This window comes from Novosphingobium sp. PASSN1, assembly GCF_002278815.1.
Genome location: NZ_NKIS01000009.1, coordinates 1 through 115,343, shown reverse-complemented (window position 1 = coordinate 115,343; position 115,343 = coordinate 1). Strand labels below are relative to the sequence as shown.

The window sequence follows — 115,343 nt, the reverse complement described above, 5'->3', positions numbered from 1 at the left end:
GCACCGGCCCGGCGCCATCCACCGCACAAGCCCCCGCGCAAAAAGTCTCGCTTGCGGGGCTGCCAGCTTCGGGGGCCATCGAATGGGGCGGAACCGGGCCGCATGTCACTGTCTTCAGCGATTTCCATTGCGGCTATTGCCGCATGCTTCACCAGACTTTGAAGGCCATGGGCGTTCGCGTCAGCGAGCGGCCGATCTCGGTTCTTGGCACCCGTGCGATTTCCGATGCGGTGATCTGCGCCGAGGACCGGGTAAGCGCCGTCGACAAGGCCTACAGCGATCAGGATGTGCCCAAGCGGGCCTGCGATACCAGCGGGCTCGATGCCAACGAGCGCTTCGCCGGAGTGCATGGGTTTAGCGGTACGCCCGTGATCGTTCGCGAAGACGGAGCCATTCTCCTTGGCTTTCGCCCACGCGAGTTTCTGGAAGCCTGGCTGAAGGGAGGCGCATGACACCCATGCGTGGCAGGCTCGCTCTCATATTGATCGGCGCGAGCGCCCTTTCGGGCTGCTCGCTCCTGCACTCCAACATCAAGGGCGGCTTTGTTTGCGCCGCTCCGCACGGGACCTGCGCGCCCTCGACGACGATCGACGACGACGCAATCCGTGCGATCGGCGGGCCTGATGTCCAGACCGGGGATGGTGGAGAAGAGTCTGCCGCGACAAATTCGGAACTGACGAAACCGGTGAAGTCCGTCTCCACGAAGTTTGGAACCGGCAAAGGGGCTATCTTCGTTCCGGGCGGCCGCCCCACAATCAAGGTCGTATTTCCAGCCTGGCGCGACAATTCTGGACAGGTCCATCCCCGCACTGCGGCCTACACGGCCGTCGATCTTCCGCCGGTGCCGGTGGCCATGGCGATACCGCTTAACGCAGACCAATTGGGCGCTAGTGAAAGCACGAGCTTGCTCGGTGTTGCCGAGATGGCGCCAGATTTCGGACTGCTTGGGTCGGCCCCACCTGCGGTGGCACCTGCAATCGACCGCACACCAGAGATTGGCACCAAAGAGGCTGCGCTCGTTGGTGGAGGATCCCAGGCCGCTGGCGCCGGTTCGACAGATCCGCTCGGTGCGATCAAGGATCAGGTCAAACATATCCTTTCGGCCACGAAGAAAGCACCGGCGCAGACTGACGCACCGAAGGCTGGTTCTACGCCAGATCAGACCAGTGCCAGCTTCCCGCCGAAGGGAAGCTGATTGCCATGCTTTCGCGGTTTGTCGAATTGGTAACGGGTGACGACCAGACGCCCGAGCGCACGCCTGGCGCCCGCGAGGTGCCGATGCTCGCCAATTTTCTGGGGTATCGTGCTTACAATCCGACCGAACAACTCTTCCATCTGACCCGCTCCAAGGGCTTCATTCTTGAGCTGGCCCCGCTTATCGGCGCCGACGAACGTATCTCCGACATTCTGAATTCGATCTTTTCGGACGTGCTGCTGCCCGGCTGCGAATTCCAGATCATCAATTATGCGTCGCCCAGGATTGCCGAGAAGCTGCAAGAATGGGCGCTGCCGCGGGTGCGGGCAGGACAGGTATTCGACAAGCTCGCGCGATACCGGCTCGAACTTCTCCGCAAGGGAGCGTGGTCCACGCTTGCCGGCGACGGCCCATTTCACCTGCGCCACTTCCGAGTGCTCTTTGCGGTTGGCGTTGGGCAAGGCGTAAGCATCAGTTCTGAGCAATTGGGCGCGGTGCGCGAAGGGATCAGCTCCGCTTTCGATTCGATCAATGTTGCAAGCCGGGTGGTTGGACCAACGGAACTCATCCGATTCATCGACGATGTGGTATGCCCCTCGACGGGCGCCGGCGATGATGCCCCTGACTACAGCCCTTTCGATCCAATCAACGAGCAATGCGTGCGGCGCGATCTCGTAACCCGCGTCGAGCGGGATCGGCTGATCCTCCAAGCCCCGTCGTTGCGCCCTTCCGGCGTGGTTGTGGATGGCGCACCGGAACTGGCCGACTATTCGCCGCACGAGTTCGACGTCCGCACCATGTCGGTGCGCTATTTCCCTGAGCGCTGGGCACCCTGGGATACCCAGAAGGTCATCGGCGACGTGTTCAACCCGAAGCTATGCCTGCCTTGCCCCGTCCTCCAGTCGATCTCCGGTAAAATTCCCGCCGCCGACGTTTCGGAAGCCAAAGCCGGGTGGAAGTTCACCCGCACCACCTCGCTCGCCGATGGCAAAGCCGCCAAGCTTGTGCCGGCGCTCAAGACCCAGTCGGCCGAATGGCAGCATGTCCAGCAGCAGGTCCGGCTCGGCCAAAAGCTGGTGCAGATCTACTACAGCGTGACCATGGTCTCCCCTGCGGGGCGCGGGGACGTCAATGAGCGAACGCTGAAGGCGATCTACAAGGCCGCCGGATGGGATCTGATCGACGAGACTTACCTGCAACTGGGCGGTCTCATGGCTTCGTTTCCGCTGATGCTGGCCGACGGGCTCTCGACCGACCTCGTGCGAATGCGCCGGTTCCGCACGGTGCTTTCCGCCAATGTTGCCTCGCTCGCCCCGGTGCAGGGAGAATATAACGGGGGTCACATCCCGCACCTGCTCTTCATCGGAAGGCGCGGACAGCCGCAGTTCTGGTCGCCGTTCCAGAATGGCGCTGGAAACCACAATGTCGCGATCGCCGGGAAGTCGGGCTCGGGTAAATCGGTACTGCTGCAAGACCTGACCGCAAGTCTGGCCGGCGTGCGCGCCAAGACCATCGTCATCGACGATGGCCGCTCGTTCGAGCACATGGCCAAGGCGCTCGGCGGGACTTTCACCGAATTCAAGCTGTCGTCGGGCATCTCGATCAACCCCTTTCGGATGATCGATCTAAGCCTTGCAGACGAAGACGAGGATTACCTGGTCGACTGCATGGCGATGCTCAAGGCCATCGTGTCGCAGATGGCCCGGTACGAAAACCGCCTTAACGACACGGAGCGGGGCCTGATCGATGCTGCTGTAAATGCAGTGTGGGAGCGCGACGGCCGGGACGGCACTGTCGATGGTGTCATGGCGGCACTGCACGAGGCGGGGCATCCGCAGGCCGACGATCTCGCCACCGCTCTGCTGCCGTTTTCGGCGAAGGGAACATACGGTCCCTTCTTCCTTGGCGACACCAATCTCGACATGTCGGCCGACCTCACGGTCTTTGAACTTTCGGATCTCTCGTCGCGTGAGGAACTGCGCAGCGTCGTCCTGACGGCCATCATGTTCGTCGCCTCGCAGACGATGCGCAAACTCGACCGCCAGATCCCCAAGGCGCTCATCATCGATGAGGCCTGGCAGATGCTGAAGGGCGGCGCGATGGCCGATTTCGTCGAGACCTATTCGCGGACCTGCCGCAAATATGGTTCCTCGCTCATCACCGCCACGCAATCGATCAACGACTTTTACAAGTCGGGTGGTTCGAAGGCGGCGCTCGAGAACTCCGACTGGATGGTGGTGCTCCAGCAAAAGCCCGAGACCATCGCCGATTTCCGCAAGTCTGACCGGTTCGAGATGGACAATTTCACCGACGCACTTTTGCGCTCGCTGAAGCGCAACGGCACGGATTACTCGGACCTCCTGATCCGCGGGCCGGACACGCAGACCGTGTGCCGGCGTGTGCTCGATCCTTTCTCGGCGACGCTCTATTCTTCGAGTCCGCAGACCTATGCCCGCATTGAGGCCGAGGTTGAGCGGGGCCTTTCGATGGCCGAAGCAATCGAGGCGGTCGCCTATCCGGCAAGCGCCCCGCCGCTGAAGGCGGCTGCACAATGACGGCGCGTCGAAACTCCCTTGATTGGGGCGCGGTAGCCGCCAGCTCCTTGCGTCTGCTTGGCTGGCTTGCCGTCAATGCGCTCGCCGCCGCCGGAATTATCGCGCTTGCTGCTTTCGCGCTGGGGAGCTTTTCGCTGCCGCTGACTATGGCGCAGCTTGCCAACCTGACGGATCGCTACGTGGTCGCCAGCGGCGCTCGGCAGGACCAGTTCAACCACATCGTCACGCTTGGGTTCGCGGCGGCCTTCGTCGCAGTCTCCTTTTTCCGGCGCGCCGGAATGGTGCGTGCTCTCACCTCGCCCGAGAACGATCATGGACAATGATATTGACGCAGGCACACGCCCGGACGCGGTGCCCCTTTTTGACCGAGCCGCAACGCCAGCAGCGCGCGGTTTCCGGGAGCTCGGGATCTTTGTTGTCGCAAGCTTGGCATTGCTTTGGGCGGCTTGGACGACACATGCCATCTGCGAGATCAAGCGAGCCTCGCCCCATATCGTCAAAGTGCAATTGGCGGGCCTCGTGCAGGAATATGTGCAGGCTGAGGCCCGTTCGGGCGCGCCTGCCGACCAGGTTACTGCGCGGACGACCGCTTATCTAAAGGCGCTCAATGAGACGGTCAGCGCCCAAGCCCATGGCGGCACCGTGGTGCTGCTCGCCAACGCCGTCGTTGATGGTGCAGTCCCCGATATTACCATGACCGTCCGGAAGGAGGTCTATGCCCGTGTTCCCCACCCGCAGCCGGGTCAGGCGCAGGGCATGACACCCCAGATGCAGCGGTTTTTCGACGCAAATGGAGCGGCGGATGGCAACGGCAAGTGACGCCAGCCCCACAGGGCGGAGCCGTGCAATGCCACCCTGGGCAAGGGGGTTCGTCGGCGCGGCCGTCTTTGTCTTTGGGTATTTTGGTCTGCAATCACTGGCAGCCTGGCACGACAGCCACGCGATCTTCATCAATGCGAGTGAGTCGCTGCCCAACTGGGCGCTGCTCGTCGAAGCCGGGCGTTTCCCAAAGCGCGGCGAGTATGTCGTCTTCGATCCCGGCCGCGATCCGCTGGTGGTCAAGCACTTTGGGGGCAAACCAAAGCCCTTCGCGAAGATCGCCTACGGCGTGCCTGGCGACGTGGTTTCGCGCGTCGCCGAGCGAGTGCTGGTCAACGGCCACGAGGTGGCGCGGCTAAAGCCGCTGACACGGCAGGGCGAGAAGCTTGTGCCCGGGCCGACTGGGATTGTGCCGACTGGCTGCATCTTCGCAGCGACCCCGCACAAGGATGGGTTCGACAGTCGCTATGCCGCGATCGGCTTCGTTTGCGGGCATCATCTGATCGGGGTCGGGGAGCCGATCCTTTGAATTGGGTAGGCATCCGGCTCGAAGCGCTGCTTGTCCTGGCTGTTGGCAGCCTCAGCCCGATTCCAGTGGCGAGCGCAAAGGATTACGGCACGCTCGGATCGACCTGGGCGATCGCGGAACCAGATCTGCTCGCGGTGATCCGGGCGCGTTTGCAATCGGCGCAGCAGAGCGGGGCGCTCACCGCAATGAACCAGAAATTCGTCGAGGCGGCCCAAGCCAGCGTTCACCGGCCCCACCCCGTCGCCGGCATTGGCCCGGCGATCGTGGATCGACACTGGAGCGTCGATCCGACCGTCACGATCGCGGACGATATTCGCGACGCGCGCGGCAATCTGCTCGCCGCGAAGGGGCAAAAGTTCAATCCGCTTCGCGTGGTGGGCATGGCCCATGCCTTTGCCTTCATCGATGGCGACAACGCAGCGGAACTGTCCTGGGCATTGAAACAGGGCGAGCCTGAGAAGCTGTGGATCGTGCTGGTGAATGGCTCGCCCACGGCCCGCATGAAAGAGATGAAGCGGCGCTTCTATTTCGACCAGCAAGGCGTGCTGACCTCACGATTCGGGATCGAGCACACGCCAGCATTGCTCAGCCAGGAGGGCGAAGCACTCGACATCCGCGAAGTCGCGCTCCCACATACTGCGGCAACGCCATGATGGGTTGGCGGATCATCGCGGCATTGCGCCGATGGAAGAGCGCGCTCGTCGAGCGGCTACCGGTGCCGATGGCTGCTCCCGAGACGCCGCATCTGCGCAGTTTGCGGATGGTGCTGGTCGTCGAGCTTATGCTCCTTGGCCTCCTTACCGCGGCGTGGGAGCCGATCGCTTCCACCAGCCTGGGCAGGATCGCACCATTTGCCTGGTTGGTGCTGGCACTGAACGCGCTCATCGTCGGCACCCGCTGGCTCGTCGTCAAAATCCGCGCGGATAATGCCTGGGCGGTACGGGTTCCCGGCGAATGATTCGGCGCCGCCTCCTCGCCGCACTGTTGGCCATCGTCGGGCTGGGAACGGCTGAAACCGCCGGCGCCCAAGGTTCGGCGACTTGCCATGGCCATTTCCCGAACCCGATCACCGACATTTGCTGGGACTGCTTCTTCCCGCTGTCGATCGGCGGCTTCGACTTGTGGCCGAGCGACAAGCCCGATCCGCCTAATCCAGCGTTGCCGGTGTGTCTCTGCGGCCTGAGGCCTGGCCTGTCGTTCGGCTTCTGGGAGCCGGTTCGGCTCGTCGATGTGACGACCAAGCCCTTCTGCTTCCCGAACCTTGGCGGACTCACAATCAACCCCGGAATGTATGTTGGCAACGGCCATGTGTCGTCTGCCTCGCAAAAGGGTGGAAACACCGAGATGACCGCCCAGTATCAGGCGCACTATTACGTCTACCCGCTGTTTTACCTCCTCGAGTTGCTGGCGGATTTCATCTGCTTCGAACAGGCCTCGTTCGACCTCGCCTACATGACCGAACTCGACCCGACCTGGCAGGACGATACGCTGGCCGCGCTGGTCTATCCCGAAACGGTCGTGTTCGACTTTCCGCTGGCCCAAGTGGCCTGCGCAGCGGACTGCGTGGCCGCGACTGCCGCTTTGCCGCTCAACTCGCTGTTCTGGTGCGCTGGCTGCAACGGCTCAATGTATCCGATGACCGGGAACATCGGGAACAATTCGACCATGGACCAGTCGATGCGGCTCGCGGCCGAGCGCATGGTCTACAAGATGCACCGTACAGCGCTCGCTTGGGGGACCATGGGAAGCCAGGGCCTCTGCGGCAAATATCTCATGCCGATCATGCAGAAACAGCAATACCGCCTGCAGATGGTGAACCCGGTGGCCGCGACATCCGGGCGCTACGCCTGTCAGCCGCCGGGCGGCTCGACCGTTTTGCAACTGAAATCCCATACTTACCCGGTCGTCGGCGAGGACGTCGGCTACCTTGTGTGGCGCAAGCGTAATTGCTGCGCGTTCTGATGGGGGAGCCATGACCAAGCGCTTTCTCCTCAGCAGCATCGGCATCGCCGCGATCAGTGTTGGTGCCGCGATCGCGCAAACGAGTGTTGACGGGCTCGACCTCGAGGCGATTGACAAGCGCGCGCATGCGGGGGCTGCCGATCTGTCGCAGTTCGTGGCGCAAGTGCTCCACGCCCAAGTGAAGGCGAACGCCGAGCAGCGCACAACGGTCGAAGGCATGGTCGAAGCGGCTTCCAGCAATCTCGCAGCGCTCAACCCGTCACCCTCCAACCCCAAAGCTGGCGGCGTCGATCTCGACTCGCTGGTGAGCCAGGCCGGGCAAACGATGAAGCCTGAAGACCGCTCTGCGCCGATGTTCATCGCGTTCGCCAGCCTCTCGATGCCTGAGGGTTCGCTGCATCACCTGATCATCGATGTCACCAAGGCTGGCGGCATGGTCGTGTTTCGCGGGTTCTCCAGCGGAGGTGGCCGCGCCTTTATGGACCAGCTTCGCAAGGTCGTCCCTCCAGGCGGACCTGCTCATCTCAGCATCGATCCGCGCCTGTTTCGCGCCTATCGCGTCGAGGCGGTGCCGACCTATGTCGCCGCCTCGTCGAGCTTTGCGCTGTGCTCGGGCACAGACTGCACAAACGAGCCACCGGCCTATGACCGGCTCGCAGGGAACGTCACCACCGGCTTCGCACTCGAAACCTTCGCAGAGGGTAACGGTCCAGGCTCGCCGGTGGCACGTCTGGCGCTCAAGAATTTGAGAAACGGCGATTGAGCCGGTTTCCCGCCCTTGCATGCCTCGCTGGCGCTCTCGCGACGCTCGTGACCTCCACGGTAGACGCCCAAAGCGTCGATCCAAAAGCGGCGGCAGCGGCCGTCGCTGGGCAATTGCAGGGCCAACTCAATGGTGTGGTGACCAATCAGAGCGCCCCCAATGCCGTGCCTGGCTATAGCAGCGCGGATCTTCCCCAAGGCAACTACATGGCCCGCCCGGATAGCCTGGCAAATGACGGGGCGATCCAGGCGACGACCAGCGAGCCCTATGCGATCGTCACCAATTCCAATCGGCCTGCGGTCGACACTTCGACGCTTGGCCTCGCCAATGCCAAGACGGTCGAGGCCAACCCGAACAATTTCTCTGGTGGGACGGGAGCCGGTGGAAGCCAGGGCAATTGCCAGCAGTTGCCGCCGAGTTCGGGTGCACCCAGCACATATTACGATTCCTGCCAGATTGGGCAGGCCGAAGCGGACAGCAGCTTCACTTGCACCATAGGTTGGAACAACCAGCTGGCCAGCGCCCACCAGTTTACTTGCCACACCTCCGAATGGGACATCTACAATCCCAGCGTCAATCAGACCTTCTATTTGGCACAAGTATCGGATTGCGGTTCTTTCGCCGCGCAGACTTCCTGTGCCCAAGTCGCACAAACCACCAAGGCCCCGCAAACGACATGGCCTCCGGGTGCCGGGATCGGGCTCACGTTCACCGAAACCGACACGACCTACAATTGCACCGGCCAGACAAACTACGGCACGCCGGCCTCGAGCAACTACTGCATCAGTCACACTTCATGGTGCTTCGTGCCGCCGCCGCTGGATCAGGCGCCCGGCGTCCCGGGTGCGACCGACAACGGCCCGGTTCAGACTTATCGGGGATCGGTGACCGACAGCTCTGATTGTCAGGCAAAGCTCGGGGCGGCGGCCGCATGTCCGCGCGGCTACGTCCAGCAGGGGAACGAATGCGTCCAGACCACAGCGGCCATCGTCACCTATTCCTGTCCACCGGGTTGGAACCTTGCCGGAAACCAGTGCAGTCTCGTCACCGTGGAGGCGGCAAGCCTCACCGGCTACACCTGCCCGTCGGGCTTCAGCCTGTCGGGAACCACTTGCACACAGACTGAGGCAGCTACCGCGTCGGGCTATTCCTGTCCCGCGGGCTACGTGCTGTCCGGCACCAACTGCACCAGCAGCCAGAGCCAAGCTGCGACGTCGTCTTACACGTGCCCGAAAGGCTGGACCCTCTCAGGGACCAGTTGCAGTGGACCCGTCACACAGGTGGCGGGTGTCCAATATTCGTGCCCTGCCGGATGGACGCTTGCCGGTACCACTTGCAGCCAGACGACGAGCCAGGCCGCAAGCGCGACCTATTCGTGCCCAACAGGTTTTACGCTGAACGGTTCGGTCTGCCAGGAGGTGCTGACCCAGGCGGCGAGCCCGACATACAGCTGCCCCGCAGGTGGCAGCCTCTCGGGATCGAATTGCATCCAGACATCGTCCTACGCCGCGACGCCTTCCTATTCTTGTCCACCTGGGATGACGCTGTCGGGCAAGACCTGCACCCAGGGATCGAGCTATGCTGCCAACGCAAGTTGGTCCTGCCCCGCGGGTTGGACGCTTTCTGGCACGACGTGTTCGAAACCCGTCAACTATGCGACATCGACCTATTCCTGCCCATCCGGCGGCACGGCGAGCCAGTTTCGCTACGCCTGCCATTCTTCGGAATGGGATCTCGTCTTCGATTACAGCAGCCAGACCACGCTGCTCTCGACCCTATCGGACTGCGGTTCTTTTGCCAGCGAGCCCACTTGCAGCCAGGTCTCACAAAGCCAGCAACCCCCGCAGGTCACTTGGGGATCATCTTACGGCATCGGCACTTCGTTCACGGAGACTGATTTCGTCTATTCCTGCTCGGGTTCGACAAATTTCGGGACTGGGGCGTCGAACACTTATTGCCTTGGCGCCAGCTATTGCTTCGATGAAACCGGTGTGGCTGGCATCCCTGGGGTGCCTGGTTCGAGCTACCTCGGCGCCATCTGCACGGGATCGGCAACGCAGGCCGCAAACCCGACCTATAGCTGCCCATCAGGCGGCACGCTCTCAGGCTCGACTTGCATCACCAGCAGCACTCAACCAGCCGATGTCAGCTATTCTTGCCCCTCAGGAGGTACCGTATCGGGGCAGAATTGCACAACCAGCACCTCGCAAGCGGCCAGTGTGCTTTATACCTGCCCGATCGGATTCGCGCTCAGTGGGACGACCTGCTCCGAGACTTTGAGCCAAGGCGCGACGGCCTCTTACAGTTGCCCGGCCGGATCCACGCTGTCGGGAAACCTGTGCATTGGCACCAGCAGTCAGCCTGCAAGTGCCAGCTATGGCTGCCCAATCGGCTACAGCCTGTCCGGAACGACCTGCACCGGGACGGGCACTCAAGCAGCGAGCGTCACTTATGCTTGCCCCACTGGCTGGACCCTGACGGGCACGACTTGCAGCCTCAACACGACGATCGCCGCTACGCCGGCTTACGCTTGCCCCTCCGGAATGACATTGTCAGGCACGCAATGCATCACGAGCCAGGCAGCCGCACCCGCGTACTCGTGCCCGGTGGGGTTTATCGTCGATGGCTCGACCTGCACCAAAAACCAGACCCAGGGTGCGACCGCGTCCTATTCCTGCCCATCGGGGACCAAAGTCTCGGGCACCAATTGCGTTGCATCGGTTGCGGCGTCGAGTTCCGGCGGCGCGGGCGGGATGACGTGCATGCCACCGACCGAGGTCTGCGTTGATTCATCGCCCGCTACCCGGACCGTCGCCGGTGTCCAGGTCACCCATGATTGCTGGCAATGGCAGGCGACCTACCAGTGCGGCACACTGACCAGCGCCAACGACTGCTCTACGCTTGCAGCCAAGAGCAATTGCAGCTTCGACCACGAAGTTTGCCTAGATGATCCCCAGAATGGGGCATGCCAGGTCAAGAGCGAGGTCTACAAATGCACGACGCCATCAGCCGCCACTGGTAGCCCCGCGTATTCGTGCAGCGGCGATGTCTACTGCCTCGACGGAAACTGCACCCAGTTACCGCGCGACCCGTCGCCAGATCTGGCCAAAACGCTCGTCGCGATGAATGCTATGAACGATGCCAAGGGCCAATTCGACCCAAAAGCACTGACCATCTTCGCTGGCAATGCTACTGGCTGCCACAAGCCGCTGTTCGGCCTCGTCAACTGTTGCGCCGGCAAAGTTTCCGGGCTGCTGACGGGAGCCTCGGCCGGGTTGGCCCTCGCTGGCCTGCTTTCCGGAAGCTACGCCTTCCTGCTCGGCATGGTGACCCAGTTCCTCGTTCTTTTCTTATGTTCGAGGGAGGAGATGCTCCTCGACGTCAAGGACCGCCTCGGCCTGTGCCACTACGTTGGTGAATACTGCTCGTCACATTTCCTCTTCGTCTGCGCCACCGAACGCAAAAACTACTGCTGTTACCAATCCAAGTTGGCCCGCGTGATCCAGGAACAAGGTCGGGCGCAATTGGGGCTGGGTTTCGGTACCGCCAAGAGCCCGAACTGCGCAGGCTTCACGGTCAACCAGTTCTCGCACCTCGACCTTTCCAAAATGGATTTCTCGGAGGTCTTTGCCGATTTCACCAGCGCGGTGTCGCTGCCGAACTCGCTCCAGACCTCGGCCGAGATCCAGCAGAAGGTCCAATCCTACTATCAAACGCATGGCCCGGGGACAGGACAATGACCCGGCCGCCATCCCATACGACAAGGAGCCCGGCGATGATCGGACGTTTGACAAGCGGCCGCGCCGCATTTCGGATGGGCGGCTTGGCAGCGCTTGCGCTGTTCGGCGCGCCCCTTTGGGCGGCACCGACACCTCCAACGCCGGACAGCAGCCCGTCGATTGAGGAGGCAGTTTCCGCCGGCGGCGCTGCCGATGACAATTCCGCTCCGCCTGTGGTGTCCGATCCGAACGAAGCAGTTGCCATGCGCGGGCAGGACCCATTCTATTGCGGCCAACGCAAGCTCGGAACCTGGTTCTACTGTGAGCGCCCTAGACCCGTTGATCGCGGACGGGCTGCACCGACAGCGCCAGCGGACTCCTATCGCCAGCGCCTCGACCGCATCGGAGCACGCCTTGAAGAACTGAAGGCAAAGGCTGTGCTCGAGCCGTCGCCTGAAAACATCATCGCCTATGTCCGCTATCAGCGCGAGCAACTCGATCGGGCATCGATGTTTGCCGATGTCTGGGAGCGGGCGATCTGGCAGCACCCGGACCTCGACTACACCTTGCAGCGGCCTGTCAACACGCTCGGCAAAAGTGCCTGGCTCGAGCAGCGCAAAACCGACCGTGAGGCAACGATTGCTACGCTGTCGGAGCGGTACGGACTGTTCTTCTTCTACTCAGGCTCCTGCGGTGCCTGCGAAGTGTTTTCACCAGTCGTGCGCTCGCTCGCCGACAAGTACCACCTCTCGGTGCTCCCGGTCTCGATGGACGGGGGCGCAAATCCCGCCTTTCCGCGCTTTGTCGTCAATCACGGCCAGTACGAGAAGATGGGGCTTGAGGGCGGACAGGTGCCGGCCCTCGTGCTCTTCGACACCTACCTCAAGAAGCCGATCCCCGTCGGTTACGGCGTCATGGCCGAGGACGAGGTGCTGCAACGCATTTTCTATCTGACCAGTGTCAAGCCGGGGAGCGACTTCTGATGCGTGAGCAACCTGGATCCATCCGCCGGCTCCTGCGGGCCGTCGGCCTTTGGCTGACCCTGCTCGCAGCAACAAACCTTCTCGTCGTCGAAACGGCTCAGGCGGACGTGAACAGCCAGTTGGGCTCGTTCTTTTCCAGCCTTGGCGGCTCGGCCAATGTCACTGGCCCGGTGGCCTATAGTGGGCAGCAGGGCGGATATTACAGCGGTGGCAATCTCTGGGTGCGTTTCCCTGCCCAGCAGACCTACTCGTTGGGATCGCTGCAAATGCCGAGCGTCAAGTCTGGCTGCGGCGGCATCGACATCTTCACTGGCAGCTTCTCGTTCATCAACACCGACCAGATCGTCGCTGCCATGAAAGCTGCGGCCAATGGCGCGCTCGCCTTCGTGTTCGATCTGGCGATCAACGCCATCTCCTCGCAGATCGGCTCGTCGATCGAGAAGGTCATGCAGAAACTGCAGCAGTTCACCCAGCACAGCCTCAATGCCTGTCAGGCTGGTGAGCAAGCGGCGGCAGGACTTGCGGGCATGGTCGGTGCTCGCGACTCCCACTTTTGTGCGACGATCGGCAACAGCCAAGGCATTTTCTCGGACTGGGCAGCCTCCGCGCAGGGTTGCGGGACCGGAGGGAGCCAGACGTCGACGCTTTCGTCGAACACCGACAAGACGATTCCGTCTGGCCCCTACAATTACACCTGGTCGATGTTGACCCAGAAATACCCGAGTTTCGACACAGCTTTCAAACAGTACCTGATGAGCCTCGTTGGTACGGTGATCTATCAGCCCGGCACCAGTGACAGCCAAGGCCCTACGTACAAATTTCTTGGCCAAGGTGATCCCGCGCTCATCACTGCACTCCTCGATGGCGGTAGCACCGCGCAGGTTTTCACCTGCGACACTGCCGATCAGTGCCTCAACCCGAGGCAGTCGACGCTGACGGTGGCGAGCGCGAGCGCTCTGAAAACCCGGGTCTACAATCTTCTCATCGATATTGCCGGGCGCATCCAGGGCAACCAGCAACTGACGAGCGAAGAGATTGGGCTGCTCGGCGCCACCACCATCCCGCTCTACAAGATCATGGTGGTCAACGCGGCCGCAAGCTTCGGCGGGATGAACACCGCGGACCTCTCCGGACTCGCCGAAATCACCTCGGTCGATCTCCTCGAGACGGTTGTGCAGCAGTTCTACAAAATGGTCACCGACGGGCAGAGCTCGTTCCAGAACGCCGATCCGATGACTCTGAAGCAGTGGCAGGACCAGCTGCGCGAGGTGACGCACACGCTCGATGCGCAAGTGATCCACAATTCGGAGCGGCTGACACGCACAGAGCAGATCCTCGATCGGACCATCCGCATCGAGGGCACCCTGCGCAATGCCATGTCGCCGCAAATGTCGGCGGCACTCCAGTTCGAGAAGGTGCTGGGCCAGCACCCATTGCAGTGAGGTCGCAGCCATGACCGTCAATGTGATCACAAGTGGCGGTGGCCAGTACATCGTCAACGTGCTGAATGCAGTTGCGGCCTGGGCCGGCGGCGGCGGCTTTCGTTCGATGCTCCAGGTCGTGATGGTGATGGGGCTCGGCTATTGCCTCCTCATCATGGCCTTCTCGCTGAACTGGCGGGTGCTGTTCAACTGGTTCCTATCCGCAACCGCCATGTACATGTGCATGATCGTGCCGACGGCGACGGTGGTGGTGTCCGACACGATCAATCCCACAATCGGCAATGGCGCAGTCGCCAATGTGCCCTTGGGACTTGCGGTGGTCGCGTCGTTTTCCAGCCAAGTGAACGACTGGCTGACGAAGACCGCCGAGAGCGTGTTCACAATGCCGGCGGCCCTCGAATACACTTCGGGCGGGATGATCTATCCGACTCGGCTCAACGATTTGACTCAGCAGTTCACGATTGCCGATCCGGTGATGAAGGCCAACGTCGAGAGCTTCCTCGGGCAATGCACCTTCTACGACATCCTGCTCGGCCAAGGTAACGGATGGGCGACGCTGGCAAGCTCACCCGACCTGTTGAGCGCGCTTGGGCCGGGGTCGGCGGCGCGATCGACGACCTGGATTCCTGCCGGCGGCGGCACAGCATCGATCATCGGCTGTCAAACCGCCTATCGGAACATTGCCAACGCCTATCCGGCGCTGGGCACTGCCGGGATCAAGGCAACCGCGCCGGCATTTTACCCAAACCTGCCATCGGCGAGCGCGGTTACGCAGCTCAAGAACGACCTGCCCACCATGGCCCAGACCTTCTATGGCGGGGCGGGCATAAGCGCGCAGCAGATCTTTCAGCAGCGATCCTTGGTGAACGCCTTCATGGAAGCGCGGGCGAATTTCGGTGCTGGCGGCGGAGATACATTCGCGGCGCTCCATGCCGATGTTCAGGCCCAGAACTCCTATATCTCGGCCGCGCGCCAGGCGATGACGTGGGTGCCTGTGTTGAACCTGGTCCTCACCATCGTCTTCTACGCAATGTTCCCCGTCGTCTTCCCGCTGTTCCTGTTCCCCCAGACGGGGCCGGCCCTCTTGAAGGGCTATCTCACAGGCTTCTTCTACCTCGCCTCGTGGGGGCCGATCTACGCGGTCCTCCACATGTTCATCACCCAATATTCAGCCTCGCAGCTTGCAGCCTTGGCACCGGGCGGCATGACTATGGCGACAATGGCGGGGATCGACACCATCGACCAGAATATGGAGACGCTCGCAGGTTACCTTCTGCTGTTTGTGCCCGTGCTCGCCGCTGGCATGGCGAAAGGCGCAATGTCGATCGCCTCCAACACCGGTGCGATGCTGGCACCTGCCATGCAGGCCGCCGAAGCGGCTGCGGTCGAGCGCACAACCGGGAACTATTCCTACGGGAATGAGCACTTCCAGAATGTGACCGGGCAGCAGGTCAACACCGCGCCGACCTGGACCTTCGCCGCCAGCGATGTCCCGCAGGTCAATATGCGCGGGGCCAACGGCACGATCACGAGTTCCATGCCGGACGGGTCCACGGTCTACAACACCACGCCAGGCATCAGCCATTTCGGTTTCAGCCCAAGCGAGATGCAGAGCGTGACCGCCAATCTCCAGCAGAGCAGCGCGCAGTACCATTCCCGCGCGAATCAACTGCGGAGCACATCGAGCGAACGCTGGTCCGAAGGCATGCGCACGCTCGACTCGTTATCGTCGGGCTCGCGCCATGCATCGGGTAGCGAGGGATCGACCGGAGCGCAGGGCGGCAACACCTCAAGCCAGTTTGACAGGCAAGGTACAGACGCCAAGAGCCAGACCGGCTCGAGCCGGACGATCGGCGACACGCTGTCGTCGGGGCGATCGCTTGGTCATTCCGAGACCAACACCTTTGGTGTCAACGCAGGCGGAAAGGCAGGCATCGGCGGCAAGGTATTGGGTGCGGAGCTTGGCGGATCAGCTGGAGCAAGCTGGGACCACAAGTGGACCAAGAACACTTCCGACCAGGAAGGGCGCACTGCCAGCGATGCGCAGAACGAAAGCCAGAGTGCCAATGTCGCCAAATATCACGCGAACGGTGCCGATATCACTCTGACGGATGGCGGCTACTGGCGGGATGGCACATTCCATCGGGTTGAGAATTTTCGCGAGAAGCGCCACGCCGTCGAACGCGATTTCTCCGAGGCCCAATCGCTTGAACGGCAGGCCTCACAATCGGACGAGGTTGGTGCACGGCTTGAACGCATCGCGTCGTACTCTCAAGCCCACGGCTACCAGATCTCGGACGATATGAGCCAGGTCGTGGCATCGCGGTATGCGCAGATGGCATCCTCTCCCGAATTTCGGGACCTCGGCGCACCATCGCTGACCAACACCACACCCACCCCCCATCAGCGCGATGTCCGCAACATGATCGTGGCGAAAATCCTTGAGGATTATGCAGCGAGCGGCATTGGGCCGGTCGAGGCTATGTTACAGGATCCAAGCGCAACGATGGGGACCGTTCAGGGGCCGGGAGCCGGCCCAATGGCTCTTGGTCCAACATCTACACCAAATGGCGGAAGCAAGAGGCATGGGCGCAACAGTGCGGGTCACGTCGAAGGTGGCCCAAGGGGCGAGCCTCGCGCACCTGGGGAGGACGTGGCAAAGGCCGCTATTGCACGGGGTGCTGCCGTGGTTGCGAACGAGGATGCAACCGCAAAGGCTGGCTTCAACAATGCTGCAGGAGGAACGTCCGCTTGGGGGCCGCAAACACGGAAGGACACCGAGAGGCCCTAGTGGACGCGCTTCAGACTTTGCTCAACGGTATTGCGAAGGTTATCGCCCCACTTGGCGGATGCACGTTGAGCTTGCTCACTCCGCTGACGGTCCAGATAAGCGTCCAATCCACCAATGACCGCAATGGCCAACAACAAGAGCGGCACCATAATCATCACTGCAGTCGCGAGCTTGCGTTGAATGTTGATGGCGCGGGCGGTCTTGAGGACATTAGGGATGCGGTCATATTCCAGCGCCATCAACGCTTCGGTCTTCGATCCGCGGAAGCCTCCTTCAAGGGAGGAGGCGTTTTCCGCGCTCAAGTCCTCAACATGCTCGCCAAGGTGGAGAGTTTTGTGGGTTTTATTCATACTTTCATTTTTAAGACTTGATGGAACGAAACGCAAACGAATACAGCGTCGTTCAATTGTTCATGCGAAGCGCGGGTCATACTCTTACTCGGCTACCGGGCTGCCTTTGATCTGCAGCTCGACCGCCCCACTGGCCTGAACAAGAGCGCCGCAGCACGTCGCCAGAAAAGCGCACAAATGTGCAAAACCTAAGCGTTTTGCTTGTGCATCCGCGCGACAATGGACAAGCGTCACTTGACGTCCGCTGGCAATAGTGGTCTATTTTTGTTCCATGCCTAAAATTGATCCTCGACACCCCGGCAAAGCCGTCCGAGCCGACTGCCTCAGTCGACATTGCCTTACTGTGTTCCAAGCAGCCAAGATGCTTGGAGTGACGCGCCAAGCCCTAAACAATCTCGTAAACGGTCATTGTGGCATATCGCCTGAAATGGCCATCCGACTTGCGACCGTGTTCGGCGGCAAACCGGAAACCTGGTTGCATCTGCAAATGGAATACGACCTCGCTCACGCAATGGAACGGCTAGGGCATCGCGGCATTGCGGCGCTCGCCCGACAACCAATCATCGAACACCAAGTGAGGCTTTCCTAATGGCAACCCGCGCCGCCGCCGTGACCGTCTTACATCCTTCGCTGCCCGGTTTCTGTCCGATCACCGATGCTGTCGCTGGCATGGCCGGCGCAGGGGTTGATGAGCGCGGCGCGATTTTCACGCGCCGGGAAGTGGTCGATTTCATCCTTGATCTTGTCGGCTACACCGCCGACCAACCCTTGCTTCAGCGCCGTTTGCTAGAACCATCGTTCGGGCACGGTGACTTTCTGCTGCCCGTCCTGGAGCGCCTGCTGGAAGCTTGGCGCCGGGCCGGATCGCCAAACGCTGTTGCGGCGCTGTGCGACGCCATCAGCGCCGTGGAGCTGCACCATGCATCGGCAGGACATACCCGCCAGCACGTCATCGAACTTTTGCGCGCGGCGCGCATCAGTGCGCGTGACGCGGGCACGATCGCCGATCACTGGCTCACGTGCGGTGACTTCCTGCTGACCCCGCTGGAAGGGGAGTTCGATTACGTCGTCGGCAATCCGCCCTACATTCGCCAAGAGCTGATCCCCGATGTGCTCATGGCCGAATATCGCGCGCGTTACAGCACGATCTACGACCGAGCCGACATCTACGTCCCATTCATTGAGCGCTCCGCGCACATGCTCGCCCCTGGCGGGCATATGGGTTTTATCTGTTCCGATCGGTGGATGAAGAACCGCTATGGCGGACCGCTTCGCCAACTGATCGCTGAGCAATTTCACCTCAAAACTTACGTGGATATGGTCGATACACCAGCGTTCCACGTCGAGGTGGTCGCCTATCCGGCCATCACGGTTATCTCGCGTGAGAAGCCAGGCCCGACGCGCATTGCCCGTCGGCCAGCGATCACGGGCCATGCACTGGCCAAACTGTCGCACGCGCTTACCGCTGTGCGCGCACCCGAGATTGAAAGCGGCGCGCGCGAGATCCACCGCGTCACCAACGGGGCGAACCCATGGATTCTGGAATCGACAGACCAGCTCACCTTGGTGCGCCGCCTCGAGGCGAGCTTTCCAACGATCGAAGAGGCCGGGTGCAAAGTTGGCATTGGTGTCGCCACCGGTGCCGATAAGGCATTCACGGGCGACTTCGCTGAGCTGGACGTGGAGCCCAGTAGGAAGCTCGCCATGGCGACCACACGCGACATCGACACAGGCATTGTCCTGTGGCGCGGCAAGGGCGTCATCAACCCGTTTGGTGATGACGGGCGCTTGGTGAAGCTGCGCGATTACCCGCGCCTGAAACGCTACCTGGAGGACCGCAAAGAGCTGATCGCCAATCGGCACGTGGCGCAAAAAGCCCCGGCAAATTGGTATCGCACCATCGACCGTATCTATCCCGAAGTTGCAAAAAAGCCGAAGCTGTTGATCCCCGACATCAAGGGCGAGGCCAACATCGTTTACGAGGAAGGGCGGCTCTACCCGCACCATAATCTCTACTACATCACGTCCGACAGTTGGGACATGCGCGCGCTCCAGGCCGTGCTGTTGTCCGGCATCGCCCGGTTGTTTGTGGCAACCTACTCTACGAAAATGCGCGGCGGCTATCTGCGCTTCCAGGCGCAATATTTGCGCCGCATCCGCCTGCCCAGGTGGCAGGACGTGCCCGCGCCGTTGAAACGCCGATTGAATGCCGCGGCCATCGCGAAGGACATTGAGGCCTGCAATCAGGCCGTGTTTGAATTGTATCAGCTGTCTCCCCAGGAGCGGGCTGCGCTTGGGGGGAACTGAGAATGGCGCTTGATCTAGCCGACTACGAAACCAAAGCCCGGGAGGCCGCAATGGCGTTCTGGGGCAATCGCGAACGGGCGCGGCAGGCCCAGATCGAGGCGGGCAAGGCCGACCAGGGCGAACGCGCGGGCGTCACGGCCGGCAAGAACATGGACGGGTTTCTCGCCATGCTGATCGACATCGTTCAAGCCAATGGCCCTGCCGGCGCCGTCATCCACCAGCAGCGCTCGGTCCTCACCTTGCCCGGCTATTACCGCCCAACCAAACTTTGGGACGTGCTGGTCATGCATGACGGGCAGTTGATCGCCGCCGTTGAGCTGAAAAGCCAGGTTGGCCCGTCCTTCGGCAACAACTTTAACAATCGGTCGGAGGAGGCCATCGGCACGGCGCACGACCTTTGGACGGCATACCGCGAAGGTGCCTTCGGCGATCAGCCCAGGCCCTTCGTGGGCTGGTTGATGATGGTGGAGGATGCACCGGAATCGCGGCGCCCCGTCACCGACCGATCGCCACATTTCCCGGTGTTCCCCGAATTCCAGGGCGCGTCCTATCTGAAGCGCTATGACATCCTTTGCCAGCGGTTGGCCAAGGAACAGTTGTATAGCGCGGCAGCCCTTTTGGCCTCGCCGCGCACGGCTTCGGCGACGGGCGAGTTTTGCGAATTGTCCGAACTCACCAGCCTCAAAACCTTCGTCACGTCGCTCGCAGGCCACATGGCGGCCGAAGCAGCACGGGCATAGCGGGGCGGGGCATGGAATTGCTCGATCTTGAGAAGCTGCGCGTCTTCCTCGTGTTCGCGGTTCCTGGGATCGTTATCCTCTACATGCGCGCCCAATTTCTCACCGGCCGCATTCCCGCTCTTGCGGAAGGGATTGTCGCCTACATCACGGTTTCGCTGGTTTATTACGCCCTGGCCCTGCCCTTGATGAGCCACGTGCAAGCGGCAAGTGGCTTCGCACAGTCGCTGCTTTGGATCTTCGTCGTAATCGTCGGCCCCGCGCTTGTTGGCGCTGCGCTCGGGCTCAACGTGCGCAAGGGTTGGCTGCAATGGCTGCTTGCGAAGTTCGGCATTAGTACCGTGCATCCGGTCAACAGCGCTTGGGATTGGCGCTTTGCTGGAACGAAAAGCTCTTGGGTGCTGGCCATATTGAAGGATGGCTCAAGGTGGGCAGGCTATCTCGGCGGTGGATCGTTTCTCTCGTCGGACCCCGCAGAGCGCGACCTGTTCATTCAACGAGTCTATGAGCTAGACGAAAGCAATAACTGGCTGGCCCGCGAAAGCGGCGTCTGGATTGCCCATGGCGAAATCCAGTCATTGGAATTGTGGCCTGACAAACCCAACATCGAGGAACCATCATGACAAAGAAAGCCGGACCCAGCGCACCGTTCCGTGGAATTGCCCAAGACGGTTATCGACCCACGGAGACACACGGCCATCAACCCATCGCCGTGCGGCCGACTGGCACGGTCAGCAACGGGCACCAACCGACCACCAGCCAAGGCCCGGCCGGTAGCCCGCCCAACCAGGGCAGCGGCGGCCAGGGTGGCGGCAAGAAGTAGGTAGCGATGGCAAGCGAGATCGTCAGCCGCCGCCTGCGCTCGCTGTTGATGGACCATCTTGCCGGCGCGTCCGTCCTGCGCGAGATCGGCAACGAGTTCGAGGCGGCCGACGTGCCGTTTCGGCCGATCGAGGGCGAAGACCTTGGCGGCCAACGGCGCAACCTCGCCCAAGGCTACTATAATGGGCTGGATTTCGCCGACGCGGCCGACGCCCGCAAATTCCACCAGGTGCTCTCCGTGTTCATGGAACAGCTGGAGCAATTGATCGGCACGCCGGGCGCGATCCCTTACAATGAAACCACCTTCAAGCGGCTTCAACAGCAGCTGGCGCGTGATGGCTTTGCCTACCAGGGCGGCACCATCCTGCCCGTCACCGCCGCCGCGCGGCTCGCTGACGCCAAAGCCATCGCGGAAAAATTCGACGCCAACCATATTGGCGATCAGATCCGGCGTATCGAGGCATCGATCGACGCCGACCCCGCCCTCGCCATCGGCCAGGCGAAGGAGCTAACTGAAAGCTGTTTCAAAACCATCCTTGGCGAACGCGGGATCGAATACGGGAAGGAGGACTTGCCGCAGCTGGGCAAGAAAGCCTTCAAGGCCTTGAAGCTCGTGCCCGATGATATTCCCGATGCTGCGAAGGGCGCGCAAACCATCCGCGTCATGTTGAGCAACCTCGCCACCGTCGTGCAGGGCATTGCTGAAATCCGCAGCCTTTATGGCACCGGCCACGGCAAAGACGGCAAGACCAAGGGTGTTTCGTCCCGCCACGCGCGACTTGCCGTTGGTGCCGCAAGCACGCTCGTGACCTTCGCGTTCCAGACGCATCTGGAGCAGCCCCCGACAACGTAGCACCGCAAATTTCAAAACCGACCGGTCATCGGCGTCCGGTCCGCCTAGAGTGCTATGTTCGTATACCCTTCCACCGATGTGCAGGTTATCCGGCTGTCCTTATTCACCGGACATGGGCGTCTGGTCACGACAAGTCACCCGTGACCAGACGCGATCGGACATGGAAGTCCAGTCGGCTGCTATTGAAAGTGCCAGAATTACGGCACATATAGCGTGGCACGAGGTAACGCAACATGACCAACACGATCAAGATCACGCCCATCACGCCTGCCACGGTTGTGGCCATCAAGCCCAAGGCGGACACCCGCAAGGCGTCGGAGAAGAAGTACGGCAAGCCGGTCATGGACTTGGGCTTTTGTATCGTACCTTCCCTTCTGATGCAGGCGCAGGCGCGCCTTGGCATCAACCCGGTGCAGTTCAACATCATTATGCACCTGGCCGACATCTGGTGGGACGCGGCCCACCGGCCGTGGCCGAAGAAGCAGCTGCTCGCCGAACGCATGGGCATGAGCGAGCGGCAGGTACAGCGTCAGATCGCCGAATTGGAGGCCGCTAGCCTGGTGCAGCGGGTCGAACGCACCCGCCCCGGACGCGGCAAGACCAGCAACGAATATGACCTCTCCGGCCTGGTGAAGAAATTGCAGGCGCTGGAACCCGAGTTTGCCGAGGTGAAGCAGGAAAACCAGAAGCGCCGCAAAGCGGTCAGCCTGCCCAAGCATCGCCGGGCTTCGGCCTGATAATTTCGACCGGCTTGCCAACGCCGGCGCGATCGAACGTAGGAAGCGGCGTTTCCGCCAGAAACATCGGCCCCTTCCACAAGGGCGTGATGACACCGCCGCTTCCTACGTTCCAATCCATAGATCGGATCACTCACGATTGCCACGATCGACAAAAAAGACAAGCGCTCGGTGGTCGAGCAGATAGGTCTTGAGGAAGCGCGAGACCGCTGCCGGCGTAATTGAGGTGACGTCGCTTTCCAGAGGGATGGCCTGGGCCATTCTGGGAGCACGCAGGACCAAGGTGAGCTGGCGCGCCCACCAGGCATTGGAGCTTTGGTTGGCGGTCCTGCTGGCGGTCACGGCGAGGCGTGCGCGTTTGAACGGTTCGGATGCGATCGGGCCACGCGCAAGCTCTCCGACGATGTGGGCAATGCGATTTCGGGTCGTGGTCACGGACGACGGTGGTATCCTGATGGCAATGCCAAACGCAGCGCCCCCCGCGAGTTCAAGCGGTTTCGATGCACTGACAACCGGTGGCGCTTCAGGCGATGTCGTAAATGTGGCCTCGCTTCGCAGGCGATCCTCGACTAGCGCTGCGGCAACCGCGGCCACAAGGCTAAGGCGCGGCTTGCCGCCTTCGTCCGGCAAACGCCAATATTCTCCGAACCAAGCATACCCTTCCGCGCCCCGCTGCTCCAAAATGATCGGTTCACGCCATGGCGTCGGGGGCGTCACCAAGGCTCGTACCCGTTGCGCAGTCGGCCGATGTTCGCCGGCAGCCAAGGTCTGGGACATCGCCCGTATGGCGTCTTCGACCGAAATGTCCCCCACCACCGCGACATCAGCGGCCATTGCCAGCGATGCCTTGAGCAGATCAGGCAATTCCTTCCCTGTCGTCGCTGCGATGTCCGCGCGCTCGGGCAGTTCCTGGTAGCGCGGGCCAACTATGACGTGCTGCGCCGCACGAGCAAACTCCGCGGCCGGATCGCCCTCGATCTGCGTGGCAATCATCGGCCCCACCATCGCGATCTTCTCGCTCATTTCCGGCCCGAACCCGGGATCGCGGGCATAGGCGGTCAGCAGAGCGAGTTCGGTCCGCAATTCACTGGACGGCGCATCACCCTGTAGTTGGAAAGCGGAGACCCCAGCGACGAACGTCACGTTGACGGGGTGCCCCGAGATCTTCTGCCATTGATCAAGGTCAGCGTAGGAGAGCTTCGTAGTTCCGCCGAGTGGCATGAGCGTCGTCGCCCAAAGCGCGTGGACCAAGTGATCGGGCACACCCGACCGCCCTGCGCCGAACGAGGCGATCACAGCGACCTGGCCCGGTGTCGATCGCGTGGATTTGACAATCAGGCGCGCGCCGGTGGTGAAGGTCACGATCGTCGCGCCATGCGCTGCATCCACGGTTGTCGTCGCAACACGCGCTGGGTCGCCGAAGTTCACATGCGGAAATTCATCGGGCACTGAGGCGCTCGCCGGTGTCTGTGCCACAGAGGGCGCTGCAGCGAGAGCCAGGGCGAATAACCCAAGCCCAACGACCAACAGCCTCGCCTGACCGCGGTGTCCAACCGTTCGCGCGACGGCGACTGTTCCTGGAGGGCCATTCGTCAGCAGACTGCCGGGACTGCGCACACTTGCATTCATCGTTCACCTCACAATCCGAGTTCGATGGTTTTTTCGGGGACATGGGTGAGTTGTGGCTTGGGCGCTGATCCATGCTTTTCAGGCTCGACCCGCAGCGAAGCGGGATCGATTGCGAAGGGATCAGCGCGGTCAGTCGATTGCGTTGACGCGGCCTCGCCTGCGCCTTTCGCGGCCCGGTTGGCTTGCCCGGGCAAATCAACCGCCTTTTCGCCGATGTGTTCAAGTGCGCTGGCTTTGTCGCCGGGATTGGCCTCGATCGAGCGCAGCAACTGGTCGCGATCGTTGGTGAAGATCGTGATGTCGTCGCGGACGCGGGTGGCCATCACATGGGTCAGGCGCTGGCTGGACAACTGCCGTTCTGCAGAATGCATGACCCCGATGCCCTGATCGGTGGTCATGCCTTGGGCCTGGTGCATGTTGATCGCGTAGGCGAGCCCCATTCGTGAGAGCATCCTGTCGCCGTGCGCGAGCAACATGTTCACACCTTCACTTGTCTGCACCTCCACACCCTCACGTGTGATGCCGATGATCTCGGCCCCGGCTGAATTGAACATCCCGCGTGCCTTGTCGTTGGCGGTCCAGCGGACGCGCTCGCCTTCGTGGATGCGGATCGTCTCGCGTTCTGACAGAGTGAGCGACTCCCGCTTGTCGCCCGGATCGAGCCGGTCGGGGCGGAAGCTGTGTCGCCGTCCGTCTTCATCGCGCAGGACGACACGCCCCGTCTTGGTGATTTCAACAACCCGGTATTGACCGCGCTCGAGGCCACCAGGCCGCGCGTTGCCGCTGACATCAAGAAGCTGCCCGGCCCGATAGGTCCGGGCGTACCGCAGTTCCTCGCGGGTGACATTGACGCTCTCAACGCGCGCAAGTTCAAGCCCCTCGCCACGGAGCGTCCCCTCTGCCTTCAGGCCACCCTGCACGAAATCGTTGAGGAAGGCCCGGGTTTCGCGGCCCGATGCGTAAAGCGCGGTGCGGGAGCGGTCTTCGGCGGACAGTTCGAGCCATTTGCGCGCCGCCGCCTCTCGGAAGTCCACCCCTGTGCTCAGCACCCGATCGCCCAGCACGCGAAAGGCACCGCCAAAATGCCCTGTGCGTGTGAGCGCCGCGACGGACTTCATATGCTCGGTACGTTGGCGCAGGCTGACATCCATCCGGGCCATGGCTGGACGATGGGCTTGGACCAGGCTGAAGGCCTTGCCCGCATCGATCGGCTGCAACTGCGCGCGATCACCGATCAACACCAGACGGCTCACGCCCAACGTGTTGGCTATGGTCACAAGGTCATTCATCTGCTTGTTGGCGACGAGCGAGGCTTCGTCGAGGACGAGAACCGTGTCCTGCAGCAAAGCTTTCGAGGTCTCGAAGGCCTCGCCCTTGCTGGCCATCGCCCCGCGCAGATGATCGTTGACGAACGATGACAGCGTCTGGGCCGGGATCCTCGCCTCATCTTTCAGCATGGAGACCATCTTGTTGGCCTGCGCGAGACCAAGCACCTGCTTGCCGTCTTCGCCCAAGGCCGAGGCCATGGCCGAAATCAGGGTTGTCTTGCCGGCACCGGCAACGCCCTGGATCACGACCACCCGGTCGCGACTCGACAGGGCAAGGATACCGGCGTCCAACTGTTCCTGGCCCAGCAGACGCTCACCCGCCTTGTCCTGCAAGCGGGTCGCGGCGACATCCGCAGCCATGATCGGCTGACCGATGTCCCGCCCTGCATCGATCCCCGCAAGCAAGCGCCGCTCTTCCGCGATGTGCTCGGGCGTGGTCACATGCGTGATGGCGCCATCGCTGCGGACGGACTTGCCGAAGACAAGCTGGCCCTTGTCCGCCAACTGCCGGACGCGTGCCTCAACCGCCTCGATGGTGACGCCCTTGATGCCGAGGTCGAGCGCGGTTCGCGACACCTCATGGATCGGAAAGGCAGCCTCGCGCTGACCAAGGATTCTGATGGCTGATGCCACAGCCATTTCCGCTCCAAGCTGCGAAGCGGACATGCCGAGGCGAGCGATACCACTGGTGACCAGCGGATCGCCCGGACCCAACCACTCGGACAGCCGCTCGGCCCATTGTGCGACCACGGCCCCGATTTGCCGCATGGCATTGAGCCCACCAGCCCCTCGGCTCGAATCCGCAGCCTGCGCCTGCGCCTCGGCCACTTGCGCCTGCCCATCAAAACGCAGCCCGGCCGCACGCTCCCCCCACTCTGCGCGAAGGGCTCCCCGGTCTTCGAGATTGACCTTGGCGTCGCGTGTCCTGACGACAACCGCATCGCGTCCTCGGGGTGTGGCGATGCCGATCTCGGCTGCCTTGGCGAGCACCTCTACGCGCCGCTGGCTGAACTCACGGATGACCGCTGCTGGAACGCCCTGGACTTCGAACTGGCCGTGCTTGCCGGTCAGTTCGGTGCGGTAGCCGAGCTCTTCGACCAGTGTGCGAAGCGCCGCATGATAGACGCTGCCGATGATCGAATTGTTCTTCCAAAGTTGATCGTTGTGGAGCGCCTGCCAACGCTCGCCCACTTTGCTCAGGTTGGCGATGACGACATGGAGGTGCGCCTGCGGGTCGAGCTTCCGGCTCGTGTCGTGCTGGAAGATGGCATAGGCAAGATTGCCGGTCTGGACCGGATCACCCTTTGGGTTCTCGGTATAGACCCGCCCTTCGGCAAAGTTCTTCTCGACCCAGCCCATAGTCTGGCGCACCGCCTGCATGTGGGCGGCGAGCAGACGCTGGTCGCCACCCACATAGGCGAGCACGCTGGCGGATTTGGGCATCGAGAAGGTGAGATCCATGCCGGCGCGTCGGCGCTCGGGATCACCGACCTGCTCGCCGTCGGGCAGCCTGCCGTTGAGCAGGTTCTCGAACGCCAGCTTGTCCACTTCGCCAACCAGGCCGAGTTCCGCCGCTGCCAGTCCGCCCCAGGCGCTGACCTCGCTGGAATGTTCGCCGACGTAATAGTCGTCCTTGGCGAAGTAGGAGGCGGCACCGCCAGCAGAGCGGACAGGAGCGACCGACAACACCGTCTACATTCCCATATCCATGTCGTCATCGAGACCGGGAGGCGCCTGCGGATCCTCGTGGCCCACCGACTGGCGGTGATGGGAAGCACGCTCAGCGGGGTCGACGTAGGCCTGCCCGGTCCGTTCCTCGATCGTGATCTGTTGCTCGCGCCGACCCGAACCCTGCGACGCATTTTTCGATGCCGGGCCGGTTTGCCGGTCGTCCTGGCTTTTGGTGCTATCGCGACCGTCTCGCGCGCCACCTCCGCGGCTTTGACGCAGGCTGTTTTTCCATGCGCTGTCTGCGGGCTTGGCGTTAGGTGCCTCATCGTCGTTTCGTAGGGATGCCGTTCCCTCGGCGCGTGAATCAATTTGCTGCGCGGCGGCGCTGATCGCTTGCGTGTCTATGGATGCGGCGGCGCTAAACTCGAAAGCGCGTTGCGCGGCGGCTTGCCCATCGACTGGGGCTACGTGCGCTTCGTCAAGGGACGTGGTGACAGGAGCCGGTCCGCCATCGCCGCCATCTTCATCCAGATCGTCTTGCCGAGCGACATAGGCCGCGATCTGCATTTCGGACTTGCGCTGGAAGGGCTCGGCGATGGCGGGATAGTCGGTCCATTCGAGCTTGATCCGCGCGGCCGGGAACCCTTCGGGGAACTTCACGAAACCGTGGAGCGAGGGCAGATCCATGATGTCGTTGGCGATCACGAGCGGTTTGATGTCGGTTCGCGGGGTGATGGTGGCTGCATCACGCGACCGGCTCGCTCCGATCGAATAGGCCTCGTCGGTCTCGCGCAGCTCGTGAGAGCCGATGACATCCGAACAGAATTCGGCGGTGGTCTTGTCCGCAGTAGCCAGCATCAGCTTGGTGCGGGCCAGCGAGGCAAGGTTGACTGCCCCTTCCTTGCCATAGGTTTCCGAGAGTTTGTCGAAGCTGTGCATGCCAAGGACGAAGGCACCGCCAAAGCCGCGCGCGGTTTGAAGGCCATGCTCAATTGCCGGCAAACGGTGCAACGCATGGACTTCGTCGAAGAGAAACCACATGCGCAAGTTCCGGGTACGCGGCATTCCCATCAGCGAATTGACCGCAAGGTCCATCCATAAGGTCAGCAGTGCCCGGTTGAGGGTGAGGTCGCCGTGGGTCGAAGTGATGAAAAGGATCGAGCCTGGCGGAGTATCGCCTTGCACCCAGCGTCGGATCGAGAAGGATGGCGGGCCGCCCGGCACCGGATCGGGCAGGAAACGGATCGCCTGTGCATTGGTGTTGAACACCGCGCGGATCGATTCTGCCATGCGCGCCGCCTCCACGGCCGTTAGCGGACTGGCGATGGTATTGGCGAGCCGGCGATGCACTTCCTTGAGATCGGCTTCCATCAGGTGGTGGGCGATCGCGCCATTCGAGGTCTCGCCGCTCGCCGCCAGCTTGATGCACATTTCGACAAACAGCGTGCGCGCCGCCATCGCCCAGAAGGGTTCGGCGTTGGCCCCATCGCTTGGGACGAGCGCGGTGGCGGCTGAGATATAGTCGGCGTAGTTCTGGCAATCGTTGAAGATGGTCCAAGGCGGGCAGCGCTTGTCCATCGGGTTGAGGATATGATCGGTCTCCGGGCGATAGAAGGCCTCGACGAAGGCGCCGGTAAGATCGAAAATGACGCAGCGCTGGCCCCGCTCCCGTGCCTCGACAACGATGTTGCGCAGCTGCGTGGTCTTGCCCGAGCCGGTGGTGCCGATCAGCATCGCGTGGGTTTGTTCAAGTCGCCAGGGATAGGGGACGCCGGCGATCGTGTAGGGGACATGGATGCCCAGAGCCGTCCGTGCCGGTATGGGCAATGCCGCTACCGAGGCTGGATCCAGATCGGGATGCGACGCTGCAAGTTCTGTCCTGAATTCAGCGTCATTATGCGCGGAGATTTCTTCGGTCAGAACGTCGCTCGGCACCATCATGGCCCCGCGCTCATGGCGCTCCTTGAGAATGTCGGTGCCGATCTGCTGGGACAGCTTGACGAACCAGGTCGCAAGCGGGCTCGTGAGGACGCCGGCGGCACCCAGCGCGACGACAATGCATCGCAGGAACTTGGTCCAGGCCCAGGCGACATCGGGGTAGTCCGGCACATCGCCGATCGCCATGGGGACCAGAGTATTGTCGGTCAGAGTGAGGTTGACCATGTGGCTTGGGTCGAGATCGACAAGGCTCCAGAAGCCCGCGAAGACCCGCATCTCGACCAGTTGCACTTCGTGCTCGCGCATCAGGAACGCGAGGAGGAGAATGAGGAACAGGGTGAAGCTCGCAAGCGCGGCGATGATCGGCCATCGCAGGCCCTCCATCATCATCATGTAGCGCAAGCGAATGAGCTGCGAGCCTCGGGTGAATGCCCCAACGTTGCGCACGACCTCGCCGCGCGCGGACTGGTGCACGACCGCGACCGGCCGGCGGTCGAAGCGGATATCATCCTTACGCGGCATGGTAGGTCTTCGCGTGTTCTACGGCGAGGTCTAGCAGCCGATCTGAATCGTCGGGAGCGAGCTTGGTGACCAAGGTGTCGAGCGCGAGGCTGGTGAACTCAAGGATCGTCAGCAGCCGGCCGAAGTCGATACCGTGGCCGTGCTCGGCGAACGGCAATGCGACGTCGATGAGCTGGCGCACGACGTCCGTCGGCGGGAGGCCGCGCCGCTCGGCCAAGGCCTTGATCCGGTCGAACTGGATAGGGGTTACGCTGAGACCGGTTTGTATGAAACGCGCCATGCTGCTTCCTTGCGGCAGGCAGCTTGGTCCGGTTATCGCGAGTTCAATTTAGCCGATCAGTTCAGCAAGGACAAGTCTCCGGGACACTCCAATCTACATGGCGATTTGCGAAATCTCGGCGCCAAAACTGCGAGATTTCGGGCTTTTTCCGACGCCATACAGTTCCATGTATGACCCCGGCCATCGCAGCACGATCGATACATGACGCTGTATTCGGAAATTTGGCGATACATAGGGATGTATTTTGCACTAACCGGCTGAAACAGCTAAATAATATTGGGATAGAATCCATCTACACTTTTCGGCCCTCCCGCGTAGGGTGTGCTGCGTCAATAGGAACTCAGGTCGGTCTCGATTGATGCCGGGGGCTCAGCGCCCGCATGTTGGAAACGGGGTGACGCGAGTGCCCAGGCCCGCCGTGAGGCGGTGCCCACGGGTGCGATTCCGCCCGCCGATTTGCCACGATCGCGAGGGGCCATTTATGCGCCTTTGGGCGTGACCCAGATCTCGACCGGCGCGATGAACTTGCCAGGCGCGGGCTTGCCGACGTAGACCCGGTCGGCGGTGACCATCTCGCCGGTGGCCAGATGAAACGTCACCCAAGGCTTGGGCATGCGCTGGAAGGTCATCTTCTGGATAGGCTGGCCGGTGGCTGAATTCATAATCGTTGCGATGATGCTCATCGGCCGCCCATAGGCACCGGCGACGATGCCATTCAACACCGCTGGGTTGGCTCTCCACGGAAACGGACGGATGGAGCGGTGCCCCCGTAACGTGGAATCGACGACTCCCAAGTGATCCGGTAATATCCTCGTCGGCCGATACATCGGAGGTCGAACGGTGTCGGCGGAACCATTGTTTCCGGGAGACACACGGTGCGGGAAAAGACATCCATGCCAAGCCCGCTGGAGATTGCGCGGGCGCTGGCGAGCGTGCTCGAGGCCAAGCTCGCCGATCCTTCGGCAGAGCGGATCGAGCTCTCACGCGAGGAGGCGGCTTTGTGCCTGGGCGTGATCAACGGCGTTGCTGAAAACCTGACTGCCGGGACGGGAAACGGCTCCTGATACAAGCCGCATCGCGGCAGGTGCGCGGCATGGGGTGGGCTTGCCCCGCCTCTACGCCGCGTACCTCCTGCCATCGGAAAAAGAGATGGAGGACGCCGCCGAAGCGGCGCCCTCCATCTAGGGTCAGGCAGCGACGCGCTGGTGGCGCAGGCCAAAGGCGTGGTGGGGCACGTTGGCTTCACGCACGCGAGTGAGCAGGTTCGCCTGGATGCCGGAGCCTTCGCAGACCATGGCGTGCACAGGCTTCAGGTTCATCAATTGCTCGTTGCGCAGAAAGCCCGCGCGCTTGCCCAGCGCCCGGTTGAGGGTGAAGCGGACAGTCTTGACACCGCGTGCCGCTGCCCAGGCGTGAGCGATCTGGTCGCAGCCCTTGTGTTGGGCGGTAGTCGCCAGGATCATATTGGGAATGCGGGCATGAGTTTCGTCGAGCGCATCCCAGAGCAGTTCGTGGTCGTGCCAGTCGGTGCCACCGGAGAAGATCACCACCGGCCCGGTCGGCGCGTGATCCTCGCGGCGCTTGGCAGAGCGGGCGGCGAGGAAGTCGCGGGCATCAATCTGGCTGGCGGTCAGGCCCGATGAGACCCGGCTGCCCCTGACGGTCGAGAACGGGCGTCCGGTTTCAACGCGGTAGATCTCGCCAGCGTAGTCACGCATGGCTTCCATCGCCTCGCGGCAGTCCATCAGGGTCTGGCAGATGCGCTGGGTCTCTTCGAGTTCGACGGCGTAGATTTCCGAAGGGTCGAAGGCGCGGGCCATGTCGCCAAGCTTCTTGCTGGCTTCATCCTCGCGCTTCTCAATGCGCTGCGCGGTGACGTGAAAGCTGTTGACGAAGCCCCAGACGATGTCCTGGGCGAATTCCTCCATGCGGGTGCTGCGCAAGAGATCGAAGATGGTGCCGATCGCCATCTCCATCGCCCCGCGCGCGGCCTGCGCATCGGGCATGTCGGTAGCCATGGGTTCTTCGTGGACCGAGAGTTGAGCCATCGAGCCCTGCTCGGCGAATGCTGTGTCAAAGCCAGGGGTTTCGATCTGCTCGCGGTAGAAAGCGGAGAGAGCTTCAAAGCTGGCGAATGCTTGCGTCATGGTGGCCTCCAGAAGGTTCTTGTTCGTCATCTTCGTGATGACGGGAGGTCGGGGGGCGAACCGGACCAGCTTGTCAGGGACGTTGCCCGGGAAGCTGGCTGCGGCGGAGCATCGCGCCAAAAAGTGGGAACCGGTTTTTGGCATCAGCGATGCGACCACAAAGCGCAGCCAGACCCCGGTTGACGCCGCGAAGCGGGGCGTGGGGGAGCCGATTTTGTGGTGGGCTGGCCCGCCGCAAAATTGGGGGAACCGCGCATCCTTGATCAAGCGCCAGGCCGGTTTGCCAAACTTGGACTACGAGAGAGTGTGTTGTTGGTTATGAGGAAAATGCTACGGTGCCCCCGGGCACCCCGCGCCAGTCGATCGTGACCCGATAGGGCCGAGACCCGACAAGGGGCTCGGTGGAGCCCGCTCGCGGGCGGAATAGAGCGCGGTGACCGCCTCGGCGGGCAGGTGCCTCGGCCCGATAGTGTTGGTCCAAATGGAGGCCTCCTACGCTCCAGTATGCGATCAAAAAAATCACATCATTCCGTAAGAAGTAGTTGGCTGGTGAATTGTCAGGGATGCAGTCATCCGTACATTTGGGCCCAGATCCTCAGCCATCACCCGGGTCAAATCGATCTCGTTCTCACGGAATGACAAACCATCATGCTTGCTGCATTCATCAGAATGCCGAGTAGCGGTGAGTTGACTGAGGCGACGCAGCGCCGGGCCAATTGGAATTTCGGCCGAAACCGAAGGCATAAGTTCAACGGGTTGATTGCCTAGTGCGTTAATCAGCTTGGCGGCCGCATGATCGATACGGAGGAGATTGTGCGCAAGTTCATGTCCGATGCGGACTAAACCCAGACCGGCCAATTGCCCCTTATGAACTTTGTCGTCGCGGACCAATGCATCGCCGCCTGCGAACACCTGAACAAGAACCCTTGCCCCGCGACGTTCACTGGTGGTTGAGACGGCCCAAAGAAATTGCAATTGGGCACCTGCATGCTTGCAGCGATTGCACAGGTTTGCGGTGAAATCCCGCATCCGCTTTGCTGACGTGCGAAATTCACTGAGAGATTGACGTTCCTCTTTCGACGCCGCCCTCACGCGGTTTGGCAACAGGTTCGCATAGCAGTCAAAAATCTCTGTGGCATCGTAAACAACGCGCCGGAAAGCTTCGATTAGAGCAATACCATCAGGCTGAGCGTTCGCTTCCACTGCCGCCAACTCATCGACAAATTCGGTGAGCAATATATTGAACGCGCGCCAACGTGCTGGAATGATTTGAAGCAGATGGGCGCCTTGCTCATCGGAAAGATCAACAGCACGCCCAGAGCAAGCAGTGATAAAAGGCAGCTCAGGATTGCCCGATGGCGATAGCGGAATCAGCATCAACAGGATTTAGCACGGCGCCCCCCTATCCGGGAGTATAAGTCTTGCTCGCAAGGCTTTGAAAGGGTGGGCTCCTTCAGGCGCCCACCCAAACTGGCGTTCAATGCACCGCCACCACGTCGATGAGCAGGCCATCCAGGCTGTCGATCCCGCGCTCGCTGGCAATCAGGCTCCAGGCGGCGACCAGGTCGTCGAAATATTCCGCATCGACGAGGGTTTCGGCGCGGGCTTCGCCGAACTGGCTTTCTTCCCAGGCGAGGCTGTGCGCGGCGTCGGTGGAAGAGGCGATGGCATTGCCGAGATGCGCGGCGATATCGTAATCGGTGAGATGAGCCGATTGCGCCCGGATGCGGGCGACCATGGCGGGGTTGGTGACGGTGATGCCGTTGGTGATGCAGGCGACGTCATCGAAGTTCGAAAAGTGCAACATGGGCCGTGCTCCTGAAGGGTGCTTGACAACCTTGGGGGGCGGCCCATCCGGGCCGCCCGTCAGGGGTCAGAGGAACTCGATCTCGTCGGCGACGATGTCGGTGTTGTAGAAGGTGCGGCCATCCTTCTCGTTCTTGGTGTAGCGGATCTCCCCGGTGACCAGCAGCTTGTCGCCCTTCTTCTTGTGGTTGGCGATCGACTTGGCCAAACCGTTGAAGGCCTTGATGGTGTGGAACTGGTCGTAGGTTTCGGGATAGCCATCCTCACCCTTGACCACCTGGCCGTCCTTGATGACCGGGCGCGAGGTGACGAGAGAGAAGCTGACCCCGCCCTTGGCATCGGTGCCGAAGCGGGCGATGTCGGAGGTGATGCGGCCCGAGAGGAAAACCTTGTTCATGGGAAGTCTCCAGATCTTACCGGCGAGCCTTTCCCGCCGGGATGAACTGAAGCGCAGCCCGTGATTGAGGGGGCGCGGCACCGGAGCGAAGCGGAGGGGAACCTCCATTTTTCGAGTGGTGCGGGCGCCGGCCTGAAAGGTCGGTAACTCGGTCGACAAATGGGGGTTGCCGCGCCCCCGCGCGGGCGTAGTGTTCATCCCTTCTCTGGCGGGATGGATTGCCGGTCGGGTCGCCCGGAGATGCCAACAAGGGTCAGGCCCCCTCGGGTCGCCCACGCGCTCACTGCGTCACCTGTTCCGATACCAAGGGTTTGTTGTTCGGGGTTCTCGGACCCGGGGCGGGTCAGACGGCGCCAGACCGGGGTCCGGAGCATGGCTCTGCACCCGAGATCTGCGACCAACTCATGAACAAGGGCCGCCTGCGGCCAAGCTGATCGCCGACCAGAGTGGCAAGGTGAATTGGTCGCCGGATCGGTCCGGCCACTGGACGACGGTTTGGCCGAACCATGCTGCCACAATCAGCGTGCCGGCTATCGCAGTTCAGCCCCTGACGGCGGTCTGATTGTTAATCGGATCGTCGGGGTCGAGGCATTGCAACGCATGCTCGATGTGTACGGCGGCCAGGAGTTCCCCGGCTTCCTTAAGCCGCGCGTTCAGCACGGCAAGCGACTGGGTAGCGGCCAGTCTTTCCGATGGTGTGAGCGGTCTTTGAGGCTCAGACATAGGAGGCAACCTTTGGCGGATTCGGTGAGAATATACGGCATATTGCACTAACATTACGAAGGTTCATTAAATGCCCCTTGGTGGGTTAACGCACTGTAGCCTGTAATCGTTCGTCGATCCGACAACCGGCACCACGGCACAGTGGTGCCCAAGTCGTTGGATGGAATGTTGCTTACATATTATAGTTGATAAACTCAAAGTATGTAACGGTCGATCGTCCCGCGCATGGACATGCGTAAACTGGTTGGCCGGAATTTCGCGCGCCTGCGTCGAGACCAAGGTCTGACTCAGGAGCAGGTCGAGGAGCGTTCGGGCTTCAGTCAGCAATATCTGAGCGGCCTCGAACGTGGCCGACGGAACCCGACGATCATCACGCTCTATGAACTGGCGCGCGCCCTTGGCGTAAGCCATGTCGAACTGGTGCGGCCAGATACCGACGCCTGACGGCGCCCTGCTCCCCGAGCGCATCGAGCAAAATGAAAAAAGGCGACCCGTCGCAAGACGGGCCGCCCAGGCATCAAGCATTCGAAATTCGCGGCGATCAGGCCGCTTTGGCAAAGCCGGGTTCGACAGACGCGAACGGGGAAGCATCCTCGCCAAAGCCGGCATCGTGGCCCGCGTAGCCGTCGTTGGCCGCACCTGCGGTCACGCCATCGCCAAACATGCTGGCGACGCGGCGACGCGGCCGCGACCAGGCGACGTTGAGCGAACCGTCGTCCTGCGCGAACAGCGCGATCGAAAGCGGCGCCTCAAAGCTCGGATCGTCGATCTGGCCCTGGAGGAAGGTGCTGCCACCGTTGGTCGCGGTTTTCTCCCACAGGCCGCCGACGGCCAGGAACTGGCCACTCTGGCCCCGCACCATGACGTCGAACTTGGGGGCGGCGGGATTGCTGGACTGGACGGGACGCAGGCCCACGGTGAGATCGAGCGTGGCAGTCTGGATCTTGCCCAGATAGGCACCGGCGGCATTCTGCTTCAACTGACCGATATTCATGTCCTTAGTCTCCTCGGATGACGGCACCCTCTTGCTGCTCGGGCGCCGATGGGGTTCACACTGCTGTCTTCGGCGACTTCGCCTTCGACACTCATCCCCTTCCACCTCACGCTCCCCCGCCGCGGCAGGCCTGCCGCGAGACTGTCCTCGAAACCGTGTCGCCGAGGAACGTGCGAAAGGAAGGGCAAGCGTCAGGCCGCGCGTGGGAAATCCCGGTTATCGTTGGCGTGATCCGGGAAGGCCCCGCTCCGGCGGCGGCCCGGACGCGCCCAGGCAACGTTGTAGCTGCCATCATTCTGGCGGAAGGCGCTGATCGCCAGGGGATGCTTCATGGATGGATCGTCGATCCGTCCTTGCAGGAAGCATTTACCGGTAGCCTTCGAGGTTTGCTCCCACAGCGCGCCGATCTGGACAGTCGCACCAGCGGGATTGCGGGCGCAAAGCTCGAAGGCGGGTGCCTTGGGGCTCAGCGACGAAACCGGGCGCAGCGCGAAGCGCATGGCGACCGAAAGCGTAGCGATATTGCCGGTGAGGACGCCGTTGTCGGTGGCGCGAATAGTGCCGATATTCATGTGACGGAACTCCTTGATGGTGTGCACTGGCTCCGCAAATGCGGTTGCCGGGAGTGCGAAAGTGCAAGCTTTGGCCCACGCCCTCGCCACCACATCAGCTCCCCCTCTTCGCCCTTCCCGCATCAGCGGGATTGCAGCTGGGATCGCTCAATTGTGCACGCGCGCATGGTAATGGGGCGTGTGGAGGCAGCAGATGTTTTCGGGCGACCAGCGCAGGTGGCCGCCCGACAGGAATCGGCCCTCGCTTGGCACGACGGTGACAGCGCCCACCGCGGCAACGTCATGAAAGGTGCCGTTGATCGGATCGAGGGTGGCGACCCAGCAGGTCTCGCAAGTCACCGGCCGGTTCAGGTCGAGCCCGACAAGATCGGGGATCGGCACAACCGCGTAGAGACAGAAGAGGAACGAGGTTGAACAGGCGTTGTCGATCAGCTCGACCAGCTGTTCGGGCGCGACAATCGGCGCACGCCGGCGCCGTAGCCCCGGTGCCAGGCGCCTCCACGCCGCATGCCGGTTGCGCGCCAGTTGGCGAAATTGGGTCATCGTGTAGCCGAGACTGGCGAGCGCGAATTGCAGGTTGCGATCGATGACCAGTTCGCCGGCATCGGGCCACGGTCGGTGGGAGGTGATCAGGCTGTCATCGAGCCAGCGCTCGCAGGTGAAGCGAAATAGCAGTTCGCAGCGATCATGGCTGGCGAAGAGATCGGCGACGGAGCTGTCGTCGCGCGTGGATGCCGCCTCTTCCCAGCCTTCCCGGATCAGATCGAGGGCATCGTCGAGATCACTGCACTGCTGCGCTTCGGCCAGACCCTCGCGCAGCGGCCCGGAGACCTCGTGATACCAAGTGGTCCAGAATTCGGCCGGCGGGAACTCCGCCTCCATGGCATCCTCGATGGCGTCCCCGTCGTAATGGGCATCGATGATGCGCGCGGCGAGCGCGTTCAGGGACTTGAGCGACCAGCAATCGGACCGGTCGCGCCAGTAGCGCGTGTGCGGAAAGGCCTCCGCAAGATCGCCGAGCCAGCGTGAGCCGGCCTCGGTTGCAAGGAATTGCACGGCCGTAACGCCGTGAGCGGCGGCGGGAAGTGCGGGAACGTTGTACATGGGCCTTGGACCTCCAGAGTGAATGCGCCCCGCGCCTCCCCTCTCTCCTTTGGCCCGCTCGGTCAGCCGCGCGCGCTCGACATGGGCTTGGGCCGTACGATCTCGCCCCAGTCCGCATAGGGCAGCGGACAGGGATAGAGCGACGCAGAATCGCCCGCCGTGCGACGCCGCGCCACGGCGGTGCGCGCGGCCATGCGTCCCTCGATGTCGTTGTCGGGCAGCAGTACGAGTGCATCAGTGCCCGAGCCGAGGTCGAAGCCGGTAAAATTGCGCAGGCCAAAACAGGTACCCGCACCGCGACCGGTGATTTGCCAGAAGGCGCAGGCGGTTTCGAAGCCTTCGGCAATGAACAGGGTGGGTCCGGTCTGCCGAGATGGCCACGTCCCGCCTCGTGATGCACCGAGCATCATCCGTCCGGTCCGCTCGGCGGTATCAGGATCAAGGAGGAGCCGCTGGATCGCGATCAACGTATCGCCGCGAAACACCCCCACCAGCAATGCCGGATGAAAGCGGACCGCACGCCCTTTGCCCACGGGGCATTGATCCAGGAAGCGGACATCGGGCGGCAGAAAATCAATCCCGCGCTGATCGCGCAGGTAGCGCTCGGCAAGTGTGCCGGCGATGGGCCCGGACCGGTTCCAAAGCCGGCGGAACGGCGTGTCGTGGGCGCGCGGTGGCCGTGGCACGGCGACGGAACGCGGGAGCGGCACGCCCATAACCTCGCGGATCGCCCGCATCACTTGCGCGCCGTCGCAGCCGGCAAAGCAATGGACGAGGATGGTCTCGCGCCCCTGGCGGATCGAAAGACTGGGCTCGTGATCCAGATGGGCCGGGCAACGAACCATGGCATAGCCCCCGTGCCAACGCCCACCGAGCTGCTGGACAAGCGCCAAAGTGCTGGGGGTCGGAACGTACTCCAAGATGAAGCCTCCGTGGCAAATCTGAGAATTCGTGACACGATTCAATATTTGTGGCAAATGATCGCCATTGCGCCACACGGGGTGCGTTGGAGTCCAGCCATGAACCAACAGGTCAGCATCACGCCCAACGGCCGGATGAGTCTGCCCGCCGAGATCCGCAAGCGGCTCGGCGTTGCCGGCGGCGGCACTCTGGTGGTCGAGGCAACCCCCGACGGCGTGATCTTGCGCACGGTCGCGCAGTCGATCGCGCATGCGCAAGGACTGGCGCGCAAATATGGCGGGCAGCCGGCGGCTTCGGTCGACGCGTTCCTCGCCGCGCGCAAGGATGACAGCGGCGAATGAGCGAAGTCGTTCTCGACGCGTCGGCCCTGCTGGCACTGCTCCATGACGAACCCGGCGCCTCCAAGGTTGCCGATGTGCTGGCGGGCGGCCGCATTTGCGCGGTCAATCTGGCGGAAGTGGTGAGCCATTTCATCCACCTCGGCATGCCGGCCCATGAGGTCGATGCGATGCTCCATCCGCTGCCGATCAATGTGATCGCGGCTGATGATGGACTGGCCCGGATCGCGGGGCGCCTTCGCGGTGTCACGGCCTCGGCCGGACTGTCGCTTGGCGACCGCTTCTGCCTCGCGCTTGCGGAGCGCGATGGCTTGCCCGCGCTTACTGCCGACAAGCAGTGGCGGACATTCGCCGATGCGGTTGCCGCAAAGATCGTGGTGATCCGCTAGAACTCAATTCCGGCAGTGCCGACAGCCTGACCCGTCGCAGCAATCGGCCCAGGCACTGATGTGCAGGGCCGATCCGTCGCGAAAGCGGGCGGTGACCCCGACCGCGTATTCGGTTTCCGAGGCGGCCCGGTCGAGTTCGAACTGCCAGTCCCGCTCCAGCACATCCCAAACCTCGTAGACATTCACGAGATCGCTGAAATGCTCAGGGAATGAATAGACCGCAAGATCGGCGATGGTGACCGCGGCACCGAACCGTTCCGCCTTGCGATCGACCGCAAGGAACGCGCCCATCAGTAGTCCTCGGGCAGCAGGATCGTGATTACGCGCGTGGTCTGCGAAGCATCGGCCGGGTCCTCCGAGCCGAACTCCATGGCGGCATCGTAATAGTCGATCTTGAGCCAGACCTTGTGGCCCAGGAACTCGAGCGCCGCGAAATCGCGCTCGAGGCTGTCGTCCGAAAAGGTGCAATGGCGGAACGCCGCCATCAACTGCGCCTGCAACAGGATCGGCTCCTTGGGCGCGCCTTCGGCTTCGGCAAGCCGTTCGAGGCAATTGCGGGTAATGACCGTGCGCGCGGTGCGATCGAGGCCGAGACGTGCCCGGTCGTTGAGGCGGGCGATCTGTTCGAGACGCAGGACTGCGTCCGCTGGCGTGGCGGTGGCAAGCATGGTGGATCTCCGTGAGATGGAAGTCAGCCGACCCGCGTGAGCAGGTCGGAGACGGCAGGGTCGATGGCGAAGCCGAGCGCACTCGCCAGTTCGACAGCCGCCTCGATGTCAGCATCGGCAAGCGAGAACGATGCCGCAAAGGCGGCCAGAGTATCGTCGGGCTTGGGATTGATGCCGTGGAGCTGACCAGCGGTAGCCGTGACGGCAAATGGCCAGCAATTTGCGACGCCGACGATGCCCTCAGGCAGGATCAGCAGTGTATCGCCGCTGTCGATCCGCTCGTCGGTTTGGGTTGCATCATAGGCGTTACCCGTGCTTGCAAAGCCGTGATAGCGCCGAGCGAGAAAGGCGAAGCGTTCACTGTCAGTCAGCATGAGGTCGAGACCTTTGGCGCGAGCGGAATTGCTCGCCCTCCCGCTCCCGCTTTCCTCTCGATTGGCCGCGCGCAGTTACAGCGGGAAATCTTCAAGGCTGGTCACCAGCCCGTCGAAATCCTCATCTGGCCCGAGCACATCGGTCATGGTCAGGATCGTCTCGAAATCGACCCCGTGATCCAGGGCCAGGGTTTCCAGATAGCCGAACCGGTCGATTGCCCCGTCGGCCTGATAGCGATCAAGCGGGATGGTCCTCTCCCGGTTCAGGCGCTCGATCGTGGCGAGCGGAATGCCGCGTACTTCCAGGTTGGGCATGGCGGTGCTCCTTCAGGCGAGCGAAGATGCTCGCCCTCCCGATCCCGCTCCACTTCCGCCTCGAGCGGCGGAGATGGCACTGTGCAACTGATCGAATGCGGCTGATCTGGCCGCGTCGGGGCCATGTCGGACCGCAAGGACAGCTTCACCCGCCGAAAGCAGTCGCAAGGCCCCTTGCTGAATGCGCAGGTCCGCGCGCGCAGCATCGATGCGGGCGATCTCGATGGGATCGGTGATCGTGAATTCCTCGAGGGTGACATCGCCGCAGTCATTGCACCACTGGTTGTCGAATTCGCCGAGGAGGACGCTCTGCTGGAGGACGACATCCCAACCCGCGTTGGCGTCGTTGCCACAGCGGTCGCTGCCGCAATGCGGGCAGCGATAGGCGAGATAGCCCTCCATCACGCGATTTCTCCCAGCAGCGCGCCAAGCGGTGGGAGTTCGAGCCATCCGGGCGCAACGCTACCGGTGTAAGGAAGACGCACCGCTTCGGCCTCGCGCTGGGTGAAGACCGTGGCCGTCTTGAGCGGCCCGAAGCCTTCCGCGTTGTTCCAGAAAAGCAGGCCACAAGCCGGGTCTTTGATCACGGCGACCAGATGCTGACGATCGAGATCCTGACCAAGACTGTGCAGCGGAACAATGCGTTCGGCACTCACTTCGACAAAGCCACCGCCGAAGGAATCGACGCGCATCCGCGAACAGGTTTCCGCCCAGCCAAACCGGAACGGAAGTGCCGATGGCAGCAGGATGCGGAGCAGCCCCGCTAGGGCATAGGGATCGACACTATCGCCGCTGATGTCGAGGATCACGCCGCCTTTGTTCGCCGGATCAGGCGAGCAGGTGATCTCCGCGCCATGGCTCGGATAGGTCTCGTCACTGAACAGGGTGGTGAAGCGCTCGAAGGGCTGGCGGGGATCATTGGCGGGAAACAATTGCTGGAAGCGTTGGGAGCAGGATGCCCAGAATGCCAAGGCTTCCTCGGGATTTTCGAAGCCCGTCTGGATCGCGTCAATCACATCGTCGATCTCGGGCAGGATTTTGGCTTCCGCCGCATCGACCCTCAGCGCGAATGCGGTCTGGGTGTAGTAATCAGCCATGGTCGGCGTCCTCGTCAGGATGCAGTGGGGACGAAAGGTCCGCTCGCGCGAAGTTCGGCGAAAATTGCGCGCAGCGGCGCCTCTTGATCGAGCAGCGCATCGAGACAATCTGCCGCGCTATCGGCGAAGGTCGGATGATCGGGATCGCTCATGTCGAGGACGTGGACAACGTCCTCGATCAGGCGCAGCAGGGTCGGCGCACGCGCCATCACGTTTAGATTCGCAAGCGCTTCCTCGAAAGGCCGGGCGCCGCTTTGGCGCACCGTCGCGATGAAGGTGCGATCATGCTGGATGGGATCACCCGAAGTGATGTCTCCCACCCAGTCGAACGGCCAATCGGCAGTGCTGCGGCGCAAGGCGCCCGCCTGCCAATCGCCGGAGGTCGGTCTGCTGGTCATGGATTTCTCCGCAAAAAGGAAAATGCGCAAAGTGCGCCTTGCTCAGGCTGCCAATGGCAGCGGGTCGGCGGCAGCCTTGTGCGCGGCGTGAATCCAGTCGGCAGCGGCCTGCGCCTGTGCCGCTGCGGAGAAAATCGCCTTAGGATCGTGGCGCAATGCGCCGAGCCAACTCGCCAGGTAAGCAGCGTGATCGGGGCGCGGAGTATAGGCAAGGCCAAGGTCGGCCATGAGGTAGGATGCGCCGAGCTCGGCCACGAGCTCCTCGCGGGCGCGGATGCTGCGCTCCTTGTGATAGTCGCGCAGCGTCTCACGAGCTAACCTGTCCACATGTCCACTCGCGTGGGTGACCTCATGTGCGAGTGTGGACACCAGATCGAGATCATGGTCGAAAGCCTCGCGCGTCGGCATGAACACCTTGTCGATTTCCGGTCGGTAATGGGCGTCGTGGAGCCCGTATTCGACCCTGACGCCGATGCCTTCGAGAAAGGCCAGCGCCTCGGCCGTCGAGGTGCTGATCGGCGCCTGCTCCTTGATCAGCGTATCGTCGGCGCCATCGACCTGGTCGCGGTTGAAGACGACAAAGCTGCGCGCGAAAAAACGAGCGCGCCCCTCCCCGTCCGCCGAGGCAGTCTCGACAGCGTCCGCCCGCTCGATCTTCTTCCAGAGAATGACATGCGTGCCGACTTCACCCTTGCGGACCTGGGCACCGCCGGTTTTCCACTGCTGATAGGTAGCCCAGGTGCCGGAAGCATAACCGCAAGCATCGGCTGTGGCCCACAGGACAAGGCGGTTGATCCCGGAATAGCGCCGGCCAGCGACGCTGGTCGGGCGCATGACGGGTGCGCCGGCGTGATGCCAGGGCATCCGCCAATTGCCCGCTCCAGCTTCGATTGCCGCGACCAGTTGGGCCGTGACGGTGGCGTAAATGTCGTGACGCGGCTTCATGGGGGATTTGCTCCTCTTGATCCGAGCACTTGCTCGCAGGCTCCCCTCCCCCTCGGCTCTCACTCCGACGCAGGTCAGAGGTTGGGGGCCGGTCGATGAACCGGCCCCCGTCAGGCAAATGGATGTCGAATCAGGCTGCCTGGGCGTCGAAACCGTCCGGCTCGTTCTGATTGGCGGGGGCGATATCGGGAGGGCCGTCACGCCCCGACGCCTCGGAAGAATCGCCCGAATCCTCGATCCGATCCGAATGATCCGGGCCGGTCTCGGCAAATCCCATCACCGACGGCACCCAGGCCAGGGCGCGCGCCTTGACCACGGGCTCAACGATCGTGTCGCCAGAGCAAAGGCGCGCCGCCGCGCTGGCGAGCTCGCCCTTCTTGGCCGTCGCATAGCGGAGCGCCAGCTCGGGATCGAACTCGCCAAGAATGGAGAGGATCTGCGCCTTCTTGATCCGGTCAAAGAAGTTCTCCGCGCCGGGCCGCCAGTGCTGTGGGACGTCGATGCCGATATGGGCACCAAGCCGGGTCTGGAAGGCCGACGCGTGCTGACCACTCGCCAGACTGGCCTTGAGGCTCTGGCTGACGGCATAGGCGAGCCAGCAGGCCTTGGTATCGTCGTCGAGTGCGCGGAAGGCAATGAACGAGACGAAACTGTCCTCATCGCTGGCCCAATCGGCGGCTAGCGATGCGCGGACATTTTCCAATTCGGTGATGGCGATGGTTGCCGGGATGCCAGTCAGACCGGAGGGTTCGTTGCGGTCAGCAATGCGGATCGTGCAGCCGGTGTCCGAATAGCCGAAATGCCCGGCATGATCGCGCGCCAGGCTGAAGATCGCCAGATCGAGCGCCAGCGCCGGATCATGGGCGACGTGCAGCGCCAGCACGTCGCGGCGATCCTTGGCCAACTGCTCCTCGAGCGAACGGGGCAGCGTCGCCGAGCCGGTGGGTTCGTCGAGATCGGCATCGGAGCTTTCCTGCGTGCCACCGGGAGCCCCGGAACGGGGACGCTTTCCGGACTTTGTGGTGGTGTAGAAGTTTTCGAGGAGACGCGGGCGACCGTCCTTGCCGAGGACGAGGAAGGTGCCGACGTTGGGCTTGTCCTCCTCCGGAATGAGCCATTCAGTGTCCGACAATCGATCATGCTCGGCGTCGAGCGCGTGGTACTCAGCCTCGAGCGCTTCGAGACCATCAGGCTCATCAGCTGCGTCGAGTAGCTCGGCGAGTTCAGTCATGCGCTCGGAGATCTCGTCCATGCGGGCCAGCGCATCGGCGGTGGGTTCCGCGCGGCGCGGCCAGTAGGGATGCAGGTCTTTGGTGTCGTCATAGGTAACGTGGGTCGCGAGGCGCGGCGTCACCCAGGCGAGCCGGCTGCCGAGCGCCGCGATGTCTGCCTCGTGCGAAAGCTTCTTGGTGGCAAGATCCATGGCGAGATCCCCATCAAGCCACTGGCCCTCGCCCTCGCTCGCAAAGAGGTCGCGCTCGATCCGCCCGCCGCAGCTGGCATATTCAGCCTCGCCCAGGAAGCGGGCGATGGGATGATCGGCCGAGAGACTTTCCTCTGCAATCGCGCGGCGGATGGCCTGCGGATTGTCGGCCTGCCAGCTCGTCGACAGGCGCTCCCATGCTGCCACCTGCCGCTCACGGTCGCCGGTCGAGCCGTAGGCCTGTGCGACATCGAGCGTGATCTCGCCCGCAGCCAGCGCAGCGAAGATCGGCTCGGCCAAATCGGCAAGGCGCAGGCGGCCCTGCACATGGCGGAACGTCACGCCAAAGCGGCGTGCAACGGCTTCGGCATCGGCGCCGCTGTCCACGATCTCGCGATAGGCACGCGCTTCATCCGCCGGCGTCATGGCCTCGCGGATCAGGTTTTCCGCAAGGCTGATCTCGCGCGCGGCGACATCCTCGTTCTCGCAGAGGCGCACATCGATCGTGTAATCCTTGGGCAGCACTCCGCGTTCGATCAGCAGGCCGATCGCGCGCCAGCGGCGGCCACCGGCGTGGACATCGTAGAGGGTTTTCTTGCCCGCCGACGGGCTGACGATAAGCGGCTGTAACAGGCCGTGTTCGGCGATGCTGGCGGCCAGTGCTTCAAGCCCGGCGTCGCCATTGGCCTTGCGGACGTTGCTCTCGGAAAGACGCAGCTTGGCGTGCGTCAGGGTGGTGGACTGCATGATGGGGTCTCCCGCACTTGGGTCGAGAGGCCTGGATCATGGAGACGCTTTCGCCTCCAGGGGGCCTCGCCCCCATGGTTTCCCCTTTTCTCCAATCCAAGATTGACGCGACATTTCCATCGACAGGAGGCGCCAGATGCTTGAAGCAACCAATCATGACCCAGTGGAGACCACAATTTGAAGCAGCGCTTGAAAAGTTGGCCGAGATCAGTTCGGCTATGGATGAATTGGATCTGAAGCCGCCTATCCTTGTCGGCGGAGGTGCGGTCGAACTCTACACCCAAGGCGCGGTGAACACTGGTGACTTTGATCTGGTTTCTACGCAACAGGCTGCGCTCGAGACCATCATGATGAAACATGGCTTCATAAGGCCCAGTGGTCCGGGCGTTTCCACGCGGGGCTGGATTCATCCCGATCTCAAATTGGGCTTCGAGGTGGTCGGCAGCCGGTTGCTTGATGGCTATGCCGATACAAGCCTTCTTCAGATGATCGAAGTCGAAGCGCACGGCACAGTGGCCGTGATTTCCGTTGAGGATCTGATTGCCGACCGTATGGGCCAATACGCTTCTGGCGCGGCCCGGGACATGCTTGGACAGGCCAAAGCGCTATTCACCCTTTCTGAAGGCCTTGATCTCCATTATATGGAACGGCGAATTCGCGAAGAAACGGCGCAGACCTATGGCGTTCAAGACCTTGAAGACGACGCGTGAGGCCATCAGCCTCTCCACGCTTGGCAAGCGCATAGCCGAGCGTCGTATCGTCGTGGGCGCGGTTGATGTGCCCCGCAATGAGGGCAAGCGGCGCACGCCATCCAAGCAGACTCTCTTGGATGAGATCGCCAAGGCCGGCGGCCAGTGGTGACCAGCCACCGACCTTTTTGATCCCATACTAAGCCGCCAGCGTCTCCACGATCTTTCGAGCATGGTTCACCGGCACGAACAGCCGGGTCTGATAGGCGATGATCTCGGTGAAGCAGCCCTTGGCCTTCCACGATGGCAGAGCGCGTGGATCAAAGCCGACAACTTCAAGCCGCTGCTCACCATTTACACGGGAACGCTTAAGGCTGGTGCCGGACAAAGCGTCGATAGGCACCACTTTGCCGGCCATCGCCGCCTCCACCAGTTGGTCGGGTGAGAGCGCAATCCGATCGCCGATCCCCAGCTTGTCGAGCAGCATGTTGACCGCTTCGGCGGGCACAATGCGTCCCAGCAAAGACCGGCCATCCTGGGTGACGAGGCGGCGGACTTGCGCCTCGTCGCCCAGCAAGTTCCAGATCGGCAGCAGGCGGCCGGTCGCGAGGTAGAAGCGCTCGGTATAGGGTTTGGCCGCCAGATCGTCAGCCTCAGCCTGCCAGGCCTGCTCGAAACCCTCCCGCTCGCAATCATCCCAATGGCTTTCGGCAAGTTCGTCGGCGGTGAGCCAGCTTCGCCCACCAGGCCGATGCAGCGTAAAACTGGCCACCGGCGTGCCATCGTCCATCAGGCGCGTGCGATCGGGCATCAACAGCGCCACGCGCGAGGAACGGCCATTGCGCAGTAGCCGAGACTTGGGGCCGATGCGCTTCACGATCTCAGCGAGCGGGGTGAATTTAGGCGCCCACTGCGCTTCGAGGGTCAGAAGCTGAGTCAAGGCGCCATTGGCATCCTCGCGCAGGGTGCGCTCCTCGATGATGGTCAGCTTGTCGGCCACCAGCGTCTCGACACCGGCATCGAAGGTGCCAGCCTTGCGCGCCGCATCGATCCGCGCTTCGACCAGCCCGAGGAATTCATCGAAGACGGCGTTCTGCAGGGCGATGGGCAGCGCCAGAATGCGGTTGAGCCAACGCTGAATTGGCGGGAGGTTGTCGGTGAGGCAGCCCTCGTGCTCAAGCTGCAGGCCGGTGCGCTCGCAGAAGTCGCCAAAGCCGATGCTGGTGAGCTTGCCTTGGTGCAGCAGGTAATACCAGCGCGTCAGGGCCTCGCGGGCGTAATCGCTCTCGAGGTTGTCGGCAGGATCGAACAGGTTCTGCCCACCCGTCTGCCGCTGGCCGCGTGTCAGCGCGCCAAGCGCATCGAGCCGGCGGGCGATGGTAGAAATGAAGCGCCGCTCGCCGCGGCAATCGGTGGTGACGGGACGAAACACCGGTGCCGACGCCTGATGCGTTCGGTTGGTCCGGCCAAGCCCTTGGATGGCACGGTCCGCGCGCCAACCCGGTTCCAGCAGGAAGTGCATCCGGCGCTGCTGGTTCTTGGCATCGAGGCTGGCGTGGTAGGAACGCCCCGTGCCACCGGCATCCGAGAACACCAGGATGCGCTTGGCACCGCCCATGAAGGCATTGGCATCGGCAAGCGACTGGTTGGCGGTGCGCGATTCAAGGCGCTGGCTGCCGTCAGGCAAGGTCACAAGGCGGCGCGTCCGGCCAGTGATTTCGGCCACCGCCTCGGTGCCGAAGCGAGCGATGATCGAATCGAGCGCGGGGACGATCGGCGGCAGCGCGCCCAGCAGTTCCAGAGTTTCGGCCTTGATCCGCAGAGCCTCCTGCGAGTGGACCGGATTGCCCGCGTCATCGACCATCGGGCGCGAGCGTTCATTGCCATCCTCATCCCAATAGCTTTCCATGGCGCGGGTCGGGAAGGCATTGTCGAGGTAGTCCGCCACGATCTCACGGGGCGAGAGGTCGAGTTGGATCTCGGCGCGGTCCTCGGCTGAGAGATCGGCGAGGCGCCGGTCCAGCAAGGCCTCCGCTGTCGAAACCAATTGGATTACGACGCTGTGGTCGGTGGCCAGCGCATCCTCGATGGCGGGAAACAGCGAGGGCAGTTTCATCGACAACAGAAGCTGGCCGAAGAAGCGTTGCTTCGAGCTTTCGAAGCGTGAACGCGCCGCCGACAGGGCCTGCCCGTTAAGGGTCTTGCCCTCCAAGGGGTCAACCACGCCCGATGCACCGAGGGCGGCCTCAAGGTTGCGATGGATGATCGCCCAGGCATCGGCATAGGCGTCGAAATCCGCGATCTGGCGCGGGGTTAGCGCATGTTCGAGGATGTCATATTCGACGCCAGCGTAGGACAATGCCCGTGCCGTATAGACGCCCATCGCCTTCAATTCGCGGGCGACCAGCTCCATTGCCGCGATGCCACCCTCGCGGATACGGGCGATGAAGGAGGTGCGGTCCGGAAAGGCCGTGCCTTCACCCCACAGCCCAAGCCGCGTGGCATAAGCCAGATTGTTCACGTCCGAAGCGCCAGTGGCCGACGCATAGATCACCCGGGCGCGCGGAAGGCGGTTCTGCAATTCAACACCGACGATGCCCTGCTGCGAGCCTTTGGTGGCGCCGAACCGGCCTTCGCCACCGGCGACACCGCCCATCGCGTGCGCCTCGTCGAACAGGATCACACCATCGAAATCTGGCGTCAGCCATTCCAGCAATTGCTGGAGGCGGGTTTTGTCGCCGGTGCCGCTGCGCAAGGTGGAATAGGAAGCAAAGAGGATACCATCGGCCTGACGAATTTTTGCCTCGGGCTTGATCTTGGATAGCGGCTGTATGTCGAGCGCGATCCCGCCAAGTGCTTGCCAATCACGACGAGCATCCTCAACCAGGGCATTGCTCTCGCTGACCCAGAGGTGCCGACGGTTGCCGCGCAGCCATTGATCCATCAGGATCGAGGCGAGCTGACGGCCTTTGCCAGCTCCGGTGCCATCGCCGAGGAAGAAACCGCGCCGATAGCTGGCCCCATCAGCATCGGGCACCAGTTCGAGGCCGCGTTCTGGCACGCGATAGCGGCCCGGAAGATCGGATGAGGTCGCATCGAGCGCATGGACCAGTGTTTCCAACTGGGCGCGGCTCAGCACCCGGTCGCGGATTACCTTGGCTGGCAGTTGGGGCACGTAACTGGGCGGCGGCAATGCGACAGAAGCCATCGCCGATGATTCCACCAACGGCGTCGGGTGATCGACGGCATCGGCGAAGATAAGCCTTTGCGGTCGATAGGCGACATAAACGCCGACCGCCTGTTCAGCATCGGCAATGGTGTCGCGCAAGCTGTAGTCCAGCGGCGTAGCGTCATTGGCCCCTGAAGCTGGCGACATTGGCCTTGTCGATATTGGACGCGTTGCCGCGAAACCGCCCAGCAGCACACTGGATTTTGGAACCGCATTGGCCTTGGACGAGGGGATAGTCTGTCGTTCCTCCCCAAAGGCAAGGCGCGGCGGGACCTTTGCGAGGAACGGCAACAGGTCCGCCACATTGGCGCGATTGATCACGGTGGTGGAAATCGCGCCCGGTCGCTTATCGATAACCAGCATTCGGATTGGAATCGAAGTCCCGTGGCGGGCGAAGGCCTTCTCAAGCCGGGCGTTGAACACCACGCTTGCCCTCTGGAGCACCCGCTTGAACACATCCGATTGGCGACCTTGGGACTGGAAGCCATCCGGCATGATGGCGACGAGGCGACCGCCCGGCCGCAGGGCACCGAGCGCCGCGGCCAAATGGCGTGCAGCAGCAACAGCGTCCTCCTGTCCGGCCGCATTGCGGGCGAAAGGCGGGTTCATCAGCACCACACTTGGACGCACTTCCAGATGGGCGCCGATGCGGGTCCCGTCGAAGCCGGTCACGGTAGCTTTCGGAAATAGATACCGCAGGATCGACTGGCGCAGGGGATCGATTTCGTTGAGGTGGACGCCGGTGGTCAGCTGGGCCCAGATCGCAAGCATGCCGGTCCCAGCGCTGGGTTCCAGAACATGATCATCGGGCTGCAAAGCCGCAAATTGCGCCACCAACCATGCCAGCCCTAGCGGGGTCGAGAAATGCTGATGGCTGATCTGCTCTTCGCTGCGGACCGTCTGGGTCGGCAATCGGGCTTCCAGCGCCGCCAGAGTGTCCAGCGCCTCAACTGGATTTCGCGGCAGTTCCAATTGTGGCAGAGCCAGCATCACCGCCGATTCCACCATCTGGAAACTGTCTCGCTGCGACCAGACCCCCTCGGACGATGTGGTGCCGAAGGCGTCTGCCATCACCGCATTCATCATGCGCCGAGTGATCTTTTCGCCCTCCTTCAATGCTGGGACCAGCATCTGGGCAGCGGCAACAAGCTGATCAGCACCAGGCAAGGCATCAGAGCTTCGGGTGGTCATGGGCGCGGTCCTTTCGAGTCAGGTCAACTTCGAAAGCACTGCTCCCCCTCTCACTCTTTCACCTGTGCACAGGTGGACCTTTGCACATCTGAGATTGTTCACGCTCAGGCGGGACGCGACCGTCCGCAAGATCGGTCAAGCTTGCTACCGTCGTGACGGAAAGCGGCGGCTAGTGCGTCGCGTTATTCGAACATACTCATCCCAGCGTTTGATCACGCGCCTCATCGAAGCAACAGACCATCTGCTCGAGCTGAATGCCGATGCTTATTCAAAATGCTGGGTCTCTAATCCGCGGGAATGTCAGTCATTCAAGTTCACGGCGACCGCCATCTGGCTTTGACTTAGCATTCCATAGTCAGTGCAAGATTCAGTCGAGCAGGAATGCGCAAACCGGCAGTTCGCCTCCACTGTTCGGGATTTCGGGTGCCAGCCTTTTCAAGAGGCACCGCAGCGAAGTTGAACCAGAGGCGTTTGTTTCTGGCGCCCTTCAAGGAAGCATCGGTCGAGTTCGGTTCGCCGCCGGTGCGGTCCCTTCAGGATCAAGTGCGGCAAATGCAATTCAGCAAGTTTGGCCATTGGGCTCTAATCGAGCGGAGACAAGCCAAGGCGCAGCAAATCGATAACCTCCGTGACGATATGCACCCGGTTTTCAGTCTCAATGGTCATCAGTCCCTTGGCCAGCCAGTTGATCGAACCGACATGGATCGATCCCATCACGTCCGCGTCAAGTGCGCGCAGATGGCCAGTGGCTTCGAGGGCGGCATGCGTTTGCTGCCAACGGGCCCCAACGCACCGCACGAATTCCTCATATGCGGCCCGCTCGTTTTCCTGAAGATCCGGAAGTCCGACAGCAAGTCTAAGAGGTTCCAGTTGCGGATCAGACACCGCAAGCGCCGAACTTCGCAAATGATTGACATGGGCGTCGAAGGGATCGTCGCCCATCGAGAGCCGTTTGGCATATTGATCGAACAGGAAGTTGGTGATCTCTCGGGAGCGCGCATGGCAGGCCGAGAGGATCTCCTGCTTGTCGCCGACATGATGGTAAAGTGTACGCTTGGTCGCATGCAGTTCGGCGGCGATATCGTCGAGCGTGGTAGAACTCACTCCGCGACGGTTGAACATGCGTGAGGCCGTGGTCAGGATTTCCGTTCGCTTTGCCCGTGCCAGACCCTCCCGATCGAAGGCACTGTCCGGGAGATCATTCAACGGGGCAAGGTCGATCAGGTCGAGCGGCACCGCGCGTGCACGATCGCCGGCCCAACCATTGACGACGAGATCGATCGCGACCTCGACCAGACGTTCCATGTCCAAATGGACATCGACCAACGGAGACAGATTTCCGGTGATGCCTTCCCAACCTTTGATCATGCACAATTGCTGGACAATACTGACGATACCATGGGCAGCAATCCGGGCATCGCATCGGCGCAATTCCCTGCGCGCTGTGCCGGCCGTTATCAGAGCCGCAAGGGCCCCCACTGCATCCTCATAGCGCGCAAGAACCTCGCTTTGCTGATCAGGTGCCAGCATGCCGACTTCATTGAGCGCAATGACATCGGTCTGCGGCCGCGATGTTACTTCGGCGATGAATGCCGCAATCTGGCCCGGTACCGGCACTGGCAAGCGTGCCGAAGCTTCGGCAGTCTTGACCAGGATGTCGCACGATCGCTTGTAGACCTGGTAGACAAGGTCCTCCTTGGACTTCGCATAATAGTAGATCGCTGACCGGGTAATGCCGATGCAAGTCGCGATTTCGGGCAGGGTCGCGTTGCCCACACCATAGTTCGCGAGCTGAAACGCGGCCGAATCGAGAATCGACTCGTGGCGGCTGCGCTTGGGTTCGGTTTGTGGCTGGATCGGCAACTTCGGCTACTTCCAACTGCGAGGTTGATGTCGTGCCCGTCATTCGACGCAAAACGGCAGGCGGGAACTGGTTTGTCAAAAACGCTAGGGCAAGCGTGGTTGCTCTTCAATTCCAAACTCGATCAATTTCGAAGGCTTCGCACTTCGGAGCCGTCTGACACTCATATGTCAAATTGCTCTTGAGGCGTCACCTCGATGGTGTATTACGATACTCATGTGTCAAATCCGACCAACGAGTCGGACCCAGGGGGAGGGGATATGAAGCGACTTCGCAAGGCCACATTCGGTTCTGTTTCGACGATCGCGGTGCTGTTCGGCATGGCCGGTCCGGCGTACGCCGAGGCGCCCGCTGCGGAAGCGGCAACCAGCCAGGATATCGTTGTCACCGCGCGCCACCGTGACGAACGCGCGCAGGACATTCCCGTAGCCCTGTCGGTAGTCGGTGCAGATCTCTTAACCAAGACCAATACAACCAGCGTGGCTGACCTTTCCAAGCTTGCCCCGAGCCTGAGCTTCCAGGCCTATAACCCGCGCAACACCAACCTCAACATTCGCGGGCTCGGCAACAACATCGCCATCGCCAGCGATGGGCTCGATCCCGGCGTCGGCTTCTACATCGACCAAGTCTACTACAACCGGCCCGGAACAAGTGCGTTCGATCTGATCGACATCGAACGGATCGAGGTCCTTCGCGGACCACAAGGCACGCTTTACGGCAAGAACACCACTGCTGGCGCGATCAGCGTCACCACCGCCAAGCCCAAATTCACGCCTGAAGCAAATGCCGAGTTGAGCGCCGGCAATCTTGGCTTCCTGCAAGGCAAGGCCGCGATCAACATTCCGCTGGTCGACAACCTCCTCGCTGTCCGCTTGTCCGGCTCGGTGACAACGCGCGAGGGCAACCTGACCAATCAGTTCACCGGCACGAAGCAGAACAACCGCAACAGCTATCTGGTGCGCGGGCAGATCCTTCTTACCCCGAGCTCGACCGTCTCGGTCAGGCTGATCGGTGATTATTCGAAGCAGAACCAGGACTGCTGCGCGCAGGTCCTGGCGGGCATCGTGGCCCCTGCCAACGGCAAGAACTTCCGGACCATCGCAGGTCTTTTCGGCTATACCCCGGTCATCGACCCGTTCGCGCGTATGACCGTCAACGACCGGCCGATTTCGATCAGCAATGAAAGCGGCGGCGCTTCGGCGCAGATTGATGTCGATCTGATCGGAGCCACGCTAACCTCGGTTTCGGCCTGGCGGTTCTGGAACTGGTCGCCCGTTAACGATCTTGATTTCACACCGCTAAGTACTTTTGCCGCGGCCGACAACGTCGACCGGCAAAATCAGTACAGCCAGGAGCTGCGGATATCTTCGTCCGGAAGCCACAAGCTCGACTATGCCGCCGGCTTGTTCTTCTACGACGAGACCATCGATCAGCAATTGACGGTCAGCTATGGCCCCGCTGCAACCCCACTGCTGGTCAGCCAGGCTCTGCCCGGGCTGGTCCTCAACGGTGTCACGAAAGTTGACAACAACCGCTACCGCACCACCAGCCTTGCCGCATACGGCCAGGCGACTTTTCACCTGACCGATGCGCTGAGCCTGACTGGCGGCCTGCGCTATTCGCACGATGACAAGCGCGGCCATTATTCGAGTGTCGCGTCAGGTGGCCTGCCGCTGGCCGGACCACTCGCGGCCTTTGCGCCGCTCAGGGCGGCTTTTGCATCGAGCGGGACGTTCGATGTGCAGAGCAAGACCGGCAAGGTGTCGGGGTCGGCAAACCTCTCGTATCGTTTCGGCAAGGATGTCCTGATCTACGCGGGCTATTCGCGCGGTAACCGTTCGGGGGGTCTCAATCTTACCCAGCTTGCCAGCGGCATCAGCCCGGTTGTTGCGCCCGAATCCATCGATGCCTACGAAATCGGGTTCAAGAGCACACTGTTCGACAACCACCTCATTTTCAATGTCGCTGGCTTCCTCGAGAATGACCGCAACTATCAGGCAACCGTGGCAGATCCTACACGCCTGTCGGTTAGCTACCTTGCCAATGTTCCCAAGGTGCGGTCGAAAGGCGTCGAAATCGACACACGGGGAACGCTGTCGGACAATATTTCGTTTTACGGCGCCCTTGCTTACACCGATGCGAAGTTCGTTGACTACCCCGCTGGCCCTTGCCCGCTCGAACTGACCAATCAGAACACCTGCAACCTTGCCGGCTATCGGGTTGCTGGCATACCAAAATGGAGCGCGTCGTTCGGTGGCGAGTTGAAGCAGCCGGTCACGGTGTTTCGAGCGCCGTCCGAGGCCTACCTCGGTTTCGACTACAGCTACCGGTCGAGTGTGAACAACGGCGGCTTGTCGGCGGCTACCCTGCTCAGCCCGCTGCACCTCGTCAACGCCCGGCTGGGTGCCCGGGCCCTTAACCGCCGAATGGACGTATCGGTCTGGGTTAAGAACCTGTTCGACAAGCGATACCTCTCGGACATTGCGGTCGGCGTCGGCAACACTGGCCTCCTGACGGGCCAGCTTGGCGACCAGCGCACCTTCGGAGCGACGTTGCGGTTCCACTTCTGATGCGCAGGGAGAATGCAGCCATGATACCAGTCAAACCAATGCTGCTCCTGTCGGCCCTGCTTGCAGCAACCGCCCCGTTGACGGCCAACGGAGAAACGCGCGATCCAGGACCGGCCGCGCCTGTCGCGGCCCCCGAACGCATCGGCTTCGATCGTGCAGCCCTGCACGAACTCGATCGAGGGCTCTCGCAAGCGGTCGTCAAGGGCGAAGTGCCTGGGTTGACCTACCTGCTGGTACGCCACGGCAAGGTCGTGGCCTTCAACTCGTTCGGGCAGGCTTCGCCCGCCCGCAACATCGCCCAGACCAACGAGACGATCTTCCGCATCTTCTCGATGACCAAGCCCATCACTGGCGCGGCCATGATGGTCCTTTACGAAGAGGGTAAGTGGAAGCTGAACGACCCGATCAGCAAGTTCCTTCCCGAATTTGCAAACTTGCGCGTTTTGACTGGTGTCGATGCGGCGGGCCATCCGATCACTGAGCCGGCCAAGAGACCGCCGACCATGCGCGAACTGATGAGCCACACTGCCGGGTTCGGCTACGGACTGCTGCCAGGCGGCCCTGTCGATGACATGTTCCGTGCCAAAGATGTCACGGGATCGAAGAACCTGGCTGACGTGGCCGCGAAGGTGGCCAGCATCCCGCTGAAATTCCAGCCCGGCGAAGGCTGGTCCTACTCGATCGGGGTCGATCTGCAGGCGCGGATCGTAGAAGTGATCACCGGCAAGGCGTTCGGCGCATTCCTGCAGGAGCGCATCCTGGGGCCGCTGAAAATGACGGACACGGCCTTCTATGTTCATCCAGATAAAGTCGCGCGCTTCGCGGACTTCTTTGCGCTCGATCCCCGGTCGGGCAAGGTAGTACCGATACCACCCGGTTTCGCCCCTCAACTGAGCAATTTCACGGATCCTGACCGCCTGGAATCCGGCGGTGCAGGGCTCGTTTCAACCGCAGGCGATTATCGCCGGTTTTGCCAGATGATCCTCAATGGCGGCCAGCTGGATGGCGTGCGAATCCTGCAGCCCCGGACAATCTCGCTGATGGGGCAGAATGTCGTCCGGCCCGGCGTGAAGTTCGACAACGGGCTGGTCGCGACCATGGGAACTTCGGCGTTCCATTTCGGTGAGGGCGTCGGCTTCGGGCTCGACTTCCTGGTGATCACCGACCCGACCGCCGCGAAAGTCCCGGTGGGCAAGGGGACCATCAGCTGGGGTGGAGCGGCCGGAACCTGGTTCTGGATCGATCCGAAAAACGACTTGTTCTTCATCGGCATGATCCAGCGATGGCGCGGATCGAGCGGGATGGAAGACCTGCCGGACTTGTCGCAGCGGCTGGTTTATCAGGCGCTGAAGCAGCCCGAAAAATAGGAGTGGGGACCATGGACCGACGCGATTTTCTGGCGGCAACGGCGGCGACACTGCTGCTTCCCGCGGCGCGCGCGCTTGCTGCGACAGGTGACTTGAAAGGCGCCGCGCGCGAGGCCTGGCTCTATGCCTTGCCACTGATCGAAATGGCGAATACCCGCCAGGCGCAGTTTGCGGATCGAGCGGCCAACAAGATCAGCCATGTCCGCACCCTGGCCGATCCCTCGAAGCGACAGGTCACTGCGCCCAACAACGATACGCTCTATTCCAGCGCCTGGTTCGACCTGACGCAGGGTCCGGTGACGTTGAACGTGCCCGATGCCGGTAACCGCTATTGCGCGGTGCAGTTGATGGACATGTACACCAACACCAATGCCTGCATCTCGAAGCGGACCTTCGATGCACAGATTGGGCCTTCGGGCGGCACATTTACCCTGATCGGGCCAGGGCAACCGGCCAGGGGGCCAAATCCGATCCACCTGGCGACGCCGCACGGCTGGCTGCTGGCGCGAATCCTGACCGACGGTGACGATGACCTGCCCGCAACCCATGCGCTACAGGACCGGCTCACGCTGACGGGGCCGGCGATCCCGATTCCCGGCGGCTTTGCCCGGCGCAGCGCGGCGGCAACCGACTATTTCGCCAGCGCCGCGCGGCTGCTGCGAAGCGATCCGCCACCGGCCGCCGACCATGCCGAACTGGCCCGGTTCGCGGTGCTTGGGCTGCAGCCAGGCAAGCCGTTCGAGCCCGGAAGGCTGTCCACCGCCACCATGGCGGAAATCGAGGCGGGGATCACCGAGGCACGGGGCCAGTTGGTCGCCCTGGCCAAGTCTGCGAGCTTTGTTGGCGGGTGGAGCTATCCCAAAGCCGACCTTGGCAATTTCGGACAGGACCACCTTTATCGTGCAATCGTCGCACTGGTTGGCCTCGCCGCCAACACGCCGGACGAAGCGATGTACCTGGCCCCGCAAGGTGACAATGGTCGACTGTTCACCGGCGATGGCCTCTATCGCATGCATCTGCCAGCGCCGCCGCCGGTCGATGCCTTTTGGTCACTCACCATGTACGAAGCAACCAGCGAAGGGCAGCTATACCTGACGGCCAATCCACTTGGCCGCTACTCGATCGGCAATCGCACCAAGGGCCTGACCTACGGCGCCGATGGCAGTCTCGACATCTGGATTTCGCGCACCGACCCCGTTGGTGACCGCAGTGCCAACTGGCTCCCCGCTCCAGCCAGCGGGCCGTTCAGCCTGAGCTTCCGGGCCTATTGGCCGAGGCCGGAATTCCGCGACGGGCGTTACCGCCTGCCACCAATTGAACGGCATTAATGGAGGAGCGGCCATGCCTGGGATAGTTCTCGGTCGTCGTGAGTTTGGCATCGGGATTACAGCATTTGGGGTCACTGCCGGGCTGCTGAGCAAGCCGGATTCAGCCGCTGCGCTTGGTGGGATGGCCGATGATCACTTTGCTCTGGTCGATCCCGAACTGATCGAGGCCGTGAAGGCTCTACCTGACTTTACCGTCACCGCGCAAAGCTTGCCATTGGTGCGCAAGCGTCCGCCCTTTCCAACCGCGCCCGCACCTGCACTACAGCCGCAGTTTCGCACCATCCCAGGGTCCAGGGGCGCTCCGGATGTCCGTGTCATGGTAATCGATGGCACCGACGGAAAGTCAGCCAGCCCGGCCTACCTTCACATGCACGGCGGCGGGTTCGTGGGCGGACGGGTCGATCAGTACCCGGCAGCCTACCAGGCGCTGGCTGCGGCCTGCGGCTGCCTAATCGTATCGGTCGACTACCGTCTCGCGCCTGAAGTTCGGTTTCCGGGCGCGCTGGAGGACAATTACGCGGCGCTGCGCTGGTTGCATGGCCATGCCGCAGAGCTGGGTATCGATCCGTCGCGAATCGCAATCGGTGGAGAGAGTGCTGGCGGTGGCCATGCCGCCATGCTTGCAATAGCCGCACGCGACCGAGGGGAGTTTCCGATCTCGTTTCAGATGCTGATCTATCCGATGCTTGATGATCGGACCGGGTCCACCCTCAGCGTTCCGCCGCATGTCGGCCGCTTCATCTGGAACACAGCATCCAATCGATTTGGTTGGGGCGCCTTGCTGGGGCAGTCGCCCGGACTGAACAAAGTACCGAATGGCTCGGTTCCTGCGCGGCTAGAGGATCTCGCCGGCCTGCCTCCTACATTCATCTCAGTTGGCGGGCTTGACCTGTTTGCTGGCGAAGACATTACCTATGCTTCGCGCCTTAATGCGGCCGGTGTGCCAGTTGAACTGCTGGTGGTTCCCGGCGCTTACCATGCCTTCGATGCTCTGGCCCCGACTGCTCGAGTGTCCAAGCAGTTCCGCGCGGCGTGCATCGCTGCGCTAAAACGTGGATTGGGCTTGGCGTGACGCCATTGTGGAAGGGGAAGACGAGGAAAATGCCGCACGCAGAATGCGTGATTCGTCTAACTGCGGTCGGGGCACTTGCATTAGCTTTTGGCCTTGCCATCAACGCTTTCCGAGGGAGGTTCCTAGTCCGGGCAGTGACGTAGAGAGCCAGGTGATCAGCAATACGTCCAGTCATTTAGCAGACCGGGTAACGGCCGATGCGTTGGTGCGTGGCAAGAGGGCGCTAGTTGCCTTGCTGCCCTCCCTCGGCCGGAGAGCAACCGATATCGACGACCTGGCAGCGCGAATTGTCGGTGCAGGCCATCTTTCCGCCGCGATCAATCCGCGCGGAATCAGAAAGAGCAAGGTGCCCCCGCCGCGCTCGCTGTCAGCTATGCCCGCGATGTCTTCGAATCCATCAAGGCGCTGCAGTCTGAGCAAGCAGGGGCACAGTTCAAGCCGGTCGTGCTGATCGGCCCTGCCTATGGTAGTCGGCTTGCCAGTGCTGTCCCCGAGGCGGACTCGAGCCTGATGCTGATCGATGCCGGGGGCGAGGTTGCCATGGAGACCTGCGTCGCTAAGGCGCGGCACGTTGTTTTCGGCCCCGCGCTTTCTCCCTCGGCGCCGCGAACCTGTACAAGGTCCAGTACGGTGCGCGCGGCAATGCCGAGAACCTGGCCAAGTTGCACAGGTGCCAGCTTTCCAGCAATTGCACCTATTGCCGGTCAGCCAATCGCAATCAAATCCGCCTGATCCTTCACACCGCCGCTCACTGACTGATGTGGCGTGTGCAGCGAGTAATCCCAAGGGATACAGCGCCTTACCACCGTCCAGTTCGACACGGTGCGCCTGCGACTTCTCAGGGTCGCGGCACGCGTCATAGAATCTAGCTTGCGTATGCGGGTCGCCTTCGCTTCCGCCTTTCCCGATGCTGATCTGTTCCCCAGCACCGCCAACGCGCTCAAGTCCACGCCAATATAGTGGATGCAGCAGCGCCGCAGAAAGTACGAACCCTGTCCGTCATACCTGCAAGCCTCGCGATCCGCTGCGAAGAAATAAGACACAACTGCGGCGCTCAGCCTGCTTGGAGCTTGGTCCCTGCCGAAAGCCGGGTCGAACCCGCCAACGCACCCTCTCGAATAAGTGAGGCGAAAAATCAAAAGTTCATAGATGGATAGAAGCGCCAATTTCAGCGATGCGCGCTTCGCCCAAAGCCAAATTTTCAGCGGACGAATGCACCGAGTAATTGCCAAGCGACAGCGATTGGGACAACCGGGTCGCCGATGCGACCAGAAACGTGCATGGCCCCTCTGCGTGAAAATGTAATGCCCCGTTGCCATCTGCGAACACAGCTAATTCCCGTTCAAGCGAGACGCCATTTGCGCAAAGCGTACCTGACTGAACAAATACCCACGCGATGTCGTGCTTATGGTGAGGTTGATATATCCAGCGTTCACCCGTTGGGAGCTCCACCCATAAATAGCACAAGGCGAATGGCGCGCTGATTTTGCTGCGCATCCCGCTATATTCGCCCAGCAAGACGGTAACCGGTCCGGACCGGGGAACATCATCAGGCAGCAGAAACTGGGTGCAAGGCTCAGCCAATTCATGCGACGGCGGCAAGGCAAACCAAGTTTGGAACGCCAACAACCGAGTCCCGTTTAGTGCCTGCGCCTTGTGCCATATGCCACTGCCCGCCATCACCCATTCAATTCCACCTTTGGTCACCTGGTCTACCTGCCCATTGGACGCCGTGTGTTCAAAATCAAACGTCAGCGGGAAAGTCAGCGTGGCTATGCCGGAATGGGGATGATAGCCGAATTGCGGCGCGTTCCCTGCTGATTCAACATAATCCAGGAAGATAAACGGCTTAAGTATTTGACCAAGATCACCCGGACTCATTAGTCGGGTGATCGGTCCATGGCGGGTGCCAAAAGTGCGCTGAATGACCACTCTTTCAACGCTCAAAACGAGATCCTTTCCAAGCCACAAGGACGCCCACACCACCAAAGCCAATACCGAATTAGCGATCGCAACGACTGAGGACCTGCATGGTACATACAAAGCGGCTCCGGGCCCTACCGCTCAAAATGCGACGTTATCGCCGCCTTTCAGCATAAGAATTTCCCTGGCTTCATCGGCGGTCGCAACTTCCAACCCCAACCCCTCGATAATTTGCCTGACACGGACGACCTGCTCAGCGTTCGAAATCGCCAGCCGCCCCTTCGCGAGCCAGAGCGAATCTTCAAGCCCGATCCGTACATGGCCTCCCATGGCCGCCGCCATTGCCGCCACTCGCATTTGCGCTTGCCCTGCCGCCAGAACCGACCAACGATAGTTGTTGCCGAAAAGCCGATCAGCCGTCCGCTTCATATGAATTACTTCATCAGGATGTGATCCAATACCGCCTAAGAGACCAAAACACGTCTGGATGAAAAGCGGAGCTTTAACTATCCCTTCTTTCCAGAAATAATGTAAATTGTGCAGATGAGACGTGTCATAACATTCGAATTCATAACGTGTTCCCGATGATTTTAATTCATCAAAAATATATTGAATGTCCTTGTAGCTATTGCGGAAAACGAGATCGCGAGAACCTTCAAGCATTTCGTGTTCCCACGAAAACTTGAATTCGCTGTAACGCTTAAGCATCGGAAACAGCCCAAAATTCATCGAGCCCATGTTGAGACTAGCCACCTCTGGCTGCCAAGTTGCTGCGGGGCGCACGCGTTCTTCGATCGTCATATGCGGCGCGCCACCTGTGGTGATATTGACCACAACATTCGACGCCTGCTTTATGCGGCGCAAAATGGGCTCAAAGGCCTCTGGCGATTGATCAGGCCGACCATCGTGCGGATCGCGTGCATGAAGATGGACAATAGCCGCGCCTGCTTCAGCCGCTTCAAGTGCAGAAAATGCGATCTCTGCAGCAGTGACAGGAAGGTGAGGTGACATTGAGGGCGTGTGGATCGAGCCAGTTACAGCGCAACTGATAATAATTTTGCCAGCGCTCACGGAAAATTCCTTCAAATACTATGCAAACTCGCCTGCTTATTATTTTAGCAGGCGAGCGCACCTCAACTCAGAGCCGTGACAAGGCCCCTTCCCACACTTCTATTTAAAACTGCCCCAACCCGGCGCCACTCCAATTCCGGAGTGCCCACGCTCAGAACTTAGCGCCAAGCGTAACTCCAAAGGTTCGACCTTCCGCGTAGTAGACGACATCAGCTACCGGAACCTGATTGAAAAGTTGGCTGGCATAGGCGACGTTGCCCAGATTGCGACCCCATACCATCAGGCTAAACTTGTCATTTGCAAACGACAGTTTGGCGGACCCGTTTACCAGTGAATAGGCCGGCTGCCGAGTACGGTTCTCGGGAGCGGCAAACCACTCACTCGAATGGAAATAGTCACCTGAAAGAAGCAGGTTCGTACTGCCAATCGGCACATTGTATTCGATCCCGAGATTGACCGTCCAATCAGGCGTATTCGGAAGCCGTTTACCTTTTGCGCTAATGTTGCCAACTTGCGCGATCCCTCCCGTTGCAAGGGCCGCTGTTTGTGCTACCTGGAAATCATCAAACCGGCCGTGCACATAAGCCACGCCTGCTGTGAGCGTCAAACCAGCAACAGGGACTGCCGCAACGTCAAAGTCGAAGCCATAGTTCTTGGCCGATTTTCCGTTGTAAATCGCGGGCAAGCCATTAACGTAGGTATTGAGCTGAATATCCTTGAAATCGTAGTAATAAGCCGCCCCATTTACGCGCAGATGCCGATCCAGGAATTCACTCTTCAATCCCGCCTCAAATGCATCGAGTACTTCAGGCCTGAAGTAGGAAGCTACTGCCACAGATGGCGCATCATAACCTCCGCTTTTAAAACCGCGATTATATGATGCATAGACCATGACATCTTGATTAAAGTGATGATCAACTGACGCCCGCCATGTCAACTTTGTGACTTTTTGACTATCGGCGGTCGGACCGAGCGGGGCGTTGAAAGCTGGCGAGAGCGAATGAAAAACTCCAACCCCCGCAAATGACTTCGTTTCTGTCGTGAGGCGAAGGCCGGCTGTGATTGAGGTGTCAGCGGTGATCTTGTAGGTTGCTTGACCAAAACCAGCGAAGGACTCCGTATTCTGGTGCGATGTCAGATCCTCGATAAAGCCAAGGGCAGGAGCGACCAACTGTCCGGGAGTATATCCGCTCTTCCGGTTGAAATAGTAAAGCCCTGCAACCCACCCGAATGGCCCCTTGGCCGTCGACAGTAGCTGAAGCTCCTGACTGAACATTCGATCAGGTACAGTACCGTTTGCGCTGAGGATAGGTGCCGGCAACGAATCTGAGTCGAAATTGAATTTCCAGTCGCCATGGCGATAAGCAGAAATACTCACCAATTTTACAGACGAAAATTCATGTGTTAAATTAAGACTTACACCATAGTCTTCACTGTCGGTCATTGGCTGAATATCTGAATTTACATCAAATTTTCCACCAGTGAATGTCGTGCCAAGCAAAGACACCTGATTTGGAACAGGTCGATATCCGGGAAAGCTACCCTTATTGCGACTATAGTCCGCTATGATTGTCGCCGTTGTCGCATCACCCAATTTAGCTTTCCATTTGGTGCGTGCTGAAAATGATTCAGATGTTCCGACATCTTTGCCATTGAACAGGTTCTTCCCAAACCCGTCTTGCTGGTTTTTGTAATTTATCGCGATATCGGCGGCAAGGGCGCTAGAAATACCACCCGCCAGATATGCGCTCCCGCTGACTGTATTATGGTTTCCATACCCAACCTTGGCATTTCCTTCAAACTGCTGCCCTGGATCACGGGTCGTTATCTGGATCAGACCACCCGTTGCATTGCGTCCAAAGAGCGTTCCCTGCGGACCTTTGAGAACAGCAACTTGCTGGATGTTGTTAAATGTCAGCACATTGCCGCCCGCTGCGGGATAATAAACCCCATCAACATAAGTGGCGACCGAGTTCTCATTGCCGCCATTTGAAATCTGCGTGCCAATACCGCGAATGCGCGGCGATCCACCAATACCGACGGAGGGGAAGACAAGACCAGGCGTCACCATGGCCAAGTCCGAGACGGTATCGACACCCTTTGACGTAAGCGAAGCAGCTGAGAGCGCCGTCACGGCGACAGGTACATCCTGCAATCGTTCCGTGCGCTTTTGCGCGGTCACGATGATTTCCCCTAGGCCGTCGTTCGCGCTCTTCGCAGCGACCTCGGTCGGTGCCTCCGCACGAGCGGGTTGGGCAATGCAAACAGCGAGAGCCAGCACGCCAACAGTAGCTTGCGACGATAAATTCATTTCAGGTCCTCCCGTTGGCCCCTGTCGGGCCTTGTACTGAAATGTTGTAGGAAGGGCCGCGCAGATGCGAAAATTCTTTATGATTATTTGAGCAATAGCGGTTGCTTATCCGCAGTCGCCACGACGCTGTGCCACTTGAAATTTCCTCGCTAAAATTCGGGACGTCCGACCGCGGCGAGCACTAACCACCGACCTCGATCATGGCCGGTCATGGCCGAATAAGCCTTGGCGGGCAGCGCCGCCCGCGAAGACCTCAATTTGCCAAGGCTCCGCCATCAACTGGTAAGGCAACACCGTTCACAAAAGATGCTTCGTTCGAAAGAAGCCACTTGGCCGCTTCGCCAATTTCAGACGGTTCAGCAAACCGCTGCATCAAGTGACGCATCCTCATTCGTTCGATTTGCTCGTTGAAATGGGGCTCTTTAATCAGTCGGTCGATCATCGGCGTTCGAACGATACCGGGCAGGATTGCGTTTACCCGTATGCCCTTCGCACCATAGTCGGCAGCGGCAGCGCGCGTTAAGCCGATGACGCCGTGCTTTGCAGCCACATATTCTGCCGCGTTGGACATTGCAACCTGACCGAGGCTCGAGGCAGTGTTGACGATCGCGCCACCGCTGCTCTCCAGCATCGCACGCACCTGGTATTTGATGCAGAGGAAAACCGCCGTGAGATCGATTTGCATGACGCCATTCCATTGTGACAGTGTCAGTCGATCCAACGGGACATTGTGCTGTTCCATACCGGCATTGTTGAAGGCCCCGTCCAAGCGACCATAGTGCGCTACGCTTTGATCGATGAGGCCTTGGATCGCGTCTTCCGACGATAGGTCGGCGGCGATAAAGATCGCCTCGCCGCCACGTGCGCAGATGGAATCGGTGACCCCCTTCGCGGCTACCTCGGCAATGTCGCTTATGACCAGACGCGCTCCGGCATCGGCAAGCACCTTGCACGTGGCGGCACCAATACCACCAGCGCCTCCCGTTATGAGGATCACCTTTCCGTCGAGAATTGGCATGTTGGCGTTCCCCACCTAAAATTGCTGTGTCAGCTTAGGGCTTCGCCCCCAATCGGGACAATTGATCCGAATTATGCGGGACATGAAAATACATTATTTGTGCGCGTCTGTGCATCACCAGTACGACGGCGCAGGCCGTTGTGTCTCGCCTATCGCTCTTCGCACAGGCGCCTTTGGCGGTGGCCAGCCATCTGGCCCATGCTGAATTTTATCGCACTTACAAGGAATTGACATGACAAAGGCATTGGCAGGCAAGGTTGCTTTGATCACCGGCGGCTCACGCGGGCTAGGCGCCGCCATCGCGGAAGCGTTGGCTGAAAAAGGCGCTGATGTCGCATTCAGCTACCTATCTTCGCCGGCAAAGGCTGCGGTTGTCGTCGAGAAGCTGGAGGCGAAGGGTGTGCGTGCGCTGGCAATCCAAAGCGATCAGGCCGATCTGACTGCTGCTACCCCTCTGGTCGAGCATGTGATTGCCCACTTTGGCAAGCTTGACATTCTGGTCAACAACGCTGCGATTGGCGTGCAAGGGCAACTGATTGATGACCCGGAACTCAACACCGCGGCACTTGACCGCATGTGGCACATCAATGTCCTTGGCACGGTCGCAGTAACGCGCGCAGCGGCGCAGAGGCTTACCGATGGAGGGCGCATAATCTTCATCGGCTCAATGGGTGCTACACGTGTGCCATATCCCGGTTACACCGACTATTCCGGCACGAAGGCTGCCCTGCTCGGCTATTCAAAAGGCGTTGGACGCGATTTAGGCCACCGCAATATTACGTCGAATGTCGTGCAACCCGGCATGATGCTAACCGATATGATGGCCGGTATCGTCAATCTGCCAGACTCGGTGCTGGATCTCCATGCAATCCGGCGTGCTGCGACGGTAGAGGAAGTAGCGGCCACAGTGACATTCCTGGCCGGGCCAGACGGCAGCTACATCACGGGGGCGGTTATCGACGTTAGCGGCGGTTTCCAGATCTGAAAATCGGCCCGAAGCGCCTGAGTTGGCTTAAAACTCAGGCGCTTCGGGCTCCAATGAATAGTGCCTAAACTGTCTCGGTCACCTTCGCCATATAGGTCTGCATCGCGTTCTCCTTGACCGGACCAAACCCCCGCACGGCATCAATCCGACCGAGGGTGGCCGTTGCATGTTCGATCGTTTCTGCCGTCAACTCAGCGGTGACTTGTGCGACCAGCGCCTCATAATGGGCCAGTAACCTGCGTTCCGCTCGGCGCTCCGCATGCCAGCCAAACAGATCGAAGGGCGTGCCGCGTAGCCACTTCATTTTCGCGAGCAAGCGCAGCACCGGCATCATCAACTGTGCTGGAAACTCGCGCTTGCGCGGGCGACCGTTGGGCGTGCGGCCTCCCAGGAATGGTGGCGCCAGATTAAACGACAGTACCGCGCCTTCCGAAAATTCATTGCGTATTTGCGCATGGAGCGCCGGATCGGTGAGAAGGCGCGCTACCTCATATTCATCCTTCACCGCGAGCAGTCTCGCATAATTTCGGGCAACCACTTTGGTCAGGGTGCTCGAGCCTGGCCGTACGGCAGCTTCAGCCTCAGCGACCCGGTCAATGAATTCGCGGTAGCGCTGAGCGAGAGCCTCGTCTTGATAGGAGCAAAGATGCGCTGACCAATGTGCGACAACTGCTTCGATCGAGTCCAATTCGGGTGATGATGCAATCGGCACTTTTTGCATCGCGGACACCCGACCAGGATCGTCGACGAATAGCCGACCAAGGCGGAACGCGGCCAGGTTGAGTGTTACCGCCACACGGTTAAGCCGGATCGCTGCCTCAATGGCGTGAGTGCTGACCGGCAACATCCCGCGTTGGTGCGCGATCCCCACCAACATAAGATTGGCAGCTATCGTGTCGCCCAGCAACTCTTTGGCGAGTGTGGTCGCCTCAACCGATGTTACTGCGTCCAATCCGATCTGCCTGGCAAGTTGCTCCAACAGCAGGTTGGGTTCGATCGTTGCATCACGGTCGAACTGAAAGGCGGCCGTTGGCGCGACATTTATGTTGGCGATGGCGCGGGTCCGCCCTTCTGCACAGCTGTTCGCAGCTTCGGGTGCAAGCGCAGCTACCAGATCAAAGGCAAGGAGTACGTCGGCCTCGCCGTGACCGAGACGCTGGGTGTGCAGCTCGGCCGGCTTGTCGGCGATCCGGATATGGCTGAATACCGCGCCGTTCTTTTGCGCCAGACCTGTCATGTCGAACAGCGAAGCCGCATAGCCGTCAATATGCGCCGCCATGCCGATCAGTGCGCCGACGGTGATGACCCCGGTGCCGCCAATGCCGGCAACCATCAAGTTGCAAGGCCCGGGCCTGATCGGTGCCGCTGGCAATTCCGCAAAGATGCTTTCATCAATTGCGACTGCCTCGGGCTTGCGTGGCTCGGCACCGCGCACGGTTATGAACGATGGGCAAAAGCCTTCATTGCACGAATAGTCTTTGTTGCAGCTCGACTGATCGATCATTCGCTTGGTACCGAAGGCAGTCGGCTTGGGCATGATGCTGACACAGGTCGATTGCACCGAACAGTCACCACAACCCTCGCAGACTTTATCTGCGATAAACATGCGCATCGCGGGGTCGGGGAAGCGCCCCTGCTTTCGCCGCCGCCGCTTCTCGGCTGCGCAGGTCTGCTCATAGATGAGCACCGAGCAGCCAGGAATTTCGCGCAGCTCGCGCTGTATGCGATCGAGCTCGTCGCGGTGACCGATGGTCACGCCGGGCGGGAACGACGGGTCGCTGCGATGATGGTCCGGGTTGTCGCTAAGGATGACAATGCGAGATACCCCCTCATGGCGGACCTGCTGAGCCATTTCCGAGACAGAAATCGGGCCATCGACCGGTTGGCCGCCGGTCATTGCGACCGCGTCATTGTAAAGGATCTTATAGGTAATGTTGACCCGTGCGGAGACCGCAGCGCGAATAGCCAGCAACCCCGAATGGTAATAGGTGCCGTCGCCCATATTCTGGAACATGTGCGGCGTGGTTGTGAATGGTGCGAGGCCAAGCCAATTCCCGCCCTCGCCGCCCATCTGCGCCGGTAGCAGCGCCTCTTCCGGACGGACGAAGTTGGCCATCGTGTGGCATCCGATCCCCGTCATTGAAAGACTGCCGTCGGGTATCCGCGTCGAACGATTGTGTGGGCAACCCGAGCAAAAGAATGGGCTGCGCTTTATCGCGTTGTTTGCAACGGCCGTGAGTTGTTTGCGCTGCGAAAGGCCGTCGCGCAATATGCCGAGTTCGACACAGAGAAGCCCCAGATGTTCAAGCCGATTGGCAATCGCAACCGCAATATCTGCAGGCTCGAGTTGAAGCGTGGACGACAGCAAGGTACGCCCCTCCTCGTCCACCTTACCGATCAGGCGCGGTGCTGCACGGTCATTGATGAGCGCCGATGCAGCCTGAGCCTCGAGAAAGCTTTTCTTTTCCTCAACGACAAGCAGCGTCGCGTGGCCGCGGGCGAATTCAGCCAAGCTTTCACCGTCAAGCGGCCAGATGCAACCGACTTTATACAGCGAGATGCCTATGGCCGATGCACTCACCGCATCCAGTCTCAACAGCGACAGTGCCTGCAGGACATCACCATAGCTTTTGCCCGCGCTGACAATCGCCAACTGTGGTGCTGTAGCGCGGAATATCGCGCGATCGATGCGGTTGGCACGGACGAAGGGGGCGATCAGCGGCAGTCGAAAGTCGTTGACGATCTGTTCGGTCTGAAGCGGATTAAAGGGCCGAACCGTGGCATGGAGGCCGCCAGTCGGCATGGCGGTGATCGCCGGCAGCACCGGCTTGAAGTTGTCGAGGTCAATATCGACCGTCGCTGTTTGCTCGACCACCTCGTTGACGCATTTCACGGCGACCCATGAGCCAGAATGGCGGGACAAAGCGAGTGCCATCAGACCATAATGGAGTATCTCGCCAACATTCGCGGGATAGAAGGACGGGATCGCACTCGCCGCAATTGCTTGTTCGCTCTGATACGCCACTGTTGACGACTTGCCGGCATGATCATCGCCATAGAACACCACGACCCCGCCTTTCGGGTGTGCGCCAGCATAGTTTCCATGTTTGAATGCGTCACCAGAGCGGTCCACGCCCGGACCCTTGCCATACCAGGCAGCAAAGACTCCATCGTGCTTGGCCCCCGGGATCTGATCGATCTGCTGGGTTCCCGCAATCGCGGTCGCTGCCAGGTCCTCGTTGACGCCCGGCTGGAACTTGATGTCGGCGGACCGAAGTCGATCTCCGATCGACCATAGCGTCGTATCCACATTGCCAAGAGGTGAGCCGCGATAGCCGCTGATATAGCCGGCACTATGGATGCCTTCAGCGCAATCGAGCTGCCGCTGGGCGAGCAACACACGGGCAAGCGCCTGGGTGCCGTTGAGCAATATCCGGCCCCGCGTTATATTCCATTTATCGTTGAGCGACACCACCCTTGGTGCCTGCGCTTGGCTGTCCATGCCCGTCTCCAAAGCTTTTCAGACCAGCCATACGCTGATTCCCCGCATGCAACTGTCAACTAGCTGACAGCGAACGAAGAACGCCAACCCGCTCGGCCCTCTGACCGGATCGACTAGGCAGCGAAGGAGCGGAGACGCGATCCATCGCGGGCGATATCCCGAAGACGGCTAAGGTCTCGCACGACAATTCCGTTGTGTTGTACCACGACCAGCCCCGCGAGCTGAAAGTCGTGAAGCGCCTTGTTCACCGATTGCCGAGTGGAGCCGACCATCAACGCAAGTTCGGATTGCGGCAGCCGGGTACCAAGCCGGAAACCGTCTGCGATTTCCACCCCGAATGCATCGACGGTGTCGATCAGACGCTGCGCAACCCGGCAAGCGAGCTCATCGAGGCTCGACCCGGCGAAATGGTCACTCAGCAACCGCATGTGTCGGGAGAGCAGGCGAAGCAGCGCGTCGTTCATGTCGGCGCAGGCATGCCGCAGCTGGTCGAGGGCCGCCCGATCGATACGCTGCAGGTCGACATCTTCGAAGGCTTCGGCGGTTTGGGGACGCGGTTCATCATCGACGAGGCTGCTCGTCCCAAAGCAGTCGCCCGGCTCGAACAACTGATAGATCAATTCACGTCCATCGGTCCGCATGACCGACAACCGCACCGAGCCCGACACCAACCGGTACATTGCGTCGCCCGGTTCCGCCTGCTGATAGATCATTGCCCGCGCCGGCAACTTGCGAGATCTACTGGCAGCCACAAATGTTCTCTGGCTCTGAGGCGACAGCCATTGCAGTATATCAAACGGGGAATAGGGTTCGGACATTGCTATGTGATCTTTCAACCGCTTGATGGCCTCATGGTTTGATCGGCCGATGGGAAATCATCGATCTGGATAGCGCAGCCTGCCCCGAGGCGCCCATGAGCACCAAAGTACGCTCATATTCTTCGCGCAAAATGTTGAGCGCACACGAGACACCTCGTTCGCCTCCTGCTGCCAACCCATACAGATACGGCCTGCCTATCGAACAAGCATCGGCGCCCAGTGCCAGTGCTTTTGCGATGTGCTCGCCGCGGCGGATGCCCCCATCGCAGATAATAGTGAGGCGCCCGGATACCGCATCAGCAATGGGGCCGATCTGATCGATCGGGCTTGCAGCACCGTCCAACTGACGACCGCCATGGTTCGAGACCATGACAGTGTCTGCTCCGGATTCCCCAGCGAGACGGGCATCATCGGCAGTCAGGATACCTTTGACTGCAAGCGGCCCGTCCCACTGTCGTGCCAGCCATTCAACATCCTTCCAGGTAAGGGAGCGGTCGAACTGGCTGTCGGCATATTGGTAGAGCGATGTCGGCGCCGCCGACAGCGCTTCAACGCGGTGAGCGAGGTTGACGAAATCGAACTTGCGACCGAACAACGCTGGTATCGACCAAGCGGGTCGTAGCGCGAAATCGACGAAACTGCGGGGTGTAAGACGGGGTGGAAGGCTCAATCCGTTTCTGCGATCACGTTCCCTTTTTCCGGACATCAGCGTGTCTATAGTCAGGACAAGGCCGCTATAGCCTGCCTCGCGGGCCCGGTCCACGAACTCGACGGTCAGGCCACGATCCTTGAAAATGTAGATTTGAAAGAGCTTTGGTCCGGGTGCGCTTTGCGCAACCTCTTCTATCGTCGTCGTGCCGAGGGTCGACAAACAATAGGGTAACCCGGCTTGTCCAGCTGCACGGGCAACCGCAAGCTCTGCATTCCGGTGGAACAGCCGTGTCAACCCGGTGGGTCCGAGCATCAGCGGCCAGGCGACTTCGCAGCCGAACAGTCTCGTTCCAAGCTCAAGATTGGAAACGTCCTGTAGCGCGCGCGGCAGCAACTGGTATTGATCGTAGGCGCCAGTCGAGCGTCGCAAGGCCGACTCGTCCTCGGCCCCTCCTTCGATGTAGTCGAAAATGGGGCGCGGTAACTTGCGCGCAGCCGACTTGCGCAGCATCTCGATATTATAGGGGTGTGCCACGCCCATATCTCCTCATAGGTATCGCTGTGACCTACTCAGGGCCTTGGCATTGCTGTCGCTCCCACGACAACTTACCTCCCGGCTGACCAGCTTCGGCTAAGCTTTGTGCCGTCTGACGCGACCGAATGAACGTTGCTTAGATAAGGTTTTTTGCCTTCGCCCAGCGGGTTATGGCATCTCGCGCAGTCGGAGCCGGCCCAAAGTAGCGCTCATGCCGGGTAATGTCGGAGACGAAGCTACCTCGGCCGAAAAAGAGAAACATGCGCATCAAATCAAAGCCCAATTCCGAAAAGAGCCTGACCGGCCGGACGAGCACTCGGAAGAGGACCCACGGCACGACCCACATCTTAAGGCGCTTGTGCGTCAATTGCGAAATAATGGTCGCGATTTCCTGCTGGCTTTTCGGTCCGTCGCGCCAGCCGACGTCAATCGCCTGATTGACGATCTCATCGCCCGGCCAGGAGGCTGCCTTGGCCAGATACACAGCCAAGTCATCGGTTAGAACATAGGACCAGCGCGTGGTCTTGTCACCCACCGCATAAAATTTACCGGCCTTCACAGCATCAGCGATATAGTCCGAACTTTGATCGAGAAAGGCGGGAGCACGGATAAAAACATAAGGCACGCCAGAAGCCTTAATCATGTCTTCGGCGACCTTTTTGGCATGAAAATGCGGAACATCTGACGCGTCCTCGCAGCGGACGATGCTCAGAAAAACGAACCGCTTCACACCGGCCCTGGCAGCAGCTTCAACAAGGTTGCTGTTGCCCTGAAAATCAACCTTGATGCTTTCCTTCATGTATCCGTTTGCCGAACTGACGACCACGTCCACACCCTGCAAAGCACGGTCCAGAGAAGCTGGGTCCATCATGTCCCCTTGCACCCATTCCGTGCCTAGCTTTGCATCGGCTGGCGCGCCTTTGCGCGACATGCCTAGCACCGAAACGCCAGGATCTTGCGACAGATTTTCGAGTATCTTCCGTCCCAGAAAGCCGGTCGCACCGACGACAAGGACACGCTTTAAAGTGCTCGATGATGCGGATGATGTTTGGTTCACTTGGATTCCTAACTCAGGTTTTCGAAGACATTCCGGACGCTATTGCCTGCCATCGGGTCCAGGCTTCGACTAGTTGGTTTGGCTCGCCAGTACCGAAAACGTACCGATCCGGGCGGACCAGGACCGATGATGCGTTATGGAGCGACAGCCACGCTTCTAGCTCGTCGCGGGCAAAGGCCACTGCGGGGTCAGCAAGGTCAAAAACCGGCAGACCGCTCTGATCGACGACTGGTGCGCCGCTGCGCACGAATAGCACAGGGCCTGAACCGGTTACGTCATCAAGCTTTGTGTCCAACCCATCTTGCGACCATGGCTGGGGGAAATAGGTTCCCGCTCCGGCGCTCTCGACTAGGATCTTGCCTGCACTAATCGGCGGGTAGCTGGTCTCTCCATCCGGGCTCTTGCCTGCCGCACGATCAGCCAACATCGCCGTATCGCGGGCTGCGGCAGCCTGTGGATCGGTAACACAAACGGTACGCCCCATGAGGATCGCCATGTCGATGATACCGCGGACATTCGGCTCACGTTCGGGCTGATAGGCGTCCAAAACCGCGTCATCCGCTCCATTTTTGATGACATCAGCCAACTTCCACCACAGGTTGGCAGCATCGCGCAGGCCCGAGCACAAGCCTTGCCCCGCGAACGGCGGCATCTGATGGGCCGCATCGCCAGCCAGCAAAACTGGCCCGACTCGCCACTGCTTAGCCACCCTTGCGTAAAAACGATAAAAGGCCTTCCTTTCGATGCTGACAGCGCCTTCTACGTTCCAGGGTTTCAAGAGGTTGGCGATGAACTGGTCGTCAAGTACCTCGTCGGCCGTTTCGCCGGGCTTGATCATGAATTCCCAACGGTGGCGGCCTTCGCCCATCATGACGCACGTGGTCGGACGATTGGGGTCGCAAAGCTGCAAATTGCGATCTGGCAATCGCGATTGATCATGTACGATGGTATCGACAACCAGCCATGGCTCGTCAAAGCCGAGATCGTCGACCTCGATCCCGGCGGCATCGCGGACAGGACTGCGGGCCCCATCGGCGCCCACGATATAGCGTGCCCGTACTGATCTTGGACCGTCGGGCGTCGCAAAGTTGGCGGTGACACCGTCGTTGCCAAACTGCATGGACACGAATGTCCATTCGACGTGAAGGGTTGTCCCGCTTGCAGCAGCCAGCCGTGTACGAAGGGCGGCTTCGAGTGACGGTTGGTGGATCATATTGGAAATTGGCCAGCCCGACGCACCCGGTGCTGTCCATTCGAATCTGAGCAGCACCTGCCTTTCGGCGTTTATAAAATCGTATCGACCACCTGGCTTGCTGGTAGCCATGACCTGATCAGCTACACCGACGTTTTGCAGGATACGCACGGTTTCGTGGTCGATATGCGCGCCGCGAGGGAGCGGATAAATATCCTGTTCCTTTTCGGCGATAATCGTCGAAAGGCCGGCAGATGCCAGAAACAGTCCAAGCGTGATGCCGGTCGGACCTCCACCAACAATCAAGACATCGCAATCGTGTCTGGACATTATCGCTGGTCCTCATCCTTGAGAACTGCCTCGATCGCACCAAGCCGTTCAATTTCGCAACGAACCACATCCCCCTGCTTCAGAAAGCGCGGGGGCTTCATCGCCGCACCCACGCCGCCCGGAGTTCCCGAAAAGATCAAGTCGCCCGCCTCAAGTGTCATGGCGTGAGACAAATGCTCGATTTGTTCCCACAGATTGAAAACCAGGTTGCGGGTATTGGACGACTGGCGCACCTCTCCGTTGACAACACAGCGCAAATCAAGCGTATGGGGGTCCCCGACCTCATCGGCTGTCGTGATCCAGGGGCCGATCGGTCCGTGGGTGTCAAACGATTTACCCAGCGACCACTGCGACGTCGCGTGCTGCCATGCCCGCTCGGTCACGTCATTACCCACGCAATAACCGAACACATGGGCTGGCGCATCTTGCCGGGAAATATACTTACCACGCTTGCCGATGATAGCAACGAGTTCGACTTCATAATCGACCTTGGGCGCGCCAGTCGCGATCAACACAGGGGCGTAAGGGCCGTTGATCGAAGTTACGGCCTTGGTGAACCAGACCTGCTGTTCCGGTGTTCCCATCGCGCTTTCCGCAATGTGGTCTGCATAGTTCAGTCCTATTGCGAATATTTTGCCAGGCCGTTCGACTGGCGCGAGCAGGCGTATTTCGTCTAGTGCGAGGCCTGGATCACGCAGGCTATTGGCTGCTACGGCCTCCTTGATCTGAGCCCATTGTTCGATGAGGTCGATCATTGAACCGGCAATTCCGGTGGAATGAATACGATCACCGATGACCACTCCGGTTTCGGGACCGTCACCAGCGTCAAATGAGGCAATCTTCATAATTGAACTCCTGAAGGCTTATATTTATTGCGCCGTAGTCGGCTTCTAATAAGCACCGGCTGAGGGTGGCGCCTTTTGGGGACCGACACCGAGAACGTCTCGATCGGGTGTCCGATCGGCAGCGCAGGTCACGCTGGTTCTTCAACCTGATAATTGTGGACGAAATCAGCGGGGACCGGCGGAGCCCAACTGGCCAGAGCATCCTCCATCGCGTAGTTGGTCGGTTGCCACAGGGAGTAGTCGTCTATGAAATCCATATCCGAATAATATTCGAACCATGACCCCCAAGGATCTTGAATATATTGAAAAAAATTTGAACCGATGGTGTGTCGACCAAAGCCCCAATGCCCCTTGCCCGCCTTTTCGGCCAATGCCTGCCCTGCCCTGCCGACTTCGTCCGGGTCCGCGACCTGAAAGCTTGTGTGATGCAGGCCGGTTCCGGGCGATTTTGCAAAGGCCAGGACATGGTGATCGCTGTCGCGGCGCGCACAGCAAAAGGCGATAATGTCGTCGACATGATCCGCCAGGCCCATGCCAAACGCTTTTGTAACGAATTCGAGGCTGGCCATCACATCGGGCGAGAACAACGCAACATGCCCGAGGCGCCGTGGCCGTGCTGGCGGGGTGCGGCTCACCGGCAAGACTGCCGCGCGTCGGATTCTGACGATATGCCCAGGTGCGTTAATCGCAAACGGTGGCTCAACAGGCTTTTCCAACGGCTTTTCGACATCGACGAGATGGAACAAAACCCCGTGGGGATCCTCAACCCACAGTCCATCCGCGTTGAAACCGGCCGGCGCCCCGACCAACCTGCCGCCATGGAGCGGCACCAACATTCCAACCTCGTCCAGCGCGTCGGCCCGCAGCACGACATGATGGAGTCGCATCGGTCCTTGCGACTGCGACAACGTCACGCTGGGGACGATGCTTCCCGAACACGTCAGGTTTACCCGTTCAGTTTCTGCATGAGCCTCCAGCCCGGCATCAATGTAAAATTGTGTGCCTGCATCAATATCCGGAACCTGAAGTGCAATTCCGACAATGCCCAATACCGCCATTTTCATTCCCCCACGGATAGATTTTTACCAGGCTGTGGTGCCGCCATCGATGCGGATATCGGCGGCCGTCATGAAGCTACTCTCGTCCGAAGCGAGAAAAAGCGCCGCAGCTGCGACTTCTTCGGGTTGGCCTGGTCGCCCCAACATGATCTTGTCGATCATCACTTCGGCAAATTCGGGCATCGCCAAAAGCGCCTTGGTCGCTCCAGTCTCGATCAGCCCGGGTGACAGCGAGTTGGCCCGGATGCGGTGATGCCGGCCTTCCAGCGCCAGGTGCCGGGTCATCGAGAGGACTGCGCCCTTGCCTGCCGAATGCGCGAGGCCGGGCAGCACCTTGTAGGTCATCCACGCCGAGACCGATGCCATGTTGATGATCGATCCACCGTTGATTTTCAACGCCGGCCAAGCGGCCTTGGTGAGGTTGAAAACGATGTTGACTTCGGCGTCGATCGTCGCGGTAAAGGCGTCGTGCGTAAGGTCTTCTATCCAGCCGACATTGGCATCGGCAGCATTGTTGAAAAGCACATCGATTTTGCCAAAGCTTTCCAGAGCCAAGGCCACGAGTGCCTCACATGAAGACGGTTCCCGAAGGTCGCAAGGCTCCAAAGACACCATCGCGCCTCCGGCTGCATGCACTCGATCGACGCAAGCGCGTGCGGTATCCGGATTGACGTCGCAACCAACAATCTGCGCGCCCTCGCGCGCAAACATCAGCGCAGCGGCGCCGCCCATGCTGCCACCAGTTCCGGTGATCACACAGACCTTGCCGGCGAGCCGGTCGCTCACGATGAAGCCATCACGTGGATCGGAGTGAGAACGTACTCGTCCAGATCCGGCTCGGCGGTCATTTCGGCTTCAAAAACCTGATTGGGAAAGGGGTATAGTGTCGGAACCCCTTCAGCATCCTGATACCAGCTGGCACAGCCACCAGTCGCCCAAATCGTCTTTCGGGCGCCATCACGATAGGTATCCAGCAGGGCAAGCGCAGCGTCCTCACGCGGTGCAAGAGCAACGCCCTGATCGATAGCGATGTTGATCAGCTTGATGATATGCGCGACCTGCAATTCGGCGGTCAGAATGGCACAGACATTACCGATCGGGCTGAACGGACCTTCGACCATGAAGAAATTGGGCATGTGCGGAACCGTCATGGTGCGGAACGCGACCGGCCGCTCGCTCCAGATGTCCTCGATCTTGTGACCATTTTCACCGGTCAACCGAAGCGGTCTGAAAAACGCCTGGGTGTCGTACCCTGTCGCCAGAACCAGAACATCGAGTTCATGCAGCGCATCGTTCACCGTGCGCACGCCACCAGGTTCAACTCTCACGATCCCTTCCGCCACCAATTCTCAAGTTGGATGCTGAATGGCTTCATAGAAGTTAGGCGACATCGCTAGGCGCTTGCACCCTGGCTCGTAATCCGGTGTCAGCTTCCTGCGAAGTTCAGGATCTTTAACCCGTGCCAGATTCTCCTCGGCATTCGCTACCAAAAATGCGCGCGCCTCCGCGTTACCGCCCAAGACTGCGCCATCAGCAAGAAGAACCATTTCGGCCTTCATTTCTTCGTACAGTGCATCGAGCAGCGAAGGATCGCTGGCGAAAGCCCGCCGTTCTTCATCTGAATAGGCCGGGTTGTCCTGCTGTAAAACCCATTGAGCGGTGCGCTGAAACACCGTGAGTTTCTTGACCTTGCCCGCGAGTTCGGAAACAAGCTGGACTGAGGTCGAACCTGTACCAATTATCCCGATCCTCTTGTCTTCGAGTGCAAGCGAATGGTCCCATTGTGTCGTATGGAACTTGGCACCAGAGAAGCTTTCGACCCCCTCGATGTCCGGGAATTTGGGGACATGCAGATAGCCAGTCGCAGCGATCAGCATATCGACGGCAAAGGTTTCCCCCCCTTCCAGCGTAACTGTCCAGCGATCCTGTTCCCAGCGTCCATCGACCACTTTGCTGTTGAAGCGGATAGAATCGTGAACATCGAACGCGTGGGCAGCGCTTTCGAAATAGTCCCTGATTTCTGGCCCACACGAAAAGCGATGCGACCAGTTCGGGTTATGAAAGAAAGAATAACTGTAGAAGTGCGATGGGAAATCGCAATGCAGGCCTGGATACGTATTTTCCCGCCATGTCCCGCCTACGCGATCGCCCTTTTCAAGAATGACAAAGTTGTGAAAACCGGCCTCTTTCAGCTTTATGGCCATCAGTATGCCGCCCATGCCTGCGCCAATAATGGCCAAGCTGATGTCCTTTTTGTGCCGTTTTTCAGGTTTTGCGGTCGTCATTTTGTAAATTCCTCAATTCGAATTTTCTCAGGGCAGGCCACGCTCTGCTCCCCTGGCCACGGCATCCGATCGATTGCCCAGCTGTCGATAATTTGAGGCGCAGCGTCGATCAGAGACATGGGGCCCGCTACGATATGGTGAGCGGCAACAGCGACATCTGAAAGACATTTGCCCAGCATGCTGGGGTTGCGGAGCGCAGACGATACCGAACCAAAGGCATAGTTCACGATGTCTTTGCAAACCTGATGCGTCCAGGTCGTCACCTGACGAACTCGCTGGATTTGTAGCTCAGACAGGGCTTCTCCGGTTTCTGCCAACCGATCGGCTTCGGCAAAGACATCGAGCGTAAGCGCACGCGCAGCCTGAAACAGCGCCTCGTGCTGCAGAAAATCATTCTGAAACACCGGAGTACTAGCGATGCAGTCGGCTGAATGGAGGCGCTTTTTCTTTGATGCCGTCACGGCCGCCTCGTGCAACGCACGCCGCGCGATACCGAGCACAACTGCGGTATGTCCTGCGCAAACGACAACCATGGTGCCAAGGTTGGCCGACTTCGAAGGGCGCTGCGGCTCGGTCCAGTACTGATTGAAAGTCCAGTCGGCCGGAATGTCTTGCTCGGGCACCTCATAGTCGAAGCTGCCGGTCGCCTGTAGTCCGACGACATCCCAGTTGCCCGCAAGCCTGATCTGATCCTTGTGCAGGAAGGCACCAACCACTTTGGGTTTGCCATTGGCCTGCACGACCGGTTCGCCGTTTTCAAACACCACATTTGCGCCCGAAACCCAGTCGGCATGGCCGATACCGGTTCCCCAACTGTGCGTGCCAGAACAGCGATAGAACCCGTCGGCAAACGTTGTTTTGCCTGTAGGTGCATAGGTCGACGTCATGATCGGAAGCCGATCACCGCCAAACATGCGCTTGACATGGGCATCACTGCTGTAGGTCGCCGCCACCATCGTTGCCACCGAATTGGCCATCAACGACCACGACGTTGCCGCGTCGGAACTCGCCAATTCCTCGACCATTTCGATGAAAGTCACTGTGGAGACATCGCTGCCCCCAAGCGATTCCGGCACCAGCAACCAGAACAAACCTTGTTCGCGCAATGCATCGCCGACAACCGGGGACATCGTCATGGCGTTCTCTGGCTTTGCAGCCTCGCTCTCGATCAGACCCCGCAAAGAGCGGGCACGTTGCGCGTATTGATTGGTCATCACCAACCATCCCATGAGATGCTGTTTCCCGCGGCTGGTGCGCTCGCGCCGACGATGCGGCCAGCCCCACTGCCACCGGACATATATGTGCCGATTCGGTTTCCACCTGTTACTGGCACATTCAGCACCGATGGATGCTCAGCATCGTGATGGACCGTAACCCATGACGGCTGCTGCTGCAGCAAGTGGCCCTGCCCGACAATGTCAAACAGGCTACCCGCAGGATCCTGGTCAGCGGAACTGATGCGCAGGCCAATCCGGTGCCCCTTCTGGAACACATTGGCAGTTGGCACCAGATTGATATCGAACCGTTGCGGTCTGGTCGTATCGACCGGTTGGGGATCCGTGAAATCATAATGCCACAACCATGGCCGGGACAGTTCCGGATTGGTCTTGCGCATCGATCCCTTCAGCCAGCCCCGCGTCAGCAGGCGGCGAACCCCGTCAGGATCGATATCCCAAAGTGTGGCAAACAGCAGCACTTCAGGCTGATTGGTCGAAAGATAAATCGTTGCTGTCAGCGGTCCGATCACCTCGGTGCGTTCGACCAACGGCGGCGTCGCGAAACTTACGCCGGTGCGGGCGTTGTAATTGTTGTCCTCGTAACTCGATCCGCCCTCGCAGGGCCAATGCTCGTGTTCGCTCAACAGGCCGCCGCCATGCAGATAGAACGGGTGCCAGACGGTTTCGGGCAGGGGCCAGGCGGTGCTGGTCTTCCATGACCCGTCGCCGCCAACAACAAATACGCGCACGTCAGGCTCATCCATATAGCCCGTGTCGTTGCCCTTCAGCCAATGATCAAACCAGCGCAAAGATTCAAAAGCATATTGGTACACCGGTCGATCAAGATAGACGGGGGGGCCAACGATCAGCTTTTTGGGTGCCGTGATCTTTTCCCACGCCCGGAATTCACCGGGAAGATGCAGGAAGTACATATCCCACGATGATCCGATCAGGATCGGCACCCGAATATCTTCGAGACAGGGATTGCGCTCATGCCAGTAGGGACCGTCTTGCGGGTTCAGTAGGACATCAAGAATCAGGGGATTGGCGCCACTGTCGGGTGCCTTGACCGCCGCAGCGAGCTCCGGAACGGCCATTATATCTGGGTTCGTACGCAATGCCGCCAAGCGGATATTGTACTCGTCGTCGCCCAAGCCCTCTTTTGACCAACTGCGGACCCGCACCCCGGCAAGGTGTTTGGACCAGTTAGTCAAAAAGCTGTGGGCGAGTATCCCTCCATGATAGAATTTGTCGCGATAGAAATCCGTGTAGCCATATGGAGCAAACACCGCCTTGAGAGCCGGTGGATTTCGCGCAGCAACCTGTTTCGCACAGACTGCGAAATAGGAGACACCGAACATGCCGACATTCCCGTCACACCAGTCCTGCTCAGCCATCCAGGCGATGACCTCTACAACATCCTGGACCTCCCTGGGGCTGTAGTGGGCATATTCACCCTCGGATTGGCCCGTGCCACGGGCGTTCAGAATGACATGGGCATAACCGCGGCGGACATAGAACTGCGGGTCGCCGGCTTCGGCCTGCGCATTGCGACCTTGGACCGCCTGCGGCCGCGACGGTGTGTACTGCATTGCCGCGTCGTAGGCATGGACACCAAGGAGCGCCGGAAATCGACCCGCTCCAGCCGGTCGGAAGATCTGCGCCGCAACTCGAACGCCGTCCGACATGATGATCTTGACGTCGAGCTCTGATCGAACGTCATGGACGCGCGGCGAAACCTGCCAGTTTTCAGCAAACATGCGCGTCAAGCCACCAAGGTAGAGACAGCGGCTTCGGCAACCGTCAAATCAAGATCAGCCGTAGCGCCGCTTACTCCAACAGCTCCGACACAGGCGCCATCAACCATGACCGGAACGCCACCCGCAATCACCGAAAAATTGGCGAGGTGCGGCATCGAAATTGCCGAGCCCTGATCGCTAGATACGAAGTTCAGAATGTACGCCGTCGGAGCGGACGCCATAGCTGATGTCCAGGCCTTTTTGAAGGCGATGTCCAAGGTCATCGCGCTTGCGCCATTCATCCGTGACGAAGCAACAATGTGCCCAGCCCGGTCAACTGCGACCAGCCCCATTGGGACACCTATCTTCTTTGCAGCAGCCACCCCAGCGGTAAGCGCGGCCTGCGCCGCCTCAAATGTAAGGCAGGCATAAGCGGCGGTAATCGGGTGTTCAGAACTCACGCCTTCATCCTCTCATCCACTAACCAGTCAAGTGTTCCGAGGTTCACAACCTACGGAATTAACTGGAATTTATTTTGAGCTAGCTGCGAAACGCCGCGCGCTAGCTAATTGGATGATCGTAGATGGGCGTCCGAGATGTCAGAAATGGTTTGTTTTTATGGGCAGTATTTTTGTAGTTTATTCCTAAGCTCCTGCCAAAGCTCAAGCGCGGAATCGCAGTCTATTCAGATATCATTTGAAATATTGGCCTTGGCAAACTCGGCAAAGAAATTCCGGAGCCACAAATGCCCGGGATCGTTATCGTATCGCTTGTGCCACATCATGCTCTGTTCAAGCTGACCAATGGCAAATGGAGGCTCAATGATCGTCAACTGATCTGCGAGCGCCGCGGACTTGGCGACTCTGCTAGGCACAATGGCGGTCATATCGCTACCAACTACAGCCTCAATTGCTAGATCATACGTTGGCACGACAATGGGCGAGTTCGGTCGCCGCGGCATGTTGCTGAGATGACGCTCCGGCAGGCTTACCAAATTACCGGAAAAACGGGTCTCTATGTGATCAATTTTGCAAAAATCGTCAAAACTCAGATTGCTATGCAATTGAAAATTTTTGCGATCGCCGATTAAGACGTAATGGTCAGAAATCAGCATTTCATGTGAGAACGACTGCAGATCTGCGCCACCATCCCACACGCCAGACTGAAATGTCTGGATACACAAATCGATTTCGCCATCCTGCAAACGACGCAGTAAATTTGGCGCGACAAAAATGTCGATCTGGCAATGGACATTGGGAGCCACTTTACGCAGGGCGCGTAGAGTTGGCACGCCAAAAACTTTTGCGATCGAATTGGACATCAACAACCGAAAATTACGTGTATCAGTTATTGGATCGAAGCCAGACCGGCTTTCGACGAGTGTTCTGACCTGATGCAGAAGACCTTTGAGCGGTAGGGCAAGATCTTGCGCGAACGGTGTAAGTTCCATCCGGCGCCCTACACGCTCGAGCAACTGATCCGAAAACTGAACCCGCAGCTTTTGGAGTGCGACGCTGACCGCGGGTTGGGTGACACACAGCCGCGATGCCGCGCGCGTAACGCTCTGTTCGCTCAACAACGCGTCGAGCGCTACCAGCAGATTGAGATCGAGGCCGTCAAAATGCATGACGCTCCTGGCCGCACCGGCCCCTGCTTTGTCGCAACTTTGCCCCTCCGCAAGTGCGATTTAACCCCGCACATCTTGTAGAACGATAACCCCACCCGTTTGGAGAGTCGAGGCGTGCCTAAACGTTGCCTCCGCAGGGCGTGCAACGATTTTGTCGTGAACTAAGCTGCCGATTGCTTGTCCTGGAGTGCTGCGTAAAGCGGCGAAAAATCGGCATAAATGGCCATCCTGCGAAACAGCCCCTGTTTGCGTGTGACCATGGTCATGCCGCGTACCGCATATTGCGCGCCGTCGTGCGCGGTAAAGGTGATCACTGCTTCGCCTGCTGCATGGTTCTCATTGCCCGTCAAAACCACATGGCTGTGGTGAAGCTGGCTGAAATTATGCGTGAATTCCCGCAGAAACACCAAAACCGAAGCTTTCCCGTTTATCGCCGGGGCATTGTTGAACTGCAATTCGATGTCTTCGGCGAACCAGCGGCCATAGCGATCGCCCTGCATCGTATCGACGTCATCGAAATAGTCTGACCACCACTGCATGACCAAGCTTCCTGCGATACGATCATCGGTGTTCAATTCGCCAGTGCGCCGCCATCCACGGCTAGCGCCACGCCGTTCACGAAAGATGCCCCGTCAGATAATAACCATTTGGCGGCCTCGCCAATTTCGTGCGGTTCAGCAAAGCGCTGCATCATGTGTCGCATTTTCATCTTTTCGATGAGCGGACTGAACGAGGCGTCATTGCTGAGTCGCTCCAGCATAGGCGTTCGCACAATTCCTGGAAGGAGTGCGTTAACCCGAACGCCCATCGCTCCATAATCAGCAGCAGCAGCGCGAGTGATGCCGATAACTCCGTGCTTTGCCGCAACGTATTCAGCCGCATTGGGAATGGCTATCTGCCCGAGTCCAGAAGCGGTATTAACAATCGAGCCGCCCCCATTTTGCAACATCGCTGGAACTTGGTATTTTATACAAAGAAAAACTGCTGTGAGGTCTATCTGAATAACTCTATCCCATTGTGAAAGCGTGATTTTATCAAGTGGCGTATTGCCCTGTTCCATTCCGGCGTTGTTGAAGGCTCCGTCAAGCCTACCAAAGCGTGACATGGTCTCCGCCACTAGCCGTTCGATCGCGACTTCCGACGATAAATCAGCTGGCACGAAGATCGCCTCATGCCCTTGATCACAGAGTGCATTGGCGATGTTATGCCCAGTTTCCTGGGCAATATCGCTGATAACAAGACGCGCACCGGCTTGCGCTAGCACAGTGCAAGCAGCAGTGCCAATTCCGCCGGCACCTCCGGTTACGAGGACAACCTTACCATCCAAAATTGGCCTCATCGCATCAAACTCCAAAATGGTCTTGAGCCTTTAGGAATGTGCCAAGGATTTCAAAAATATTTTGCATTTATGCAATGAATAATGCCAGCTTATCGCATTCTACTGACTGGAGAGCCTGCCCCCCGTGTCATTCTCCGATCGGGCTTTCACCATATTTCCGCAAGACATCATTGAAGGCCTCGGCCATCAACTCCTGCAGAGTGACGCAATTTTTTCGAGCGCAAAGGTGCATGGCGAGGGACATTTCTGGTGTGAAGTAGGCCGCGATCGCTTTGCGACCTATACGGCTGGCAGGTCTTTGCGAAGGCTTCATCGCCGCCGCCGTCGCATAGTCCGGGAAACCGGTTGAGTCCTTCTCCGAAGCCATAGCTTCCTGATTTGGACCGGCTTTGGGCTTATCAGCCAAATTTGCAAAGCGGCTCATGGCTTTACACCCCCTCAATCGCGACAGTGGACATGTCCACATGTGCGATAGCCCACATGTGGATGGCAGTGATTTCAGCCGCCGCCTTGCCCTCAGGCTCGAATTCGAGAACCGAGGCGCCCGCCGCGCTGGCATGGCGATAGACGGCGCGATCGGGCAGTATGTGCGGGCAAGGCGCGATGCCGAAGCCTCGGACCAATTCGGACACTTCCTCGTACATCCTCGGTGCATGCGGCGGCCCGGCGGTGAACACAACGACGGCCGGTTTGCCGTAAAGCCGAACCAGACTGATTGTCGTTTTGATCGCGGCCAGATCAAAGGCACTTGGACGGCAGGGGATCAATACAAGGTCGGCGACTTCCACCGCCCTGCTGGCCGCGCTGTCTGCATGGGGTGGCGTGTCGATGACAATGAAAGTGGCACCTTGGCTTTCTGCAGCATCAACCTTTGCCTGAATGCGCGGCGGGGCACTGTCGATCACCTCGGGTGCCTTGTCGGCGCGCCATGCGCCCCATTGGGTTGCCGTAGCTTGCGGATCGGTATCGATGATAAGTGCAACCGCCCCCGATGCTTCAGCAGCGGCCGCAAGGTTCACCGAGAGTGTGGTTTTTCCAGAGCCGCCTTTCTGGCTCACAATGGCGATGATGGTCATGCTTGATCCTTCACATGTTCACATGTGTGCGAGTGGGAATGTGCGATTGTGGATGCGTGAAGCCGGAGACCGGCTTACCCGTCTGTGTGCCTGCGGTGCTGCTCAGCGATCACGCGCTTTTCAAACGACGCCATCAGCTTTGCCGTGAGATCTGTCATTGGTCCGAGGGGCAACTCGGGCGGCGGCGAAGTTTCCAGAGGCATTTCGCCACACCGCGTCTCTCGCTGAGCCTCCCGCTCGGCGGCAACAAACAAGCCGGCAAGATTGATGCTCGCTGCCTTCGCCCGCCGCATCATCCCTGCCAAACATCGACCGGGCGAGAGCACGCGATAGCGATGGCCGGTCGGCAATTCGAAGTTTCGGTCGATTAGCAGCACACTGAGCGCAGCACGCTCCCGCCCGAACTGCTGGCAAGCCCGGCCCCACGTGACCTGGGAAATACCGAGCCGCCCGCGACTTCGCCACGATGCCTCGACAAGATTGGGCCAGGTCGGCCCGCCCAGAGCCTCGACCAAGCTGCGATATCCGTCCGTTGCCACGCTCAGCGCCGTCGCAGGTCTGATCCGCTCCAGCGGATCGCGCTCGGGCGTGGTACGTTTTCGTGATGATTTTTTGTTCTGTATATTGGGTGCGCAGTTTTCTTCCGGCGCGCCGGAAGTTTTCAGTGCACGGGGCTCAGGGTCGGGCGCAGTTTCGATTGCGTCGAGAGTGGCGGACAAGGCCTCGCGAATAGCAATCAAACGGTCGATGCTGTTGATCCGCGCGGTCCGCCCATCAGGCAGAATGATCTCCGCCCTTTCGCGCAGATCATCGTCGTCCGCTTCGCGGATGCGCTGCCCCAGTTGGCGGATCTCGGCCCGGCATTGCTGGATGGCTCGGGCCTGAAGTTCCAACGCGTCTGCCTTTGTCTGCATTTCGGCGAACCGGTCGACTAGCGGTGCAAGGTTGATTCCCGCGGCCCAGACAATTGCGCCATCTTTGCGGTCGCCCGCGCGCTCGCCATTGATTCCCGCATTGCGGACAATGAAGCCCGCCTGCTCCAATTCACGCTCGGCGGAATTGATCGAGCGAGGCGTCAGCCCCAGGGCTTCTGCAAAGCGACAGGCCTGAGTCCAGACGGCGCAAATGTGGCCCGACAGATAGTCGCCGTCCATGGTCTTGAGCACATAGTGCCGGACCAGCGCCACCGCCGTGGACGACAGGCCAAAGCCCGGTCGCGCCACCTGCTCGAAAATTCGCAGCAGGTCGAACCGGCCCACGCCCGGCGGCAAACCACTATGGGAAAGGGTGGTGCTCATGGCAGCCCTCCGACGAAAAGTACGCTTGCACGCAAGTCCGTGAAACGATAGGATTCCGCCATAGACGCACAGCTATCGAATGAGCCGCTGCGAAGGGTTGCCGCCCTTCCAGCGGTTTTTTGTGTGGGAGTTGGTGGCCAAGGCCGACCATCCGACCCGCCGCAAATCGGCAAGACACGGTCGGAAATCTTGGCTATGATCGGGACGAGCAAAGTAGTTCGGCGTACAAAAAACCAGTACGTCAAAGGTCTTCGTACAAAGCTCGTACACGGCGAATGTGTAGGTCTGAAATTATTGCGTAAAAACAGTATACTTACACGAAATCGCAATTCCCCTTCACACGGGTGGGGTCGCAGGTTCAATCCCTGCCGCGCCCACCATACCCCATTGATAATGCGTCATTTTTTCTTCGGAATGACGCAGAATGGATCTCCGCGTTGGCCAGTGGTCAGCGTATGGTCAGCGCCGAACTTCCGCGCGGCCCGGCTGACCTTCAACCAAAGCTTTGAAATAGAGCGTACGAGATTCTTCAACCTCCCAGGATCGTACTTCGCGTAGATTTTTGTTGTCCGGGCGAGGTTGCCCTCATGCCCAAGCATTTCGACAATCTCTCGTTCGGGCACTGTATCGTCACCATAGAGCAGCGTCGCCATCGTGTGCCGGATGGTTTTGGGGTGGACATCGCTCGATAGGCCAAGCGCCCGACGCATGACACGCCAAGCAGTCTTATGACTGGCGACCGGCACCGGCCCTTCCCGAGCCCAGGCCAAGAGAATCGGGCGCAACGGCGGCACCACCGGAATGACCGCGTTACGCTTCTTTGTCTGCTGAGCCTGGTCGGGCTGAAGATCGATCAGCCCATCCCGATACTGCTTACGTGGATCGAACTTCAGCGCAGCAGCCGGCCTGACGGCTGTCGCGAATTGCAGAGCGACAAACCTGAACAGCGCCGGATTATGGGAGCAGTACCAGGCAATTCTCGCCATCTCGTCGATCGTCAGCACACGCTCACGCGGTACGGAACGATATCGTTGATCGATATCCTTGATTTTTGGACTAAACGGCAGACGCATGTTGTCCCGCGCATGACCGAACGCAGCGCGAATGTCGTTGAGGTTACGCTGGACCGTTGCCCCTGATACGCCCCTGCTTGCGTACTGAACTGACTTACCAGCCCAAGGAATCGTGAACTCGTGCGGCCCCATTCGCCATTCGCGGAAGCGTTCGAATAACGCTGGATTGAGATCGGTCATGACAGCCTTCGGGCCAACGTGATCGACCAATAGAAACCCGATGAACGTTCGGATCGAACGGGAGGTCTGATCGCTATTCACTGCCTTGTTCCCATGCTCCTTCCAGTAGGTCATGAGAATCGGCACCACAGCGGCATGGGTTGGGTTCTGGACTTTTTGTGCTTTGATCTCAGCGACGTGGGCTTCCAGTACTTCCTTGGCTTCGGCTAGGCTCCTGCAGTGAGTGCTGCGATATAGGATTGATCGTTTGACGGCTGTGGCGATCTGCCAAACTTGTGGACTCTTCCCGTCTCGACGCTTGTCGAGCCAATAGTCACCGATGATGTAGGGGGAGTTCTGACGGGACAAAGGTCCTCCGCTTCTGCGAGCGTGATGAGTTCAAGTACGCCCCGCTGCGCCATTTCCCGAAGCTGCTCTATCGAGAAGTTGGCACCTGTTTGGTTGCGGAGCGCACGACGATATTTTGAGACAGCTGTAGAAAGGATATACTCAGCCGCCCCAATCGGTACTGGGGTTGGTTCGCATTTTCGGACTCGCACGCGGGGCTTACTTTTTTGGAGCAATGTTGGGTTCGGTTACGGGGGGGAGGGTAATGCAGGCCTGCCTTCCCTCGCCCACCCTTTGCGCCCTTGCCCCTCTTCTCCGCAACCAAGAGAGAAGCCTTTACCGGGTGTTTGATGCCGAAGATTGCCACGTCGGCGATCTGCGGCATCACAGCAACTACCTCGGGAGATTCACCGTCCTGACGTATCGAGGCAGTCCATACAGGGAGGCTGGAAAGTCGCCCACACGTTGACCGGCTGTCAGCTCAGCTCGTTGCTCAGCAACCGCAGGTTGCCCAAGATCGATCGCAGGTCGTCCATGTCAGGGTCGTCTTGGTCGAACAGCTTCTCGCCCCAGGTGAGGATGATGCGTTCGCATACCCCGTCCAACGTCGGTGCGTTCAGCTCGAGGAAGTCCCGTCGGGCCAGCTCAAGGGCACACTCGGCGTCCTCAGATTCATCTAGGGGTGTGTTGGGGCCCATTGCCGCGACGGCAAGGTCACACTGTTGATAATATAAACGCGCTGCATTCCAGGCGCGCGCCTGCCTGCTAGTGATCGTGTCAGCCATTTGATTCGTCCTCATACGACGGTTGGTGGTCAGAGTCGGGGCGAGGGTGCAACCTCGCTTCGGCTCGCCTTGCACATAGGAATCCGCGGAATCCGGCGCAAGAGTCAGAGGAAGAATACTTCAGTATATTTGACTGACTACCTGGTATTGATGAGCTGCCTGGAACAATGTCGGCACCACTAGCGGTGACATGCGAACCAATCCCACTTGCCGACGTGACCTTTGGATTGCGATCAAAGGGTGATCAGAGGCGCGGTTTACTGAGGAGAAGATCAATGGCGTGCTCAAGGGAGCGGAGACCGCTTGCCCGCCCCCAGCGATGGCGCACGAGCGAAATTGTCCGGCCTGTGGGTACGAAATTCGGGAAAACTAATGGTCGCGACATTGGGTCGATTCTAGTTGTGCGACGCGGTCCAGGGCTTTGCCCTCGCTAAGCCCACTGGCCTTGTTGGGTGTAAGGGGGGGGGCAGAAGGGTACCACCCACTTCTGCCAGCCAAAATGGGCGATCACCCGGCATAGTGGATCACGAACACCGGTGAATTTTTTCACATTTCCCTAACCCGCCAACGGATTCGAGTTCGAAAGTAGTCAACCAAGTTTGACAAATCCGAGACCGTGTCGATGGCCGGTATCGGGCAGGCTGAAGGACCGGGTCTGGGACAAAGCGGTCGTTCCCTACGCACTCCTTCAAAGGCGGCTTTGGGCGGAAGCAGGCGTCCCAGCCTTGAATGGTTGGGCTCGTCGATTGACCGAGGTTAGGCCAGAGCCGCAAAAAGAACGATGGCCGCAAGCAAAGTTAGCAACGATCGGAATGGCATTACCGTGTGCTAACCCCGGTCACGCGCAGGTCTCAGGCGGCCCCTCCCGCTTATCGCCCGGCACGACGTGGCGGCCGTTCTATCGGCCGCCTCCGGCCGAGGCCGGGCACCGCCCAAACCCGAGGCCATTGGGTCCCGACAATCCCTTGAGCGTAAGGATATTGTCGCCCCTCAAGCCCAGAACACTGATGTGATCGTCCTCCGCGTTGGATACGTAGATCAGGTTGTCCGGACCGCGTCGGACCAGAATCGGCGATTTACCCGTCGCGACAAACTGTGGAGGCCCGCCGTTCGCCGGGAAGAGAGCGATCCCCCCGTCGCTAGGCGATGGCGCGACAATCATCCCGTCGGGCCACTGTTCAGCATAGATGTACTGGCCGGGACGGGGCGCCTCAAGCCGCTGCACAACCCCGAGATCGCCCGGATCGAGCGTGAAGAGCGCACCCTTCGCACTGGCCAAGATGGCGCCGGCCTTTGTCAGAAACAGTCCGCGGATGGGTGATCCGACATCACGTTGCGCCAGCACGCTGCCGTCATCCGGATCAATCCGGCTGGCGCCGTTGGCACCGGCAAAGCTGTAGAGCGATTTGCCGTCCGCCGAGAAAACGAAATTGTGCGTCGCGTTCGGCAGCGGGAAGCTGCGGAGCAGCCGACGCGTGCGTGTATCAAATACGAACATCACATACCCGCCGGCCTCGGCGTTGACGAACAGTTCGCTGGTTGCGGGGCGCAACTTTACCCCATGCGGACCACGCGCCGATGGCGGGAGAATGAAATCGGCGACACGCCGGGCGCTAAGCAGATCGATCTCGGCAACACGATCCCCCGGCGTTCCGAGGCGGCTGTCATAATCGGTGATGCCGAACTGCGAGACATAGGCGGTCTTGCCGTTTAGCGTGACAGCAATCTCGTGGGGCCGCTCGCTGATCGGTATCGTTGCCATCATTGCACCGCCCGACGAGACAATGCCCAGTTGACCCGACGTTTCCTGAACGGACAGCACGCAGGCTGTAGCCCTCGGCAGTTGCGCTTTAGCTCCGGTGGAATGGCTGAACAGCGCCACCCCCGACGCCAGCGCGATGGCAAACCTGTTGATCATGACCCTCGTCCCTTTCTCCCAGCACGATCCGCGCACCCACCGGTCAAGTGTTGGCGCCGCGCATTGAGCGCCCCCTGCCCTTGCTTGGCGACGCTCATGCTCCCACTGCCCTGACCCGGGTGAGGCTGCGGTGTATCCACCACCAGGCAATCGTGATCGGGACAACAACGGCATAAGCAATCACGCCGTGAAGGCCTCCGCCTGGAATGGTCCAGAACAGCCAGGTGTCGGTCCCGCCGGGCACTATCTGCGCCCCGGTCTGCATAATGTAACCGCCCAACAGGCATCTGACGACGCCGCTCAGTCCAGGCAGTTCCAGTCGCCACTGTCCAGACGTCACACTGGCGATGATCGCCCCAAGGAACAGCGTCACGCCGGCGAGTTGTGGGAGACCGAGATCAAGCACGCCCGAACGGGCGAGACCGGCGATCGTGGCGCCGTAGCTCCAGCCGGGCAGGATCGAGAACATCAACAACGCCGACACGCTCGCAATGATCACGCCCCACATTCGCCGGCTGCCGCCCCCATTCGCCTTCGGGCCTAGAGCGACCCATGCGAGGACTGCGAACACGGCAGCCGCGGTGGCCAAGGGTGGAATCGACATCTGCGGGACCAGGCTCTCCCGTTCGATGAACATCAGCCGCCGTGGGACCGAAATCAACTCGGCCAGGTAAATGCCGATCAGGGTGAAGAGGTATCGAAGCTTGCCCTGGCCAAGAAAGCTGACGCTGCCAAGATAGCAGCCATCGTTGAGGATGAACCCAATGGCGAGAAGCGCTGCGCCCACCGGGACCAGGCCAACGCCCGCGCCCGCCATTGGCAGGGGTAGCCGGTGCATTCCTAGCATCAGTTCGCTGCCGAACAGGAATGCCATGGCGGCGATGACCAGTGCTTGGAGACGCAATCCGCCGGGATCAGCCGCGACGACAAAGTCATGGGTCGCGGTGACCAGACACAGCCGCGCGCGGCCCATGCCAAAGCCCAGGCCGCAGGCGAACAGGAGGGTAAGTGCAGCGGCAATCAAACTGGCACCATAAATCGTCAGTTTCCGGCTTTGTATTGACCTTGCCGCGTCGCGGTCAGGGCGAGGCCTTGGTCTGTCAAGGTCGGGGCGTGTCCGCGACGGTCGGCGCCCGCACGATCTGGCCGCCCTTCATGACGAAGACGGGATGGGCCACCGCACTGATGTCGACTGTCGGGTCCCCGGACACCGCCACCAGGTCGGCGATGAAGCCGGGCTGCACTTTGCCCAGACGCTTACCTTCTCCCAAGACGGCGGCATCGGTCGCCGTGGCGGCTATAAGCGCTTCGGCTGGCGCCATGCCATAGCGCACCATCCAGACAAGTTCGCGGGCGTTTTCGTCATGCGGATACACGCCCACATCGGAACCTGACGCGATGGTTACGCCAAGCGATCGCGCGGCGCGGAACGCCCGTTCACTGTTCGCCATGTCTGCGGTCGGAGGCGTTTTGCCGGGTATATACCCGTGGAAGTAGATTCCGTAGTACTCCACCTCGGTCAGGGTCGGGACATAAGCGACGCCGGCCTTGGCCATCAGGCGAAAGGTCGCCTCCGATCCGCCCTTGCCATGCTCGATGGTGTCAACCCCCGCCACAACCGCCCGGCGCATGCCCTCGTCCGATTCCGCATGGGCGGCGACTTTGCGGCCAAGGTCGTGAGCTTTGGTAACAGCGGCGGTCAGTTCTTCCTGCGAAAAGGCGGGCAGGGTCTCGCCGTTTGGTCCAATCTGGTAGTCGGCATAGAGTTTGATCCAATCAGCGCCGGCTGCGGCCTGGTGACGCACGGCGGTGACAATGCCATCGGTCCCGGAGGCTTCTTCTGCGCCCTGCGGAAGGTCGCTGATGGTGTAGTCCCGGCGAGCCGGGCCATAAGCGCCGGTCGCGACGATGGCCCGGGTCACCACTTGCAGCCGCGGGCCCTGCACAAGGCCGGCCTCAATCGCCTGTTTCAGCACTACGTCGGAATTGCCGGCGCCCTCGGTGCCCAGATCCCGCAACGTGGTGAAGCCGGCATTCAGGGTGTCCCGGGCATGGTTTGCGGCGGCCAGGACACGGTAAGGCAGTTGCTCCTTGAGGACCTGATCATCCCACAAGGTCTCGCTGTAGGGATGGAGGAACAGATGCGAGTGAAGATCAATCAAGCCTGGCAGTAGGGTTGTGCCGGGCAACTCCAGCGTCCGCGTTCCCGGAGGCGCGACGATGTCCGGGCCGACCGCCTGGATGATCTCGCCGTTGACGAGCACTTTCCAGCCTGCATGCGCGGTCCTGTCCTGAGCGGTGAAAACACGATCGGGGGCGATGAGCAGCGTTTCACATCTGGCACCCGACGAGGCCAGCGCCAAAAAAATAATGCCACATGCTAGTCGTGAGCGCATGAATCGGTCCCCTCCCGTGGGCCATCTTCGTCTTATGTGCGGAGCGCCGTTAGCGGGGACGCGCGCGTCGCGAAAGGGGTGGCGATGCCAGTTGGTATCTGGCCCACCGGCGGAAGAGAATGCGCAGCTCAAACCGTTGGCCCGACGCGGATAGCGCGTCGCGCTAGAATCGCTGCGCGATGGCTTTGCCAAGGAAGCCAGACCGGGATCCGGCAAATAACAGGATATGCAGATGAGGGCAGCTGGCCTGGCGGCATTGGAAGCAGCATTCGGCGCTGCGTACTCGAACGCAGAGGCCGTTCGGCTCAACCACGCTGCGAGCGAGGGATTGTTCATTGCCGACAAAACCGGACGTTTATCATGATTGAGCCGGACGACTGACTCTGGTCGGATGCGGCCAGAGGCTGAACGCCGTATCGTGGGACTTACCTGCCGTTCCCAAACTGCACGTCGAAGGCCGGTTTTACCAGAAGCCAACGCTACGATGGTCAGGTCGTCAATGACTGTTATAAAAAAGTTCTCTTCCTGCAACCCGATATGAAGGAAGCGACCCCTGAGCTGATTTTCCCTAACTTCGGCGCTCTACCGGCTCACCGATCCTGTTCCCAGGGCAGCGGACCATTGTTGTTTCAGGTCGTTCGCTGCACCTGTTCCGAAGACATAGCGGTCCGGTCGCACCAGCACCGCTTCTGCCTGATGGCGGTCTAGCCAGTGGCGCAAATTTTCGGCAAAGGGTGCGAAAGCGCTCGCCTCCAGTGCTCGGCGGCTGATGAGCCACATATCCGGGCCCAGAACATCGTCGAGGCGAGCGCCGTTGCTTGCTACCGCTTGCGGGAAATAGCTTCCCGCTGCCGGTGAACCGATCATGATAAGCCCCGTTGCCAGCGGCGGATAGGCGGGCGGGCCATCAGGGAGCTTGCCGAGCATCCGGGCAAGGCCAAGTTTGGCATCACGCAACGCGGCGCCGATCCGGCTGGTCGTGCACACCATGCGGCCCATCATGATCGCCATGTCGATGGTCGCGCGCAGGTTCGGCGCGCGTTCGGGTTGATAAGTGTCGAGCAGCGCGGCATCGGCCTCGTCCTTCACCGACATGGCCAGCTTCCAAGCGAGGTTGGCTGCATCCCGCAGCCCCGAACACAGGCCCTGCCCCGCGAAAGGCGGGGTCTGGTGCGCGGCGTCTCCGGCCAGGAGCACGCGCCCTTTGCGCCATTGCTCTGCAATGCGGGCCCGGAAAGTATAGACGGCGGTTCGCTCGATTCTGACCGCGTCCATTACGTTCCACGGCGCGAGCAGCCGCTTCACCGAGGCGGGAGCGCTGATGGCCTCAGGGGTCTCACCGGGCAGGATCATGAACTCCCAGCGGTGGCGGCCTTCGCCCATGAGGACGCAGGTCGTGGGACGCGCGGGGTCACAGATCTGCAGGTTGGCGGTGGGCAAGCGCGCTGGATCATCGACGAGCACGTCAACGACGAGCCATGGTTCCTCGAAGCCGAGATCCTCGAACGTGATGGCGCTGGCCTTCCGGACTGAACTGCGGGCGCCGTCAGCCCCGACAACCCAGCGGGCCCGCAGGGAGCGCTCGCCTTGCGGCGTTGAGAAACGGGCGGTGACGCCCCGGTTATCCTGCGTGAACGCAATCATATCCCACCCGCCGCGCAGCGCTTCGGGCGCGCGTTCGGCGAGCGATGCCCTGAGTGCGGCTTCAACCGAAGGCTGGTGGATCATGTTGGCGACCGGCCATCCGCCCGGGCCGATCCCTTCGGCCCCGTCGAAACACAGCAGCACTCTGCCCTTGGCGTTGCGGAACTCGTAGCGATCGGCGCGGCGGCTGGATGCCATCACCGTTTTGGCTGCACCTGCGTCCTGCAGGATCCGCATCCCTTCGTGGTCTATATGCGCCGCACGGGGGAGAGGGAAGATGCCTGCCTCCTTCTCCGCGACGATGGCGCTAACCCCGCGTTTCGCCAGCAGGCTTGCCAGCGTCACCCCTGTCGGCCCTCCGCCGATGATCAGGACATCGCAATCAAACCCGCTCATCGTTGCCCCCAACACCATAGGATCAGAACGCCAGCACCATGCCGTCTTCAGCTACGGTGATATCGCCATGGAAGTGATCGCTCATCCCATCGGTGTACATCGCCCGGACCACAGCATTTTCGGGGTAGGGGATGAGGTGGGTGAGGACGAGCTGCTTCACCCCGGCCGCCTGCGCCTGCTTGGCCAAAGCGATATTGTCGGCGTGGTAGGGAATGGTGCGCTCCGCCACGCGGGCGTGAAACTCCATCCCGAGCCGCCGCATCTCTGGGATCGCACGGCGCACCATGTGCACTGCGTAGGATTCATGGATGACCATATCGGCCCCCTGCATGGCGGGTAAGTTGGCAGGGCTTACCTCGGTATCGCCGCTGATGAACAGCTTGCGGCCCTTGTATCGCAGCACATAACCCAGCGCCGGGCGCACCGGATCATGCGCAACCAGTGCCGCATCTATTGTCAGCCCGTCCTTGTCGAAGACCCGCACACTGCGGGCACCTTCCGCAAAGGCGATCTCCAGCGGCACGGCCCGGGCCACCGCGCGGCGTTCTGCAAGGTGGGGCATGTTGGCACTACGATAGCCCTCATCAAGCGCATAGGCCTGTTCGTAACCCGCGATAAGGCCGGCCATGCCAACTGGCCCTTGCACCTCCAATGGGGTCTTGCGCCCCCAGATCCACCCCGCGTTGATCAGCACGCCCAGGTCGCCGAAATGGTCGGAGTGGAAATGGGTGACGAACACCCTCTCCAGATCATTGACCGGAATGCGCGAGGCGGCGAGCGAGCGCACGCTGCCGTCGCCAACGTCAAACAGAAACAGCTTGCCGCCTGCCGCGACCAGCGTGCAGGCCTGCGCGCGGGCCGAGCTTACTTCCGGCGATCCGGTGCCGCAGATCAGCACCTTGATGCCATCATGATCTTGGGCGAAAGCCTTGTCCGGGCCCTGCTGCACGCGGTGGCCTATCGCCATGCCGAGCAGTGCATCACGCTGGGTATAGGCAACGCCCGCAACCGTCATAAGCAGCCCCGCAAGGCCGATCAGGAGCTTGCGGAGCATCGGTCAGTCTTCCGCCACCATCGTGCCTTCGATAGCCCCAAGGCGATCGATCTCGGTGCGCACCACATCGCCCGCTTTGAGGAACTGGCGCGGGTCCATCGCTGCGCCGACCCCGCCGGGCGTGCCAGTGAACAGGCAATCGCCGGGCTCCAGCGTCATGCCAACCGAAAGGTGCTCAACCTGCTCCCAGACATTGTAGACGAGGTGCTGCGTGTTCGAGTTCTGGCGCTCTTCGCCGTTGACGAAGCAGCGGATGCCGAGATCATGCGGGTCGCCCAACTCGTCGGCGGTGACGATCCAAGGGCCCATCGGCGCGTGGGTGTCGAAGCTTTTGCCCAGCGCCCACTGCGGCACGGCATGCTGCCACATCCGTTCGGTCACATCGTTGCCGACGCAATAGCCAAATACCGCATCGGGCGCATCGGCGGCTGAAATGTGCTTGCCGCCCTTGCCGATCACCGCGACCAGTTCGGCCTCGTAGTCTGGCGTCATCGTGCCGCGCGCGATCAGGATCGGATCATAAGGCGCGTTGACACTGGTCGGCGCCTTGGTGAACCAAACTTGCCGTTCCGGCGTGCCAAGACCGCTTTCGGCGATGTGATCGGCATAGTTGAGTCCGATCGCAAAGATCTTGCCCGGGCGCGGCACGGGCGCTTCCAGTCTGACTTCTGAAATTGCAATCCCTGCACCGGTCGCTGCCTTGGCTTCGAGACCGGGCTTCAGCGCCTCCCAATCACGGATCAGGTCGATCATCGTCCCCGGCACGCCGGTTTCAACCACGGTGTCGCCGACGACGATCCCGGTGCGGGTCTTGCCGTCATGGGTGAAAGTGCAGAGTTTCATCGGTCAGGCTTCCTTGGGTTTGCGCGAGAACAGGCGCTTTAAGCGCAGCTGAAGCGCGGTGACGAAGGCGACGAGGCCGGGCGGCGGGGCCATCTTGCCGGCGAACATCGGGTGCGGTGCCCCCCATTGGACTGCGAGCAGCGCCTGCAGGGTCTGCTTCGCGGGAGGATCGGCGGCAGTGAACAGGTCTCCGTCGGTCCAGTGCTCCAGCTCGTTGCCGAAGGGGTCCTTCCAGTAATCGAAGATCTGGCTGCCCATGATGTGCCGCCCCACGCCCCAGGCCGATTTGCGCTCGCGGGCCTTGAGATATTCGTGGCCGAGCATCAGGTCATCGAGGCTTTCGACCTCGAAGGCTGCATGCAGCAACCCGAGCGCACCGGGCAGCTGAGCAAGGAAGATGGTATGGTGATCGGACGGCGCGTCCCCCCGATTGCAGCGCATGAAGGCACCCAGCGGCACGCCCGGCGCGGCCTCGATCTCGTCGGAGGTGAGCAAGCCGAAGCGCTCCTTCCACCAACGTTCCGAGGCGCGGAAGTCGCTCACCTTCAACACCGCATGGCCGATTCGGCGCACATGGGCCGGGGCGGGTTCGAGCCGGATCGTCTCGCGCTGGCGGGGCTTGCTGGCGGCGGAGTTGAACTGCGGCGCGGCGCAGGGGGCGGGCGCCTCGCAGTGCTGGCCCGCAACCACCTCGATGCAGTAGCCATCTGGATCGATGAGGCGCACCACGCTGCCGCCTCCGGGTGCGTTCAGCGGTTCGGCTGCGACGCCCTCATGGGCCGCTAGCCTTTCCAGATCGGCGACGCTGGAGGCGCGCAGCCCGACCGCAAGAAACTTTGCCGGCCCAAGCTCTGTCACATGGACAAAAGGCCGCCCGTCGCGGCCTTTGCCATAAAGTCGCCCACCCTCCTCGAAGCAGGAGAGGCCGAAATCCCCGAGGAAGCCGCGCATCAGCGCAAGGTCAGGTGCGGCAAAGCGGACGTGCGCAATGTCTTCGACCTTGATAATGGCCATGACGTCCTCCCCGAGGCTGCTCGGCTTGATGCACCGAATCGCTTCTGACTATTTGGTCAACCTGATTGAATTTGACTATCTGGTCAAGTATGCCTTGTGCATGGCCATACAAGCGCTCCAGGAAACCAAGTCCTCCCGCTCCGGACGAACCCGCATGGTTTTAATTGCGGCGGGGCTAGATCTGCTGGTCGACCGTCCGATCGACGCGATACCGATAGACGATTTCGTCGCCAGCGCTGGCGTGGCCAAGGGAAGCTTCTTCAACCACTTCAAAGACAAGCATGATTTTGCCGCCGCCGTTGCCACCGAGGTGCGGCTTGGGGTGGAAGCGGAGGTGGCACGCGCCAATGCGGGGGTGAGCGATCCTGTTGCGCGCATAGCTGGAGGGATGGCGGTCGCCGCGCGCTTCGCGATCGAACAGCCGCGCCGGACGATGGTGCTGCTGCGCAGTCAGATGCCCGCCACAAGCCAGTCCCACCCGTTCAACCGTGGCCTCATGGACGATATCGAAGCAGGACTGGAACAGGGCCTGCTGCGGTCGGAGGCGCGCCTTTCCGGGGTTCCTTACTGGCTTGGCCTTTGCCAGGTGCTGATGATGCACCTAATCGACACGCGTCCGTCACGCCAACTCGCCGCAGACCTGCTGGGCGACATGCTGCTGATGGGGCTCACCGGACTGGGTGCCCATCCTGCACAGGCAGAAGAACTCTCGCGTGCAGCCCGGAACATGCAGGCTGGCGAGGCATGAAACGACGCTGTCATTCAATCGCGTGTGTCAACGGCACTGTAAAAATCCCCGGAAGTGGCAAAGTAAAATTCCCCACTTTGCGGTTTGGGTAATCAGGTGGTCATTGGTGCGCCTCCATTTTTCGGAGGACGTCCGCGGCGGCGAGGCTCGACGGGCGCAGGTGGCGTAATTCGCGCGTTGGACCTGATGTGCTCGGGCAGCAGATCGGCATGGCGGCGCAGGCGATAACTCGAGCCATCGATCTGGATGACGATGGCATGATGCAGCAACCGGTCGAGCAGCGCCGTTGCGACCACGGGGCTGCCGAAGATGTCGCCCCATTCCGCAAAGCCGCGGTTCGAGGTGAGGATCATCGAGCCCTTTTCGTAGCGCGCATTGACCAGCTGGAAGAACAGGTTGCCGCCACCGGGTATGACCGGGAGGTATCCGATCTCATCGACGATCAGGAGTGATGGCCGGCAGTAGAACCGGAGCCGTTCGCGCAAGGTGCCTTCCCGCTCTGCCTTCGCCAGGGCGCCGATCAGGTCGGCAAGCGTAATGAACGACACGCTCTTGCCCGCCTTGACCGCCTCAAGCCCCAGAGCGCTGGCCAGATGGCTTTTGCCCGTGCCCGGCGGGCCCAGCAGGTGCACGACCTCGGCCCGTGCCACGAAGTTAAGCTCGGCCAGTGCCATGATCCTGGCCTTGTCGAGCGAGGGTTGGAACGAGAAGTCGTAGCCACTCAGCGTCTTCACCGTGTTGACCCGGCCCATGCGCAGCGCGGTGCGGATGCGGCGCTCCTCCCGGAACGTGAGTTCCTCGAGCAAGAGCTGTTCCACGGCCTCCAGAGCCGTAATCTCGCCGCGGTCAAGGCGGGAGACGCAGTCATCGACGACCTCGATCGCACGCGGCATCTTGAGGCCCACCATGCTGGATTTGATCCGGTCAAGCAGTGATGCGCTGGGATCAGGAAGGAGCGAGTTCATGCGCGTGCTCCTGCCAGCTGCTGGCCGATGGCAGCATAAATGTCCAACGAACGGCGAGCGACCTGCTGGCCGGTAAACCCATGCGGCAAGGGTAGATCGTCATTTCGGCGCCGATGACGCCGGTGCCCGTCAAGAAGCGAACGCTGCCGCCGTCCCTCAAGCAGAGGATGGCGGGCGATCAGGCGGTCATCTTCGAAGATCCGGATCTCGTCAGCAAGGCTGTGGACCTCCACGACACGCCGACGGGTCGCATCCGGGACCGAGTAGTAATTGCCGCCAACACTGACCATCCCCTCATGGCTGATCCGGCGCTCAAGCTTGAGAACCGCACCGAACGGGACCAGCGGCAAGGGCTGCAACGCCGACATTTCCTCAGCAAAGGCTTCGTTCACGATCCGCCCCGTCGTTGCATGCAGGCGCGGATTGGCCACCGTGCTCAGCCAGCGATTGAACTGGGCATTCAGGTCGTCCAGGTCGCGGAACATGCCGCCCAGGAAAAAGTCTTCCCGGATGTAGCGGAACGGGCGCTCAACCTTGCCCTTGGTCTCCGGCCGATAGGCACGGCAGGCCTTGGGCAGATAGCCGTAGTGTTTCGCAAATTCGCCAAGCGTCCGATTATAGACGACGCGGCCGTCCTCATCCTCACCGATCACTGCGGTTTTCATGCGGTCGTAAAGGATCTCGCGCGGCACGCCGCCGATCGCCTCGAACGCTGCCCGGTGGCAAGCCAGCACGCTCGGCATCGTTTGGCGCAGAACGAACCGCCCCCAGATCAGGCGGGAGAAGCCCAGCACCATGGAGAACAGCCACACCACCTGCACACGATCCGGCGCATCAGCAAAACGGACCCGGAACTGCGCAAAGTCAACCTGAGCCTGATGACCCGGCGGGGTCTCTAACCGTACAGCATAGGGCTTGCCGCCCCCGGCCGGACGCATCGAACGCACCGTGTCACGCACCGTGCTGTAACCGCCTGTATAGCCCCGCTCGCCAAGCTCACGGGCCAGGCGCTGGGCGCTCAGCCCGGGATAGGCCTCCAGTCGCGCCCGCAGGTAATCAATATGTGGGTCCAACAGGCGTTCGCGCGGCTGCCGCGGGCCATATGTCGGCACATCAACCCCGCGTGCAATGTATTTGCGGACCGTCTTACGGTCGACGCCCACCTGCCGGGCGATCACGGCGAGCTTCACGCCTTGGCGATGCAAATCCAGGATCATCATCAATTCTCCAAGCTTCTTCATCGCAGCATCGCCTCCCACCAGGAGGACTATGCCGGATGTTTCGAATTTGACCCTGTCCGGGGCGCGCCCCGGACAGGGTCAAACAAACGAAGTGGGGAATTTTCAAATGTCACTTCTGGGGCATTTTACTCCGCCAACGACACGCGTGCAGCGCCAGCCTCGAAATGCCAAAGCGAACCAACCGCAATCCACCCGGTCTCGGTCGGGAGCGGGTCCGTTGCGCGATCCCGAAAGCGGCATGGCGGCTGCTGGGGAATCAGACGTTCATCTCGGCGGACATGAACGACAGACTTTGGTAGCAGGCCGATGCCTTCTCCAAGCATGCAAGCTGCACCATGCGATAACACAATACCAGACCGCGGGGCATTGAGGCAGTGATTCCTCCGGGCCCCTTGGAGGAGGAGGCAATTGGAGGGCGCAGCGCTAGGGTTCAGACTCATTCACATCCAGAATGCCACGGCGGCAGCGAGGCTTACGGCTGATAGGAAGTTCCTGGCGAGCTTGTCGTAGCGGGTGGCAATGCGACGGAAATCCTTGAGTCGGCAGAACATGGCCTCGACCCGCCAACGGTCCTTGTAACGGCGTTCGTCATACTGGATCGGGCGTTTGCGGTTGCGCCATCCGGGGATCACCGGGATCGTGCCCTGCTCGCGCAAGGCAGCCCTGATGCGGTTGGCGTCGTAGCCACGGTCGGCGATCACCCGCTTCATACCGATGGTTTCGCCGATCAGCAGGTCTGCGCCCTTCACGTCAGATGTATTGCCGGGTGTCAGGACGAGGCGGAGTGGTCGCCCAAGGACATCGACAAGGGCGTGGATCTTCGTTGTCCGGCCACCACGCGAGACCCCAATGGCATTGGCCCGCGCCCCCCCTTTTGCGCCACTAGCTGAGCGGTTAGCTTTGATATAGCTGCTGTCGATCTGACCGGTTTCCGCGATCCAACCTTCCTCGGTCAGAGCCGCCAGAATGCGCGTCCAGATGCCCGGCGGCTCCACCTGTTCCAGCGATTATAGACGGTCGTCGATGGGCCGTATTCGGTGGGGCAGTCCGCCCATCGTCCGCCGCATTTGAGCATGTGAATGATGCCGGAGATCACCCTGCGATCATCTACCCGACGCGCTCAAGGCTGTTTCTTCGGCAAGTGCGGCTCGATGGTAGCCCAAGCTTCATGCGATAACCAGAACAACGAACGCGACATCCTCAAAGCCTCCTGCCTCAGCGGAGACTCCCTGAATCAATGTGCACTCCAATTTTCAAGAGGCTGATTGAGTTTGGATTCTAATCTGGCGCGGCGGCCAGTTCGAGGGTGATCAGCATCTCGTCGAGCACGGCATGCTCTAAACCTAGGGCCCAGTTGCGACATAAACCTCCTTGTTGCTAGCCAATGGCCTTCAAGGGCAGCCTCCTCAAGGGTTTACCCTACCATCAAGGTTAATCTGCCGTTAAATGCATACTGCTAAAGCACTCTGTGGGTTAGCTTTTATCATGAAGGAAACCGTTCCATTGGAAAGCAAGGCTACAATGATGTCAATCGTGCGGAACGTCATTCCTGAGATTGAAGAAGTTCTCGCGAATATCGACAAGCTGAAAGACGAGAATCCATCTTTTCAGATGGCAGCGATATACATAGATCAGGCTCTGCACATTCTGAAGAATGAGATGCCAGGATATGAGCAGGCTGAATAATATTATATCGAAAAATAGCGATTAATTAGATCGCGACTTAAATTAGTTAGGTTGAGCCATTGTCGCCTTTTGTCAGTATGATCTGGTTTTCTTTGAACGAAGTTCATACGCTCGAGCAAAGAGAGCCATCGAACTATCGTAGTTTGCGGGACTCGAGCCTCGATACATATGCTTGACGCTGTTAATTTTGTTCCTTCGGCATCAGCAATGTAGAGCTCCAACAAAATTTCCCATGCAGGATCATTGAAAATCTCGGCTGGCAAGAAAATCTTGTCCCGAAGCCTGCGACGATGCAGTTCGCCCTTCGCAAGCGCAACTCGACCAAGCGGGGAGATCTGCTGGCGCGCCATTGCGGCTTCCGCCGAAATGTCACCCACCAGAGATTGAAGCGCCTTCAGCTTATCCACGCTGATCCGGTCCATCTTACCTCCGATCAACTCTCCACAACGCGCCAGCGCAGCTTTTCCCGCACTTTTTCATTAAGCAATTGCACTTAACCAGCGTTAACGTGCCCACTGCAAGTTCACCATATCCCAATGGTGCAGAATTGCCTCCAATTTGGCGCTTGATCCCCGCAGTAAACGGTTTCGCAGGGTCTTGGCCCAAGGGCCATAATCCAACAGGGCCGACGGAAAGCTTGAGTATGGATCGGAATCGTGAACGATAAAATCATTACGTAAATATATGATATTTTATCAATTATTGAAAAATCGGCTTTTCCCGAAGCAGCGGCACATGCCTTGATGGCTGCCGAACTCATGGCGCCACAAATCGCGCGCACCGGCAAGGTGACAGCACGCGTTTGCTGCATAAGCTAAAGTTATATTTTTCACTAAAACTTACGATCAAGAGAGCGGCTTCGGGGCGGATTTTAGTGTGATTACCATACTTTATGCCTGAGATTAAAGTTGTTTCAGACATGGATCAGGCATCTGCACTTGTGCCTGCGGTTAGGATCTAGGCCTCGCAGAACTAAATTTTCGCTTCACTCCCCCCTCTCGCTGCATTCCACCTCATATAATCGCAGCAAGCGACCTATCGACTTTCGCTGAGGCTTGTTTGACGCTTGAAGCGAAAAATCAGACGACTGATGATTAGAGCAAATCAGACCGCGCAGACGCATGGGTAAATCTGGCGTTCACCGGTTCCTTTCGGGATACGGAAATTTCTCTCGTTCAAAACGGTCGGCATGGATGTCGCTCGTTCCGCATTGGCTATTGCACTGGCAGGAGCCGCTAGTCTGCATGGCAATCTGTCGGCACGAACGCCGCCACGCACCTGGCTCGATGCGAATGGATATTCCTGGACGGAAGATCACCGCTCCGCCGAGCAATCCGGGCTTGCCGACCGCACGGCACGAAAGGGGCGGACCACGGCGAGAGGATCATTGCGATTTGGCCCCTTTGTAGTGCTCAATCCTAGCCGTGCATTATTGACGGGTGCAACGGATGGCGCGAGCCCCTCGCACTTTGCAGCGATGCGGGCGGAGTTTCCACGGATAGCCATTTTGGAAATGCGCGATTGCCCAGGGACACACGATGATGTCGCCAATCTCAGGCTCGGCCGCATGATCAGGGCTAGCGGGATTTCGACTGTGGTGCCGAGACACGGATCCGTCCGATCGGGCGCTGTTGATCTTTTCATCGCTGGCCGAACCCGCAAGGCGGCAAACGACGCCGACTTCGGGGTCCACGCCTGGCAGGATCAGCGGGGCCTGGGGCCCCACGATTTCCTGACCAACGATCGCTCAAACCAGATGTATCTGGACTACTACGCGCAAATGGGCATGAGCCATGGAGGTGCGACCGCCTTCTACAATCTTACGAATGCCGCGTCGAATGACAGCGTGATTTGGCTGGCCCGCGAAGATCTCGGCAGGTTCATAAGGGTAGAAAGTCAATGAAGCGCGGCGAGCTGCATCTCGCGGGCTTACGACCCCCGTTTTTCGGTGCTACCCATACCGCAGGTCTGAAACGTCTTCCCGAGTGCTGCTGACGAACCTGCCGCTGGAAAACCCACGGTGCTGTTTGCACTGGAAACCACGAGGTCATCAGCCTCCATCAGGCTGGCAACTTCGCTACCGGACAATAGGTGCCCCAACCCGGCCATTTCTTGCTGACTGATGCCAATCGTCGTCGTACGTTGCCCTTTGTTGTAAACTTCCAGACGCTTGTGGGATTCACCGTACTTCGCGATGTATCTCGCAGACTTTTCGAAATTTTCGTCATCCCGGAACGAAGGGCTCAAACCCGCTTCGACCCTTGCATACAATTTGCTGCCAAGACAGGCGACACCCAGCCTGTAGGTTGTCCCATCGTCAAGATATCTGGCGGTTGCGCTGACAGAAGCTTCGATACTTCCCTTAATCAATGCTGCTGCGCCGCTGTGGTAGCTGACACGCCAGGCGCTCGCAGGCGTTCGGGCCTCCTGCTTTCGATCGCTCTCGATCAGACGGCTCGCGATATGGACACGCTGACTCTTGCAGGTCATGGAATCGAGTGCGAGATTAGAGCCGTAGCCAGTGAACGTGTAGGTCTTTTGCCCCACTTTCACCGCCAGGACGTTTGCGCTGGCAATGGCCTCGAGTTGCGCAGGAGAGAGATAGGCTGCGACGTAGTCAGCGCTGCCAGCATAGTTGGTGCGCCCACGATCCTCAGGCAAGGCATCGAACGCCGAGCGAACTGTCTGGCCGCGCGTGCTGATCTGGATTTTTGGCGCGGCGCTGTGGAGCAACGCGCGAAGTTCCGGCGCGTTCGCGCCTTGTTGAACACCCATGATCATGCGTCGAGCGATTGGATCGAACGGGTCACACTGAATGCCAAGAAATATCCCTGCCTCACCTCCTCCTGCGGCCACAGCGGCCAACTGCGCTTCGGAATGCAGGATCCAACGATCAGTGCGAGGACTATCGCCCTTCGCGGTGAAGTCGGATCTCGGATTGCCGGGCAGTTCGACCATTGTCGAAGTTCGGCCAAAAACATGATCGCATGGCATGGCGCACGCAAATGCAACTGTGACCAGTCCGTATACGCGACTGCTACCCCAGAAAAAGGTTGTCATCACCAGACTCCAGATTTTTACACGCCATCCCTTAGGATAATTGCGGTTAAAATTGATAAGACCCAATTATTCGTAAATCTGCGAATGATTTTTTTGGATTTAAACAAGAATTGATCTTGTAGCGATGCACCAAATTTTTACGGCCTCCGCACAACTCTTGGTATTGAGCTTGCACATCATGTGCATCCGGTGGATTTCAACCGTTCGTGGGCTCAATTCTAATTTGCGAGCAACATCCTTGTTGCTGCAACCCTGAACGATAAGTTCCAAGACCTGGCGCTCCCGCATGGAAAGGAGCCCGATCCTGCGGATGCTGGCCTCAATCGCGCCGATCCGTTCGCGATGCTTGGCGGAGTGTTGCATTGCCTCGTCAAGTGCCGACACGAGGCACGTATCATCGCTTGTCATGTCGAAATAGTTGAGCGCGTGAGCCTTCATCGCTGCAACGGCGTTTTCGACTGATGGAATCATGGAGTAGACTATCACCGGCAGACCGCGCAGTGGAGAAGTGATGCTTTCCACGAGATAGGAGACCCCAATCGCAGGGGTCACTTCGTTGATCAAGACAATCCCGGCCTGAGGCGAAAATTCGATGAGTTCGGCTGGGCTTGAGTATATTTCGACATGGCGATCAAGATCGAGAAGCCGGCGAGCCAATTTCGCACGCAAATGCGAATCGGGATCGATCAAGTGTACCGCCAAGAGATCCCGGTCACCGCCTTTACCACCCTTGATCACCGGCCCATGGTTTTTTTCAAAATCATCAGAATTAGAGCCAAATAATTGAGAAGTCTTTCCAACAATATGGAATGCATCCATGTTTGACATGTAGGCCATTTCGATATCTCTTTTTGCCGATACGATGGCCTAATTATTAATGCCTACGGTTAACTACTTGCCGCCTCCCATTATCAGCAGAATTACTTAGGGCAAATACGTAATCAGTAGCGAGCCGAGACCTTGTGGGCTGCGCTTTACGCCGCCTCCCTGAAGCTCGCTGCATCGATACAAACCCGCACAGCTTCGGCGGCGTGCCGTGCACCCAATTTGCCCATCATCTTGGTGCGATGGATCTCGACAGTCCGAGGGCTGATTTCCAATTCGCGCGCAATGGTTTTGTTGCTGCAACCCTCCACGAGGCGGTTTAACACCTCTAGCTCACGTCGGGACAAGCGAGCTACACGCTGCCTTGCTGCAGCAGCGCGAGCTCGTTGGGCACGCTGTTCGTGGGCCACCCTTTCCACCTGCGCAATTGCTTCGGCAAAAGGCGCAAATTCAAGCGGAAGGCGAATATAGTCCAGAGCACCGGCCCTCACGGCCCGGACGACCATATCGGTCGCAGGGCTCTCCGAAACAGCAATGACTGGCAGCCATTGGCCGGCACGAGCCATTGCTTGGATAAGGCTGGAGATGCTGCCGCACGACGGTTCATCGTATGCAACGACGACGCCTTCCGCAGGAGCGTGCGCAAGAAGTTCTGCAAGTTCGGCGTAAATTTCGGCGTGGTGACCGCCTGCAAATACAATGCGAGCCAACTGCGCCCGACGACTAGATATGCCATCAACGATATGTATTATCGAGCGATTTTTCATAATAAAATCCCCAAAAATCATGATAATATCAAAAAATACAATACATATTTTTGAAAAATTATCGCTTTTTGAAAAAACGAGAAATTTTATCACATTTAATATATAAAATTGAGAAATTTTCTCGGACATAACCTGAGTTTACGTACTACGCAGGGATGCTTACAAGAATTCAATGATTCATTCTGGTGGAATGAGATTGGCGGCGCGGCGCTAATTAATGAAAAATAAAGAAAAATCACATCCGATCTGGTTTCTTCGATCGGTTCGCGGCGATCTTCCTGGTTCGTCAGGCGGTTTTCATGGGTGATTTGCGCTCATGCTCCCGCAGTGCTGCAGGAGCGTCGCCTCGGGCTGAGGCACGAAATGGCGGGTGCCAGAGAGCTAATCTCGAGCCGCCGGAATATCCCGAACCGAGAAAGTGATGTTGGAGAGCTTAGGGCAAAATGAACCGCCCCTTGGTTGCCGTAGGCCATTTGGTGCAAATCATGCGGCTATGGGTGTGTCGTCCCGCATTGTATAATAACGCTCCTCGAATTTAGGGCTTGTTATGTTGTTGATGGGAGCGATTAATCGCTGATTTTTGAGCCAGTCGCCCCATTACATGCGCTGAAATTCGTTCCGAGTGTTGCGTATTCGACGGCTTCAAATGATCGCCATGCTCACGCCGGTGGATGACCTCGGCCTTGTAAAGACCGTATGATCGTCTCGGCCAAGGCGTTGTCATGGCTGTCGCCGGCGGTTGCCCACCGAGGGCTCGATCACGGCCTCGGCAAGGCGCATAGCATAAATGATCGAAACGTACTGGCTGCCGCGATCGCTGTGGTGGATCAGGCCACCACAGTGGACAGGCCGCCGATCATGGATCGTCTGCTCCAGGGCATCCAGCACGAAGCTGGCATGCGCTGTCCTGCTTACCCGCCAGCCCACAATGTAGCGGGCGTAAACGTCGATCACGTAGGCCACGCAGACGAACCCTGCCCAGGTTGCACAGTAAGTGAAGTCCGACACGCAAAGCATGTTCGGCGTCGGGACATGGCCCTGGCGATTCACCTGATCGAGCGGACACGATGCGGCCTTGCCGCTGATCGTTGTCTTCACCGGCTACCCCAGATGACGCTCTGCAAGCCCAGATCGCGCATGAGCTGTTCTACCATGCATCGGGCAGTATCGAAGCCCACGTGCTGCATCTGCCGCCACACCTTGCATATGCCGTACAACTTGAAGTTGGAATCGAACACTCTCCAAACCTCAGGCGTCATGGCCTCGTCACGCTGGGCATGTGGTGACAGGTGCGAGGGATCGCTGCGCTGTGCCACGCGTTCATGGTAGGTGGATGGAGCGATGGGCAGAACCCGGCAGATCGCCTAACTCACCTTACATCTTGGCCCACACTAAACGCGATGCTCATCAGTGAAGCTGGTCATCGCTTGAACGGACGGTCGAGCTCCGGCTGGGCAAAATATGCAGAAGCCTTGCGCAGAATCTCGCTGGCCTGCCGCAGCTCGCGTTTCTTGTGCTCCAGCGCCTTAAGGCGTTCTGCCAGGTCGCTCGGAACGCCGGCCAGCTTGCCACTGTTAACCTCGGTCTTCTTCACCCGCTCCAGCAGTGTGTGTCCCAAGCAGCCGATCATGGCCGCTATTGCGCTTCACTGGTCGCGGATGGTGCGAACGTAAATCGAATTAGGGCTGAGGGTTGATAAGACGAGAAGCGGTTAGATGGTCAGTGTAGAACCCGAGAATTCCAAGCAGCTACTGGTCACTTCCTAGAGAAACGGCAGTTCCACCAACGTCCCCGCCGTCATGCCGCTTGGGCGCATGATCACGACCGCATCACCGGCCTGCGCTTCCAACGAGATCAGGGCATAGCCGATATTCGCCTTCATGCGCAGCGACCAAACGCAATTGGTCATCACGCCCGCTTTAGCACCGCGCAGCAGGATATCCTCATGCGTGAAGCCTAGCGGGGCGGGCACATCGCCTTCAAGGATCAGGCCGAGTTGATGGCGGCGGGGGCCTTCCCGAGCGATCTGGCGAAGCGCGGCGATACCCAACGTGTCATCCGGCACATCGAGGTTCACGTACTTTTCCAACCGCACTTCGAACGGGTTGGTATCCGCGTCGGTATCACCGCCGACCGAGAGCAGGCCACTCTCGGTACGCTCGGCAGAGGTGGGTGCGCCAGGGCCGATGCCATGGGGGCGGCCCGCTTCCTTGAAGATGTTCCACAGCCGGGTGCCATGGCGCCCGTCGCGCAAATAGATCTCGAACCCGCCCTGTTTCGACCAGCCCGAGCGCTGGACGGTGACCGGAATGCCCTCGACCTCGGCATCGCGGAACCAGAAGTATTTGAGATCCCGCACCCAGTCTCCCATGACCGATGCGACCACCGCTTCGGCCTTGGGCCCTTGCAAGGCCATGGGCGAGACATCTGGCTCGCTGACTTCGACATTCAGGCCGCGCTCGGCGATGACGGCATTGGCCCAGAGCCAGATGTCGCTGTCGGCAATCGAGAACCAGTAGAGATCATCGGCGTGCTTCAGCAGGATGGGATCGTTGATCACCGTGGCGCGATGATTGCAGAGCGGCGCGTACTTGCCCTGGCCCGGCTTGCAGTTCGATAGATCGCGCAAGGTAAGGATCTGTGCGAGCCGTCCCGCGTCGGGTCCTTTCAGCTGGACCTGACGCTCCACGCCGACATCCCATTGCGACACGCCTTCAATCAGGCGCCAGTACTCGGCTTCGGGATCGCCGTAAGTCGTGGGCATGATCATGCGGTTGTAGATGGTGGCGGACGTCATGCCTTCCGCGATTGTGGCTTCGTGGAACGGTGACGTGCGCAGACGCGCGGTCGGGAACACGGCAACCATGGCGCTCTCCATTGACAGATCGGAACCATGTCCGGCTGGCATCGCAGAGCATCGTCAGGCAATAGACTTGTCGTTCAGAATGCGTGAGATATTCTCATACCTCGAAGGTGCGCAAAGCAGCCAGTTCGGGATCTGCTTCGACCTGCTCAAGCACCCATTTGCGAAATGCGCGGACATGCGGTGCCTGCGCGCGGGTTTCTGGGCTCGCCATATACCAGTAAAAGTCGGGCTTCACCTCACGGTCGGTGAAAGAGCGGACAAGCACCCCGGCGGCCAACTCTTCGGCAGCGTATGGCTCCATTGTCATGGCAACGCCGTGGCCACGCGCCGCCATCCGCAAGGCGTGGTCATAGCTGTCGAAGCGCAAGCCTTGGTCCGGATCGACCTTTTCAAGCCCTTGGGCATCGAGCCAGACCTGCCAGTCCGTACGCGAAGGGTAGACCTGGAGAATGGGCTGGCCGACAAGATCCTCTGGTTCGCGCAGGGATTCGGCAATCCGCGGCGTGCAGACGGGGTAGAGGCGCGGCGTGAAGAGATAGGTCGAGTGGAACTTATGCGGCACCGGTTTGCCGATCAGCAGCGCAACGTCGCACGTGTCCTCGCCTAGATCCGGGTCATCCTGCGCAGTTGTCAGCCGGATCACGAGCTTGGGGTAGCGCTTCTGGAAGCTCTCGATCCGAGGCATCAGCCAGCGCACGGCTACCGTGGAATAGGTCTGAATCGTCAGTTCATCGGGCCGGGCAAGCCGGTGCAGCGCGCGCATGCCGTGCTCGATCTCGGCAAAGGCGGCCTGCACATGGCGGTGGAACAGTCGTCCGGCCTGCGAGAGTTCGATGCCCCGCGCAGTGCGGGTGAAGAGGTGGACGCCGAGGCTTTCCTCCAGGAACTTGATCTGGTGTGAAACGGCCGACTGGGTGACATGAAGCGCCTCTGCCGCGCCCCGAAAGCTGCCGGTGCGTGCGGCAGCATCGAAAGTGCGCAAGGCGTTCAGCGGTGGCGGACGGATGCGCATCAGCAGGGCTTCGCATGAGTTTTGCTCATCAGCAACCGACCAATTACCTGCTTGCATGCGGCGACCCGGGGAAGGATGCTGGGTCGTGTGATGGACCTCGGGTTGCGAAAGGGCATGAATTTGCGGGTTGCTGTTATCTCTGCCGCAGCCAGCGGTCTCGGCCTCGCAATTGCCGAGGCGCTTCGCGGCGACGGCTGGCTGGTCTACATCTGCGATGTCGATGCCGCCGCTATTGCCGCGCTGGACGATGGCTTTGTGACGCGGCCGTGCGACGTGAGCGATGCTGTGGGGGTCGGCGCCTTCTTTGCCTGGCTGGAGGCAGACCTTGCCGCCCGGGGCCTTTCAGGGATCGACCTGCTGGTCAACAACGCTGGAATTCCGGGGCCGACGGCGCGGGTGGAGGATCAGCCCCGCGATGCCTGGGTTGCGACCGTGAACGTCAATCTCAACGGCACATTCTTCATGACCAAAGCCGGCATCCCGCTGCTGCGCCGCCGCGCTCCGGGTTCTGCCATCATCACGATGAGTTCGACTGCGGGACTGTTCGGCTGCCCGCTGCGGGGGCCCTATGTGGCGACCAAGTGGGCGCTAATTGGCCTTACCAAGACGCTGGCGATGGAGCTCGGCCCGGAAGGCATCCGGGTCAACGCGATCTGCCCCGGCAGCGTGGAAGGACCGCGCATCGACCGGGTGATTGCCGCAGACGCAGCCGCACGCGGGCTGACCACCGATGAGGTCGAGCGCGAATACAAGCGGCAGACCTCGCTGCGCACCTTTGTGACCAAGGAAGATGTGGCGGCGATGGTGCAATACCTCATGTCGCCTGCAGGAGCGCGCATTTCCGGGCAAGCGCTCGTTATCGACGGGCACACGGAAAGCCTGTCGCTGGATATGGAGCCCGCGCGATGATGGACGAGGCAGAATGGCAGGCGCGGGTGGATCTTGCCGCTGCGCATCGGCTGGCGGTTCATTTCGGCTATCACGAGGGCATCGACAACCACTTCACGCTGCTCGTCCCGGGCCGTGCGGACCGTTTCCTGCTCGCCCCGTTCGGGCTGCACTGGTCCGAAATCCGCGCGTCCGATTTCCTCGTGGTCGACTTTGCCGGGAACAAGCTGGCGGGCGAGGGGCCGGTGGAGGACACCGCGTTCCACATCCATGCGCCGCTCCATGCCGCCCGGCCCGATGTGCGCTGCGTGATGCACACGCACATGCCCTATGCGACCGCGCTCAGCATGGTCGAGGAGCCCGAGCTCCTGATGGCGAGCCAGAACGCGATCGGCTTTTCCGGCCTTGTCGCGCTGTGCGACTACGAAGGGCTGGCGCTCGACAGCAGCGAGGGCCAGCGCATGGCGGCAGCGCTGGGTGACAAGGCCGTGCTTCTGCTGCGCAACCACGGCGTGGTGACGACGGGCACCAGCGTCGCCGAAGCCTTCAACACGCTCTATTTCTTCGAGCGCGCGGCGATGACGCAAATCCTCGCGCAATCGAGCGGCCAGAAACTGCGGCTTGTTGGTGAACCCGCGCTGGGGCGGACGGGCCATCAGTATACCACGTCCGCCGAGGTCGAGGGACTGGACCGCATCGAACTCCATTTCGCGGCGTTGAAGCGCATGCTCGGTCGGCAGGGTTCCGATTATGACCAGTGAGGCTCGCCCGCTGCGCACGACCGCCCCGCTGGTGCTGGTCGGCCTGATGGCGACGAGCCTGTTCATCAACTACATCGACCGGGGCAACCTGGCGACCGGCGCGACGCAGATCCGCGCCGACCTGGGCCTCAGCGCGACGGCCTACGGTGCGCTCGCGGCCGGGTTCTACTTTGCCTATGCGTTCTGCCAGCTGCCGGCCGGCGCGCTATCTGATCGATGGGGCGGAAAGGTGGTTCTGGCGATCGGCGCGGCACTGTGGTCGGTATCAACGCTGCTGACCGGTTTCGTGCAGGGCTTCCTCGGCCTGTTCGTGCTGCGGCTGATGCTGGGCATGGGGGAAAGCGTCGCCTTCACCACCACGTCGAAGATCATCGCCAGCAATGTGCCCAAGGCGCAGATGGGGCTCGCCAATGGAGTGATCGGCTTCGGCTATCTCGTGGGACCAGCAGCCGGGACGTTCATCGGCGGTCTGCTGATGATCCAATGGGGGTGGCGCGCCACGTTCGTGCTGTTCGGCGCGGCTTCTATGCTGTGGTTGCTTCCGTGGAGCCGGGTCCGGATTAGTTCACCGCTTGCCGACGACGTTGCCAGCGCAGAGGGGGCAAGCTCAGAGGGGGCAGGCGCAGAGCGGGCAGGCGCGGGGCCGGAGGTGACCCTGCGCCAGATCCTCTCCCGCCGCGCGCTGTGGGGGGCATCGCTTGGGCACTTTGCAGGCAACTGGAACTGGTACTTCATCCTCGGCTACCTGCCGATGTACCTCGAGATGCAGCGCGGTTTTTCGAAGGCGCACATGGCGACGGTGGTTTCCAGCGCCTATCTGGTGAACGCGCTCGCGGCCCTGTTCGCCGGCTGGGCGATCGACAAGGCGATGGCCCGGGGCTGGTCGCCTTCCCTGACGCTCAAGGTGCCGCTGGCCCTCGCGCATGTAGCCGGACTGGTGTGCATGCTGGCGATGCCGGGAATGCCGGTGGGCTGGTGCATCGCGCTGCTGTTCGTCTACGAAATCGCGCTCGGGCTTTCGTGCCCAGCCTACTTCATCATCCCCCAGATCATGGCCGGGCCTTCAGCTGCTGCGCGCTGGGTGGGGATGCAGAACATGATGGGCAATATGCCGGGGATCATCGGTGTGTTCTTTGCCGGTGTGTTGATTGATGCAGGCGGCGGCTCTTACGGCACTGCGTTTCTGCTGGCTGGCCTTGTCAACGTGCTGGGGCTTATCGGCTGGCTGGCGATCCTGCCAAGGGTCGCCCCGGTCGACTGGCATGCCGACTAGCGGCCTTTCCAAGTCGGCATGCAGTTTCCGGCGAGCACGCGGGTGCCTTGCAGCACCTCCTCTGATTGCAGCATCGCCTTGGTAAGGGGCAAGGATCCGCCGCGCATGTGCCCGCCTCCGATCGACGCTCATCGACCGAAGGCTTTCGCTGACGGCCTTATCGGTCACAATAGCCACGACAAGCCCGATTGCTCGGCATGAATGAGGCCATTCGTCTTCGATATCACCAAATCCGCCGCGACAACCGATCCAAGGGCTCGTCAACAATCATGTAATTGGAAACCAGCCTCGCTTTCAGCCGCTCGGGCGTCGGCTTGCGGGCATACTTGGACAGCCCCCGCAGGCGGCTGGTACCCTTATCGATGGAGCAGTAGGCCCCGGTTGCAGCACAAACTCCCGCTGCGAGCCGCAGGCAATGCCCCAGCCGCACACAGACGCGAAGTGCGCCTTGCCCGGCGGCAGCACCAGCGTGATGCAGAGCCCGCCCGTGTGGGAGCACAGCGCGTGCCAGCGCTCACCGCCGAAGCGCATAGAGACCCTAGCGAGCAAGACAAGGCAGTCTACGCAACGCTTCGGGCCGCCCCAACGACAGCTTCTGTCGGGATCGGACGCTCACGTGCCAGAAACGAACGTCGTAGTCTGGTCGCCTTCGGCCGGTGCCCGCGTCCGTTCATGTGGCTGAACGCAGGGCTTCGTAGAGCTGCCCCGGACCTAGCAAGATGTCCTTCAGGCCGTCCCGCACCCGCTGGCTGTTCAGCGCCTGCGAGCTCATGGTCTCGTGAGCTGTGAGCGCGTCCATGACAGCGTTGAGGATCTCGTTGGCCAAGGTCGGTGACGCCGCGAATTGTGCCTTTGAGTTGTTCTGCGCCTGCATGCGCAATGCCGGGGACTCGAGTAGTTTCCCCTTGAGAACGTTGTTCACATAGATGAGCTGGTCGTCATCGGTCAGCTCACCCTCGAACAGGTCGTTCACCTTGGAGATGATCTCGGCGAGCAATGCCTTTTCTTTGTCTTGAACACTGCCTGTTGATTTCCACTGAGAGCTGACCCGGGAGGCGCATAATTTCCACTGAGAAGTGACCCATGTTCTGACCTTCCCCCTGGCTGCCTGGTCGGGGGACATTGGAGTGATCGACATGGCTTTATT

General features: G+C 60.4%; 103 protein-coding genes, 4 pseudogenes and 1 other annotated feature (1 of these 108 running past the window's edge). Of the genes and pseudogenes, 38 read left to right on the top strand and 69 right to left on the bottom strand.

The window, feature by feature from the left end:
* The 14 genes in view from CFE35_RS15660 to CFE35_RS15595 are tightly spaced (at most 47 nt apart) and all read left to right on the top strand, a layout consistent with a single transcriptional unit that may run on beyond the window.
* Positions 1-452, top strand: partial view of a DsbC family protein gene (locus tag CFE35_RS15660; RefSeq protein WP_292931905.1) — the 3' portion only. 382 nt of this gene lie to the left of the window's left edge; the window shows 452 of its 834 coding nt (coding positions 383-834); the start codon falls outside the window, past its left edge; it ends in the stop codon at positions 450-452.
* Complete coding sequence (locus CFE35_RS15655; RefSeq protein WP_292931903.1) at positions 449-1,195, top strand: hypothetical protein; 747 nt, start codon at positions 449-451, stop codon at positions 1,193-1,195. The genes CFE35_RS15660 and CFE35_RS15655 overlap by 4 nt, the downstream gene beginning before the upstream one ends.
* Before the next feature lie 5 nt (positions 1,196-1,200).
* On the top strand, positions 1,201-3,750 hold the full coding sequence (gene traC, locus CFE35_RS15650; protein ID WP_292931901.1) for a type IV secretion system protein TraC: 2,550 nt from the start codon (positions 1,201-1,203) through the stop codon (positions 3,748-3,750).
* On the top strand, positions 3,747-4,073 hold the full coding sequence (locus CFE35_RS15645; RefSeq protein WP_292931899.1) for a hypothetical protein: 327 nt from the start codon (positions 3,747-3,749) through the stop codon (positions 4,071-4,073). The genes traC and CFE35_RS15645 overlap by 4 nt, the downstream gene beginning before the upstream one ends.
* Complete coding sequence (locus CFE35_RS15640) at positions 4,063-4,569, top strand: TrbI F-type domain-containing protein (RefSeq protein ID WP_292931897.1); 507 nt, start codon at positions 4,063-4,065, stop codon at positions 4,567-4,569. Before CFE35_RS15645 ends, CFE35_RS15640 begins: the two co-directional genes overlap by 11 nt.
* A 28-nt stretch (positions 4,570-4,597) precedes the next feature.
* The gene (locus CFE35_RS15635) at positions 4,598-5,098 is read left to right on the top strand and encodes a S26 family signal peptidase (RefSeq protein WP_292931896.1); all 501 of its coding nucleotides are present in this window, start codon (positions 4,598-4,600) and stop codon (positions 5,096-5,098) included.
* Positions 5,095-5,751, top strand: a complete 657-nt coding sequence (gene traW / locus CFE35_RS15630) for a type-F conjugative transfer system protein TraW (RefSeq protein ID WP_292931894.1) — start codon at positions 5,095-5,097, stop codon at positions 5,749-5,751. The genes CFE35_RS15635 and traW overlap by 4 nt, the downstream gene beginning before the upstream one ends.
* Positions 5,751-6,056, top strand: coding sequence for a hypothetical protein (locus tag CFE35_RS15625; RefSeq protein WP_292931892.1), 306 nt, complete (start codon positions 5,751-5,753; stop codon positions 6,054-6,056). Before traW ends, CFE35_RS15625 begins: the two co-directional genes overlap by 1 nt.
* On the top strand, positions 6,053-7,060 hold the full coding sequence (gene traU, locus CFE35_RS15620) for a conjugal transfer pilus assembly protein TraU (RefSeq protein ID WP_292931890.1): 1,008 nt from the start codon (positions 6,053-6,055) through the stop codon (positions 7,058-7,060). Before CFE35_RS15625 ends, traU begins: the two co-directional genes overlap by 4 nt.
* 10 nt (positions 7,061-7,070) lie before the next feature.
* Complete coding sequence (trbC, locus tag CFE35_RS15615; RefSeq protein ID WP_292931888.1) at positions 7,071-7,823, top strand: type-F conjugative transfer system pilin assembly protein TrbC; 753 nt, start codon at positions 7,071-7,073, stop codon at positions 7,821-7,823.
* A 47-nt stretch (positions 7,824-7,870) separates the two neighbouring features.
* Positions 7,871-11,563, top strand: coding sequence for a conjugal transfer protein TraN (gene traN / locus CFE35_RS15610; RefSeq protein WP_292931887.1), 3,693 nt, complete (start codon positions 7,871-7,873; stop codon positions 11,561-11,563).
* Positions 11,564-11,598: 35 nt separating this feature from the next.
* Entirely contained in the window at positions 11,599-12,525 is a 927-nt protein-coding gene (locus CFE35_RS15605; protein WP_292931885.1) for a conjugal transfer protein TraF, read from the top strand.
* Positions 12,525-13,967, top strand: coding sequence for a conjugal transfer protein TraH (locus tag CFE35_RS15600; protein ID WP_292931883.1), 1,443 nt, complete (start codon positions 12,525-12,527; stop codon positions 13,965-13,967). Before CFE35_RS15605 ends, CFE35_RS15600 begins: the two co-directional genes overlap by 1 nt.
* 10 nt (positions 13,968-13,977) lie before the next feature.
* On the top strand, positions 13,978-16,758 hold the full coding sequence (locus CFE35_RS15595; protein ID WP_292931881.1) for a conjugal transfer protein TraG N-terminal domain-containing protein: 2,781 nt from the start codon (positions 13,978-13,980) through the stop codon (positions 16,756-16,758).
* On the opposite strand, the gene CFE35_RS15590 is transcribed toward CFE35_RS15595, so the two are convergent.
* Entirely contained in the window at positions 16,755-17,108 is a 354-nt protein-coding gene (locus CFE35_RS15590; protein ID WP_292931879.1) for a hypothetical protein, read from the bottom strand. The two genes, CFE35_RS15595 and CFE35_RS15590, sit on opposite strands and share 4 nt — an antisense overlap.
* A gap of 271 nt (positions 17,109-17,379) precedes the next feature.
* On the opposite strand from CFE35_RS15590, the gene CFE35_RS15585 reads away from it, so the two are divergent.
* From CFE35_RS15585 to CFE35_RS15560, 6 genes are all read left to right on the top strand, one after another.
* Positions 17,380-17,697, top strand: a complete 318-nt coding sequence (locus CFE35_RS15585; RefSeq protein WP_292931877.1) for a HigA family addiction module antitoxin — start codon at positions 17,380-17,382, stop codon at positions 17,695-17,697.
* On the top strand, positions 17,697-19,415 hold the full coding sequence (locus tag CFE35_RS15580) for an Eco57I restriction-modification methylase domain-containing protein (protein WP_292931875.1): 1,719 nt from the start codon (positions 17,697-17,699) through the stop codon (positions 19,413-19,415). The genes CFE35_RS15585 and CFE35_RS15580 overlap by 1 nt, the downstream gene beginning before the upstream one ends.
* A gap of 2 nt (positions 19,416-19,417) precedes the next feature.
* Complete coding sequence (locus CFE35_RS15575) at positions 19,418-20,155, top strand: PaeR7I family type II restriction endonuclease (protein WP_292931874.1); 738 nt, start codon at positions 19,418-19,420, stop codon at positions 20,153-20,155.
* Positions 20,156-20,166: 11 nt separating this feature from the next.
* A complete protein-coding gene (locus CFE35_RS15570) occupies positions 20,167-20,775 on the top strand; it encodes a DUF6338 family protein (RefSeq protein ID WP_292931872.1) in 609 nt (202 codons plus the stop codon).
* A gap of 206 nt (positions 20,776-20,981) precedes the next feature.
* Positions 20,982-21,827: an abortive infection family protein gene (locus tag CFE35_RS15565; RefSeq protein WP_292931870.1), complete on the top strand. Its 846-nt coding sequence runs from the start codon at positions 20,982-20,984 to the stop codon at positions 21,825-21,827.
* Between the two features lie 233 nt (positions 21,828-22,060).
* Positions 22,061-22,564: a helix-turn-helix domain-containing protein gene (locus tag CFE35_RS15560; protein ID WP_292931868.1), complete on the top strand. Its 504-nt coding sequence runs from the start codon at positions 22,061-22,063 to the stop codon at positions 22,562-22,564.
* Between the two features lie 129 nt (positions 22,565-22,693).
* On the opposite strand, the gene CFE35_RS15555 is transcribed toward CFE35_RS15560, so the two are convergent.
* The 5 genes from CFE35_RS15555 to CFE35_RS15535 all read right to left on the bottom strand — a co-directional run bounded on the left by CFE35_RS15555 (position 22,694) and on the right by CFE35_RS15535 (position 30,615).
* Entirely contained in the window at positions 22,694-24,040 is a 1,347-nt protein-coding gene (locus CFE35_RS15555) for a hypothetical protein (protein ID WP_292931866.1), read from the bottom strand.
* Between the two features lie 161 nt (positions 24,041-24,201).
* Positions 24,202-27,210, bottom strand: a complete 3,009-nt coding sequence (mobF, locus tag CFE35_RS15550; protein WP_292931864.1) for a MobF family relaxase — start codon at positions 27,208-27,210, stop codon at positions 24,202-24,204.
* Positions 27,211-27,213: 3 nt separating this feature from the next.
* Complete coding sequence (locus tag CFE35_RS15545; RefSeq protein ID WP_292931863.1) at positions 27,214-29,604, bottom strand: type IV secretion system DNA-binding domain-containing protein; 2,391 nt, start codon at positions 29,602-29,604, stop codon at positions 27,214-27,216.
* Positions 29,605-29,641: 37 nt separating this feature from the next.
* On the bottom strand, positions 29,642-29,932 hold the full coding sequence (locus CFE35_RS15540) for a hypothetical protein (RefSeq protein WP_292931862.1): 291 nt from the start codon (positions 29,930-29,932) through the stop codon (positions 29,642-29,644).
* Between the two features lie 479 nt (positions 29,933-30,411).
* Entirely contained in the window at positions 30,412-30,615 is a 204-nt protein-coding gene (locus tag CFE35_RS15535; RefSeq protein WP_292931861.1) for a hypothetical protein, read from the bottom strand.
* 210 nt (positions 30,616-30,825) lie between these two features.
* Between CFE35_RS15535 and CFE35_RS15530 the strand changes: the two genes are divergently transcribed.
* Positions 30,826-30,996: a hypothetical protein gene (locus CFE35_RS15530; RefSeq protein WP_292931859.1), complete on the top strand. Its 171-nt coding sequence runs from the start codon at positions 30,826-30,828 to the stop codon at positions 30,994-30,996.
* A gap of 123 nt (positions 30,997-31,119) precedes the next feature.
* On the opposite strand, the gene CFE35_RS15525 is transcribed toward CFE35_RS15530, so the two are convergent.
* The 5 genes from CFE35_RS15525 to CFE35_RS15505 all read right to left on the bottom strand — a co-directional run bounded on the left by CFE35_RS15525 (position 31,120) and on the right by CFE35_RS15505 (position 35,005).
* Entirely contained in the window at positions 31,120-32,079 is a 960-nt protein-coding gene (locus tag CFE35_RS15525) for a DUF2493 domain-containing protein (protein WP_292932025.1), read from the bottom strand.
* A gap of 519 nt (positions 32,080-32,598) precedes the next feature.
* A complete protein-coding gene (locus CFE35_RS15520) occupies positions 32,599-33,456 on the bottom strand; it encodes a hypothetical protein (protein WP_292931857.1) in 858 nt (285 codons plus the stop codon).
* Positions 33,457-33,556: 100 nt separating this feature from the next.
* Positions 33,557-33,886: a hypothetical protein gene (locus CFE35_RS15515; protein WP_067614824.1), complete on the bottom strand. Its 330-nt coding sequence runs from the start codon at positions 33,884-33,886 to the stop codon at positions 33,557-33,559.
* 66 nt (positions 33,887-33,952) lie between these two features.
* Complete coding sequence (locus CFE35_RS15510; RefSeq protein ID WP_292931855.1) at positions 33,953-34,282, bottom strand: single-stranded DNA-binding protein; 330 nt, start codon at positions 34,280-34,282, stop codon at positions 33,953-33,955.
* A gap of 540 nt (positions 34,283-34,822) precedes the next feature.
* A complete protein-coding gene (locus CFE35_RS15505; RefSeq protein ID WP_292931853.1) occupies positions 34,823-35,005 on the bottom strand; it encodes a hypothetical protein in 183 nt (60 codons plus the stop codon).
* Positions 35,006-35,230: 225 nt separating this feature from the next.
* Between CFE35_RS15505 and CFE35_RS15500 the strand changes: the two genes are divergently transcribed.
* The gene (locus CFE35_RS15500; RefSeq protein WP_292931851.1) at positions 35,231-35,449 is read left to right on the top strand and encodes a helix-turn-helix transcriptional regulator; all 219 of its coding nucleotides are present in this window, start codon (positions 35,231-35,233) and stop codon (positions 35,447-35,449) included.
* Between the two features lie 97 nt (positions 35,450-35,546).
* Here the strand turns inward: CFE35_RS15500 and CFE35_RS15495 are convergent, their stop codons facing one another.
* The 4 genes from CFE35_RS15495 to CFE35_RS15480 all read right to left on the bottom strand — a co-directional run bounded on the left by CFE35_RS15495 (position 35,547) and on the right by CFE35_RS15480 (position 38,568).
* Positions 35,547-35,999, bottom strand: a complete 453-nt coding sequence (locus CFE35_RS15495) for a DUF736 domain-containing protein (protein ID WP_292931849.1) — start codon at positions 35,997-35,999, stop codon at positions 35,547-35,549.
* A 191-nt stretch (positions 36,000-36,190) separates the two neighbouring features.
* Entirely contained in the window at positions 36,191-36,571 is a 381-nt protein-coding gene (locus CFE35_RS15490; protein WP_292931848.1) for a DUF736 domain-containing protein, read from the bottom strand.
* 147 nt (positions 36,572-36,718) lie between these two features.
* The gene (locus CFE35_RS15485; protein WP_292931847.1) at positions 36,719-37,675 is read right to left on the bottom strand and encodes a hypothetical protein; all 957 of its coding nucleotides are present in this window, start codon (positions 37,673-37,675) and stop codon (positions 36,719-36,721) included.
* Between the two features lie 62 nt (positions 37,676-37,737).
* Positions 37,738-38,568, bottom strand: coding sequence for a hypothetical protein (locus tag CFE35_RS15480; RefSeq protein WP_292931845.1), 831 nt, complete (start codon positions 38,566-38,568; stop codon positions 37,738-37,740).
* 126 nt (positions 38,569-38,694) lie between these two features.
* Here CFE35_RS15480 and CFE35_RS15475 point away from each other — a divergent pair, with 126 nt between their 5' ends.
* Both CFE35_RS15475 and CFE35_RS15470 read left to right on the top strand, forming a co-directional pair.
* Entirely contained in the window at positions 38,695-38,937 is a 243-nt protein-coding gene (locus tag CFE35_RS15475) for an AbrB/MazE/SpoVT family DNA-binding domain-containing protein (RefSeq protein WP_292931843.1), read from the top strand.
* Positions 38,934-39,323 carry a type II toxin-antitoxin system VapC family toxin gene (locus CFE35_RS15470; RefSeq protein WP_292931841.1) on the top strand — a complete coding sequence of 130 codons (390 nt, stop codon included), beginning with the start codon at positions 38,934-38,936 and terminating at the stop codon, positions 39,321-39,323. The genes CFE35_RS15475 and CFE35_RS15470 overlap by 4 nt, the downstream gene beginning before the upstream one ends.
* Before the next feature lie 3 nt (positions 39,324-39,326).
* Here the strand turns inward: CFE35_RS15470 and CFE35_RS15465 are convergent, their stop codons facing one another.
* From CFE35_RS15465 to CFE35_RS15425, 9 genes are all read right to left on the bottom strand, one after another.
* A complete protein-coding gene (locus CFE35_RS15465; protein ID WP_067614815.1) occupies positions 39,327-39,614 on the bottom strand; it encodes a hypothetical protein in 288 nt (95 codons plus the stop codon).
* Positions 39,614-39,991, bottom strand: a complete 378-nt coding sequence (locus CFE35_RS15460) for a DUF3768 domain-containing protein (RefSeq protein ID WP_292931835.1) — start codon at positions 39,989-39,991, stop codon at positions 39,614-39,616. Before CFE35_RS15460 ends, CFE35_RS15465 begins: the two co-directional genes overlap by 1 nt.
* Before the next feature lie 23 nt (positions 39,992-40,014).
* Entirely contained in the window at positions 40,015-40,365 is a 351-nt protein-coding gene (locus tag CFE35_RS15455) for a hypothetical protein (protein ID WP_292931834.1), read from the bottom strand.
* A 75-nt stretch (positions 40,366-40,440) separates the two neighbouring features.
* Positions 40,441-40,680, bottom strand: a complete 240-nt coding sequence (locus CFE35_RS15450; RefSeq protein WP_292931833.1) for a hypothetical protein — start codon at positions 40,678-40,680, stop codon at positions 40,441-40,443.
* A gap of 12 nt (positions 40,681-40,692) precedes the next feature.
* Positions 40,693-41,085 carry a hypothetical protein gene (locus CFE35_RS15445; protein ID WP_292931832.1) on the bottom strand — a complete coding sequence of 131 codons (393 nt, stop codon included), beginning with the start codon at positions 41,083-41,085 and terminating at the stop codon, positions 40,693-40,695.
* Positions 41,082-41,777 (bottom strand): hypothetical protein, encoded by a 696-nt coding sequence (locus CFE35_RS15440; RefSeq protein ID WP_292931830.1) that lies wholly within the window; start codon positions 41,775-41,777, stop codon positions 41,082-41,084. The genes CFE35_RS15445 and CFE35_RS15440 overlap by 4 nt, the downstream gene beginning before the upstream one ends.
* A gap of 14 nt (positions 41,778-41,791) precedes the next feature.
* Positions 41,792-42,175: a hypothetical protein gene (locus CFE35_RS15435; protein WP_292931829.1), complete on the bottom strand. Its 384-nt coding sequence runs from the start codon at positions 42,173-42,175 to the stop codon at positions 41,792-41,794.
* A gap of 42 nt (positions 42,176-42,217) precedes the next feature.
* Complete coding sequence (locus tag CFE35_RS15430) at positions 42,218-43,120, bottom strand: zincin-like metallopeptidase domain-containing protein (protein WP_292931827.1); 903 nt, start codon at positions 43,118-43,120, stop codon at positions 42,218-42,220.
* A 130-nt stretch (positions 43,121-43,250) separates the two neighbouring features.
* Positions 43,251-45,290, bottom strand: coding sequence for a ParB/RepB/Spo0J family partition protein (locus CFE35_RS15425; protein ID WP_292931825.1), 2,040 nt, complete (start codon positions 45,288-45,290; stop codon positions 43,251-43,253).
* 155 nt (positions 45,291-45,445) lie between these two features.
* On the opposite strand from CFE35_RS15425, the gene CFE35_RS15420 reads away from it, so the two are divergent.
* Together CFE35_RS15420 and CFE35_RS15415 are read left to right on the top strand one after the other, a co-directional pair.
* On the top strand, positions 45,446-46,000 hold the full coding sequence (locus CFE35_RS15420) for a hypothetical protein (RefSeq protein WP_292931823.1): 555 nt from the start codon (positions 45,446-45,448) through the stop codon (positions 45,998-46,000).
* Positions 45,969-46,151, top strand: coding sequence for a hypothetical protein (locus CFE35_RS15415; protein ID WP_292931822.1), 183 nt, complete (start codon positions 45,969-45,971; stop codon positions 46,149-46,151). The genes CFE35_RS15420 and CFE35_RS15415 overlap by 32 nt, the downstream gene beginning before the upstream one ends.
* Before the next feature lie 27 nt (positions 46,152-46,178).
* On the opposite strand, the gene CFE35_RS15410 is transcribed toward CFE35_RS15415, so the two are convergent.
* Both CFE35_RS15410 and CFE35_RS15405 read right to left on the bottom strand, forming a co-directional pair.
* The gene (locus tag CFE35_RS15410) at positions 46,179-50,399 is read right to left on the bottom strand and encodes a strawberry notch family protein (protein WP_292931820.1); all 4,221 of its coding nucleotides are present in this window, start codon (positions 50,397-50,399) and stop codon (positions 46,179-46,181) included.
* A 582-nt stretch (positions 50,400-50,981) separates the two neighbouring features.
* On the bottom strand, positions 50,982-52,262 hold the full coding sequence (locus CFE35_RS15405; protein ID WP_292931818.1) for a TetR/AcrR family transcriptional regulator: 1,281 nt from the start codon (positions 52,260-52,262) through the stop codon (positions 50,982-50,984).
* 258 nt (positions 52,263-52,520) lie between these two features.
* Between CFE35_RS15405 and CFE35_RS15400 the strand changes: the two genes are divergently transcribed.
* The 5 genes and pseudogenes from CFE35_RS15400 to CFE35_RS15380 all read left to right on the top strand — a co-directional run.
* Positions 52,521-54,830: a TonB-dependent receptor gene (locus CFE35_RS15400; protein WP_292931816.1), complete on the top strand. Its 2,310-nt coding sequence runs from the start codon at positions 52,521-52,523 to the stop codon at positions 54,828-54,830.
* A 38-nt stretch (positions 54,831-54,868) separates the two neighbouring features.
* The gene (locus CFE35_RS15395) at positions 54,869-56,197 is read left to right on the top strand and encodes a serine hydrolase domain-containing protein (RefSeq protein WP_292931814.1); all 1,329 of its coding nucleotides are present in this window, start codon (positions 54,869-54,871) and stop codon (positions 56,195-56,197) included.
* Between the two features lie 11 nt (positions 56,198-56,208).
* On the top strand, positions 56,209-57,525 hold the full coding sequence (locus CFE35_RS15390) for a DUF1254 domain-containing protein (RefSeq protein WP_292931812.1): 1,317 nt from the start codon (positions 56,209-56,211) through the stop codon (positions 57,523-57,525).
* A 13-nt stretch (positions 57,526-57,538) separates the two neighbouring features.
* Positions 57,539-58,597 carry an alpha/beta hydrolase gene (locus tag CFE35_RS15385; RefSeq protein ID WP_292931810.1) on the top strand — a complete coding sequence of 353 codons (1,059 nt, stop codon included), beginning with the start codon at positions 57,539-57,541 and terminating at the stop codon, positions 58,595-58,597.
* Positions 58,598-59,184: 587 nt separating this feature from the next.
* Positions 59,185-59,557 (top strand): annotated as a pseudogene (locus CFE35_RS15380) (transposase); the annotation flags it as partial.
* Positions 59,558-59,740: 183 nt separating this feature from the next.
* Here CFE35_RS15380 and CFE35_RS15375 read toward each other — a convergent pair.
* From CFE35_RS15375 to CFE35_RS15360, 4 genes are all read right to left on the bottom strand, one after another.
* Entirely contained in the window at positions 59,741-60,544 is an 804-nt protein-coding gene (locus tag CFE35_RS15375; protein WP_292931808.1) for a pirin family protein, read from the bottom strand.
* Positions 60,545-60,661: 117 nt separating this feature from the next.
* Positions 60,662-61,591 carry a 3-keto-5-aminohexanoate cleavage protein gene (locus tag CFE35_RS15370; protein ID WP_292931806.1) on the bottom strand — a complete coding sequence of 310 codons (930 nt, stop codon included), beginning with the start codon at positions 61,589-61,591 and terminating at the stop codon, positions 60,662-60,664.
* A 151-nt stretch (positions 61,592-61,742) separates the two neighbouring features.
* Positions 61,743-63,902 carry a TonB-dependent receptor gene (locus CFE35_RS15365; RefSeq protein ID WP_292931804.1) on the bottom strand — a complete coding sequence of 720 codons (2,160 nt, stop codon included), beginning with the start codon at positions 63,900-63,902 and terminating at the stop codon, positions 61,743-61,745.
* Positions 63,903-64,155: 253 nt separating this feature from the next.
* The gene (locus tag CFE35_RS15360) at positions 64,156-64,920 is read right to left on the bottom strand and encodes an SDR family oxidoreductase (protein ID WP_292931802.1); all 765 of its coding nucleotides are present in this window, start codon (positions 64,918-64,920) and stop codon (positions 64,156-64,158) included.
* Between the two features lie 232 nt (positions 64,921-65,152).
* Between CFE35_RS15360 and CFE35_RS15355 the strand changes: the two genes are divergently transcribed.
* On the top strand, positions 65,153-65,905 hold the full coding sequence (locus tag CFE35_RS15355; RefSeq protein ID WP_292931800.1) for an SDR family oxidoreductase: 753 nt from the start codon (positions 65,153-65,155) through the stop codon (positions 65,903-65,905).
* Positions 65,906-65,969: 64 nt separating this feature from the next.
* Here the strand turns inward: CFE35_RS15355 and CFE35_RS15350 are convergent, their stop codons facing one another.
* From CFE35_RS15350 to CFE35_RS15215, 28 genes are all read right to left on the bottom strand, one after another.
* Positions 65,970-69,407 (bottom strand): indolepyruvate ferredoxin oxidoreductase family protein, encoded by a 3,438-nt coding sequence (locus CFE35_RS15350; RefSeq protein WP_292931798.1) that lies wholly within the window; start codon positions 69,405-69,407, stop codon positions 65,970-65,972.
* A gap of 113 nt (positions 69,408-69,520) precedes the next feature.
* Entirely contained in the window at positions 69,521-70,225 is a 705-nt protein-coding gene (locus CFE35_RS15345; RefSeq protein WP_292931796.1) for a Crp/Fnr family transcriptional regulator, read from the bottom strand.
* 31 nt (positions 70,226-70,256) lie between these two features.
* Positions 70,257-71,411, bottom strand: coding sequence for an alpha-hydroxy acid oxidase (locus CFE35_RS15340; RefSeq protein ID WP_292931794.1), 1,155 nt, complete (start codon positions 71,409-71,411; stop codon positions 70,257-70,259).
* 136 nt (positions 71,412-71,547) lie between these two features.
* Positions 71,548-72,468, bottom strand: coding sequence for an SDR family oxidoreductase (locus tag CFE35_RS15335; protein ID WP_292931792.1), 921 nt, complete (start codon positions 72,466-72,468; stop codon positions 71,548-71,550).
* A 13-nt stretch (positions 72,469-72,481) separates the two neighbouring features.
* Positions 72,482-73,990, bottom strand: coding sequence for a bifunctional 3-(3-hydroxy-phenyl)propionate/3-hydroxycinnamic acid hydroxylase (locus CFE35_RS15330; protein ID WP_292931790.1), 1,509 nt, complete (start codon positions 73,988-73,990; stop codon positions 72,482-72,484).
* Positions 73,990-74,835 carry a fumarylacetoacetate hydrolase family protein gene (locus tag CFE35_RS15325; RefSeq protein ID WP_292931788.1) on the bottom strand — a complete coding sequence of 282 codons (846 nt, stop codon included), beginning with the start codon at positions 74,833-74,835 and terminating at the stop codon, positions 73,990-73,992. The genes CFE35_RS15330 and CFE35_RS15325 overlap by 1 nt, the downstream gene beginning before the upstream one ends.
* Positions 74,836-74,963: 128 nt before the next feature.
* Positions 74,964-75,899: a VOC family protein gene (locus CFE35_RS15320; protein WP_292931787.1), complete on the bottom strand. Its 936-nt coding sequence runs from the start codon at positions 75,897-75,899 to the stop codon at positions 74,964-74,966.
* 18 nt (positions 75,900-75,917) lie between these two features.
* Positions 75,918-76,679, bottom strand: coding sequence for an SDR family NAD(P)-dependent oxidoreductase (locus tag CFE35_RS15315; protein ID WP_292931786.1), 762 nt, complete (start codon positions 76,677-76,679; stop codon positions 75,918-75,920).
* Positions 76,676-77,191: a hypothetical protein gene (locus CFE35_RS15310; RefSeq protein WP_292931785.1), complete on the bottom strand. Its 516-nt coding sequence runs from the start codon at positions 77,189-77,191 to the stop codon at positions 76,676-76,678. The genes CFE35_RS15315 and CFE35_RS15310 overlap by 4 nt, the downstream gene beginning before the upstream one ends.
* A gap of 51 nt (positions 77,192-77,242) precedes the next feature.
* Positions 77,243-78,178 (bottom strand): NAD(P)/FAD-dependent oxidoreductase, encoded by a 936-nt coding sequence (locus CFE35_RS15305; RefSeq protein WP_292931784.1) that lies wholly within the window; start codon positions 78,176-78,178, stop codon positions 77,243-77,245.
* Complete coding sequence (locus tag CFE35_RS15300; protein ID WP_292931783.1) at positions 78,175-79,392, bottom strand: acyl-CoA dehydrogenase family protein; 1,218 nt, start codon at positions 79,390-79,392, stop codon at positions 78,175-78,177. Before CFE35_RS15300 ends, CFE35_RS15305 begins: the two co-directional genes overlap by 4 nt.
* The gene (locus tag CFE35_RS15295; RefSeq protein WP_292932024.1) at positions 79,392-81,155 is read right to left on the bottom strand and encodes a CocE/NonD family hydrolase; all 1,764 of its coding nucleotides are present in this window, start codon (positions 81,153-81,155) and stop codon (positions 79,392-79,394) included. Before CFE35_RS15295 ends, CFE35_RS15300 begins: the two co-directional genes overlap by 1 nt.
* 5 nt (positions 81,156-81,160) lie before the next feature.
* Positions 81,161-81,595, bottom strand: coding sequence for a heme-binding protein (locus tag CFE35_RS15290; protein ID WP_292931781.1), 435 nt, complete (start codon positions 81,593-81,595; stop codon positions 81,161-81,163).
* Between the two features lie 224 nt (positions 81,596-81,819).
* Entirely contained in the window at positions 81,820-82,761 is a 942-nt protein-coding gene (locus CFE35_RS15285; protein ID WP_292931779.1) for a LysR family transcriptional regulator, read from the bottom strand.
* A gap of 161 nt (positions 82,762-82,922) precedes the next feature.
* Positions 82,923-83,336, bottom strand: coding sequence for a nuclear transport factor 2 family protein (locus CFE35_RS15280; protein ID WP_292931777.1), 414 nt, complete (start codon positions 83,334-83,336; stop codon positions 82,923-82,925).
* Positions 83,333-84,115, bottom strand: coding sequence for an SDR family oxidoreductase (locus tag CFE35_RS15275; protein ID WP_292931775.1), 783 nt, complete (start codon positions 84,113-84,115; stop codon positions 83,333-83,335). The genes CFE35_RS15280 and CFE35_RS15275 overlap by 4 nt, the downstream gene beginning before the upstream one ends.
* A 112-nt stretch (positions 84,116-84,227) precedes the next feature.
* Positions 84,228-84,524 (bottom strand): ribbon-helix-helix domain-containing protein, encoded by a 297-nt coding sequence (locus tag CFE35_RS15270; RefSeq protein WP_292931773.1) that lies wholly within the window; start codon positions 84,522-84,524, stop codon positions 84,228-84,230.
* A gap of 4 nt (positions 84,525-84,528) precedes the next feature.
* Positions 84,529-85,176, bottom strand: coding sequence for a ParA family partition ATPase (gene parA, locus CFE35_RS15265; protein ID WP_292931771.1), 648 nt, complete (start codon positions 85,174-85,176; stop codon positions 84,529-84,531).
* Between the two features lie 74 nt (positions 85,177-85,250).
* Positions 85,251-86,474, bottom strand: a complete 1,224-nt coding sequence (gene repC / locus CFE35_RS15260; RefSeq protein ID WP_292931769.1) for a replication initiation protein RepC — start codon at positions 86,472-86,474, stop codon at positions 85,251-85,253.
* A gap of 398 nt (positions 86,475-86,872) precedes the next feature.
* On the bottom strand, positions 86,873-88,075 hold the full coding sequence (locus CFE35_RS15255; RefSeq protein ID WP_292931767.1) for an integrase: 1,203 nt from the start codon (positions 88,073-88,075) through the stop codon (positions 86,873-86,875).
* 455 nt (positions 88,076-88,530) lie between these two features.
* The gene (locus tag CFE35_RS15250; RefSeq protein ID WP_292931765.1) at positions 88,531-88,839 is read right to left on the bottom strand and encodes a hypothetical protein; all 309 of its coding nucleotides are present in this window, start codon (positions 88,837-88,839) and stop codon (positions 88,531-88,533) included.
* 898 nt (positions 88,840-89,737) lie between these two features.
* Positions 89,738-90,757: a YncE family protein gene (locus CFE35_RS15245; RefSeq protein ID WP_292931763.1), complete on the bottom strand. Its 1,020-nt coding sequence runs from the start codon at positions 90,755-90,757 to the stop codon at positions 89,738-89,740.
* Between the two features lie 94 nt (positions 90,758-90,851).
* Positions 90,852-91,781, bottom strand: coding sequence for a YeeE/YedE thiosulfate transporter family protein (locus CFE35_RS15240; RefSeq protein WP_292931762.1), 930 nt, complete (start codon positions 91,779-91,781; stop codon positions 90,852-90,854).
* A 76-nt stretch (positions 91,782-91,857) separates the two neighbouring features.
* Positions 91,858-93,120: an amidohydrolase family protein gene (locus CFE35_RS15235; protein WP_292931760.1), complete on the bottom strand. Its 1,263-nt coding sequence runs from the start codon at positions 93,118-93,120 to the stop codon at positions 91,858-91,860.
* Positions 93,121-93,735: 615 nt separating this feature from the next.
* A complete protein-coding gene (locus tag CFE35_RS15230) occupies positions 93,736-95,193 on the bottom strand; it encodes a bifunctional 3-(3-hydroxy-phenyl)propionate/3-hydroxycinnamic acid hydroxylase (RefSeq protein ID WP_292931758.1) in 1,458 nt (485 codons plus the stop codon).
* Between the two features lie 22 nt (positions 95,194-95,215).
* Entirely contained in the window at positions 95,216-96,247 is a 1,032-nt protein-coding gene (locus CFE35_RS15225) for an MBL fold metallo-hydrolase (RefSeq protein ID WP_292931756.1), read from the bottom strand.
* Positions 96,248-96,250: 3 nt separating this feature from the next.
* Entirely contained in the window at positions 96,251-97,090 is an 840-nt protein-coding gene (locus tag CFE35_RS15220; protein ID WP_292931754.1) for a fumarylacetoacetate hydrolase family protein, read from the bottom strand.
* Between the two features lie 3 nt (positions 97,091-97,093).
* Complete coding sequence (locus tag CFE35_RS15215; RefSeq protein ID WP_292931753.1) at positions 97,094-98,104, bottom strand: VOC family protein; 1,011 nt, start codon at positions 98,102-98,104, stop codon at positions 97,094-97,096.
* A 28-nt stretch (positions 98,105-98,132) separates the two neighbouring features.
* Between CFE35_RS15215 and CFE35_RS15210 the strand changes: the two genes are divergently transcribed.
* A complete protein-coding gene (locus tag CFE35_RS15210) occupies positions 98,133-98,852 on the top strand; it encodes a TetR/AcrR family transcriptional regulator (protein ID WP_292931751.1) in 720 nt (239 codons plus the stop codon).
* A gap of 92 nt (positions 98,853-98,944) precedes the next feature.
* Here CFE35_RS15210 and istB read toward each other — a convergent pair whose 3' ends face one another.
* The 3 genes and pseudogenes from istB to CFE35_RS15195 all read right to left on the bottom strand — a co-directional run bounded on the left by istB (position 98,945) and on the right by CFE35_RS15195 (position 102,256).
* Positions 98,945-99,817, bottom strand: a complete 873-nt coding sequence (gene istB, locus CFE35_RS15205; protein WP_292931749.1) for an IS21-like element helper ATPase IstB — start codon at positions 99,815-99,817, stop codon at positions 98,945-98,947.
* Entirely contained in the window at positions 99,814-101,058 is a 1,245-nt protein-coding gene (gene istA, locus CFE35_RS15200) for an IS21 family transposase (protein WP_292931747.1), read from the bottom strand. Before istA ends, istB begins: the two co-directional genes overlap by 4 nt.
* 440 nt (positions 101,059-101,498) lie before the next feature.
* Positions 101,499-102,256, bottom strand: a pseudogene (locus CFE35_RS15195) (IS5 family transposase).
* 287 nt (positions 102,257-102,543) lie between these two features.
* On the opposite strand from CFE35_RS15195, the gene CFE35_RS15190 reads away from it, so the two are divergent.
* Positions 102,544-102,744, top strand: coding sequence for a hypothetical protein (locus tag CFE35_RS15190; protein ID WP_292931745.1), 201 nt, complete (start codon positions 102,544-102,546; stop codon positions 102,742-102,744).
* A 2-nt stretch (positions 102,745-102,746) separates the two neighbouring features.
* On the opposite strand, the gene CFE35_RS15185 is transcribed toward CFE35_RS15190, so the two are convergent.
* Positions 102,747-103,166 (bottom strand): winged helix DNA-binding protein, encoded by a 420-nt coding sequence (locus CFE35_RS15185; protein ID WP_292931743.1) that lies wholly within the window; start codon positions 103,164-103,166, stop codon positions 102,747-102,749.
* A gap of 767 nt (positions 103,167-103,933) precedes the next feature.
* Here CFE35_RS15185 and CFE35_RS15180 point away from each other — a divergent pair.
* Positions 103,934-104,647 (top strand): hypothetical protein, encoded by a 714-nt coding sequence (locus tag CFE35_RS15180; protein WP_292931741.1) that lies wholly within the window; start codon positions 103,934-103,936, stop codon positions 104,645-104,647.
* Between the two features lie 26 nt (positions 104,648-104,673).
* Here CFE35_RS15180 and CFE35_RS15175 read toward each other — a convergent pair whose 3' ends face one another.
* The 6 genes and pseudogenes from CFE35_RS15175 to CFE35_RS15150 all read right to left on the bottom strand — a co-directional run bounded on the left by CFE35_RS15175 (position 104,674) and on the right by CFE35_RS15150 (position 111,274).
* The gene (locus CFE35_RS15175; protein WP_292931739.1) at positions 104,674-105,702 is read right to left on the bottom strand and encodes a hypothetical protein; all 1,029 of its coding nucleotides are present in this window, start codon (positions 105,700-105,702) and stop codon (positions 104,674-104,676) included.
* 201 nt (positions 105,703-105,903) lie between these two features.
* Positions 105,904-106,641 carry a LuxR C-terminal-related transcriptional regulator gene (locus tag CFE35_RS15170; RefSeq protein ID WP_292931737.1) on the bottom strand — a complete coding sequence of 246 codons (738 nt, stop codon included), beginning with the start codon at positions 106,639-106,641 and terminating at the stop codon, positions 105,904-105,906.
* Positions 106,642-106,778: 137 nt separating this feature from the next.
* Positions 106,779-107,525, bottom strand: coding sequence for a LuxR C-terminal-related transcriptional regulator (locus tag CFE35_RS15165; protein WP_292931735.1), 747 nt, complete (start codon positions 107,523-107,525; stop codon positions 106,779-106,781).
* Positions 107,526-107,879: 354 nt separating this feature from the next.
* A pseudogene (locus CFE35_RS15160) lies at positions 107,880-109,026 on the bottom strand (IS3 family transposase).
* Positions 108,739-108,862, bottom strand: a sequence feature (AL1L pseudoknot). Its footprint overlaps the pseudogene before it by 124 nt.
* A gap of 132 nt (positions 109,027-109,158) precedes the next feature.
* A complete protein-coding gene (locus CFE35_RS15155) occupies positions 109,159-110,262 on the bottom strand; it encodes a glycine cleavage T C-terminal barrel domain-containing protein (protein ID WP_292931733.1) in 1,104 nt (367 codons plus the stop codon).
* A 94-nt stretch (positions 110,263-110,356) separates the two neighbouring features.
* Positions 110,357-111,274: a LysR substrate-binding domain-containing protein gene (locus tag CFE35_RS15150; protein WP_292931732.1), complete on the bottom strand. Its 918-nt coding sequence runs from the start codon at positions 111,272-111,274 to the stop codon at positions 110,357-110,359.
* 114 nt (positions 111,275-111,388) lie between these two features.
* Between CFE35_RS15150 and CFE35_RS15145 the strand changes: the two genes are divergently transcribed.
* Genes CFE35_RS15145 through CFE35_RS15135 form a run of 3 tightly spaced genes read left to right on the top strand, consistent with a single transcriptional unit; the run spans position 111,389 to position 114,196 of the window.
* Positions 111,389-112,183: an SDR family oxidoreductase gene (locus CFE35_RS15145; RefSeq protein WP_292931731.1), complete on the top strand. Its 795-nt coding sequence runs from the start codon at positions 111,389-111,391 to the stop codon at positions 112,181-112,183.
* Positions 112,180-112,923 (top strand): aldolase, encoded by a 744-nt coding sequence (locus CFE35_RS15140; RefSeq protein WP_292931730.1) that lies wholly within the window; start codon positions 112,180-112,182, stop codon positions 112,921-112,923. Before CFE35_RS15145 ends, CFE35_RS15140 begins: the two co-directional genes overlap by 4 nt.
* A complete protein-coding gene (locus CFE35_RS15135) occupies positions 112,913-114,196 on the top strand; it encodes an MFS transporter (RefSeq protein WP_292931728.1) in 1,284 nt (427 codons plus the stop codon). The genes CFE35_RS15140 and CFE35_RS15135 overlap by 11 nt, the downstream gene beginning before the upstream one ends.
* 670 nt (positions 114,197-114,866) lie before the next feature.
* Here CFE35_RS15135 and CFE35_RS15130 read toward each other — a convergent pair.
* A pseudogene (locus CFE35_RS15130) lies at positions 114,867-115,343 on the bottom strand (hypothetical protein); the annotation flags it as partial.

Coding starts and splice junctions, on each gene's coding strand:
- CFE35_RS15655 (WP_292931903.1), top strand. CDS start 449: ATGACACCCATGCGTGGCAGGCTCGCTCTCATATTGATCGGCGCGAGC.
- traC (WP_292931901.1), top strand. CDS start 1,201: ATGCTTTCGCGGTTTGTCGAATTGGTAACGGGTGACGACCAGACGCCC.
- CFE35_RS15645 (WP_292931899.1), top strand. CDS start 3,747: ATGACGGCGCGTCGAAACTCCCTTGATTGGGGCGCGGTAGCCGCCAGC.
- CFE35_RS15640 (WP_292931897.1), top strand. CDS start 4,063: ATGGACAATGATATTGACGCAGGCACACGCCCGGACGCGGTGCCCCTT.
- CFE35_RS15635 (WP_292931896.1), top strand. CDS start 4,598: ATGCCACCCTGGGCAAGGGGGTTCGTCGGCGCGGCCGTCTTTGTCTTT.
- CFE35_RS15625 (WP_292931892.1), top strand. CDS start 5,751: ATGGGTTGGCGGATCATCGCGGCATTGCGCCGATGGAAGAGCGCGCTC.
- traU (WP_292931890.1), top strand. CDS start 6,053: ATGATTCGGCGCCGCCTCCTCGCCGCACTGTTGGCCATCGTCGGGCTG.
- trbC (WP_292931888.1), top strand. CDS start 7,071: ATGACCAAGCGCTTTCTCCTCAGCAGCATCGGCATCGCCGCGATCAGT.
- CFE35_RS15605 (WP_292931885.1), top strand. CDS start 11,599: ATGATCGGACGTTTGACAAGCGGCCGCGCCGCATTTCGGATGGGCGGC.
- CFE35_RS15600 (WP_292931883.1), top strand. CDS start 12,525: ATGCGTGAGCAACCTGGATCCATCCGCCGGCTCCTGCGGGCCGTCGGC.
- CFE35_RS15595 (WP_292931881.1), top strand. CDS start 13,978: ATGACCGTCAATGTGATCACAAGTGGCGGTGGCCAGTACATCGTCAAC.
- CFE35_RS15590 (WP_292931879.1), bottom strand. CDS start 17,108: ATGAATAAAACCCACAAAACTCTCCACCTTGGCGAGCATGTTGAGGAC.
- CFE35_RS15585 (WP_292931877.1), top strand. CDS start 17,380: ATGCCTAAAATTGATCCTCGACACCCCGGCAAAGCCGTCCGAGCCGAC.
- CFE35_RS15580 (WP_292931875.1), top strand. CDS start 17,697: ATGGCAACCCGCGCCGCCGCCGTGACCGTCTTACATCCTTCGCTGCCC.
- CFE35_RS15575 (WP_292931874.1), top strand. CDS start 19,418: ATGGCGCTTGATCTAGCCGACTACGAAACCAAAGCCCGGGAGGCCGCA.
- CFE35_RS15570 (WP_292931872.1), top strand. CDS start 20,167: ATGGAATTGCTCGATCTTGAGAAGCTGCGCGTCTTCCTCGTGTTCGCG.
- CFE35_RS15565 (WP_292931870.1), top strand. CDS start 20,982: ATGGCAAGCGAGATCGTCAGCCGCCGCCTGCGCTCGCTGTTGATGGAC.
- CFE35_RS15560 (WP_292931868.1), top strand. CDS start 22,061: ATGACCAACACGATCAAGATCACGCCCATCACGCCTGCCACGGTTGTG.
- CFE35_RS15540 (WP_292931862.1), bottom strand. CDS start 29,932: ATGGCGCGTTTCATACAAACCGGTCTCAGCGTAACCCCTATCCAGTTC.
- CFE35_RS15535 (WP_292931861.1), bottom strand. CDS start 30,615: ATGAGCATCATCGCAACGATTATGAATTCAGCCACCGGCCAGCCTATC.
- CFE35_RS15530 (WP_292931859.1), top strand. CDS start 30,826: ATGCCAAGCCCGCTGGAGATTGCGCGGGCGCTGGCGAGCGTGCTCGAG.
- CFE35_RS15525 (WP_292932025.1), bottom strand. CDS start 32,079: ATGACGCAAGCATTCGCCAGCTTTGAAGCTCTCTCCGCTTTCTACCGC.
- CFE35_RS15520 (WP_292931857.1), bottom strand. CDS start 33,456: ATGCTGATTCCGCTATCGCCATCGGGCAATCCTGAGCTGCCTTTTATC.
- CFE35_RS15515 (WP_067614824.1), bottom strand. CDS start 33,886: ATGTTGCACTTTTCGAACTTCGATGACGTCGCCTGCATCACCAACGGC.
- CFE35_RS15510 (WP_292931855.1), bottom strand. CDS start 34,282: ATGAACAAGGTTTTCCTCTCGGGCCGCATCACCTCCGACATCGCCCGC.
- CFE35_RS15505 (WP_292931853.1), bottom strand. CDS start 35,005: ATGTCTGAGCCTCAAAGACCGCTCACACCATCGGAAAGACTGGCCGCT.
- CFE35_RS15500 (WP_292931851.1), top strand. CDS start 35,231: ATGGACATGCGTAAACTGGTTGGCCGGAATTTCGCGCGCCTGCGTCGA.
- CFE35_RS15495 (WP_292931849.1), bottom strand. CDS start 35,999: ATGAATATCGGTCAGTTGAAGCAGAATGCCGCCGGTGCCTATCTGGGC.
- CFE35_RS15490 (WP_292931848.1), bottom strand. CDS start 36,571: ATGAATATCGGCACTATTCGCGCCACCGACAACGGCGTCCTCACCGGC.
- CFE35_RS15485 (WP_292931847.1), bottom strand. CDS start 37,675: ATGTACAACGTTCCCGCACTTCCCGCCGCCGCTCACGGCGTTACGGCC.
- CFE35_RS15475 (WP_292931843.1), top strand. CDS start 38,695: ATGAACCAACAGGTCAGCATCACGCCCAACGGCCGGATGAGTCTGCCC.
- CFE35_RS15470 (WP_292931841.1), top strand. CDS start 38,934: ATGAGCGAAGTCGTTCTCGACGCGTCGGCCCTGCTGGCACTGCTCCAT.
- CFE35_RS15465 (WP_067614815.1), bottom strand. CDS start 39,614: ATGGGCGCGTTCCTTGCGGTCGATCGCAAGGCGGAACGGTTCGGTGCC.
- CFE35_RS15460 (WP_292931835.1), bottom strand. CDS start 39,991: ATGCTTGCCACCGCCACGCCAGCGGACGCAGTCCTGCGTCTCGAACAG.
- CFE35_RS15455 (WP_292931834.1), bottom strand. CDS start 40,365: ATGCTGACTGACAGTGAACGCTTCGCCTTTCTCGCTCGGCGCTATCAC.
- CFE35_RS15450 (WP_292931833.1), bottom strand. CDS start 40,680: ATGCCCAACCTGGAAGTACGCGGCATTCCGCTCGCCACGATCGAGCGC.
- CFE35_RS15440 (WP_292931830.1), bottom strand. CDS start 41,777: ATGGCTGATTACTACACCCAGACCGCATTCGCGCTGAGGGTCGATGCG.
- CFE35_RS15435 (WP_292931829.1), bottom strand. CDS start 42,175: ATGACCAGCAGACCGACCTCCGGCGATTGGCAGGCGGGCGCCTTGCGC.
- CFE35_RS15430 (WP_292931827.1), bottom strand. CDS start 43,120: ATGAAGCCGCGTCACGACATTTACGCCACCGTCACGGCCCAACTGGTC.
- CFE35_RS15425 (WP_292931825.1), bottom strand. CDS start 45,290: ATGCAGTCCACCACCCTGACGCACGCCAAGCTGCGTCTTTCCGAGAGC.
- CFE35_RS15420 (WP_292931823.1), top strand. CDS start 45,446: ATGACCCAGTGGAGACCACAATTTGAAGCAGCGCTTGAAAAGTTGGCC.
- CFE35_RS15415 (WP_292931822.1), top strand. CDS start 45,969: ATGGCGTTCAAGACCTTGAAGACGACGCGTGAGGCCATCAGCCTCTCC.
- CFE35_RS15410 (WP_292931820.1), bottom strand. CDS start 50,399: ATGACCACCCGAAGCTCTGATGCCTTGCCTGGTGCTGATCAGCTTGTT.
- CFE35_RS15400 (WP_292931816.1), top strand. CDS start 52,521: ATGAAGCGACTTCGCAAGGCCACATTCGGTTCTGTTTCGACGATCGCG.
- CFE35_RS15395 (WP_292931814.1), top strand. CDS start 54,869: ATGCTGCTCCTGTCGGCCCTGCTTGCAGCAACCGCCCCGTTGACGGCC.
- CFE35_RS15390 (WP_292931812.1), top strand. CDS start 56,209: ATGGACCGACGCGATTTTCTGGCGGCAACGGCGGCGACACTGCTGCTT.
- CFE35_RS15385 (WP_292931810.1), top strand. CDS start 57,539: ATGCCTGGGATAGTTCTCGGTCGTCGTGAGTTTGGCATCGGGATTACA.
- CFE35_RS15365 (WP_292931804.1), bottom strand. CDS start 63,902: ATGAATTTATCGTCGCAAGCTACTGTTGGCGTGCTGGCTCTCGCTGTT.
- CFE35_RS15360 (WP_292931802.1), bottom strand. CDS start 64,920: ATGCCAATTCTCGACGGAAAGGTGATCCTCATAACGGGAGGCGCTGGT.
- CFE35_RS15355 (WP_292931800.1), top strand. CDS start 65,153: ATGACAAAGGCATTGGCAGGCAAGGTTGCTTTGATCACCGGCGGCTCA.
- CFE35_RS15350 (WP_292931798.1), bottom strand. CDS start 69,407: ATGGACAGCCAAGCGCAGGCACCAAGGGTGGTGTCGCTCAACGATAAA.
- CFE35_RS15345 (WP_292931796.1), bottom strand. CDS start 70,225: ATGTCCGAACCCTATTCCCCGTTTGATATACTGCAATGGCTGTCGCCT.
- CFE35_RS15330 (WP_292931790.1), bottom strand. CDS start 73,990: ATGTCCAGACACGATTGCGATGTCTTGATTGTTGGTGGAGGTCCGACC.
- CFE35_RS15325 (WP_292931788.1), bottom strand. CDS start 74,835: ATGAAGATTGCCTCATTTGACGCTGGTGACGGTCCCGAAACCGGAGTG.
- CFE35_RS15320 (WP_292931787.1), bottom strand. CDS start 75,899: ATGAAAATGGCGGTATTGGGCATTGTCGGAATTGCACTTCAGGTTCCG.
- CFE35_RS15305 (WP_292931784.1), bottom strand. CDS start 78,178: ATGACGACCGCAAAACCTGAAAAACGGCACAAAAAGGACATCAGCTTG.
- CFE35_RS15300 (WP_292931783.1), bottom strand. CDS start 79,392: ATGACCAATCAATACGCGCAACGTGCCCGCTCTTTGCGGGGTCTGATC.
- CFE35_RS15295 (WP_292932024.1), bottom strand. CDS start 81,155: ATGTTTGCTGAAAACTGGCAGGTTTCGCCGCGCGTCCATGACGTTCGA.
- CFE35_RS15285 (WP_292931779.1), bottom strand. CDS start 82,761: ATGCATTTTGACGGCCTCGATCTCAATCTGCTGGTAGCGCTCGACGCG.
- CFE35_RS15270 (WP_292931773.1), bottom strand. CDS start 84,524: ATGAGCCGCTTTGCAAATTTGGCTGATAAGCCCAAAGCCGGTCCAAAT.
- parA (WP_292931771.1), bottom strand. CDS start 85,176: ATGACCATCATCGCCATTGTGAGCCAGAAAGGCGGCTCTGGAAAAACC.
- repC (WP_292931769.1), bottom strand. CDS start 86,474: ATGAGCACCACCCTTTCCCATAGTGGTTTGCCGCCGGGCGTGGGCCGG.
- CFE35_RS15250 (WP_292931765.1), bottom strand. CDS start 88,839: ATGGCTGACACGATCACTAGCAGGCAGGCGCGCGCCTGGAATGCAGCG.
- CFE35_RS15245 (WP_292931763.1), bottom strand. CDS start 90,757: ATGATCAACAGGTTTGCCATCGCGCTGGCGTCGGGGGTGGCGCTGTTC.
- CFE35_RS15230 (WP_292931758.1), bottom strand. CDS start 95,193: ATGAGCGGGTTTGATTGCGATGTCCTGATCATCGGCGGAGGGCCGACA.
- CFE35_RS15225 (WP_292931756.1), bottom strand. CDS start 96,247: ATGCTCCGCAAGCTCCTGATCGGCCTTGCGGGGCTGCTTATGACGGTT.
- CFE35_RS15220 (WP_292931754.1), bottom strand. CDS start 97,090: ATGAAACTCTGCACTTTCACCCATGACGGCAAGACCCGCACCGGGATC.
- CFE35_RS15215 (WP_292931753.1), bottom strand. CDS start 98,104: ATGGCCATTATCAAGGTCGAAGACATTGCGCACGTCCGCTTTGCCGCA.
- CFE35_RS15210 (WP_292931751.1), top strand. CDS start 98,133: ATGCACCGAATCGCTTCTGACTATTTGGTCAACCTGATTGAATTTGAC.
- istB (WP_292931749.1), bottom strand. CDS start 99,817: ATGAACTCGCTCCTTCCTGATCCCAGCGCATCACTGCTTGACCGGATC.
- istA (WP_292931747.1), bottom strand. CDS start 101,058: ATGAAGAAGCTTGGAGAATTGATGATGATCCTGGATTTGCATCGCCAA.
- CFE35_RS15190 (WP_292931745.1), top strand. CDS start 102,544: ATGAAGGAAACCGTTCCATTGGAAAGCAAGGCTACAATGATGTCAATC.
- CFE35_RS15185 (WP_292931743.1), bottom strand. CDS start 103,166: ATGGACCGGATCAGCGTGGATAAGCTGAAGGCGCTTCAATCTCTGGTG.
- CFE35_RS15180 (WP_292931741.1), top strand. CDS start 103,934: ATGGATGTCGCTCGTTCCGCATTGGCTATTGCACTGGCAGGAGCCGCT.
- CFE35_RS15175 (WP_292931739.1), bottom strand. CDS start 105,702: ATGGTCGAACTGCCCGGCAATCCGAGATCCGACTTCACCGCGAAGGGC.
- CFE35_RS15170 (WP_292931737.1), bottom strand. CDS start 106,641: ATGGCCTACATGTCAAACATGGATGCATTCCATATTGTTGGAAAGACT.
- CFE35_RS15165 (WP_292931735.1), bottom strand. CDS start 107,525: ATGTCCGAGAAAATTTCTCAATTTTATATATTAAATGTGATAAAATTT.
- CFE35_RS15155 (WP_292931733.1), bottom strand. CDS start 110,262: ATGGTTGCCGTGTTCCCGACCGCGCGTCTGCGCACGTCACCGTTCCAC.
- CFE35_RS15150 (WP_292931732.1), bottom strand. CDS start 111,274: ATGCGCATCCGTCCGCCACCGCTGAACGCCTTGCGCACTTTCGATGCT.
- CFE35_RS15145 (WP_292931731.1), top strand. CDS start 111,389: ATGAATTTGCGGGTTGCTGTTATCTCTGCCGCAGCCAGCGGTCTCGGC.
- CFE35_RS15140 (WP_292931730.1), top strand. CDS start 112,180: ATGATGGACGAGGCAGAATGGCAGGCGCGGGTGGATCTTGCCGCTGCG.
- CFE35_RS15135 (WP_292931728.1), top strand. CDS start 112,913: ATGACCAGTGAGGCTCGCCCGCTGCGCACGACCGCCCCGCTGGTGCTG.